Consider the following 113552-nt stretch of genomic DNA (forward strand, 5'->3'; position numbering starts at 1 on the left):
CTCCTGCCGGCGAATTGAACGGACTCGTTCGCTAGAACAGTCCACAGCGTTTCCGGCGTTCGCATTTTTCAAACGGCGCGCGCCCATTTGCGGCGCCGATAAAACCCGCCTTCGAGTCTCCTTCGACGGAAGTCAGCCAAAAGCGACGTACCATGGCGCTTAACCGTCGATGGAGACCATTCCGATGAGTTGGCAAAGCGCCTTGGCGTGCTGGTTTCTGCGCCGTCAGTTTCATCCTCAGACGCGGTATCCGACGATCAACGCCGAACGCGCGCGCAAGATGACCGCGAAGCGCGCTTATACGCCGCGCGTGCCGCCCGGATGGACGTTGCACGAACGATATCGCGAGCAGGACTGGCCTTTGCGCGGCGAATGGCTCACACGCGTCGACGGCCAGCACGCGGCGGCGATCCTGTACCTGCATGGCGGCGGTTACTACTTCTGCTCGCCGCAGACACATCGCGCTGCTTCCTTCGGTCTTGCCACGCGCGGCAATGCGCGCGTCTTCTCGCTCGATTACCGGCTCGCGCCGGAACACCCGTTTCCTGCCGCGCTCGACGATGCGCTCGCCGCGTATCGACATCTGCTCGCAGAAGGGACGAAGCCGGAATCGATCGTGATCGCGGGCGATTCGGCGGGCGGCGGACTTGCGCTTGCGACCCTCGTCGCGTTGCGCGATGCCGGTGATTCGCTGCCCGCGGGCGCGATCCTGTTTTCGCCGTGGACCGATCTGGCCGCGACAGGCGCGTCGCTGGAAACGAACGACGGCATCGATCCGATGTTCCATGGTCCGTCCGTCGCGCGCGCTGCAAAGCTTTATCTGGGCGACACGCCCGCGACGCATCCGTACGCTTCGCCGCTCTACGCGGACCTGAGCGGCTTGCCGCCGCTCTTCATGCAGGTGAGTAGCACGGAAGTCCTGCTCGACGATTCACGCCGCGTCGCGGACAAGGCGCGCGCGGCGGGCGTCGATGTCGACTTCGAAATCTGGCGCAAGATGCCGCACGTATGGCAGCTATGGGTGCCGTTCATCCCGGAGGCGGGCCGCTCGCTCGATCTCGCAGCCCGTTTCGTCCGGCGCGTGACGAGCGTGCCGGGCAACGTTCAGCCGTCCAGCGAAACGTCGATTGCCTGATAGGCCGCCTGGACGGCCTCCGAGCCGTACTGGCGCTCCAGCCTGCGCACGGTGAAGTGACCGTGCGCGACCTGCTGGAAGTGATCGATGAAGACGGTGTTCACCATCGCGCCGAGCACCGCGCCGATCGCCGGAATCGACTTGGCCGCGATCTGCTCGCTGACCTGCACCGAGAAGCGCGACGCGATCGTATTCATGAGACGCAAAAGAGCCGCCGAGCCGTGCGTCGTGAATCCCTTCGTCGCGATCTCCGACGATGCCTTCGACACCGCCTGCGCCAGCGCGCCGCGCATGATGAAGTAGCCGTAGTCGGCGTCGTCATCGGCTTTCGACGTGCCGCCCATGCCGAGCACTGTCAGACATTGCAGTTGCGTATCGATCGACGTCAAATCCTCGCCCTCGCTGCGCGCGACATCGCAGATCGAACGGAACATCAGCGTCGTCGTGACGGGCAGTTCGACGGGCAGCGCGAGCAGTCCAAATGCGCCGCCCGCGGCGCCCGTCGTCGCGACGGCGAACTTGTGCAGCAGATTGCTCGGCCGTTCGCTGACGCCGGGCGGCGCGCTGCCGACCGGTCGTCCGAGTGTGCGGAGCGCGATCTGCAGACACTTGCGCAGTGCGAGTTGCGTCGCGTCGTTGACCTTGTCGCTGGCCATCGACGGCATGCGCGCGATCAATTTTTCCAGCGGCGCCCCGACGATGCCCGCCAGTTTCATCGCCAACGCGGGGCTTTCGAGTTCGTGCTTCGCGCGGCGCAGAGCCGCCAGGTCGTCGGTGGAAAGCGGTGTGGCGGCAAGCGTGACTGTATTCATGAATCTCCCTGACTTCGTCTGATGGCGATTTTCTTACGCATTCCGGGCGAAAACAGCACGCCGAAGCACGCAGGATTAGAACCGTTCAGCGTGGTATGATTCAGTATCGTTGACTCGTCAACAGTTGCACCATCAAAAATGGCCGTACACACTGCCGCCCATCATTCGAGTGGGCAAGTTTTACCGTTCCGGGAATCGTTGCTGGCGATGCTCGGTGTCTCTTTCGTGTCGATGCTCGTCGCGCTCGACCAGACGGTAGTCGGCACTGCGCTGCCCACGATCGTCGCCGACCTGAAAGGGTTCGAGCTTTACGCATGGGTCGCGACGTCCTATCTGCTGACCTCGGTGATCACCGTGCCGATTTTCGGGCGCCTCGGCGACTACTACGGGCGCAAGCCGTTCGTCATTGCGTCAATCGTCGTGTTCACGGCGGCCTCGGTGCTATGCGGCGCGGCGCACGACATGCTGTTTCTCGTGATCGCGCGCGGCCTGCAGGGCATCGGCGGCGGCATGCTGGTCGGTACCGCATTCGCGTGCATTCCCGATCTGTTCCCTGATTCCGTCGTCCGCCTGCGCTGGCAGGTGCTGATGAGTTCTGCATTCGGCATCGCAAACGCCGTGGGTCCGTCGCTCGGCGGTTTTCTGACGCAGTACTACGGCTGGCGTTCGGTGTTCTACGTGAACCTGCCCGTCGGCCTGCTGTCACTGTTCTTCGTATGGCGGTATCTGCCGCATCTGCGGCATGTCGTGCACGAAGGCAAGATGCGGCTCGACTGGCCGGGCGCGCTGTTGATCGCGCTGTCGCTCGGCAGCTTGCAGCTCTTCGTCGAGCTTCTGCCGAAGCATGGCGTGACGGCGTCGGCCGTTGCGTTGCTGGCGATCAGCGTCGCAAGCGCGATTGCGCTGTGGCAGTGGGAAAAGCGCTTCCCGCAAGCGATTCTTCCCATCGACATGTTCCGCAACCGGAGCCTTTCCGCGCTCTTCATTCTGGCCGTGCTGGGTGGCTTCGCGATGTTCTCGCTGCTGTTCTACGCGCCGCTGCTGTTTCAGGGCGGCTTCGGCATGATGCCGAACGAGGCGGGCCTTGTGATCACGCCGCTCGTCGTGTTCATCACGATTGGCAGCATCGCGAACGGGCGCGTCGTGTCGCGCATTCCGAATCCGAACGTGATGCTGTACATCGGGTTTGCGCTGTTCGCCGCAGCGTCGCTCGGCGTGGTGGTCGCCACGCGCTCGATGCCGCACTGGCTGCTGATGCTGTTCATGACGCTCGGCGGCCTCGGCCTCGGTTTCGTGCTGCCGAATCTCACCGTGTTCGCGCAGCAGACGGCGGGCCGCGAGCATCTCGGCATTGCGACGGCGCTGCTGCAATCGCTGCGGATGATCGGCGGCATGATCGGCACGGCGCTGACGGGCACGCTCGTCACGCATATGTACGCGAGCGGCGTGCGCAATGCACTCGACGCCGAGCACGCGAGCCAGTGGTTCGCCAATCTCGGCGATCCGCAGATTCTCGTCAATCGCGATGGACAGCACACGCTGTTGAATGAACTCGCGCACGCGGGGCACAACGGCGCCGTGCTGCTGGAGTCGGCGCGCGAATCGCTGGTCGGCGCGATCCATATGGGTCTCGCGCTGGGCGCGCTGGTCGCCGTGTTTGCGGTCTGGCAAAGCCGACGCGTTCCGCCCGTCAGGCTGCGCAAGCAGATCGAGCCGGTCGTCCACGTCGATTGACCTGTGTTTCAGCGCTTCGGAATTAGAAAGATCATGGAAGAACAGGACCGCGTCGCTATCCTTCAACAGTTCGGCCGCACGTATCGCGCGTTCATGTCCGCGTTCGAAACGCGCGTCGGACATCCGTTGCCGCGCTGGCGCATTCTGCTCGCGCTGTACGAACAGGCGGGCGAATCGTCGCAAAAGAAGCTGGTCGAGCGCTTGCGCGTCGATCCGGGCGCGCTGACGCGTCAGCTGAAGTCGCTGGAAGCAATGGGCTGGATCGCGCGCAGCATGGACGAGCGCGATAACCGCATCACGAACGTAAAGCTCACGGACGAAGGCCGCGCCGCAATCGAAACGAGTCTGCCGAATCGCAATGCGTTCCTGCACGACACGATGGCCGCCTTGCCTGACGACGTGCTCGCGGGATTGGGGAGCGCGCTGACGATGCTCGAGGCGCGCATCGGGGAAGTGGTGACGGCCGCGTCGGCTGACACGGAAGCCACGGCCGCAGGGCGTTGAGCGGCTGAAAGAGAGCGGCGTATACCGCGACACGTAGCGAGTGTCGCGCAGCGCCGCCTCAATCGAAGCACCAGTCGAAGCACCGGTTGAAGAACCGATCGAAAAAAATCAGAAGAACGTTTCGATCACTTCCGTCACGCGATACGACGGGTCGAGCACGAGCACCTGACGCCACTTGTCGAACGTCAGGCACGGATGCGATATGTCGAACGCGACCATGTCGCCGACCTTGAGATCGGCGCCTGCGGGAATCCGCAGATACGCGTGCTGATCCATCATGCCGAAAATTTCCCAGCCTTCGTCAGCGGCGACGTCGCGCGGCGCCTGCGTGCCCGGACGGTAGTGCTTCGCGGGCTCCGGATAGCCAGCGTCGAACGCCGAGTCGCGCTTGCCGAGGCCGATGATCGCGCGGTCCGGTTCGGGAATCGATTGCACGTAGGCCCACAGATGCAGCGCGGGCAACAGGCCTTCGCCCATGCGCTTCGCGACGGGATTGCGTTTGAAGATGTCCGTCTGCGCCTTGCGATAGATGCCGACGTCGTGCGTCAGATAGCAGCCCGGACGCAGCACGATCTCGATGCGATCCTTGCGTGAAGCGTTCGCGAACTCTTCCGCGACGACGTCGTACCACGCCGAACCCGCACCCGACAGCACGGCGGGCGTGCGCGCAAAGCGGCCCTGATCGGACAGTTCGAGCGTGAGCTTGACGGCGCTGCGCAGAAAGTCGCGCACTTCCTGTTCTTCCTTCAGCACGCCCTCGTACAGTTCTATGCCCGCGAGCTTCAGCGAATCCGGATAACGCGTGATCGCGTCGAGCACGGCGCTGGTCTGCGCTTCGTCGCGCACGCCCGTGCGGCCGCCCGGCACGCCGAGTTCGACCAGCACCTGCAACTGCTTCTTCACCGAGCCGAAGAACTTGCCGAGCTGCTCGACGCCTTCGACGGAATCCACGAGACAGAAGAACTCGAAGTCGGGATCGCTCAGCAGCTCGGCGATCATCAGCATGTTGCGCTTGCCGATCAGCTGGTTCGCCATCAGCACGCGCGAGACGCCGCCGTGATACGCGGCGCGCACCTGATGCGCGGTCGCGAGCGTGATGCCCCATGCGCCCGTTTCGATCTGACGACGGAACAGTTGCGGCGCCATCGTCGTCTTGCCGTGCGGCGCGAGCTTCACGCCGTATTCGGCGACGAACTTCTGCATCCAGTTCAGGTTGTGCTCGATGCGGTCCGCGTACAGGACGGCGGCCGGCAGGCTCACGTCCTCGTCGAGCAGATTCCATTCGAGACGCGCTGCGTCCGCAAGCTGGATGCTCGTGCCCGGCACATTGCCCAAGCCCTTGCTATAAGGATCGATCGTCGCTCCCTGATAGTTTGTAACTTTCATGTCACGCTGCTCCATCATCCAGTTAAATCGAATCGAAGTTGACTTTCACATGTTACCGAAAGTAGGATGATTGATGAAATGTTATTTAGTACCACGCATCCGGCGACCGATGTTACCGGCGCTGCGTGGTGCGCGCGAGCCATGAATTCCACAGCCGAACCCGTTGCCTTCGACATCGTCGCGCGCATTGCCGAATGCGCGCCCGAGTTGCGCTCGGCGGAGCGCAAGGTGGCGGCGCTGATCCTCGACGATCTGATGGGCGCATCGCGCGCCAGCATCGGCGCGTTGGCGGAGCGGGCGGAAGTGAGCGTCGCGACGGTCACGCGTTTTGCAAAAGCGGTTGGGTGTCGAGACGTGCGCGAACTAAAACTGCGGCTCGCGCAGGCGGCCGCCGTCGGCCAGCGCTTTCTGCAGGCGGGCGCGCAGCCCGACACGCCCGAGCCGCTCGCGACCCGCGTGTTCGACGAGTTGCAGACGGCGCTCGCGCACAATCATCACCTGCTGTGCCAGGCGCCCATTGCGCAAGCCGCTGCCGCCTTGCGCGAAGCGCGGATGATCTACGTGTTCGGCATGGGCGGCGGCTCGACCGCGCTCGCCGACGAAATGCGCTTTCGGCTCGTGCGTCTGGGCCGGCCGGTCGCGACGTATCAGGACGGGCTGTTGCAACGCATGGTGGCATCGACGGTATCGCGCGACACCGTCGTGATCGCGCTTTCGACGACGGGCCGCGTGCCGGAGATGGTCGACAGTTGCCGCATCGCGCGCAGCTACGGCGCGACGCTCGTCACGGTGACGGCGCCCGCGTCGCCGCTTGCGAAGCTCGCTGACTGGCTGATCCCCATCGTCGCGTTCGAAACCGATTTCATCTACAAGCCGTCGTCGTCGCGCTACGCGATGATGATGGCGCTCGACGTGCTCGTCACCGAACTGGCCCTGAGTCTGGGCGACGAGAGCCGCGAACTGCTGCGCCGCATGAAGCATGCGCTCGATGCGCATTGCGGCGGCGGCGACCGACAACCGCTAGGAGACTGATCCATGCATTCGCATCCCGAAGCCGCCGATACGCTGATCGTCGGCGCGCAACTGTACGATGGCACGGGCGCGCCGCCTGTCGAGCGCGACGTGGCGATACGCAATGGGAAGATCGTCGCGATCGGCAATCTGTCGAACTGGCTGGCCGAAGAAGTGATCGAGGCTAACGGACGTGCGCTCGCGCCAGGCTTCATCGACGTTCACACGCACGACGACACGCATGTGATCCGCTCGCCGCAAATGCTGCCGAAGATCACTCAAGGCGTGACGACGGTGATCGTCGGCAACTGCGGGATCAGCGCGTCGCCCGTGTCGCTGAACGGCGATCCGCCCGATCCGATGAACCTGCTCGGCGAGCGCGATGCGTTCCAGTATCCGACCTTCGCCGCGTATGTCGATGCGGTGAATGCGGCGAAGCCGTCGGTGAACGTGAGCGCGCTGATCGGGCACACGGCGCTGCGCAACAACCATATGGACCGGCTCGATCGCGCGGCGACACCGCAGGAAATCGACGGCATGCGCACGCAGCTCGAAGAGGCGCTCGCGAACGGTGCGCTCGGCTTGAGCTCAGGGCTCGCGTATGGCTCGGCATTCGCCGCGCCGACTGAAGAAGTGATGGCGCTCGCTGAGCCGCTCGCAGTGGCGGGCGCGCTGTACACGACGCACATGCGCACGGAGTTCGACGCAATTCTCGACGCGATGGACGAGGCGTATCGGATCGGCAAGCACGCGCGCGTGCCCGTGGTCATTTCGCATCTGAAGTGCGCGGGGCCGTCGAACTGGGGGCGCAGCGTCGAGGTGCTCGGATCGCTCGAAGGCGCGCGCCGGCTGCATCCCGTGGGTTGCGACTGTTATCCGTACAACCGCAGTTCGTCGACGCTCGACCTCAAGCAGGTGACGGGCGATATCGACATCACGATCACGTGGTCGACGCCTCATCCCGAGATGGCGGGCAAGCTGGTGAAGGACATCGCGGCCGAGTGGGGCGTGACGCAGCAGGAAGCCGCGAAGCGCCTGCAGCCGGCGGGCGCCGTGTATCACAACATGTCCGAGGACGATGTGCGGCGCATCCTCTCGCATCCGGCGACGATGGTCGGCTCCGATGGCTTGCCGAACGATCCGTTGCCGCATCCGCGTCTGTGGGGCGCGTTCCCGCGCGTGCTCGGACATTACGCGCGCGACCAGCGGCTGATTCCGCTCGAAGAAGCGATCCGCAAGATGACGAGCCTGTCGGCGCGACGCTTCGGTTTGAAGGAACGCGGCGAAGTGCATATCGGCTATCACGCCGATCTCGTGCTGTTCGACCCGGCGCGCGTGCGCGATGCGGCGACGTTCGACAAGCCGCGGCAGGCCGCCGATGGCATCGACGCGGTGTGGGTGAATGGCGTGCTGTCATATCTCGACGGCACGCCGACGGGCGAGCGCGCGGGCAAGTTCGTCGCGCGTGGAGCGACGGCGGCATCGCGCGCCGCGTTGTCCGACGCGTTTTGAATTTCGATTGATGCGTTCGCATTGGGTGCGAACGCGCTTACGTGACAGGAGTTGAACGATGAAACGTTATGGCGTTGAAGGTGGCAAGGGCACGGGCGGTCAGGTGATGCCGTTCGCGCGCGCGGTCGAAGCGGATGGCTGGCTGTTCGTGTCGGGGCAGACGCCGATGGAGAACGGCGAAGTGATCAACGGCGGGATCGTCGATCAATCGCGCAAGGCGATTCAGAACGTGCTCGCTATTCTGGCCGAGGCGGGATACGGGCCTGAGCACGTCGTGCGTTGTGGCGTGTGGCTCGACGATCCGCGCGATTTTGCATCCTTCAACAAGGTGTTCAAGGAATACTTTGGCGCGAATCCGCCCGCGCGCGCGTGTGTCGTTTCGTCGATGGTGATCGACTGCAAGGTCGAAGTGGATTGCGTTGCTTATAAGAAGCCTGCGGCTTGAGGTTTTGTTTGCCCTTATCGCTGGCATCCGCGTTAGCGCCTCGCGGCGCTAACGCGGATGCCAGCAAAAAACAAAAAACAAAAAAACAAACAGCGTCGCAGACAGAAAAAAACTCACTGCCTTGCAGTGCGCAAATTATCCGGCATCGGCAGATTGAAATTCGTGCGGAACGGATTGATATCGAGCCCGCCGCGCCGCGTATAGCGCGCATACACGGCCAGCTTCACCGGCTGACAAACCTTCAGCACATCGGTAAAGATCTTCTCGACGCACTGCTCGTGGAACCCCGTATGGTTCCGATAAGAAATGATGTACCGAAGCAGTGAAGCGTGATCGATCTGCGGCCCGACGTAATGAATCTGCACGGAGCCCCAATCGGGCTGACCCGTCACCGGGCAATTGGATTTCAGCAGATTCGAGAACAAGGTCTCCTCGACAGGCGCTTCATCGAGCGCGGCCTTCAGCAAACCGGCATCCGGCTGATAAATCTCCGCATCGAGATCGAGCCGGTCTAGCGAAGTCCCTTCGAACTCGTCGAGCCCGAGCTTCGAAAACTCCGCGGGCGGATAGAGATGCAACGACACCGAAGCGCCACACGCGGCGGACACATCGCGCTTGATGGCATCGCGCACGACGTCGATCGAATCGAATGAAGTCTGTGCAAAAGACCCGAGATATAGCTTGAACGATTTCGACTCGACGATATTCGGCGAATCCGCCGGAATATAGAAAGTCGCAATCGCGATCTGCGGCTTGCCGCGTGCGTTGAGCCACGACAACTCATACGCGTTCCAGATGTCCGTGCCGAAGAAAGGCAAGGTCGCGCCGATGCCGATCTGGTCGCGCGCATTTTTCCGCGCGATCGGGAAAAGCAGCGTTGCGTCGTACTGTTCGGTATAAGTGGCCGGTTTGCCCAGCGGAGATTGTTCGGGTGTCATGATGCGTTCACGATGCCACTCACGACATGCCCGATCGCTGTCACGTCACGGGCCGATTCGCAGTGGCGAATTTGATCGTCGAAGAAAAAATCCGGCTCGAACTCGCGCAGAAAGGCGCTCTTGTCGAGCCCGCCAAGAAACATCGCTTCGTCGATTTCAATGTTCCAGGCCATCAAGGTGCGGATCGCCCGCTCATGCGCGGGCGCCGAGCGCGCCGTTACGAGTGCCGTGCGAATGTGCATCGGCGCGGCTTCGTCGGCCAGCGTCTGCAAGCGATGCAGTGCCTGCAGCAAAGGTTTCAGCGGCCCGTCGGCGAGCGGCAGATCCTTATTGTCGATCTCATGACCGACGAATGCCCGCAAGCCATCGCTCTGAAACACGCGCTCGGCTTCGTCGGAAAAGAGCACGGCGTCGCCGTCGAACGCAATACGGATTTCGTCCGGGTACTTGCTCGCCATTTTCGCCGATTCGGGTAAAACGCGCGCAGCGGGAAATCCTGCCGCGAGCGCGTCGCGCACGTCGTCCTGATTCGCGGACAGAAACAGCGACGCATTCAACGGCTTCAAATACGCAAACGGCGCGCGGCCGCGCGTGAACACGCCGCGCTCGATCGCAAGCCCATGCTCGCGGCAAGAGCTGAAGGCGCGCAACCCGCTGATGGGATCGCTGCGCGACAGTATCACCACTTCCACGCGATGCGCGCCCGCATTCAGCGCGAGCAGCTTGCGAATCAGCCCAAACGCGACGCCGGGCTTGGCCGGCACGTTCAGCCGTTCGCGCTGCAGCCCTTCGTATGCGCGCAGATCGCCTTCCTCGTACACGCGGTTCTCTTCCTCGAAATCGAACAGCGCGCGCGAGGAAATCGCCACCACCAGCTTGTCGTTCAGCGAAAAGGCCATGCGTCAATGGACATGCGTCAGGCGAGGAACAGTCGATACACCGGGTTCGCCGTCTCTTCCCAGTACGGATAGCCGAGCGTCGCGAGGAAGCGCGCAAATTCCGCGTCTTCCGCCGACGGCACCTGAATGCCGACGAGGATCGAGCTATAGTCCGCGCCCTGGTTCCGGTAGTGGAAGAGGCTGATGTTCCAGTTCGGCGCCATCGACGACAGGAACTTCATCAGCGCGCCCGGCCGCTCGGGAAACTCGAAGCGGAACAGGCGCTCGTCGTGCGCGAGCGGCGAGCGCCCGCCGACCATGTAGCGGATGTGCTGCTTCGACAGTTCGTCGCCCGTCAGATCGACGGTCGCGAAGCCGTGCGCCTCGAACGCGCCCGCAATCTGCGCCGACTCGCTGCGGTTGCGGATCTGCACGCCGACGAAAATATGGGCGGACTTCGCGTCCGCAATACGGTAGTTGAATTCGGTGACGCTGCGCGTGCCCACCAGCTCGCAGAAGCGCTTGAAGCTGCCGCGCTCTTCCGGAATCGTCACGGCGAACACGGCCTCGCGCGCCTCGCCCACTTCCGCGCGTTCCGCGACGAAGCGCATGCGGTCGAAGTTCATGTTCGCGCCGGACGTGACGGCGATCAGCGTCTGGTTCTCGATGCCCTCGCGCTCTGCATACTGCTTCGCACCCGCGACGGCCAGCGAGCCCGCCGGCTCCAGCACGCTGCGCGTGTCCTGGAAGACGTCCTTGATCGCGGCGCACAGCGCGTCGGTGTTGACCGTCAGCACGTCGTCGAGATACTCCTGGCACAGGCGGAAGGTCTCTTCGCCGACAAGCTTCACGGCCGTGCCGTCCGAGAACAGGCCGACTTCGTTCAGCGTCACGCGCTTGCCCGCCTTCAGCGATTGCGCCATCGCGCACGAGTCGTCGGTCTGCACGCCGATCACCTTGATCTCCGGGCGCACCGATTTCACATACGCCGCGATGCCCGCCGCGAGACCGCCGCCGCCGATGGGAACGAAGATCGCGTGAATCGGCGCCTGATGCTGGCTCAGGATTTCCATCGCGACCGTGCCCTGGCCGGCGATCACGTACTCATCGTCGAACGGATGCACGAACGTCAAGCCTTGCTGTTCCTGCAACTTCACCGCGTGTGCGTAAGCATCGCTATACGATTCGCCCGCCTGCACGACTTCGACGGTCGGCCCGCCGTGCGCGCGCACGGCATCGACCTTCACTTGCGGCGTCGTCACGGGCACGACAATGATCGCCTTCACGCCCATGCGGGCCGCCGACAGCGCGACGCCCTGCGCATGGTTGCCCGCCGAAGCCGTGATCACGCCGCGCGCGAGGGCGTCGGCGGGAATGTGCGCCATCTTGTTGTACGCGCCGCGCAGCTTGAACGAGAAGACGGCCTGGTTGTCTTCGCGTTTCAGATAAATCGGGTTGCGCAGCCGAGCGGACAGATTCCGCGCATGTTCGAGTTCGGTCTCACGCGCGACGTCGTAAACGCGGGCGGTGAGGATTTTCTTCAGATAGTCGTGGGAAGCCATGCGGATCACGCGCGATGCGCTTTTATTGGACGGGAAAAGATCAATGATAGCGCCAACGGCCCGCCCCGACGCACCTGATCCGGCATTCGGCCGTGGGCTTTCGCCTCATTGATGCTGCCGGCCAGCCGACCGGACGGTCGGAAAATCGCGTGCCGTCTGATGCGGGCGACGCTGCATTTCGAGTGCGTCGCCGGCTGGCGGTTTCGTGGCGAATTCTGGCAAGCCAACGCGCAAAGGCTTGTCGCGCGGACATCCTGGCGTCAACGCGCGCGCGGATGATGCGGTAGAATCTTGTTTTGGAAAAGGATCAGATGATGCATTGGCAGCCTCGGATCGCCCATTTGATGCCCGTCCCGCGTGAAGCTCGCCCCGCGGCGCAGCGGCACGTGCGGCATGCACGATCGTGTAGCTGTATCTGAGCGACGCGACCGGCCATCTACGTTCTCGCCATGTCCCCGGCGATCCCGGGCACAGGCCGCCCGTCGAGGCTTCGCACACTAGAAAGATTTCCAGCATTGCGCCCCACGCGCACCGTCAGCACGCCTCTTCGCCGAATGATCGATGAGCGCGCGTAGCTGACCTACCGAGTCGTCCAAACATGAACGCACCTCAAGTTTTCGATCCGCACGGCGCCGCCGCTACCGTCGTCGCCGATACCGAACCGCGTCTGCGCGAAATCCCATACAACTACACGTCGTTCTCCGACCGCGAAATCGTCATTCGCCTGCTCGGCGACGAAGCCTGGGCCGCGCTCGACGAACTACGCACGGAGCGCCGCACGGGCCGCTCGGCACGCATGCTGTACGAAGTGCTCGGCGACATCTGGGTCGTGCGCCGCAATCCTTATCTGCAGGACGACCTGCTCGACAACCCGAAGCGCCGCGCGCTGTTGATCGAGGCGCTGAATCACCGTCTCACTGAAATCGAAAAGCGCCGCCGCGCCGATCTGACCGAACATGGCGACGAAGCGGGCGTCGGTCGCGCCGCGCGCGTCGAAACGCTGGTCGCCGCCGCGCGCCGCGCCGTCGATGCCTTCGCGGGCGAGTTCGACAAGATGGCCGACCTGCGCCGCCGCGCGACGAAAGTGCTGGGACGCCAGACGCAGAAGGACAACATCCGCTTCGATGGCCTCTCGCGCGTGTCGCATGTGACGGACGCGACCGACTGGCGCGTCGAATATCCGTTCGTCGTGCTCACGCCGGATACGGAAGCCGAAATCGCCGGCCTCATCAAGGCGTGCTTCGAACTCGGCCTGACGGTGATTCCGCGTGGCGGCGGCACGGGCTACACGGGCGGCGCGGTGCCGCTCACGCCGTTCTCAGCCGTCATCAACACCGAGAAGCTCGAACAGCTCGGCGCGGTCGAACTGACGGAAATGCCCGGCGTCGCGCACAAGGTGCCGACGATCTTTTCCGGCGCGGGCGTCGTCACGCGCCGCGTGACGGAAGCGGCCGAGCAGGCGGGCTATGTGTTCGCCGTCGATCCGACTTCTCTCGACGCATCGTGCATCGGCGGCAATGTCGCGATGAACGCAGGCGGCAAGAAGGCCGTGCTGTGGGGCACGGCGCTCGACAATCTCGCGTGGTGGCGCATGGTCGACCCGGAAGGGAACTGGCTGGAAATCACGCGGCTCGACCACAACCTCGGCAAGATTCACGACATTTCCGTCGCGCGTTTCGAACTGAAGTGGTTCGACGGCGAACACGCGCCGGGCGAAAAGCTCTTGCGCACCGAACTGCTGGAGATCGAAGGCCGGCGCTTTCGCAAGGAAGGGCTAGGCAAGGACGTTACCGATAAATTCCTCGCTGGTTTGCCGGGCATCCAGAAGGAAGGCTGCGACGGCCTGATCACGTCGGCGCGCTGGGTGCTGCACAAGATGCCTGCGCATACGCGCACCGTCTGCCTGGAGTTCTTCGGCCAGGCGCGCGAGGCGATTCCGAGCATCGTCGAAATCAAAGACTACCTGTTCGAAACGTCGAAGCAGGGCGGCGCGATTCTCGCGGGCCTCGAGCACCTCGACGAGCGTTATCTGCGCGCCGTCGGCTACGCGACAAAGAGCAAGCGCAACGCGTTTCCGAAGATGGTGCTGATCGGCGATATCGTCGGCAACGATGCCGATGCCGTTGCCACCGCGACGTCGGAAGTGATCCGCATGGCCAACGGCAAGAGCGGCGAGGGCTTCGTCGCCGTGAGCGCCGAGGCCCGCAAGCGCTTCTGGCTCGACCGCAGCCGCACTGCCGCGATCGCGAAGCACACCAATGCGTTCAAGATCAACGAAGACGTCGTGATTCCGCTCAACCGGATGGGCGAGTACACGGACGGCATCGAGCGCATCAACATCGAACTGTCGATCAAGAACAAGCTGCAACTGGTCGACGCGCTCGAAGTATTCTTCCGCAGCGGCAAGCTGCCCCTCGGCAAGACCGACGACGCGAACGAAATTCCGAGCGCCGAACTGCTCGAAGACCGCGTGCAGCAGGCGCTCGAACTGCTCGGCCATGTGAAGAAGCGTTGGGAATTTCTGCGCGACAAGCTCGATCTGTCGTTGCGCGAGGCGCAGCACTATCTGGTGCAGCTCGGCTATGCGGGTCTTGCGGAGAAATTCGCGGACCGCGTCGACGATCAACCGGGCGCGAACGTGTTCCACATCGTCCAGGACCGCACGGTTCGCGTGTCGTGGAAGCAGGAGATCCGCGCGGAACTGCGGCAGATCTTCAACGGCGGCGAGTTCAAGCCGATCCTCGACGAGGCGCAGGCGATTCACAAGCAGGTGCTGCGCGGCCGCGTGTTCGTCGCGCTGCACATGCACGCGGGCGACGGCAACGTTCACACGAACATCCCCGTCAACTCGGATAACTACGAGATGCTGCAGGACGCGCATACGGCGGTCGCGCGCATCATGAAGCTCGCGCGTTCGCTCGATGGCGTGATCTCCGGCGAGCACGGCATCGGCATCACGAAGCTCGAATTCCTGACGGAAGACGAGATCGGCGAATTCCGCGCGTACAAGCAGCGCGTCGATCCGCAAGGGCGTTTCAACAAGGGCAAGCTGCTCGACGGCGCCGACCTGCGCAACGCGTACACGCCGTCGTTCGGGCTGATGGGCTACGAGTCGCTGATCATGCAGCAGTCCGATATCGGTGCGATCGCCGATTCGGTGAAGGACTGCCTGCGCTGCGGCAAGTGCAAGCCCGTCTGCGCGACGCACGTGCCGCGCGCGAACCTGCTGTACAGCCCGCGCAACAAGATTCTCGCCACATCGTTGCTGGTCGAAGCGTTCCTGTATGAAGAGCAGACGCGCCGCGGCGTGTCGATCAAGCACTGGGACGAGTTCAACGACGTCGCCGATCACTGCACCGTGTGTCACAAGTGCGTGACGCCGTGCCCGGTGAAGATCGACTTCGGCGACGTATCGATGAACATGCGCAACCTGCTGCGCAAGATGGGCAAGAAGAAGTTCAACGCGGGCAACGCGGCGGGCATGTTCTTCCTGAACGCGACCAATCCGCAGACCATCAATCTCGCGCGCACCGCGATGATGGGCGTCGGCTACAAGGCGCAGCGCCTCGGCAACGAAGTGCTGAAGAAGATCGTCAAGAAGCAGACGGCCCATCCGCCCGCAACGACGGGCAAGCCGCCCGTCGTCGAGCAGGTGATCCACTTCGTCAACAAGAAGATGCCGGGCAATCTGCCGAAGAAAACGGCGCGCGCGCTGCTCGACATCGAGGACAACAAGATCGTCCCGATCATCCGCAATCCGAAGACGACGTCCGTCGATTCGGAAGCGGTGTTCTACTTCCCTGGCTGCGGCTCGGAGCGTCTGTTCTCGCAGGTCGGTCTCGCGACTCAGGCGATGTTGTGGGAAGCAGGCGTGCAAACTGTTTTGCCGCCGGGCTATCTGTGCTGCGGCTATCCGCAGCGCGGCTCGGGCCAGTACGACAAGGCCGAGCAGATCGTCACCGACAACCGCGTGCTATTCCACCGCGTCGCGAACACGCTGAACTATCTCGACATCAAGACGGTGGTGGTGTCGTGCGGCACGTGCTACGACCAGCTGGCCGGCTACGAATTCGACAAGATCTTCCCGGGCTGCCGGATCATCGACATCCACGAATTCCTGCTGGAGAAGGGCATCAAGCTCGATGGCGTGAAGGGCACGCGCTACATGTACCACGACCCGTGCCACACGCCGATCAAGACGATCGACCCGGTGAAGCTCGTCAACGAACTGATGGGTTCCGAGAAGAACGACGGCTACCGGATCGAGAAGAACGATCGCTGCTGCGGCGAGTCGGGCACGCTGGCCGTCACGCGTCCGGATATTTCGACGCAGGTGCGCTTCCGCAAGGAAGAGGAAATCCGCAAGGGCGCGGCCAAGCTGCGCGGCATTCCCGTCGTGGCCGACGCGGGCGCTAACGCGATCAACATGGCGAACGCGGCGGCGGGCGCGGCGGGTGCTCAGCCGGGTTCGGTGCTGAAGGCGGGCGACGGTCCGCAGCCGAACGGCGCAGCCGGCGCGAACGGCGCAGCGGACGTCAAGATCCTGACGAGCTGCCCGTCTTGCCTGCAAGGTCTGTCGCGCTACAACGAAGACGCGAACGTCGAAGCGGACTACATCGTCGTCGAAATCGCGCGGCACGTGCTCGGCGAAAACTGGATGGCCGACTACGTCCAGCGCGCGAACAATGGCGGAATCGAGCGCGTGCTGGTCTAATGGCACGATATGGCGTTTCGCTCGAGGTCGACGATGGACTGTATTTTCTGCCGTGAAGATGGCGGCGACGTACTGTGGCAGGACGACACATTACGTGTCGTCCTCGCCGATGAACACGACTATCCCGGCTTTTGTCGGGTGATCTGGAACAGGCACGTGGCCGAGTTCTCCGACCTCGGCCATGGGGAGCGCGACCACGTGATGCGCGTGGTCTACGCGGCCGAGCGCGCGATCCGGCGCATTCTGCAACCCGTCAAGGTGAACCTGGCGAGCCTCGGCAACCAGGTGCCGCATGTGCATTGGCACGTGATCCCGCGCTTCTCCAACGACGCGCATTTCCCGCTGCCCATCTGGGCGCCGCGCCAGCGGACGGTATCCGAAACGATGCTGTCCCAGCGCCGCGCGCAGGCGACGCTGCTGCGCGAAGCCGTACGCGGGGAAATCGAACAAGCTCTCGCCTGAGGTCATCATGAGTGGATTGAAATCCGATACGCCGGTGCCCGCCGGCGTCGTCGTTCATGCCGTATCGCGGGTGCTCGAATTGCAATATGCGAACGGCAAGAGCTACCGCGTGCCATTCGAGCTGATGCGCGTCTATTCGCCGTCGGCGGAAGTGCGCGGCCACGGCCCCGGCCAGGAAACGCTGCAGACGGGCAAGCGCGAAGTGACGATCACCGCGCTCGAAGGCGTCGGCAACTACGCGCTACAGCCCACGTTCTCCGACGGCCACAACACGGGCATCTATTCGTGGGACCTGTTGTGGGAGCTCGCGACCCGTCAGGACGAACTCTGGGCGGAGTATTTCGACAAACTTAAGGCAGCGGGTGTCGACCGGGACGCGCCGATGCCTGTATCCAGCCCGGCGCACGGCCACAGACACTGATACGATCCGCGGGGCGGCCATCCGCGGGGCGGCCATCCGCGGGGCGGCCATCCGCGGGGCGGCCATCCGCGGGGCGGCCATCCGCGGGGCGGCCATCCGCGGGGCGGCCATCCGCGGGGATGCAGCGAAACAATTTTCAGAATGAATACGCGAAAGGACGAAGCGCGATGACCAATACCCACTTCGGCTATCAGACAGTCGATGAACAGGAAAAAGCGAAGAAAGTGGCGGGTGTGTTCCACTCGGTCGCTTCCAACTATGACCTGATGAACGACCTGATGTCGGGCGGGCTGCACCGCGCGTGGAAGGCATTCACGATCGCGCAGGCCAACGTGCGGACCGGCTACAAGGTGCTCGACATCGCGGGCGGGACGGGCGATCTGTCGAAAGCGTTCGCGAAGCAGGCGGGCGAGACGGGCGAAGTGTGGCACACCGACATCAACGAATCGATGCTGCGCGTCGGCCGCGATCGGCTGATCGACAAGGGCATCATTACGCCGACGCTGCTGTGCGACGCCGAAAAGATTCCGTTTCCGGACAACTACTTCGATGTCGTCACCGTGGCATTCGGCTTGCGTAACATGACGCATAAGGACGTGGCGCTCGCGGAGATGCGCCGCGTGCTGAAACCGGCCGGGCGGCTGCTCGTGCTGGAGTTCTCGAAAGTGTGGGACCCGCTGAAAAAGGCGTACGACGTCTATTCGTTCAAGGTGCTGCCGTGGCTCGGCGACCGCTTCGCGAAGGACGCCGACAGCTACCGCTACCTGGCTGAATCAATTCGTATGCATCCGGACCAGGAAACTTTGAAGACGATGATGGAACAAGCTGGCCTCGACGCCGTCAAATATTACAATTTGTCAGCTGGCGTGGTAGCTTTACATATCGGGACCAAATACTAGCGTCCCTAACCTCTCGTTTTTAAAGGAAATTGCGAAAATGTCGGATTCGAATCTGTTATCTCGTTGTAAGACTAAGGGGTCGTGGGCGAGGAGGATCGGACTGATCGCAATGGTCGGCCTGATTACCGTCGGCACGCTGACTTCTCTCGACGCCGAAGCGAAACGCATGGGCGGCGGCCGCAGTTTCGGGCGCCAGTCGAACATCACTCAGCCGCATCAGCAGACGGCTCCGTCGCCTTCGCCTTCGCAGTCGCCGGGCGCGCCGGCGCAGGGCATGCAGTCGCAGCGCCCGGCTACGCCGCCGCCCACGCCCGCGCCGCAGCCTAACCGCTCGCGCTGGCTGGGGCCGATCGCCGGCCTCGCGGCGGGTCTGGGCATCGCGGCGCTGCTGTCGCACTTCGGTCTCGGGGAAGCGTTCGCCGGCATGATGGCGAACCTGATCGTCGTCGCGCTGATCGCGTTCGTCGCGATCTGGCTGATCCGCAAGTTCCTCGGCCGCAAGCGTGACGCGTCGGCGCCCGCTTATGCCGGCAGTTCGCCGACGCTGAACGCGGGCGGCACGGGTTACGCGCAGGAGCCTCGCTATACAGCGCCGCCGTCGGGCTCATACCTCGCGCCGCAAGGCAACCCTCTGACGACGCCCGAAGTCGCCGCCGCGCCCGCCGTTCCGGCTGGCTTCGACTCCGAAGCGTTCCTGCGTAACGCGAAGGTCTACTTCGTGCGCCTGCAGGCAGCGTGGGACGCGGGCAACATGGATGACATCCGCGAGTTCACGACGCCGGAAATGTTCGCTGAAGTGAAGGTCGACCTGGCGTCGCGTGGCGCAGAGAAGAACCAGACCGATGTCGTGAAGCTGGACGCCGATCTGCTCGGCGTCGGAGATCGCGGCAGCGAGTACTTCGCGAGCGTGCGCTTTCATGGCCTGATGCGCGAAACCATGGGCGGCACGGCAGAGCCGTTCGAGGAAATCTGGAATCTGTCGAAGTCGACCCATACGGGCGAAGGCTGGCTGCTCGCGGGCATCCAGCAAGTGAATCATCACTGATATTCCGTCAAGGATTAGCCGTTCGGCAGAGCAAGGCGCGAAGCGAACGGACGTTACAATAGGAACCCGCGTCGGCAGTCGCCGGCGCGGGTTTTCTCTTTCCACTTCCGATGACCTTTGCCGCCAAGCCCTTTGCTGCTGCCGTCAACCATCTGCTCGCTCGCGAAACGTGGGCGCGCGAACGCCTCACCCCATATGCCGGCAAGACCGCGCGGCTCTCGTGTCCTCCCGTCACGCTGATCCTGCTGGTTCAGCCTGACGGCTACCTGAGCGCCGTCGACGAAAGCGAAGCGCACGCATACGACGTCACCGTCTCCGTGCCCGCCGATGCCGCGCCCGCGTTCCTGCAAGGCGGCCAGGCGGCCGTGATGAAGCACGCGAAGATCGAAGGCGATGCGGAGTTCGCGACCGTGATCGCCAAGCTCGCCGAGCATCTGCGCTGGGAGCCCGAAGAAGACCTGGCGAAGCTGATCGGCGACGGGCCCGCGTGGCGGATCGCGTCGGTGGCGCGTACGGTCGGCGATCATGCGCTGCGCACGGGCCGCAACCTGCTCGAATCGGTGGCCGAATATCTGCTCGACGAGAACCCGCAACTGGTGCGCCGCGCGGCGCTCGACGACTTCAACGCCGAGCTGGCGCGCGCCCGCGATGCGCTCGCGCGCGTCGAGAAACGCATCGAGCGTCTCGAACAGAAGGTCGAAGCCCGCGGCGCGCAAGCGCCGGGCGGCGCCGCCACGTCGCGCGGCACGCGCTAGTCATCGGGCTCAGTCATGCGTTTCCTGCGTTTCCTCAAGATCTTCTTTACCGTCATCCGGTTCGGCCTCGACGAGATGATGCTGAGCCGCATCAACGACCGCCGCGTGCGGTTGCTGCTGCGTATCACGACGATCGGCCGCAAGTTCGACCAGCCGCCAGGGCTACGGCTGCGTCTCGCGCTCGAGAGCCTTGGGCCGATTTTCGTGAAGTTCGGCCAGGTGCTGTCGACGCGCCGCGACTTGCTGCGCCCGGACATCGCGAACGAACTCGCGAAGCTGCAAGACCAGGTGCCGCCGTTCGATTCGGACGTCGCCATCGCAATCATCGAAAAGTCGCTGGGCGCGCCCGTCGATTCGATCTTCGACGACTTCGAGCGCGTGCCGGTAGCGAGCGCATCGATTGCGCAGGTCCACTTCGCGACGTTGAAGTCGGGCGAGCACGCGGGCAAGCAGGTCGCCGTGAAAGTGCTGCGGCCGAACATGCTGCCCGTGATCGATTCCGATCTCGCATTGCTGCGCGATCTCGCCGTGTGGGCCGAGCGCCTGTGGGCGGACGGCAAGCGCCTCAAGCCGCGCGAAGTGGTCGCGGAATTCGACAAGTATCTGCACGACGAGCTCGACCTGATGCGCGAGGCGGCGAACGGCAGCCAGTTGCGGCGCAATTTCGCGGGCCTCGATCTGCTGCTCGTGCCGGAGATGTACTGGGAATACTGCGCGGCCAATGTGCTCGTGATGGAGCGCATGGTCGGCGTGCCGATCAGCCAGGTGGATACGCTGCGCGCGGCGGGTGTGGATATTCCGAAGCTGGCGCGCGAGGGCGTCGAGATCTTCTTCACGCAGGTTTTCCGCGACGGCTTCTTTCACGCGGACATGCACCCCGGCAACATTCAGGTGAGTCTCGATCCCGTGCATTTCGGGCGCTATATCGCGCTGGACTTCGGCATCATCGGCGCGCTGTCGGACTTCGATAAGAACTATCTCGCGCAGAACTTTCTCGCTTTCTTCAAGCGCGACTATCACCGCGTCGCGACGCTGCACCTCGAATCCGGTTGGGTGCCGCCGACGACGCGCGTCGAAGAACTGGAAAGCGCGATCCGAGCGGTCTGCGAGCCGTATTTCGACCGCGCGCTAAAGGACATCTCGCTCGGCCAGGTGCTGATGCGGCTCTTCTCCACGTCGCGCCGCTTCAACGTCGAAATCCAGCCGCAACTGGTGCTGCTGCAAAAGACGATGCTCAACGTCGAAGGGCTGGGCCGTTCGCTCGACCCCGAGCTCGACCTGTGGAAGACGGCGAAGCCGTATCTCGAGCGCTGGATGAACGAGCAGGTCGGCATGCGCGGCTGGTACGAGCGGCTCAAGATCGAGGCGCCGCAATGGAGCAAGACGCTTCCGCAATTGCCGCGGCTGATTCATCACGTGCTGGCGCAGCGTCACGACGTGCAGCAGCGCGGCATCAACGACGAAACCATCCGCCAGATCCTGCTTGAACAGAAGCGCACGAACCGCCTGCTGCAAGGGCTTTTGATGTTCGGCGTGGCCGTCGGTGTCGGTGCGATGCTGGCTCGCGCGTGGCTGTCCATCGCGTACGGCGGCTACTGAACTCCCCGTTTCGAGGTGTGCCGATGAGCCACTCCAGGCCAACTGTTCCTTCCGGTGCGCCGGATTTCGAAAACCGCGATCCGAATGCGCCCGGCTTCTGGGACGAGCGCTTCGAGCGCGGCTACACGCCGTGGGATCAGGCGGGCGTGCCGGCATCGTTCAAGGCGTTCGTCGAGCGGCACTCGCCGATGCCCGTGCTGATTCCTGGCTGCGGGAGCGCCTACGAGGCGTGGTGGCTTGCCGAACGGGGCTGGCCGGTTCGCGCAATCGACTTCGCGCCCAACGCGGTCGAAGCCGCGCGCGCCCAACTGGGCGCGCATGCCGACGTCGTGGAAGTCGCCGACTTCTTCACGTATCAGCCGCCTTTCGAACCCGGCTGGGTCTACGAGCGGGCGTTCATGTGCGCGCTGCCTCCTTCGCGTCGCGACGACTATGTGGCGCGCATGGCCGCTCTGTTGCCGGCTGGCGGATTGCTCGCCGGTTTTTTCTTCATCGGCGCGACGCCGAAGGGGCCGCCGTTCGGCATCGAGCGCGCCGACCTCGACGCACTGCTCAAGCCCCATTTCGAGCTGGTGGAAGATGATCCCGTCAACGATTCGATCGCCGTCTTTGCCGGCCGGGAGCGCTGGCTGACGTGGCGTCGGAGCGGCGCAACAGGGGCTTGATTCGCGGCGATATCGCCCTCATTTATGTGGTTTATGGCTATGCCGGCCGTTTCCCCTGGAATTCCGGGGCGGCCCATCGTTTGCGGCTATAATTCAAGGCTTTGGTGCGACACGCACGCTCGTGTCCGGGTAGTCCCAACGTAAGGGACATCGACTAGCGGTAAAGGAGGCGTCAGTACGAGCTTAACCGACCGCGAAGGTGTCACGCGGAGCATCGGGAAGGGGCGCGAGTCCCTCGACGCAACTGCTCAGAAGTGGGGCATCTGTGTTAGCGAAGCGAGACTCGGTACGGGTATGCCGGATCTCGTTCCAACGAGGCTCGGTATGTCACATCCTCCGAGACCTTGCATTGCATTGACCTGATTACCGTCAGGTTTCCGCCCTGTCAGCGGCTTCACCTCCGCCGACTGGGTGGGGTGTTGTATGCATTTTCCTGCGCCTTCCGCGGCAAGGGATTTCGCGAACCGACATGAGCGTATAGCTCGGTGTGTCATTGTCCACTCTGAACCCTCGGGTACAGATAGAGGACCTGCTGTACGACCAGCAGTAGCTTAGGAGGACATGCGTCACTGGCAACGGTGGGGTATGAAGCTTCTCTGACAATAGGTCCCGGGTTAACCGGTGGGTGCGAATCGTGAGATTCGCGCCTGGATTCTCCCAGCAGCGAGGGGGTTGAGACCTTAAGCTGGCTGATATGGCTAACGTATGTGAACTGCTGATAAACCTCGTAAGAATTGTGGTGCTGAAGCTGCTACGGCATCAACCAAAAGGTGTGTGGTTGGATAACTCGCTCAAAGCTCGGGTTACGTCGTCGTTAAACCACCGGGGGAGAGGCAGAGCCTAAGTCAGTCGTGTGACATGCCGGGAACGTGGTAAGCCTGTACGGTTGCCCGCGCATTCTGGCGGGCAGGCGAACCGCAAGGGACGCTGTGGATTGTGCAGGTATGGGAGGACGGAGCAAGCGAATGCCGGGCTGTAATGGTCCGGATAGGGATTGGAACATCATCCCACGCGAAAGCGGGCAGACTTCCGTCTGGTCTACCGTCGCAAGACGGCTGACTACCCTCTGTGACTTGGTTAGATGCGGGTGCATGCGCCCGTATTGAAGTGTTTGTCCGAGACGTGGGCGCTCGCGCACATGTTGAGGTTTTCTGTTGTTCCCCAGCGGGGTGTGTCTTCCCCGCTGGGGGAGATGCGCCTTCTGCCGGGGATCTAATCCAAGGTAGGAGAGCAGCATGAGAGTATCTGGTCGAAAGACTGGGTCTGCGCTTTCCCACGTGCCTGACAACTGGTACGCCGTAGATTGGCGTCGGGTAGAAAGGAACGTGAGAGGGATGCAGATTCGAATTGCGAAGGCGACGCGGGAAAGCGACTGGCGCCGGGTGAAAGCCCTGCAACGGATGTTGACCCGCACGTTGTCCGCAAAGTTGTATGCGGTGCGACGTGTTACGCAGAACCAGGGTGCACGAACGGCTGGTGTCGATTGTGAACTTTGGGACTCGCCTGAGAGTCGGTGGGCAGCCATCGGCAAGTTGAAGCGGCGCGGATATGAGCCTCTGCCCTTACGGAGAGTCTTTATCCCAAAGGCCAATGGGAAAGAGCGCCCTCTGGGCATTCCGACCATGCGGGACAGGGCGATGCAAGCCCTGCATCTGCTGGCCCTTGAGCCTGTGGCTGAGTCGACGAGCGACCCGAATTCGTATGGATTCAGGATCAACCGCTCTACGGCTGACGCCATGGCCCAGATACGTGTTTGCACATCCCGGAAGGATTCGTCCCGATGGGTACTGGAAGCCGATATCCAAGGGTTCTTCGACAACATCAACCATGACTGGCTGGTGACCCATGTCCCAATGGACAGGGCGATCCTCCGGAAGTGGCTGAAAGCTGGCCTGATTTATCAAGGTCAGCTTCAGGCGACTGAAGCCGGTACGCCTCAGGGAGGGATTATCTCCCCAACGCTGGCAAATGTGACGCTGAACGGGCTGGAACGGGACCTGATAACACACCTGCGTGTGAAGTTCGGAATCGGGAAGGCGAAGGGCCTGAAAGTCAACGTGGTGCGATATGCGGACGACTTCGTGATCACTGGTGTCTCGAAAGAGATACTGGAACAGGAAGTCAGACCTTGGGTGGAAGCATTCCTCGCAGCTAGAGGTCTGCAACTCTCGGAGGAGAAAACGCAGATCACGCATATAGATGACGGGTTCGATTTCCTTGGGTGGCATTTCCGGAAGTACTCGGGAACGCTCCTCATCAAGCCGAGTCGGAAGAACGCGCATGCGTTTTACCGCAAGGTGGCGGATACGATCAGCAGCAACAAGACGGTCACGCAAGCGAATCTGATTCGCCTGTTGAACCCATTGTTGCGCGGATGGGCGCAGTATCACCATCGCGTCTCAGCCAAGCAGACGTACAGCCGCATGGAGTATCTGATCTTTGGCAGGCTCTTGCGGTGGTCTAAGCGAAGGCACCCGAAGAAGACAACTGCGTGGGTGAGAGCGAAGTACTTTCACTCGGTTGGGAGTCGGCAGTGGGTGTTTGGTGTCCCTGTCGTTCGTGAGGATGGTACGAGGACGATACAAGAGTTGTACTCGCTAAGTGGTACAACGATCCGGTACCCCACGAAGATTCAAGGCGAATTCAACCCCTTTGATCCAACGTGGGAGCAATACAGCGAGAAGTTGCGACAGGATCGCATGTGGGACTTAATGCGCTACCGGAAGCAATGGGCGAGGTTGTACATGTCACAGAGTGGGCTTTGCGCACACTGCGGCTGCGCCTTGACTGAGGACACGGGCTGGCATGACCATCATCTTGAATATCGGATGCATGGAGGCTCGGACGCTCTGTCAAATCGGGTATTGCTCCACCCTCACTGTCATCAGCAGGTTCATGCACGTGGTACGGTTGTAACTAAGCCGGCCCTGCCGTAAGCAGGGCTTTGCTTTGTAGGCTCGAGCTGTATGCGGGGAAACTCGCACGTACAGTTCCTAGGGGGCCCCTTTTCCGCGAGGAAAGGGGGCTACCCTACCAAGCGTTCAAAAGATTTCTGTAGGGACAAGATCATGCCGATCTACGCTTATCGTTGCGAGTCATGCGGCTTCGGGAAGGACGTGCTTCAAAAAATGAGCGACGCCCCATTGACGCAATGCCCGGAGTGCGGAGCCGATGCGTTTCGCAAACAGGTCACAGCCGCCGGCTTCCAGCTGAAGGGCTCGGGCTGGTACGTCACGGACTTCCGCGGCGGCAATTCGGCCGGAGCTTCCGGCAACAGCAACGGCTCGGACGCATCGGCTGGCAAGGCCGAGAGCAAGCCGGACACGGCTTCGTCCGACAGCGCGGCTTCCACGAGCGCGCCCGCGGCGGCACCCGCGGCAGCGCCCGCCGCGGCAAGCAGCTCGGGCGCATAGCCGGTTCGGCGCTCCACGGTGAAGTAGACGCCGCGCAAAGGGTTCGTGCGGATTTCTGACGATACACATGACGACGAAAAAGACGACGCTCAAATCGGTGTTCCTGACGGGCCTTCTGGTGCTGGTGCCTCTTGCCATCACGTTGTGGGTGCTCGGGCTGATCATCGGCACGATGGATCAGACGCTGCTGTTGCTGCCACATTCGTGGCAGCCGGAGCGGCTGCTCGGCTTCCGCCTGCCCGGACTCGGCGCCGTGCTGACCCTCGCGTTCATTTTCGTCGTCGGTCTATTGACGCAGAACTTCGTTGGGCAGAAGCTGGTTGGCTGGTGGGAAGTGATCGTCGCGCGCATTCCTGTCGTCGGTCCGATCTACACCAGCGTCAAGCAGGTGTCCGATACGCTGCTGTCGTCGAGCGGAAACGCATTCCGCAAGGCGCTGCTCATCGAGTACCCGCGCAAAGGGTCCTACACCATCGGGTTTCTGACGGGCATCCCTGGCGGCGACGTGGTCAACCACCTGAAGGAAGATCACGTCAGCGTCTACGTGCCGACCACGCCGAACCCGACGTCCGGCTTCTTCCTGATGGTGCCGAAGAGCGAAGTGATCGAGCTCGACATGACCGTCGACGCCGCACTCAAGTACATCGTCTCGATGGGCGTCGTCGCTCCGTCCTCGCCCACGCATCAGCCGCTGGGGGAGCGCCGCGCGACCGTCGAGCCACCCATGTAATGCCGGCGCGCGCCACTCGAACATCCGTTTGGCGCGCGCCGTTCAACCCATGCAAAACGAAAGACAAACATCATGTCGATGAGATCTGAATACTGCGGTCTGGTGACCGAACACCTCCTGGGTCAAACCGTGTCGCTGTGCGGCTGGGTGAGCCGGCGCCGCGACCATGGCGGCGTTATCTTCATCGACCTGCGCGACCGCGAAGGCCTCGTTCAGGTCGTCTGCGACCCGGATCGCGCTGAGATGTTCAAGACGGCCGAAGGCGTGCGCAACGAATTCTGCGTCCAGGTGAAGGGCGTGGTGCGCAACCGTCCTGAAGGCACGACGAACGCCGGCCTGAAGAGCGGCAAGATCGAAGTGCTGTGCCACGAGTTGAGCGTGCTGAACGCATCCGTCACGCCGCCGTTCCAGCTCGACGACGACAATCTCTCGGAAACCACACGCCTCACGCACCGCGTGCTCGACCTGCGCCGTCCGCAAATGCAGCACAACCTGCGACTGCGCTACCGCGTCGCGATGGAAGTGCGCAAATACCTCGATTCGCGCGGCTTCATCGACATCGAAACGCCGATGCTGACCAAGAGCACGCCGGAAGGCGCGCGCGACTACCTGGTGCCGTCGCGTGTGAACGCGGGCCAGTTCTTCGCGCTGCCGCAGTCGCCGCAGCTCTTCAAGCAGCTCTTGATGGTCGCGAACTTCGACCGTTATTACCAGATCACCAAGTGCTTCCGCGACGAAGACCTGCGCGCTGACCGTCAGCCGGAATTCACGCAGATCGACTGCGAAACGTCGTTCCTGAACGAGCAGGAAATCCGTGATCTGTTCGAAGACATGACGCGTCATGTGTTCAAGGAAACGATCGGCGTCGAACTGGACGCGAAGTTTGCCGTGATGCCGTACTCGGAAGCGATGCGCCGCTTCGGCTCCGACAAGCCGGATCTGCGCGTGAAGCTCGAATTCACGGAACTGACGGACGCCATGAAGGACGTCGATTTCAAGGTGTTCAGCACGCCGGCCAACACGAAGGACGGCCGCGTCGCGGCGCTGCGCGTGCCGAAGGGCGGCGAGCTGTCGCGTGGCGATATCGACAGTTACACGGAATTCGTGCGCATCTACGGCGCGAAGGGTCTCGCGTGGATCAAGGTCAACGAAGTGGCGAAGGGCCGTGACGGCCTGCAAAGCCCGATCGTGAAGAACCTGCACGAGGCGGCCATCGCGGCCATCATCGAGCGCACGGGGGCGCAGGACGGCGACATCATCTTCTTCGCGGCGGATCGCGCGAAGGTCGTGAACGACAGCCTCGGCGCGCTGCGCCTGAAGATCGGCCACTCGGAGTTCGGCAAGGCGAACGGCCTCGTCGAAGCGGGCTGGAAGCCGCTGTGGGTCGTCGACTTCCCGATGTTCGAGTACGACGAAGAGGAAAGCCGCTACGTCGCCGCTCACCACCCGTTCACGAGCCCGAAGGACGAGCACCTCGAATATCTGGAAACGGACCCGGGCCGCTGCCTCGCAAAGGCATACGACATGGTGCTGAACGGCTGGGAAATCGGCGGCGGTTCGGTGCGTATCTTCCAGGAAGACGTGCAGAGCAAGGTGTTCCGCGCGCTGAAGATCGGCGCGGAAGAAGCGCGCGCGAAGTTCGGCTTCCTGCTGGACGCGCTGCAATACGGCGCGCCCCCGCACGGTGGCATCGCATTCGGTCTGGACCGCATCGTCACGATGATGGCGGGCGCCGATTCGATCCGCGACGTGATCGCGTTCCCGAAGACGCAGCGCGCGCAGGATCTGCTCACGCAGGCGCCGAGCGAAGTCGACGAGCGCCAGCTGCGCGAGCTGCACATCCGTCTGCGTCAGCCCGAGCAGAAGGCGTAAGTGTGACGTCCAGCGCGACGCGCCGTTAAAACAACGGCGGGTGCGCGAAACAACGAACGAAGAAGGCGCGTGATGCGCCTTTTTCTTTTTTTGCGTTACAGTCACTGGAAGCTACGCCTTCCGACATGCGATCGCGCGACTCCCGCGCCGCTTTATCACCATGCCGAAACCGCCGAAGATTCCGGAATCCGTACTCGTCGTCATTCACACGCCCCAGCTCGACGTGCTGCTTATCGAACGAGCCGACCGCGAGGGGTTCTGGCAATCGGTGACGGGCTCGAAGGAGCGCATCGACGAGCCGATCGCGGAAACGGCCATCCGCGAAGTGGCGGAAGAGACGGGCATCGTGATCGGCGGCGATCTCGTGCCGCGTGAGGCGCTCGTCGACTGGCATCATCACATCGAGTTCGAAATCTTTTCGACGTGGCGCCACCGCTACGCAGAAGGCGTCACGCACAACACCGAACACTGGTTCAGCCTGCAAGTGCCTGAGCGTCTCGAAGTGACGCTCGCGCCGCTCGAACATACCGCGCATCTGTGGCTGCCCTGGCAGGAGGCCGCCGAGCGCTGCTTCTCGTGGTCCAATCGCGATGCGATCCTGCAATTGCCGCAACGCGTGAAGGAGCGCTGCCGATGAGCGGCGGCGGCCGCCGCTTTGCGCGACTGACCCAGCATCTGCCCGGTCGGCGCTACTGGTCCAGGTATCGCTTTTGTAGCGGCAATGATGTTCGCCTGTTCACAGAGGGCGAGCCGTTCTTTGCGTCGCTGGTCGAGCGCATCGATGCCGCGCAAGGCGACGTCGCGCTGGAAACCTATATCTTCTGCGACGATGCAGCGGGCCGCTCCGTCTCCGACGCGCTGATACGTGCCGCGACACGCGGCGTGCGCGTGCGCGTGATCACCGACGGCATCGGCACCGAGCGACTCGCGATGTTCAACGACTGGACGATGGCGGGCGTCGAGCATCGCATCTACAACCCGCATCTGTTCGGCCGCTTCGGCTTTTCGCGCACGCACCGCAAGCTCGCGGTGGTCGACGACGCGTTCGCGTGGTGCGGCGGCATCAACATCGTCGACGACTACGATCAGAACGGCATGCGCCTGCCTTATCCGCGCTGGGATTTTGCGGTCGAGCTGCAAGGGCCCGTGGTGGCCGACGTGCGCGAAGCGTTCGACGTGCAATGGGAGCGCATCCGCATCGGCCACCGGCCCGCGCTGACGCCGCCGCCCGTCGGCGGCCCGACACCGCGCGCCGCGACCGCGCGCTTCGTGCGCGCGCGCCAGAGCACGAGGAGCGCCCGCAATGCCGACATGCGTGCGATGGCCGAGCCGTGCGTCGCGTTCGTCGCGCGCGACAACTTCGTCAACCGGCGCGCGATCGAGAAGGCGTATCTGACGGCGATCGGCCAGGCGCGCTCCGAAGTGCTGCTCGCCAATCCGTACTTCATGCCCGGCCGAAAGCTGCGGCGTGCGTTGATCTTCGCGGCGCAACGCGGCGTCGACGTGCGTCTCGTGATCGGCAGAAAGGAATTTGCCGCGCTCGACTACGCGGTGCCGTTTCTGTACCGCGCGCTGCTGAAGGCGGGCGTGAAGATCGCCGAGTACGAAAGGACCATGCTCCACGGCAAGGTGGCCGTCGTCGATTCGAATTGGGGCACTGTCGGCTCGTCAAATCTCGACGCGCTGAGCCTCGTGCTGAACAACGAAGCCAATGTCGTGCTCGTGCTGCATCCAGAGATCGATCAGCTGCGCGACGCGATCCTGGCGGCGTTCGACGAATCGCGCCGCATCGACGAAAAGCACTACGAATCGCGTCCCGCCGGCGAGCGGCTGCTCAACTGGTTCGCGTACAACACCTATCGGCTGGCAATGAAGCTGCTGACCGTCGGCGGCTACGATTAGACGAACGATCGGAAGATGGGCTGGAAAGAAGAAAAAGCACAGACAAAATACGATCCGCAGCGCTCGGAAAACAACAATTTGGAGACAACTCAGATCAGTTCCGGCGAATGATTCTAAAAATTCCGCATCGTCCTATAGACGAATGACGGAAAATCGAAGCGTTGTTAGAAACCCGTTTCTAATAAATTCCTTGTTTTTGCGGACGGCCACGCCCGATAATGGTACGACCGTTCGATTTTTCCTTTCGATCAAATCAGACGGTACACAGCTATGCGAAAAGGCGAACAAACGCGAGCCGCGATTCTCGATGCAGCACTCGATCTGGCAAGCCGCGACGGACTGGAAGGTCTGACGATTGGCCTGCTGGCCGAGCGCATGCAGATGAGCAAGAGCGGAGTGTTCGCGCATTTCGGGTCGCGCGAGGACTTGCAGGTCGAAGTCGTGCGCGAATATCACCGTCGTTTTGAAGACGAGGTGTTCTTCCCGAGTCTGCGCGAGCCCCGTGGCTTGCCCCGCTTGCGCGCGATGCTCTCGCGCTGGATCGAGAAGCGCGTCCAGGAAGTCACGACTGGATGCATCTACATCAGCGGCGCGGTCGAGTACGACGATCGCGCGGACAGCGCGGTGCGCGAGCAGCTGGTGGCGAGCGTGCAGATGTGGCGCGCGGCGCTCACGCGAGCCATTTCGCAGGCAATCGAAGAAGGGCATCTGCGCGCAGATACGGACTCGCAACTGATGCTCTTCGAACTGTATAGCTTCACGCTCGGTCTGCATCACGACGCACGCTTTCTGCATCTGCCCGATGCCGTGCGCCTCACGTGGGCCGCGCTGGAAAAACTGATTGTTTCGCGTCAGAGCGAGAGCGCGAGCCGCTAGCGGGGCTGGCTGGGTCCATCGGATCCAAACGGCGGGAGGCTGGCTGCGACGCTTGAGCTAGGGTCTGTTCGCGCTAATAACGGGCTTGCCCCTCAAATGATTCTTTCAGATCAGGGGAACGTGCCTTGCCGGCCGCATTGCGGCGTCGCGCGTCGCTTGTTTGGCTCGACCAAACGGCGCTCCTTGCTTCTTGCACTGCAGCCGGCAAGGCACGTTCGGAAGCCCGTTATTAGCGTGAACAGACCCCAACCTTTGGATTGACTGGAGAGACTCATGGGACAGTACGCCGCGCCGTTGCGCGACATGCAATTCGTATTGCACGAGCTGCTGAACGTCGAAGCCGAGATCAAGCAGATGCCCAGGCACGCGGATCTCGATGCCGAGACGATCAATCAGGTGCTCGAAGAAGCCGGAAAATTCTGCTCGGAGGTGATCTTCCCGCTGAACCAGAGCGGCGATCAGGAAGGCTGCAAATACGAAGGCGATGGCGTCGTCACCACGCCGAAGGGCTTCAGGGAAGCGTATCGGCAGTACGTCGAGGCGGGCTGGCCCGCGCTCGGCTGTGATCCAGAGTACGGCGGCCAGGGCCTGCCCGCGTTCGTCAACAACGCGCTCTACGAGATGCTGAACTCGGCGAACCAGGCGTGGACGATGTACCCCGGCCTCTCGCACGGCGCCTACGAATGCCTGCACACGCACGGCACGCCGGAGCTGCAGCAGACGTATCTGCCGAAGCTCGTGTCGGGTCAATGGACGGGCACGATGTGCCTCACCGAGCCGCATTGCGGCACCGACCTCGGCATCCTGCGCACGAAGGCGGAGCCGAATGACGACGGCTCGTACGCGATCAGCGGTACGAAGATCTTCATCTCCAGCGGCGAACACGATCTCGCCGAAAACATCGTTCACCTGGTGCTCGCGCGTCTGCCGGATGCGCCGAATGGCACGAAGGGCATCTCGCTTTTCATCGTGCCGAAGTTCGTGCCCAACGCGAGCGGCGACCCCGTCGCGCGCAACGGCGTGAAGTGCGGTTCGATCGAGCACAAGATGGGTATTCACGGCAACGCGACGTGCGTGATCAATCTCGACGACGCGAAGGGCTGGCTGGTCGGCGAGCCGAATAAAGGCCTCAATGCGATGTTCGTGATGATGAACGCTGCGCGTCTGGGCGTCGGCATGCAGAGCCTCGGCCTGACGGAGGTCGCGTATCAGAACGCGCTCGCGTATGCGAAGGAGCGTCTGCAGATGCGTTCGCTGTCGGGCCCGAAGGCGCCCGACAAGGCCGCCGACCCGATCATCGTCCACCCGGACGTGCGCCGCATGCTGCTCACGCAGAAGGCGTACGCGGAAGGCGCGCGCGCGTTCTCGTACTGGTCGGCGCTGCACATCGACAAGGAGCTGTCGCACGCGGACGAAACGGTGCGCAAGGAAGCCGCCGATCTCGTCGCGCTGCTCACGCCGATCCTGAAGGCATTCCTGTCGGACAACGCGTTCGAAGGCACGAACCTCGCGATGCAGGTGCTCGGCGGCCACGGCTATATCGCCGAATGGGGCATGGAGCAGTACGTGCGCGACGCGCGGATCAACATGATCTACGAAGGCACGAACACGGTTCAGTCGCTCGATCTGCTGGGCCGCAAGGTGCTCGGCGACATGGGCGCGAAGCTCAAGAAGTTCGGCAAGCTCGTGACGGATTTCGTCGAAGCGGAAGGGATCAAGCCGGAGATGCAGGAGTTCGTCGATCCGCTTGCGGATATCGGCGACAAGGTCCAGAAGCTGACGATGGAAATCGGCATGAAGGCGATGCAGAACCCGGACGAAGTGGGCGCGGCGGCCGTGCCGTATCTGCGCACCGTCGGCCATCTGGTGTTCTCGTACTTCTGGGCCCGCATGGCGCGCGTCGCGCTCGACAACGAAGCATCCGGCGATCCGTTCTACAAATCGAAGCTCGCGACCGCGCGCTTCTACTTCGCGAAGCTGCTGCCCGAAACGGCCTCGACGATCCGCGCTGCGCGCGCCGGTTCGAAGACGCTGATGGACATCGACGAAGCGCTGTTCTAAAGCGCTCGCAGGGCCGCGCATCGCTCTTGTCACGCCATGCGCCGCCGCTCCTCTCTCACACACACGCCGCGTCAAGGAGGCTACGTGCGCCTTCACGCGGCAACTCGCGACACCGCATCACTCCCCGGAGGAACGACGTGAGCAATCTGATCATTCGCAAGGTCGCCGTGCTTGGCGCCGGCGTGATGGGCGCGCAGATCGCTGCGCACCTGATCAACGCCAGAGTGCCCGTGCTGCTGTTCGATCTGCCTGCAAAAGAAGGCCCGAAGAACGGCATCGCATTGAAGGCGATCGAGAACTTGAAGAAGCTGTCACCGGCGCCGTTCGGCGTGAAGGACGACGCGCAATACATCCAGCCCGCCAACTACGACGACGACATCGAGAAGCTCGCAGAATGCGACGTGGTGATCGAAGCGATCGCTGAGCGCATGGACTGGAAGCACGATCTCTACAAGAAAGTCTCGCCGCACATCGGCGCGAATGCGATCTTCGCGACGAACACGTCGGGCCTGTCGATCACCGAACTGTCGAAGGGCTTCTCCGATGAATTGAAGTCGCGCTTTTGCGGCGTGCATTTCTTCAATCCGCCGCGCTACATGCATCTGGGCGAGCTGATTCCAACCACGGCGACGCGCCCGGAAATCCTCGATCAACTCGAAACGTTCCTGACGAGCGTCGTCGGCAAGGGCGTCGTGCGCGCGAAGGACACGCCGAACTTCATCGCGAACCGCGTCGGTATTTTCTCGATCCTCGCGGTGATCGCGGAGGCCGCGAAGTTCGGCCTGCGCTTCGATGAAGTCGACGATCTGACGGGCAGCCGCCTTGGCCGCGCGAAGTCGGCGACGTTCCGCACGGCGGACGTCGTGGGTCTCGACACGATGGCGCACGTGATCAAGACGATGCAGGACAATCTCGCGGACGATCCGTTTTTTCCCGTCTACGAAACGCCTGCCGTGCTCGCCGGACTCGTGAAGCAGGGTGCGCTCGGCCAGAAGACGGGCGCGGGCTTCTATCGGAAGGAAGGCAAGGCGATCAAGGTGCTCGACGCGAAGACGGGCAGCTATGTCGATGGCGGCGCGAAGGCCGACGAACTGATCGGCCGGATTCTCAAGCGCCCGCCCGCCGAGCGTCTGAAGCTCTTGCGCGAAACGCAGCATCCGCAGGCGCAGTTCCTGTGGGCGATCTTCCGCGACGTGTTCCATTACATCGGTGTGCATCTGGAGTCGATCGCCGACAACGCGCGCGACGTCGATCTCGCGATCCGCTGGGGCTTCGGCTGGAACGAAGGCCCGTTCGAGGGCTGGCAGACGGCGGGCTGGAAGCAGGTCGCCGAGTGGGTGCGGGAAGATATCGCGGCGGGCAAGGCGCTGTCCAATGCGCCTCTGCCTGCATGGGTGCTCGAAGGCCCCGTCGCCGAAAAGGGCGGCGTGCACACGAACGAAGGCTCGTGGTCGCCGGCTGAACAGCGCTTCGTGCCGCGCTCGTCGCTGGGGGTGTACGACAAGCAGGTGTTCCGCGCGCCGCTCGCGGGCCAATCGGACGAAGGGGGAGCCGATCCGAAGACGTACGGCAACACCGTCTTCGAAACGGATGCCGTGCGCGCGTGGGTCGACGATCGCGCGGGTGTGGACGACGTCCTGATCGTGTCGTTCAAGAGCAAGATGAACACGATTGGGCCATCGGTGATCGACGGCCTCGTGCAGGCCATCGACGTCGCCGAGCAGGACTACAAGGCCGTCGTGATCTGGCAGCCGACGTCGCTGAAGCTCGGCGCGCCGGGCGGTCCGTTTTCGGCGGGCGCGAATCTCGAAGAAGCGATGCCCGCGTTCATGATGGGCGGCGCGAAGGGCATCGAGCCATTCGTGAAGAAGTTCCAGCAGGGCATGCTTCGCGTGAAGTATTCGAACGTGCCCGTGGTCGCGGCCGTGTCGGGCATCGCGCTCGGCGGCGGTTGCGAACTGGTGCTGCACAGCGCGAAGCGCGTCGCGCATATCGAGAGCTATATCGGCCTCGTCGAAGTGGGCGTCGGTCTCGTGCCAGCGGGCGGCGGCCTGAAGGAAGCCGCGTTGCGCGCCGCCGAAGCCGCGGCGCAAGCCGGCGCGACGAACGATCTGCTCAAGTTCCTGCAAAAGCCGTTCGAAAACGCGGCGATGGCGAAGGTCTCGGACTCCGCGCTCGACGCTCGCGCGATGGGTTATCTGAAGCCGTCGGACACGATCGTCTTCAATGTCTTCGAACTGCTCGACACCGCGAAGAAGGAAGCGCGCGCGCTCGCGGCCGCGGGCTATCGTCCGCCATTGCGCGTGACGCAGGTGCCCGTCGCCGGACGCTCGGCGATTTCGACGATCAAGGCGTCGCTCGTCAACATGCGCGACGGCCGCTTCATCAGCGAGCACGATTACCTGATCGCGAGCCGCATCGCGGAAGCGGTGTGCGGCGGCGACGTCGAAGCGGGCAGTCTCGTCGACGAAGAATGGCTGCTGACGCTCGAACGTCGCGCGTTCGTCGAGTTGCTCGGCACGCAGAAGACGCAGGAACGGATCATGGGCATGCTGCAAACAGGCAAGCCGGTGCGCAACTGAGTTGCGGGCAGACCGTATTCCTCTACGCATGGGACGGGAGTAGTTGCTCTGCGCCAACTCTGGTCGACAAAGGAGATTCAAATGACAAAGCAATTGCAGGACGCTTATATCGTCGCCGCGAGCCGCACGCCGATCGGCAAGGCACCGCGCGGAATGTTCAAGAACACGCGCCCCGACGAACTGCTGGTGCACGCGATCCGTTCGGCGGTCGCGCATGTGCCCGGCCTCGATACGTCGCTGATCGAAGATGCGATCGTCGGCTGCGCGATTCCCGAAGCTGAGCAGGGACTCAACGTCGCGCGGATGGGCGCGTTGCTGGCGGGTCTGCCAAGCACGGTCGGCGGCGTGACGGTGAACCGTTTCTGCGCATCGGGCGTGACGGCGCTCGCGATGGCGGCGGATCGCATTCGCGTCGGCGAATCGGACGTGATGATCGCGGGCGGCTGCGAATCGATGAGCATGGTGCCGATGATGGGCAACAAGCCGTCGCTGTCGCCGCATATCTTCGATCGCAATGAAGACGTCGGCATAGCCTACGGGATGGGCCTCACGGCGGAGAAGGTCGCGGAGCGCTGGAAGGTGAGCCGCGAGCAGCAGGACCAGTTCTCAGTCGAATCGCACCGCAAGGCGATCGCCGCGCAACAGTCGGGCGAATTCAACGACGAGATTGCGCCGTACACGCTGACCGAGCGCATCCCCGATCTGGCGACGGGCGAAATCAACGTGAGGACGCGCGAAGTGAAGCTCGACGAAGGCCCGCGCGCCGATACGTCGATGGAAGGTCTCGCGAAGCTGCGCACCGTGTTCGCGAACAGGGGCTCGGTGACGGCGGGCAACAGTTCGCAAACGTCGGATGGCGCGGGCGCGCTGATCGTCGTGTCGGAAAAGATCCTGAAGCAGTTCAACCTGACGCCGCTCGCGCGCTTCGTCAGCTTCGCCGTGCGCGGTGTGCCGCCGGAGATCATGGGCATCGGTCCGAAGGAAGCGATTCCCGCTGCGCTCAAGGCTGCGGGTCTCAGGCAGGACGATATCGACTGGATCGAGTTGAATGAGGCGTTCGCCGCGCAGTCGCTCGCCGTGATCAACGACCTGGGCCTCGATCCGTCGAAGATCAATCCGCTCGGCGGCGCGATCGCGCTCGGCCATCCGCTCGGCGCGACGGGTGCGATTCGTGCTGCAACCGTCGTGCATGGGTTGCGCCGGCGCAATCTGAAGTACGGGATGGTGACGATGTGCGTCGGGACAGGTATGGGGGCGGCGGGGATCATCGAGCGGCTGTAGTCGCTAGTAGTCCCCTGTCGCTTGCGGGCCGCTTTTTGCCGCGTTGACGCGGGCGGTCCGCCTGTCACGCCAACGCGGAACACACCGACGAACGTCGAGGAGTCACAAGATGGACATTCTGATCGAACGCACAGCCGACGTGCTGACGATAGCCTTCAACCGTCCCGACAAGAAGAACGCGATCACGGCCGCGATGTACCAGACGATGGCCGACGCGCTCGTTCAGGCGCAAGACGACGCTTCGGTGCGTGCGATCGTGATTCGCGGCAGCGTCGGCATTTTCTGCGCGGGCAACGATCTCGAAGACTTCTTGAAACAGCCGCCCGTCAGCGAAGACGCGCCCGTGTTCCAGTTCCTGCGCGCGATCTCGGCGGCGGAAAAGCCGCTCGTTGCATCGGTGGCGGGCCCGGCTGTCGGCGTGGGCACGACGCTGCTGTTGCATTGCGATTTCGTCTACGCCGCCGACACCGCGACGTTCTCGCTGCCGTTCGCGCAACTGGGCCTGTGCCCGGAAGCGGCATCGTCGCTGCTGTTGCAGCGCGTCGCCGGCTATCAGGCGGCCGCCGAAAAGCTGATGCTCGGCGAAGCTTTCGACGCGAAGGAAGCGCAGCGCATGGGCTTCGTGAACCGGCTGCTGCCCGCCGCCGAAGTGGATGCGTTCGCGATGAAGCAGGCGCAGAAGCTGGCCGCGCTGCCTGCATCGTCGCTGCGCGTGACCAAGCAGTTGATGAAGCGCGCCGCGCAGCACGAACTGCACACGCAGATGACCGAAGAGGCCGTGCACTTCGCGAAGATGCTGCTCGCGCCCGAGGCGAAGGAAGCGTTCAATGCGTTCTTCGAGAAGCGCAAGCCGGACTTCCGGCAGTTCGACTGAACGCGGACGCGTCCGCGCGAGCAGTCGTCAGACAGTGTCGTAATCGACGTAACTCGACTCGCGGCAGAAGCTCACAAGCCGCACGCCCGCTTCGCGCGCAATCGTGATGGCGAGCGACGAAGGCGCCGAGATGGTCGCGACCATCGGAATGTCGACGCGCGCCGCCTTGCGCACCAGTTCGTAGCTAGCGCGGCTCGACAGGAACACGAAGCCGTCCTTCGTGTCGACGCGGTCCAGCACGAGCCGTCCGATCAGCTTGTCGAGCGCGTTGTGGCGGCCGACGTCCTCGAACGCGTAGCGGATCGCGCCCGTCGCGTCGCACCATGCGGCGGCGTGCAGGCCGCCCGTCATCTTGGTGAGCGCCTGATGCGCGGGCAGCTCCTTCGCGGCCCGCGCGATCGCATCGGGTGCGAGCCGTTGCAGAAAGCCGGTGTCGGGTATGCGTTCGGGCGTCAGGTCGAGCAGATCGATGCTTTCGATACCGCACACGCCGCAGCCCGTTCTTCCCGACAGCGCGCGCCGCTTCTCCTTCAGCGCGACGAACGCCTGCTGCACGACGGTCAGCTGCACTTCCGCGTATGGCAATTTGCCGTCGCGGAACCCGACCTCGATGTCCTGAATGTGCGCGCCGCGCTCGACGATCCCCTCGGAAATCGCAAACCCGACCGCGAACTCCTCGAGATCGCGCGGCGTGCACATCATCACCGCATGCGAGATGCCGTTGAAGACGAGCGCAACGGGCCACTCCTGGCCGACATGATCGGCGACCGTTTCGACCGTTTCGACCGTTTCGACCGTTTGGCCGCGGTGCCGGCGCACCGATTGCTCGACGACGCCCGGCTGTTCGCCCATTTCCAGTTCGTTCACCTGCCTGCTCCTCTCGTCCCGTGCAAAGGATTGCTGTGCGTTGGCGGCAGTCGACGGCAGGGCCGCCGCGCCGCGAATAAGGTTCTAAAATACCTCAGACCGGCTTAGCGCGTTGGCCGCCGAACAAGAGGAATTTGCCATGGGACTCAATGATGCGCCCCTGCTGTTCAACTTCGAGATCGAATCTTCGGAGAATTTGAAATTTATCCCGATGGTCGTGCGCTTCAATCTCGACCGTTTCGGGCTGCGGATTTCGCTCGAACAATGGCAGATGCTGCCGCACGAAGACCGCGCGCTGCTCGCGCGTTTTCCCGTCGACGAAGACACGGCGATCGAGCCGAACTTCGATCACGCGCTCTTCGAAATGATGCGCACGCACGCGAACGTCGAGCCCGAGTGGTTCTCGCCCGAGGATAGCCCGGCATGGCGCGACACGGCGGCCGTGCCCGAAACGGTGCTGCATCAGGCGAGCCTGGCGAACCTGAGCCCGCCGGCCGCCGACGACTGGGCGCGGCTCGATCCGTTCAAGCGCTATGTGCTCGCCAAGCTCGCACGCAAGAGCGCGAGCAACCACGATTTCGTGCCTGCGATGAAGGAATTTGGCCTCGCCGGCTGATCCCGGCGAAAGATTTTTTCGTTTTCACACTCAATCTCATCCGAACGCTGCCGTTATCCAAAGATGGCGCGTAAGAGCGCTGCGCCCGGCGACGCGTCTCGTCCGGGGCGCCCGCGCGCCGCCTGTGAACGGCTCCCTAGCGGGCATCGCCTGCAGGATCGAACGACGTTCGGAACCTATGATCTCTTTCCTATCGAAGCGGCTGCTGATCAACCTGGCGGTCGTTGCCGCGGCTGTCGGCGCGAACGCCTTCGTCGCGTATACGCAGATTCGCGGACAGCGCGACGCCGACGAGCGAACGGTCCGCTCGACGGCCATTCGCGAGAATCTCGAAGCGTATCGCGGGACGCTCGATCACGGCCTGTCCGTGCTCGGCCGCTACGAGGCGGCGGGCGTGCCGGCCCCCGCGAATGAAGGATCGGCGATGTCCGCGACGCTGGCGAAGCTCGAAAAGACGCTGCGAGACCAGTTGGCGAGCGAACCGGCAATCGCCGCCGAGTTTGGCCGGCTCACGGCCGACGGCGGTCGTCTCCAGCAGGACATCGCGCTCGCGCTCGATCGGACGATGGCGCTCGAGGAAGACGGCGCGCGCGCCTGGGCGGCACAGGCGTACACGCGCCTTGGCATGGAATCCGACCAGATCGACGAGAGCATCGGCCGGCTGCGCGACGAGGAGGACCGCGCGCTGAAGGCTGCGCTCGACGAATCGATGCGCGACACGCAGTACGCGACGCTCGTCCTCATCCTGACGATGCTCGCGGGCAGCGGGCTCCTGATCTACACGTTCGGCGCGCGCGAAAACGTCGCGCGCGAAAAGCTGCGCATCGCGAAGGCGCTGCATCGGAACGACGAGCGTTTTCGCGGGCTGTTCGAAGAACATCCCGTGCCGATGTACATCTTCGACCGCGAAACGCTGCGCTTTCTCGCCGTCAATGCGGCGGCCGTCCAGCAGTACGGCTACACGGAGAGCGACTTTCTGTCGATGACGGTCCGCGACATCCGCCCGGGTTCCGAGCTCGCGCGGTTCGATTCGCATCTGCTGCGCAGCGACGCGACGCCGGGCGGCCCGCGCACGATGGCGGGCATCTGGCATCACCGCCGCAAGGACGGCTCGCTGATCAGCGCCGACATCTCGTATCACGCGATGACGTTCGTGGGCCGCCCCGCGCTCTTCGTGCTCGCCGACGACGTGACCGAACAGATCAACGCCGAAGCCGAAGCGCAGCGTTCGAACCAGATGCTCGAAACGGTGATCGACAACATCCCGCAGCGCATCTTCTGGAAGGGCAAGGATTTGCGCTATCTCGGCTGCAATATGGCGTTCGCGCGCGATGCGGGGCTCGCGTACCCGGAGCAGGTGATCGGCAAGCTCGACGAAGACATGCCGTGGCGCGCATTCGCCAATGAGTTGCATCGCCACGATCTCGAGGTGATGAACTCGGGCGTGCCGAAGATGAACTTCGAAGTCGACGTGGTGATCGACGGCGTGCATCGCACGACGATGACGAGCAAGCTGCCTTTCACCGACGGCGAGGGCCGCGTGATCGGCGTGCTCGGCTCGTACACGGACATCACGGAGCGCAAGCGCGCCGATCTCGCGCTGCGTCTGCAAAGCCGCGCGCTCGATGCGAGCGTCAACGCGATTCTGATCACCGCACCTTCGAACGAAGGCAATCTGATCGAATACGTGAACCCGGCATTCAAGCGCATCACGGGCTACGATCCGCAGGAAGTGATCGGCCAGGACTGCCGCCTGTTGCAGCGCGACGACCGCGATCAGGACGGCATCGCGGCGATCCGTCAGGCGCTGGCGGCGAACCGTGAGGTGAGCGCGGTGCTGCGCAATTACCGCAAGGACGGCGCGCTGTTCTGGAATCAGCTGTATATCGCGCCCGTGCCCGATACCGACGGACAAACCACGCACCACATCGCCGTCATCAACGACGTGACCGCGCTGATCCGCTATCAGGAACAGCTCGAATATCAGGCGAACTACGACAGCCTCACGCGCCTGCCGAACCGCAACCTGCTGCGCGACCGGCTGCAACATGCGCTGATCGTCGCCGAGCGGCATCACAATGGCGTGGCCGTCGTGTTCATCGATCTCGACGGCTTCAAGAACGTCAACGACAGCCTGGGGCACAGCGTCGGCGACCGTCTGCTGTCGGTGGTAGCGGACCGTCTCGCGCGTTGCGCACGGGCGAGCGATACGGTCGCGCGTCACGGCGGCGACGAATTCGTGATCGTGATGACGGATACCGTCGACGAGCAGTCGCTGATCGCGTGGATGGAGCGCGTGCGCGCGTCGATTTCGGAGCCCGTGTGGCTCGATGGCACGGAGCTGTATGTCGGCTGCAGCATGGGCGCGAGCCTCTTCCCGCAAGACGGCGAAGACGCCGAAACGCTGATGAAGAAAGCCGACCTCGCGATGTATCGCGCGAAGGACATGGGCCGCAACACGTTCCAGTTCTATCAGCCGGAGATGAACGTGTCGGCGGGCGCGCGGCTCAACATGGAGCGGCGTCTGCGCCGCGCGCTGCGCGACAACGAATTCCTGCTGCACTATCAGCCGCAAGTCGATATCGAAACGGGCCAGGTGGTCGGCATGGAAGCGCTCGTGCGCTGGCACGATCCGGAAGTCGGTCTGATTCCGCCGTCGCAGTTCATTCCTGTCGCCGAGGAAAGCGGGCTGATCGGGCCGCTTTCCGAATGGGTGCTGCGCGAAGCGTGCCGGCAGAACAAGGCTTGGCAGGACAAAGGCCTGCCGCCTGCGCGGGTGTCGGTGAATCTGTCGGCGCGGCAGTTCCAGCAGCGCGACATCGCGAAGCTCGTGACGCAAGTGCTCGCGGAGACAGGGCTCGAACCGCAGTATCTGGAGCTCGAGCTGACCGAAAGCACCATCATGCGCAACGCGGAAGAAGCCGTGACGATGCTCACCGAATTGCACGCGCTCGGCATCGGTCTTGCCATCGACGACTTCGGCACGGGCTATTCGAGCCTGAGCTATCTGAAGCGCTTCCCGGTGGACCGCTTGAAGATCGACAGATCGTTCGTGTCGGATATCGGCGAATCGTCGGACGATGAAACGATCACGTCGGCGATCATCGCGCTCGCGCACTCGCTGAATCTTCAGGTGATCGCGGAAGGCGTCGAGACGTCGACGCAACTCGACTTCCTCAAGGAGCGCGCGTGCGACGAGATGCAGGGTTACTTCTTCGCGAAGCCGCTGCCGCACGACGCAATACCCGACATGCTGCAGCGAGGCGCGGACAGTGCCGCGGAGAACGAGGACGTGGCTCCGGCGGACGCCTGATCACGCGGCTTCAGGCGCGAGCGCGCCCGGCGTGGTCCCAATGTTCGAACCTCAGGCCAGCTGAGGCAGTGCGCGCGGACGGCGGTCGCTATCCGTCGCGACATACGTGAGGGTCGCTTCCGTGACCTTCACCACTTCTTCCGCGAGGCTCATACGCTGCGCGTAGACCTCGACGTCGACCGTGACCGACGTGTTGCCCGTCTTCACGATATCCGCGTAAAAAGTCAGCAGATCGCCGACGAACACCGGCTGCTTGAACACGAACGAATTGACCGCGATCGTCGCGACGCGGCCGTTCGCGCGGCGGCTCGCGGGAATCGAGCCGGCAATGTCGACTTGCGCCATGATCCAGCCGCCGAACACATCGCCGTGGACGTTCGCATCCGACGGTTGTGGGACGACGCGTAGCGCGCAGGGTTTCTGCGGGAGTTGGAGAGTCTCGGTCATCGGGGTATCCATAAAAATCAGTTGAGCCGACAGCGGCAGCGGCGGATCTCACGACAACGGCACGACGGGAACTGCAAAACGACGCTGGGTCAGCGCTGCGAAAGCGGTGCCAGCCGGCTTCTGCGACAATATCGCCAATCGGGAATTGTACGGGAAAGCGCATGCCGGAGCGCATCAGGCTCCAGCGCGCTTCAGGCGCGTCGCCCGTCACATTCCCCATCAGTCACGCGTCAAGCGTGCAGGCTCCTCCACAAAGCAATCATGCGTCGCTATTCCGCTTCGTCCGAACCGCCGCCGATCTCGAACCAGCCGCGCAACGACTGGCAAACGATCGTCTCGCTGCTGCCGTACCTCGCGACGTACAAGTGGCGCGTCGTGCTGGCGCTCAGCTGCCTGATCGGCGCGAAGGTCGCGAACCTCGGCGTTCCCGTCGTGATGAAGCGCATCGTCGACAATCTCGCGTCGGTGCAGCATCTGACCGCGCTCGGGCGCGCGACGAATGCGCCCGGCATCGTGCTGCTCGGCGGCGTCGGGCTGCTGGTGGTCGCGTATGCCGTCGTGCGGCTGTCGACGTCGCTCTTCACCGAGCTGCGCGAGATTCTCTTCTCGAAGGTGACGGAAAGTGCCGTGCGCCAGCTTGCGCTGAAAGTGTTCCGGCATCTGCATTCGCTTTCGCTGCGTTTTCATCTGGAGCGGCAGACGGGCGGCATGTCGCGCGATATCGAGCGCGGCACGCGCGGCATCACGCAACTGATTTCGTACTCGCTGTACAGCATTCTGCCGACGCTCGTCGAAGTCGGTCTCGTGCTGGGCTTTTTCGTCGTCAAGTACGAGGCGTATTACGCGCTCGTCACGTTCGCCGCGCTGGCCGCGTACATCACGTACACCGTCAAGGTGACGGAGTGGCGTACGCATTTTCGCCGCACGATGAACGAACTCGATTCGAAGGCGAACTCGCGCGCAATCGATTCGCTGTTGAACTACGAGACGGTCAAGTACTTCAACAACGAAGAGTGGGAAGCGAAGCGCTACGACGAAAATCTGAAGCGCTATCGCGCGGCGGCGATCAAGTCGCAGAACTCGCTGTCGGCGCTGAACTTCGGCCAGCAGGCGATCATCGGCATCGGGCTCGTGTTCATCCTGTGGCGCGCGACGCAAGGCGTGATGGCGGGGCGCCTCACGCTCGGCGATCTCGTGCTGATCAACACGTTCATGCTCCAGCTCTACATTCCGCTGAATTTTCTCGGCGTCGTGTATCGAGAGCTGAAGCAGAGTCTCACCGATATGGACCGCATGTTCACGCTGCTCGGCGCGGCGCGCGAAGTGCCCGACGCCCCCGATGCGCTGCCGCTTTCCGTGCGCGGCGCGCAGGTGGGCTTCGAGCACGTGAGCTTCGCGTATGAACCGTCGCGGCCCATTCTGCACGACGTGTGCTTCACGATCCCGGCGGGCACGACGACGGCTGTGGTCGGACATAGCGGCTCGGGCAAATCCACGCTCGCTCGCCTGCTGTTCCGTTTCTACGATCTGGACCGCGCGACGGGCGGCGCGATTCGCATCGACGGACAGGATATTCGCGGCGTGACGCAGGATTCGTTGCGGGCGTCGATCGGCATCGTGCCGCAGGACACCGTGCTCTTCAACGACACGATCTACTACAACATCGCGTATGGCCGTCCAACGGCGACACGCGACGAGGTGATCGCGGCGGCGCGCGCGGCGCACATTCACGAGTTCATCGAGAGCCTGCCGAAGGGCTATGAAACGCCCGTCGGCGAACGCGGGTTGAAGCTGTCGGGCGGCGAGAAGCAGCGTGTCGCGATCGCGCGCACGGTGCTGAAGAATCCGCCCATTCTGCTTTTCGACGAAGCGACATCCGCGCTCGACTCGCGCTCCGAGCGCGCGATCCAGCACGAGCTCGATCAGATCGCGCGCGAACGCACGACGCTCATCATCGCGCACAGGTTATCGACGGTCGTGCACGCGCAGCAGATCATCGTGATGGACAAGGGGCGCATCGTCGAGCGCGGCACGTTTGCCGAACTGATTTTGATGGGCGGGCTCTTCGCGCAGATGTGGGCGTTGCAGCAGGAGCGCGCGGCGCACGCCGAAGAAGCGGTCGAAGAGCAGGGGAATGGGGAGCGGCACTAAAGCGCCGCGTGCCTGCTCTTCTAACGCTTACGCGTTCTGCGCCACCAGTTGCCGGTCGAGCGCATCGAGCTGCGCCGGCGTCCCGACGTTCTCCCACAATCCTTCATAAAGCTCGCCGCTTGCGCGCTTCTGCGCAATCGCCTCGCGATAATACGGCGTGAGCGCGCGACGCGTGCCCGGCGCGAGATCGCGAAACATCCGCGTGTCGTAGAGCCCGATGTTGCCGAACGTATAGCGCGGCGCGCCTTCCAGTGACAACACACCGTCGCTGCCCAGCGCGAAATCGCCTTTTGGATGAAACGCGGGATTGGGAACCATCACCAGATGCATGCCCGGATCAGCCGCTTCGGCAAGCCGCGCGGCGGGCACACGCAGTGCCGCGTAATCGAAGTCGGCGTACACGTCGCCGCTGACGGCCACGAACACCTCCGGCTTGCCCGCGTCTTCGAGCAGCGGCAGCGCCTGCGCAATGCCGCCCGCCGTTTCGAGCGCTTCGTGTTCGGCGGAATAGCGCAGCGAGAGGCCATACCGCGAGCCGTCGCCGAGCGCCGCTTCGATCTGCGCGCCGAGCCACGCGTGGTTGATCACGATGGTCGTGAACCCGGCGCGCGCGAGCCGCTCGATCTGCCACTCGATCAGCGACTTGCCGCCGACCTTCAAAAGCGGCTTCGGGCAGGTATCCGTCAGTGGACGCATCCGTTCGCCGCGTCCGGCGGCGAAGATCATCGCTTTGTTCAAGTTTTTCATCCGTCCGTCAGAAGGTATAGCCGACATCGACGGCGCGGCCTTCGAGGTCATCGAGCAGCTTCGCGAACGGCGCGAGCGGCCGGTAGCGTTCCGCGACCTTGCGCGCATAGCCGATGAAGCGCGGCAGGTCGGCCATGTAATGCGGCTTGCTATCGCGATAGTTGATCCGGCAGAACAGACCCAGCACCTTGATATGCCGTTGCAGGCCCATCCATTCGATCTGGCGATAGAACTCGCCGAAATCGGCATCGACGGGCAGGCCGGCCTTCTTCGCGCGCTCCCAGTAGTACGCGAAGCAATCGAGTTCGAACTCTTCGTCCCAGCTGATGAACGCATCGCGCAGCAGCGACGCGACGTCATAGCTGATCGGGCCGTACACCGCGTCCTGGAAGTCGAGCACGCCCGGGTTCGGGCTCGCGATCATCAGGTTGCGTGGCATGAAATCGCGCAGCATGAAGACCTGCGGCTGCGCGCGCGCGCTCGCGATCAGCAGCGCGAACGTGCGGTCGAGCACGCCGCGCGTGTTGTCGTCGACCTCGCGCCCCAGGTGCCGGCCGATGAACCACTCGGGCATCAGCTCCATCTCGCGGCGCAGAAACGCTTCGTCGAACGGCGGCAGCACGTCCTCGCGCGAGGCGAGCTGCCAGCGGATCAGCGCGTCGAGCGCATCGCGCATCAGCTTTTTCGCGTCGCCGGCGCTGCCTTCGTTGAGCGCGCCGAGATACGACCGCGTGCCGAGATCCGTCACGAGCATGAACCCCGCATCGAAATCGACTTCGAGCACGCGCGGCACATGCACGCCCGCGTCCGCCAGCAGACCCGCGATCTGGACGAATTCACGGCATTTTTCGGGCGGCGGCGCATCGACGGCGATCACCGTCGCGTGGGCCGGATCGCTCGCGCCAATGTCAGCGCCGCAATCGCCGCCCGTTCGCGCGAGGCGGAAATAGCGGCGAAAGCTGGCATCGGCGGACGCGGGCGCGAGCGTCGCGAGCTCGAGTCCGTAGCGGTCGGTGTGGGTGCGCAGCCAGGCGCTCAGAAGATCGAGGCGATGATCCGCGCGCGAAGCAGCGGAGGTGGCAGAAAAAGCGGAGGAAGCAGGGGGAGGCGTCATGAAATGCTGGTGACAAAATCGGGGTGGGCAACGTCTTGCCATATAATACCCCACGACTTTTTTGACGCGACTCGCGTCAGTTCTCGCGCATCTCCCGGATCGCCCGCCTTACCGCTGCATGAATCGTCAATAGTTGTGCATTCGAAGCTCGACTGCACGGGCGGCAGCTTGTGATCGATGAGCCGGGTGGATGAACTGACCGCAGAGCCGATACGCCAAACGATACATGCCGCCTAACAAGCTTTTCCCAACCACTTCCTCCTCTGACGGCCTGCCGCGCAGAAGGCGGCTCGCGGCGGCGCTGGTCGCCGTGCCGGGCCTGCTGCCCGCGCTCTCGCACGCGCAGCTGGCGGGAGAGGCGGCGCAGGCGCAGCCGATAGACGCGCCGTGGGGCCTGCGGCTTGCTCCACAACTCGAAGAACATCGGACGCCCGACGGTCAGAGCCCCGCGACCTTCGTGCTCGGCGACTCGACGACGGGCACGGCCGACCAGGACATCGCCGCAAAAGGCTCGGCCGAAGTTCGCCGCGGTTATTCGGCGCTCAAGGCGGACGCGCTTCATTACGATCAGGATACGGACATGGCCGATGCTTACGGCAATGTCCATCTGTCGGGCAACGGCAGTGTGTTTACGGGGCCTGAAGCGCACATGAAGGTGGAGTCGAGCGAAGGCTTCATAACTTCGCCGAAATACCACTTCAACGCGACGGGCGGCTCGGGCAGCGCGGAGCGCGTCGATCTGCTCGACAACGAGCGCTCGGTGTTCACGCGCGGCACGTACACGGCGTGCCAGTGCACGGACGACCCCGCGTGGTACATCAAGGGCAGCGAGTTCGATTTCGATTCGGGCGCCGACGACGGCGTCGCGCACAACGGCGTGCTGTTCTTCCAGGGCGTGCCCGTGTTCGCGAGTCCGTGGCTGTCGTTCCCGCTGTCGGGCGCGCGGCGCAGCGGTCTGTTGCCGCCGACGGCGTCGCTCAGTTCGACCAACGGTTTCGAGCTGTCGCTGCCGTACTACTTCAACGTCGCGCCGAACCGCGATCTGACGCTGACGCCGCGCATCCTGTCGAAGCGCGGCGTGCAGACGCAAGCGAATTTCCGCTATCTGTCGCCCACCTATAGCGGGTCGATCACGGGCGAGTTTCTGCCCAACGACAAGATCACGAAGACGAACCGCTACGCGCTGTACATCCAGCACAACCAGAACTTCGGTTCGGGCTTCGGCGGGTACATCTACTACAACAAGGTCTCGGACAACACGTATCCGGAAGACCTGGCGTCGACGACGAACCAGTTCCTGAACGGCACGCAGCTGCTGTATCAGCAGGAAGCGGGGCTCACGTACAACAACGGTCCGTGGTCCGTGCTCGCGCGCGAGCAGCACTGGCAGACTCTGCCGCCGTCCACTGCGCCGTACGGCCGCGAGCCGCAATTGAACGTGAAGTACACGAAGTACAACGTCGGCGGCTTCGACTTCGGCGCGGAAGCGGACTACACGCGTTTCCGGATCACGACGGCGGACTCGACGGAAGGCGATCGTGTCGTCTTCAATCCGTATCTGTCGTATTCCGTCGTCGGCCCCGGCTACTTCGTCACGCCGAAGGTGCAGTGGCACTTCGCGTCGTACGACCTGAGCAACATCGGCACGGGCGCGCCTGCCGGCCAGCCGAAGAACTTCACCGAGTCGGTGCCGACGTTCTCGTTCGACACCGGCCTGATCTTCGACCGCTCGGTGCGCATCTTCGGCGAGGACTATATCCAGACGCTGGAACCGCGTCTGTACTACGTCTACACGCCATTTCGCAACCAGAACTTCGCGCCGCTGTTCGATACGGCGGAGTCGGACTTCGGCCTCGCGGAAATCTTTACGCCGAACACGTTCGTCGGTAACGACCGCATCGCCGATGCGAACCGCCTGACGGCCGCGCTGACGACACGTTTCCTGAACCCGGCGACAGGCGACGAACGCGCGCGCTTCGTGATCGCGCAGCAGTACTATTTCCGTGATCAGCGCGTGACGCTGAACCAGTCGCAGACGACTGAGCAGGCGACGCATTCGGACCTGATTCTCGGCGCGTCGCTGAAGCTCGGGGCGGGTTTCGCCTCGGAAACCGCGTTCCAATATAATGCGGACAACAACCAGCTGGTCAAAACCAGCGTGGGCTTCGGGTACAGCCCGGAATCGGGCAAAGTCATCAACGTCGGATACCGTTACACGCGGGCCAACACGACGCTGGACAACCAGCCGATCAACCAGCTGCTGATCTCGGGCCAATGGCCGCTGACGCACCGCTTTTACGGCGTCGGGCGGATCAATTACGACCTGAAGGGACATCGCGCCGTCGACGCGCTGCTCGGCGTGCAATACGACGCGGATTGCTGGACGCTCGGCGTCGGCTTCCAGCGCTACGCAAACGGGATCAACTCGACGGGCGGCCAGACGGCGGGCACGCGGGTGCTTGCGCAGCTGACGTTCAAGGGGCTTTCGAGCGTCGACAACGGGCTGATGTCCGCGTTCCGCGCGAGCGTGGCGGGCTATACGCCGCTGCCGCCTCCGCCGCCGCCCGAATCGCAGTTCAACAACTACGAGTGACCGGGGCGCGATCGGGTCGCGAACGACGGATGCCGCGCCGTTCGCAGAAGGGAAAGGCAACTGTGTTGCATAGGATCGGAGTAAGGCGCTGGAGCGCCGGCTCCCGTCGACCGCAATCGCGTTGCATGGGACCAGAGCAAGGCATGGGACGGGAGTACGCGCCAAAGCGCCGACTCCCGTCGACACGCCGACTTTGGTCGACAGACGGGCCGAGCGTGCCCGACATCATTGGAGTATCTGTGGCAATCATGAAAAAGCTTCGCCTGGCAACGTTCGCGACCGGCCTCGCTGCGGCCGCATCCATTCTGTTGGCGGCTCCGGCGCACGCGCAGGCGCTGAACGGCAACAACAACGCGCAACCCGTCGATACGATCGCGGCTGTCGTCAACAACGGCGTCATCACGCAGCGCGAACTGGACATGCGCGTCGGCCTGATCACGAAGCGGCTGAACCAGCAGCACGCGCCGATTCCGCCCGCCGATCAGCTGCGCCAGCAGGTGCTCAATCAGATGGTGCTGGAGCGCATCCAGTTGCAGAAGGCGCGCGAAGACGGCATCACCGTCGACGACGCAACGCTGCAGCGCACGCTCGAACGTCTCGCGCAGGCGAACAACATGCCGCTCGAAATGTACCGCGCGCGCATCGAGGCGCAAGGCGTGCCCTGGACGACCTTCACGGGCGACGCGAAGACGGAGCTGATCCTGTCGCGTCTGCGCGAGAAGGAAGTGGACAGCAAGATCACGGTGTCGGATGCCGAAGTGGCGAACTACATTGCGAGCCAGCGCGGGCCGACGGCGGGTCTCACGTCCGAGCTGCACTTCGAGCACATCTTCCTGAAGGCGCCGCTCAACGCATCGCAGACGGACATCGAGGCCGCGCAGGCCAAGGCGAATTCGCTGCTTCAGGAAGCGTCGAACGGCGGCAACTTCGCAAGGCTCGCGAAGGCCAATTCGCAGGCGGCTGACGCATCGAAGGGCGGCGACATGGGCTTTCAGCAGCCGTCGAAACTGCCGGCCGAATTCGTGACGGCGGCTTCGACGCTGCGTCCGGGCCAGGTCAATCCGTCCGTGATCCGCACCAACGACGGCTTCGAGATCGTGCGCCTCGTCGAGCGCCGTTCGGGCCAGGGCGCCACGTCCGCCGATTCGACGAAGCTCGTACAGACCCACGTGCGGCACATCCTGCTGCGCGTCGGCGAAGGCATGTCGGAACCGCAGGCACGCGAGAAGCTCCTCGAAATCAAGCGCGACATCCAGTCGGGCCAAGGCGACTTCGACAAGTTCGCGCGCACTTACTCGCAGGACGGCTCGTCGTCGCAAGGCGGCGATCTCGGCTGGATCAGCCCGGGCGAGACGGTGCCCGAGTTCGAGCGGGCGATGAACTCGCTGCAGGACGGCCAGATCAGCGAACCCGTGCGAAGCGAATACGGCTACCACCTGATCCAGGTACTGGACCGCCGCGAAGCTGAAGGCTCGGTTGCGCAGCAGATGGATCTCGCGCGTCAGGCCATCGGCCAGCGCAAGGCGGAGCAGGCATATGCCGACTGGCTGCGTGAACTGCGCGACACCGCGTATGTCGACTACAAGGTAGGCCCCATCACGGGCACATCGATGCAATAAATTCCGGAGCCGTCATGACCGCTGACCAGCCCTCGAACGCACCGCTGAATATCGCGATTACCACGGGCGAGCCGGCCGGCGTCGGTCCTGAACTGACGGCGATGGCGCTCGCCGCGGCGGGCGCGCATTGGCCCGATGCGCACTTCACGGTGCTCGGCGACAGCGGCCTGCTGGCCGAGCGCGCGAAGGCCATCGGCATCGACTGGGCTGCGCAGCAGGGGCGCCGCATCGCGACGCAGCATCACGCGCTCGCCGCGCCCGCGCAAGCGGGCAAGCTCGATGCGAAAAACGGTCCGTACGTGCTCGGCCTGCTCGACGCCGCGATCGACGGTGCGCTCGCCGGCACGTTCGATGCAATCGTCACCGCGCCGCTGCAAAAGAGCACGATCAACGATGCGGGCGTGCCCTTCACCGGCCACACCGAATATCTCGCCGAGCGCACGCATACCCCGCACGTCGTGATGATGCTCGCGGGCACGGGCGCGCGGCCGCTGCGTGTCGCGCTCGCGACCACGCACCTTCCGTTGAAGGACGTGTCGGCGGCATTGACCGTCGATGGGCTCGTCGATACGTTGCGCATCATCGATCACGATCTGCGCCATCATTTCGGCTTGCCCGCGCCGCGCATTCTCGTCACGGGTCTGAATCCCCATGCGGGCGAGAACGGCTATCTCGGCCGCGAGGAGATCGATGTGATTTCGCCCGCGCTGAAGCTCGCCGACGAGCAGGGCATCGACGCGCGCGGCCCCTATCCCGCCGATACGCTGTTCCAGCCGCGCTATCTGAACGAAGCCGATTGCGTGCTCGCGATGTTCCATGACCAGGGCCTGCCCGTGCTCAAATACGCGACGTTCGGCGAGGGCATCAACGTGACGCTGGGCCTGCCCATCATCCGCACTTCCGTCGATCACGGCACGGCGCTCGATCTCGCGGGCACGGGCCGCGCGGATGCGGGCAGCCTGATCGCCGCCATCGATACCGCCGTTTCCATGGCGCGCAACCGCCGCGCCGCGTGACTTTTTCGTAAGCTTCTTCGATGTCCAACAGTTCAAGCAGACAGCACCAGGGCCACTTTGCGCGCAAGCGCTTCGGACAGAATTTTCTCGTCGACCTCGGCATCATCGATTCGATCGTCGACGTGATCCGTCCGCAACGCGGCGAACGCATGGTCGAAATCGGGCCGGGGCTGGGCGCGCTCACCGGGCCGCTGATCGAGCGTCTCGCAACGCCCGAAGCGCCGCTGCATGCCGTCGAACTGGACCGCGATCTGATCGGGCGCCTGAAGAAGAAGTTCGGCGATCTGCTCGAACTGCACGAAGGCGACGCGCTCGCGTTCGACTTCGGCTCGCTCGCGGCGGAAGGCGACAAGCCGACGCTGCGCATCGTCGGCAATCTGCCGTACAACATTTCGAGTCCGCTGCTGTTTCATCTCGCCACTTTCGCCGGGCGCGTGATCGACCAGCACTTCATGCTGCAGAACGAAGTGGTCGAGCGCATGGTCGCGGAGCCTGGCAGCAAGGCGTTCAGCCGGCTTTCGGTGATGCTGCAGTACCGCTATGTGATCGACAAGCTGCTCGACGTGCCGCCCGAATCGTTCCAGCCGCCGCCGAAAGTGGATTCGGCCATCGTCCGCATGATTCCATATGCGCCGCATGAGTTGCCCGTCGTCGATGAAAAGACGCTCGGCAACCTGGTCACGGCGGCGTTCTCACAGCGTCGCAAGATGCTGCGCAATACGCTGACGAGCTATCGCGATACCGTCGATTTCGAGGCGCTCGGCTTCGATCTGCAACGCCGCGCCGAAGACGTGCCCGTCGAAGAGTATGTGGCCGTCGCGCAGGCCGTTTCGCGCGCAGCGGGCGGTTAGCCGGAGATCATGCAACGCCGCTCGTTGCATTCGCACGGATCAGTGTAGACAGCCCGCAACACGCGGGCTTTCTTTTATCTTTCTGACGCATCACACAGATTAATCTTACGCATTTGCCTGCGCTCGCCCATTCGCGCCGGCCGCCGCACCGCTTTATGACTTTCCCTGGCAATTCGGTCCGAATGCATGCTGCTTGAGGAGACGGTATGACGATGGTGAGCAAGGGGCTTCTGTTTTGCGCCTGCATGGCGCTTGCGCCCGTGTTGACGGCTACGACGGCGCACGCGCAATCGAGCGTTACGCTATACGGCATCGTCGACGAAAGCGTCCGCTATATGACGCACGTGAACACGAAGGGCGATTCGAGCGTGGGCCTCGGCAACGGCGGCATGTCGGAAAGCCGCTGGGGCTTGCGCGGCGTCGAGGACCTGGGCGGTGGCTGGTCCACCTTCTTCAAGCTCGAAAATCGCATCTTCATCAATAGCGGCCAGAGCGACCCGACTCTGCCGTTCTTCAATGAAGCGCAGATCGGCGTGCAGTCGTCGTCGTATGGCAAGCTGATTTTCGGGCGCATGCCGAACGTGCTGATCGAGGGCATCACGATCGGCGGCTACGGCAGCAATCCGTGGATTCCGTACGACTTCAGCTTCCAGCCCGAAGTGACGATGTCGGGCGGCATCTGGACGAGCAATCAGGTGCAGTATCAGGCACGAACGCATGACCTGTTGTTCTCGGCGGCCTATGCGTTCGGCGGCGTCGCCGGGCATATGTCGTATGGCTCGCAGTTCGGCGCGGCGGCCGCTTATACGCCGCACGGCGGGCCCGTGAATTTCGGCGGCGCGTACGAGGAGACGCGCGATTCGGTGAACGGCAGCACCGCGAAAGCCTGGACGTTCGGCGCGTCGTACACATGGGATCAGACGCGCTTCGCGCTCGGCTATATCGTCAATCGCAACGACCCGGGCTTTTCGAACTTCGCGAACGGACCGTTCACGGCCCCCGTGCTGGCCGCGCTCAAGTACACGGACTTTTCACGCCGGCGCATGATACTGGGCGGCATCACGCAGCAGGTGGGCGCCGCATGGCATTTCGCTGCGAACGTGTGGCGGACCTTGCAGGACGGCAAGACGCATGCGCAGGACGGCTCCGCGTGGCAGTATCAACTGGTCGCCGACTACAACCTGTCCAAACGCACGGACGTCTATGTCGAAGCCGATTACGCGCTGTATCGCGGCGATCTGATCGGCGCGCAATTGCAGGGCGTCAACGGCGTCGGCCTCGCGCAGAAGGGCTCGCAGATCGGCATGATGGCGGGGCTGCGGCATCTGTTCTGAGCACGCGGCGCATGTGAGCGAGAACGCCGCCGTGATTTCGCCGTCAGCGGGTGCGCGGCTTTTTCTGTACATTGTGGTCCTCGACATCATCAAGCAACTGGGGAGTACACGATGCGCCTTCTTCACACGATGCTTCGAGTCGGCAATCTCGACCGCTCGATCAAGTTCTACACGGAACTGCTTGGCATGAAAGTGCTGCGCCGCAATGACTATCCGGAAGGCAAGTTCACGCTCGCCTTCGTCGGCTACGAAGATGAAAAAGACGGCACGGTGATCGAGCTCACCCACAACTGGGACACCGAGTCGTACGAGATGGGCAATGCATTCGGCCACCTCGCCGTCGAAGTCGACGATGCGTATGCGGCATGCGAGAAGATCAAGCAGCAGGGCGGCACGGTGGTGCGCGAAGCCGGTCCGATGAAGCATGGCGCCACGGTGATCGCATTCGTCACCGACCCGGTCGGCTACAAGATCGAGTTCATTCAAAAGAAGTCGTGATGTAAAAACGAAAGCGCCGGATGATGAGTCCGGCGCTTTTGCTTTACAGCGTAGGCAGCAACTCGGGCGGATGATGCTTGAGCGTCTGCCGCGCTTCCTTGAACTCGGGGAAGATCGATTCGACAGTCTGCCAAAAGCGCGGACTGTGGTTCATCTCGCGCAGATGCGCGAGCTCATGTGCGGTCACATAGTCGATGATCGACAGCGGGAAGTGAATCAGCCGCCAGTTCAGCCGGATCTTGCCGTCGCTCGAACAACTGCCCCAGCGCGTCGCCGCCGATGACAACGCATACGCGCGATACGTGACGCCCAGCTTCTGCGCATACACATCGAGACGTTCACCGAAGATGCGCTTCGCCTCGCCTTGCAGCCAGCCTTGCACGCGGTCCTTGATCTGCTGCGGATCGGCGTGCGCGGGCAACGGCAACGCGAGCACATTCTGTTCGGCATCGAATGCGACGAGGCCGTTCGGCGCCACAAGCGTCACGCGCACGGTCTGTCCGAGATACGGCAACTCGGCGCCGTCTTTCCAGTCGACGCGCGGCATCACGCGCTGTTCGGTGCGCGTCTGCCATTCGGTGAGCTTCGTGAAAATCCAGCGCTGCTTTTCGACGATCGCTGTTTCGATGTCTGTGAGCGTGACCCAGCGCGGCGCCGTGATCGTGAGACCCGTGCTGTCGATCGCGAAGCCGATCGAGCGGCGCGACGAGCGCTTCAACGCGTAATACAGCGTGCGCGCGCCGAGCGTGACGCTGCGCAGTTTCGAACCGTCGGGAGCAAGGGGAACGGCGGGCTTGGACTGCGGCGGCGCGGCAGACTGGCCCGGCTCGTCGAAGAGCGGCAGATCGAGTTGCCGGCTATCGAGCGCCGCAGCAGGCTGCGGCTTTGGAGACTTCTGCATCGGACTCACTTCGCGCTGATACGTCGCGCAAGGCACGCATGTTGCACATGTCTGTTGCGGCGTGGCGCGTCAGATACGGGCGGCGGCGGGCGTATTCTGCTCGACACCGTAGGCGGCTGGATCGATGCGGCGCATTTCTGCCTCGATCCACGTTTCGACGCGCGTGTTCACTTCGTCGGGCGTGAGCCCGGTGGTGTCGATCGGTTTGCCGATCGACACTGTGACTATACCCGGATATTTCGTAAACGAGTTGCGGGGCCACACGCGACCCGCGTTGTGCGCGATGGGAACGACGACTGCGCCCGTCGCGACCGCGAAGCGCGCGCCACCCGTCTTGTACTTGCCTTGCTTGCCCGTCGGCGTGCGTGTGCCTTCGGGGAACATGATGACCCACGCGCCTTCCGACATGCGGCGCGCGCCCTGCCTCGTCACCGACGCAAACGCGTTCTTGCCTTCCTTGCGGTCGATGTGAATCATCTTCAGCAAGCCGAGCGCCCATCCGAAGAACGGCACGTACAGCAGCTCACGCTTGAACACATAGCACAGCGGGCGCGGCATCAGCGCGGGGAACGCGAGCGTCTCCCACGCGGACTGATGTTTCGACAGCAGCACGGCCGGACCGCGCGGCAGATTCTCGATGCCTTGCACTTCGTAACGGATGCCGTTCAGCACGCGCACGACGGCGAGCGTCACGCGGCACCAGCCGACGGCCATCCAGTAGCGGTTGTCGGCGCGCAGGAACGGAAACGCGAGGAAGCACGCGGTCGCGTACGGAATCGTGAAGACCGCGAAGAAGATCAGCAGCAACAGCGATCGGATGAAGCGCATCGGTGTGGTCGGTGAGATGAGGGCGCGCTCGTGCGCGTCATTCTTGTTCTTCGGCAAGGAAGTCGAGTGCGAAGGCGCGCAAGTCGTCGTGCACGCGCGTGCCTTCGGGCAGGCCGCCTGCCGCGAGCGTCTTCTTGCCCTTGCCCGTCAGCACCAGATGCGGGATGAAACCGAGCGCGGCGGCCGCCTGCAGATCGCGCAGCGAATCGCCGACCGCGGGTGTTTCGGATGGCTCGATCTCGAAGCGCTCGGCAATCAGCTTCAGCATGCCGGGCTTCGGCTTGCGGCACTCGCAGTGATCTTCCGCCGTGTGCGGGCAGAAGAACACCGCGTCGATGCGCGCGCCGACAGCCGCTGCCGCGCGATGCATCTTCAGATGCATCGCGTTGAGTGCATTCATGTCGAACAGACCGCGGCCGATGCCCGACTGGTTCGTCGCGATAGCCACGCGATAACCGGCCTGATTCAGCCGCGCGATCGCTTCGAGGCTGCCGGGCAGGGCGACCCACTCGTCGGGCGACTTGATGTACGCGTCCGAGTCGACGTTGATCACGCCGTCCCGGTCGAGCACCACGAGTTTCTTTGCGCTAATCGGCATGATGTGGTGCTCAGGCGGCGAGGCGAGAAATATCGGCGACGCAGTTCATCTGCTGATGCAGCGCGCCGAGCAGCGCGAGGCGATTCGCGCGCAGCGCCGGATCTTCGGCATTGACCATCACGTCGTTGAAGAACGTATCGACGGGTTCGCGCAGCGCCGCGAGCGCCGACAGCGCGCCCGTGTACTGGCGCTCGGCCAGTTGGGACTGCACGCGCGGCGTGACCTGTTCGAGTTGCGCATGCAGCGCCTTTTCGGCCGCTTCGATGAGCAACGCGATATCCACGCCGTCGACCTTCGCGCCTTCCGACTTCTTCAGGATGTTCGAGATGCGCTTGTTCGCGGCCGCAAGCGATGCTGCGTCCGCGAGCGCCGCGAATTCGCGCACGGCATCCAGACGCTCGACGATGTCGTCGAAGCGCGTGGGGTTCAACGCGAGCACGGCATCGACTTCGCCGACGGCATAGCCGCGCTCGCGCAGCAGGCCGCGCAGACGGTCGATGCAGAAGTCGTAGATTGCTTGCGTCGAATCGGTGACATTCGGCACGTTCGCGAATTGCGCGTAAGCGGCGCGCAGCAGTTCGACGAGATCGACGGGCAACTGCTTCTCGACCAGAATGCGCAGCACGCCGAGCGCGTGACGGCGCAGCGCGAACGGATCTTTTTCGCCCGTCGGCTGAAGGCCGATGCCCCAGATGCCGACGATCGTTTCGAGCTTGTCGGCGAGCGCGACGACCGTGCCCGTCGCCGTCGACGGCAATGCGTCGCCGGAGAAGCGCGGGTGATAGTGCTCCGTGCACGCGAGCGCGACCTCTTCCGGTTCGCCGTCGTGGCGGGCGTAGTACGTGCCCATCGTGCCTTGCAACTCGGGGAATTCGCCGACCATGTCGGTCAGCAGGTCGGCCTTCGCGAGATGCGCGCCGCGCTTCGCGAGCGCGACGTCCGCGCCGATCATCTGCGCGATCACGGCCGACAGTGCTTCGACACGCTCGACGCGTTGCAGCGCCGAGCCGAGCTTGTTGTGATAGACGACGTTCGCGAGTTGCGGCACGCGCTCGGCGAGCGGCTTCTTCTTGTCGTGCTCGAAGAAGAACTTCGCGTCGGCGAGACGCGGACGCACGACACGCTCATTGCCTTCGACGATCTCGACAGGCGTCTTCGTCTCGATGTTCGATACGATAAGAAAACGCGAGCGCAGCTTGCCGTTCGCATCGGTGAGCGCGAAGTACTTCTGGTTCGTCTGCATCGTGAGGATCAGGCATTCCTGCGGCACTTGCAGGAACTCGTCTTCGAACTTGCATGCGTAGACGACGGGCCATTCGACAAGCGACGTCACTTCGTCGAGCAGCGACTCTGGCATCACCACCCGATCGCCGTTCGCGTGCGCGAGCAGATGCTCGCGGATCGCTTCCTTGCGGTCCGTGAAGCTCGACACCACGTGGCCCTTGTGCATCAGCGTGTCGGCGTAATGATCCGCGTGCTGGATCTGCACGTAGCCTTCGGACAGGAAGCGGTGGCCGAGCGTCGTGTCGTCGGCGTCGATGCCAAACGCCGTGATGGGCACGACATGGTTGTCATGCAGCACCGTCAGACGATGCACGGGGCGCACGAACTGCACGTTCGAGCCGTCCGGGCGCTGATACGTCATGACCTTCGGGATGGGCAGCTTCGCGAGCGTTTCGTCGAGCGCGGCTTGCAGTCCTTCGGCGAGCGTCGCGCCGGGCGCCGCGTAGCGCAGGAAGAACGCGTCGGCCTTGCCGTCGTTCGCGCGTTCGAGTTCGTTCACCGAGAAATCGGGGAAGCCGAGCGCCGCGAGCTTCTTCGCGAGCGGTGGTGTGGGCTGGCCGTTCGCATCGAGCGCGACGGAGACGGGCAGCACTTTTTCGCGCACGTGTTTTTCCGGCGCGACAGTGCGCACGTTCTTCACGGTCACGGCGAGGCGTCGCGGCGTGGCGTAACGCTGGAACGACAGTTCGCCTTCGATCAGATCGCGCGCGGCGAGGCGTTGCGCGATGCCTTCCGCGAACGCGTCACCAAGACGCGCGAGCGCTTTGGGCGGCAGTTCCTCGGTCAGCAGTTCGACGAGCAGGGTGGCTTGATGGGATTGCGTCATGTCTTCTTGGTCTCGTCAGTCCTGATCGATCTTGCGTTCGACTTTGAGCGGCGGCGCCCACGCGGGCAGCGCGGCGTCCTGTTCGTCGGTGGTGAGGCCGGGCACGCGGTGCACGGGATTGCCGAGCATCGGAAAGCCGAGCTTTTCGCGCGAGTCGTAATACGCTTGCGCGACGAGGCGTGACAGCGCGCGAATGCGGCCGATGTAAGCCGCGCGCTCCGTCACCGAGATCGCGCCGCGCGAGTCGAGCAGGTTGAACGTGTGAGCGGCCTTCAGCACGAGTTCGTATGCGGGCAGCGCGAGCGGCACTTCGATCATGCGCTTCGCTTCGCTCTCGTAGCTGTTGAAGAACGTGAACAGCAGGTCGGTGTTGGCCTGCTCGAAGTTGTACGTCGACTGCTCGACTTCGTTCTGGTGATACACGTCGCCGTAAGTGAGACGGCGCAGTTCGGGACCGTTCGGGCCTTCTTCTTCCCATTCGGTCCAGATCAGGTCATAGACGTTCTCGACCTTCTGCAGATACATCGCGAGGCGTTCGAGGCCGTAGGTGATTTCGCCGAGCACCGGCTTGCAGTCGAGGCCGCCCACCTGCTGGAAGTACGTGAACTGCGTCACTTCCATGCCGTTCAGCCACACTTCCCAGCCGAGACCCCAGGCGCCGAGCGTCGGATTTTCCCAGTCGTCCTCGACGAAGCGCACGTCGTTCTGCTTCAGGTCGAAGCCGAGCGCTTCGAGCGAGCCGAGGTACAGGTCCAGAATATTTTCCGGCGCGGGCTTCAGCACGACCTGATACTGGTAATAGTGCTGCAGGCGGTTCGGATTCTCGCCGTAGCGGCCGTCTTTCGGGCGGCGCGACGGCTGGACGTACGCGGCGCGCCACGGCTCGGGGCCGATCGCGCGCAGGAACGTATGGACGTGGGACGTGCCCGCGCCGACTTCCATGTCGATCGGCTGGAGCAGCGCGCAACCCTGCTTGTCCCAATAGGATTGCAGCGTCAGGATGATTTGCTGAAACGTGAGCATGAAGAGCCTTGAAGGTGCCTTTCAGGCAGGACGCGGATGCCGTGCGGCTGGCGTGACGCGATGGCCTTGCTGGCCGTCGATCAATCAGCCGGCCGGTTGCGCGGCCCAGTGCTGTAAAACCCTGAATTTTACCGGATTGCCGGTTGGCTTGAGACTTTCTGGGGCCTGGTGATTGCCAGGCGACTCAACGGGGGCGCGCCGTTGTGCTTGTTATGGTTGCGCCGCCCGTTGCTCAGGGCCTGTCAGGCGTCGCGATTGCGCTTTGGGTTGTCGCTCGCGCCGCTTTTGCCGTTCTTGCCGTTCGACCGTTCGCGGCCCGGACCGAACGCGAAACCGAACGCGAGGAACAGCAGCGATACCGCGAGCACCGTGTAGTTGCCGCTCGTCACGTACGGCGTCTTGCCCGTGGTGCCCTGAACGACGGCCTCGATCGAGCCTTCCGTGAACGTCGGTAGCCGCGCGATCACGTTGCCGCGCGCGTCGATGGCGGCCGTCGCGCCCGTGTTCGTCGCGCGCAGCATCGGGCGGCCCGTTTCGAGCGAGCGCATGCGCGCGATCTGCAAGTGTTGATCGAGCGCGATCGTGTTGCCGAACCATGCGAGATTCGTCGAATTGACGAGCACGCCTGCGGGCGTGTCGCTTTCGCGCACCGTGCGCGCGATTTCCTCGCCGAAGATGTCCTCGTAGCAGATATCGACGGCGATCGGCTGGTTGTGCACGACGAACGGCTTTTGCACGGGCGCGCCGCGCGCAAAATCGCCGAGAGGAATCTTCATCAGGTTCACGAACCAGCGAAAGCCCCACGGCACGAACTCGCCGAACGGCACGAGATGATGCTTGTCGTAGCGGTACACGCCCGCCTCGCCCGGCGTGATGCCGAACAGGCTGTTCGTGTAGTCGACGACGTGGCCCTCCGCCGTGATCGTGCCGCCGATCGCGCCGAACACGATCGACGTATTCGTCGAATCGGCGAAACGGCGCACGGCCACCGCGAACGACTCGGGAATGGCCTGCGCGAGCACGGGAATCGCGGTTTCCGGCGTGACGACGAGATCGGCGGGCTTCGCGGTGATCATCCGCTCGTATTCGTCGATCGCTGCCTTCACGCCCGACTCTTCGAACTTCATGTCCTGCTTCACGTCGCCTTGCAGCAGGCGCACGGTCAGCGGCGCATTGGCGGGCGTCGTCCACGCGACGAGCGGCAGCAGCAGGCCCGCTGCGATCAGTGCGACGGCGATCGCGGCGGGCGTGACGACGCGCGATACGTGTGATGAACCATTCGCCGTGCCGGAGCCGTTCGCCGTGCCGGAGCCGTTTGACGCCGCACGCGAGCGCAGCACGGCTTGCGCGATCAGCGCGGCGGCGAGCGTCATCACCCAGCCGACGCCGTACACACCCGCAACGGGCGCGAATCCGGCAAACGGGCCGTCGACCTGCGCATAGCCGCTCGCGAGCCACGGAAAGCCGGTGAACACCGTGCCGCGCAGCCATTCGCCGATGGCCCACGCGCTCGCGAAAGCGAACGCGCCGTGCCACGTCGGCGAAAACGGCTGGAAGTCGGCGAGCTTGCCGTTGCGCGCATGTCCCGCGCAGAACGACCAGATGCCGGCAGCGAGCGCCGGATAGATGGCCAGATACAGCGAGAAAAGCACGAGCGCCGCGCCCGCGAGCGGCGCGGCCATTCCGCCGTAGAAGTGCATGCTCACGTACAGCCACCACACGCCCGTCACGTAGTTGCCGAACCCGAACGCGAAGCCGGTGAGGGCGGCGCTCCTCCAGCCCGTCGTGCGCGTGAGCCACGCGAAGAAGAAAGCGAAGATCGCCAGTTCGAGCCAGCCGCCGTGCGGCGTCGGCGCGAACGACAGCGTGTTGAGCGCGCCGACGGCGGCGGCCGTGAGGTAGTGCCACCACGGCAGCACCCGTGCGCCTCTATCGGCTGCGTCGGGTGTCACGCCGCGGCGCAGACGGGAAGTGATCGGGTCGGCCATTGTTGCGTGGTCGGCTTGATGAGAACTGTGGAAATCAGGTTTGCACGTGCTGTGCGTCGCGTTCGCGCTGTCCGGCGAGCGGATCGCGGCGCACGAGCAGCATGTGGATCTGCCGCGCGTCGGCGCGCAGCACTTCGAAGATCAGCTCGTCGAGCTTCACCTTCTCGCCGCGATGCGGCACGCGTCCGAAATGGTGCGTGACGAGTCCGCCGATCGTGTCGACTTCCTCGTCGGAGAAGTGCGTGCCGAACTCTTCGTTGAACTGCTCGATCTCGGTCAGCGCGCGCACGCGGAAGCGGCCGTCCGGCGACGCGATGATGTTGCCGCTTTCCTCGTCGAAATCGTATTCGTCCTCGATGTCGCCGACGATCTGCTCCAGCACGTCCTCGATCGTGATGACGCCCGCAACGCCGCCGTATTCGTCGACGACGATCGCGATGTGATTGCGGTTCACGCGGAAGTCGTGCAGCAGCACGTTCAGGCGCTTCGACTCGGGGATGAACACGGCGGGGCGCAGCATGCCGCGCACGTCGGCTTCTTCTTCGGCGTAGTAGCGCAGCAGGTCTTTTGCGAGCAGCACACCGATCACGTTGTCGCGGTTGCCCTCGTACACCGGGTAGCGCGAGTGCGCCTTTTCCAGCATGTACGGAATGAATTCGTCGGGGGAGTCCGCGATGTTGATCGCGTCCATTTGCGCGCGCGGAATCATGATGTCGCGTGCGCAGAGCTCAGAAACCTGGAACACGCCTTCGATCATCGACAGCGAATCTGCGTCGATCAGATTGCGCTCGTGCGCGTCTTGCAGGATTTCGAGGAGTTCGCCGCGAGAATCGGGCTCAGGCGAGATGAAATCGGTCAATCGCTCAAGGAGCGAGCGTTTTTCCTGGGGTTTGTCGCTGGTGTGGCGTCGACTGGGATACGTGTCGTTCATGGTGGTGCGCCCCGAAAAGCCGGGCGCGCTGTTGCAGAGCGTTAAGGATACACCACGCTCATGGCAGGACTGTGTCCCGGCGCACGAGGCGGTGCAAAGCGCAGTTCCCGGCGCAGTTGTTGCCGTTTGATGGCAAAGACGTCCAGCGGGGCAACGCTCGCTTTTATCCTAACTGATATCGGAGCGCCGGGGGGCGCATGGTCAAAATTGCCCGCTGCTTCTTTTCGGCAGGCCTGGCATGCCTGCCATGCCGACGCGGTTGGCCGCATTTTCGCCGCGCGGCGGCGCAGCCCTTACTTGCGGCAGCGCGCAAGCAGCGCCTCCAGCGCGCGATCGGGCATGCCGCTCTCGCGCAGCGCTTCGACGGTGCGGTTCACGTAGTCGAGCGTCGTGCCGTAGCGTCCGGACGCGCAGCCGAGCACCGTTCTTACCACTTCGTCGGAAAGCTTGCCCGTGTATGACGGCACGTCGCGGCGCATCACGAACGCGAGCGCTTCGATGCGCCTTCCGTCGCCGAGCACGCACGGCAGCCACGCGGGACGGTACGAGCCCATCGCCATTTCGCGGCGCCATAGCGCTTCGAGATGCGGCATCGCGCCTTGCGCAGCGAGCCGGAACGCGATGCCGCTGCACGAGCCGCCGCGATCGAGTGCGAGCACGAGGCCCGGCTGCTCCGGCGTGCCGCGATTGACGCGCGACCACAGATACAGCCCGCGATGATAGCCGTGCACGCGCGAGCGCATCGCTTCGACGGTCGGCAGGCCAGGGTTCCAGATTAGCGAGCCGTAGCCGAAGAGCCAAAGGTCGCGCTTGCCGTCCCAGTCGCGCAGCGAGCAATCGAGCGACGCGCGCAGCTCATCGTCCGTCAGCAGGCGCGATTCGCCGAGCGACGGCGGATAGCCGGAGCAGGGCTGAGGCGGCGTCGGTGAGGAAAGGGGCTGGCTCACGTGGGTTTCGATCGATGGGCGGCAGGACTTTACTTCAGAACTTGCGATCTGCGGGACGGGGCGGCGATGGCGGCTCTGTCGCCTGGTGCTGCGTCAAGCGTCATTTGTAAGGATCGGGGAAGCCGAGCTTGCCGAGCACTTCGGTTTCGATCGCTTCCATTTCTTCGGCTTCGTCCTCTTGCTCGTGGTCGTAGCCTTGGGCGTGCAGCGTGCCGTGGACGAGCAGATGCGCGTAGTGCGCTTCGAGCGGCTTGCCCTGTTCGTTCGCTTCTTTCTCGACGACAGGGCAGCACAGAATCAGATCGCCCGTCACGGGATCGTCTTCCGATTCCGCGTACGCGAAGGTCAGCACGTTGGTCGCGTAGTCCTTGCCGCGATACGTGCGGTTCAGCGTGCGGCCTTCGTCCGCGTCGACGAAGCGCACGGTCAGCTCGGCGTCGGCGAAAAGCGCGGCCTTGATCCACGCGGCGACGGTTGCCTTGGACAACAGCGCCTTGTGCCCGGGCCACGCTTTTCCAGCGGGAAATTGCAGGTTCAGCGACAGTTTCGGGGCGCGGCTCATGCGGGGTTCTTGGTGCTTTTCATGTCCGTGTCACCGGCCGGCGTCGGCCGCGTCGGATGCGTTCGCTTCTTTCTTCGAGTGCGCGTCGTATGCCTCGACGATGCGCGCGACGAGGGGATGCCGCACCACGTCTGCGCTCGTGAAGCGCGTGAGCGCGATGCCGCGCACGTTCGCGAGCACCTGTTGCGCTTCGATCAGTCCGCTCTTCTGGCCGCGCGGCAAGTCGACCTGCGTCGTATCGCCCGTGACGACCGCCTTCGAACCGAAGCCGATACGCGTGAGGAACATCTTCATCTGCTCGGGCGTCGTGTTCTGCGCCTCGTCGAGAATGATGAACGCGTGATTGAGCGTGCGGCCGCGCATGTACGCGAGCGGCGCGATTTCGATCATCTGGCGCTCGAACATCTTCGCGGTCTTGTCGAAGCCGAGCAGATCGTAAAGCGCGTCGTAGAGCGGACGCAGATACGGATCGACTTTCTGCGCGAGATCGCCTGGCAGGAAGCCGAGCCGCTCGCCCGCTTCGACGGCGGGACGCGTCAGCACGATGCGCTTGACCTGATCGCGCTCGAGCGAATCGACGGCGCACGCGACGGCAAGGTACGTCTTGCCCGTCCCCGCCGGGCCGACGCCGAACGTCACGTCGTGCGAGACGATCTGCTTCAGATACTCGCGCTGCGCGGGCGTGCGGCCGCGCAGGTCGGCGCGCCGCGTGTACAGCTTCGGGCCGAGTTCTTCGACTTCGACGTCGCCTTCATGCGCCGGTTCGTCGAACGGATGATCGGGGTCGCCGCGAAAACGCGGATCGAGTTCCTCCGTGTCGCCGTTCCCGCCGTTCGGGCGCCCGTTGTTGCCCGGATGGCGCGCTTCGACGAGCGCGAGCTGGATGTCGTCGACGGAGAGCGGATCGCGCGCGCTGTTGTAGAAGTTTTCGAGCGCATTGAGCGCGACTTTCGCGCCGCGCCCGCGAATGCTGATGCGGTGTCCGCGGCGTTGCAGCGTGACGTCGAGTGCCTGTTCGATCTGCCTCAGGTTCTCGTCGAGGGGGCCGCAGAGGTTGGCGAGCCGCGCGTTATCGTCGCGCGGCGCAGTGAATTCCAGATGTTGCTGAGTGGGCTTCAAGGCTGATATTCGATCCTGTCGGTGCGCTACGGCTTAATGAGTGGCGGTCGCCTTGTCGTGAACCGCGTGAACCATCACGAGTTCGCCGCGCAGCGAGTGTGGGTACGCATGCACGATCTTCACGTCGATCATCTGGCCGATCAGGCGCGCATGCGATTCCACCGGCGCGGGAAAATTCACGACGCGGTTGTTCTCGGTGCGGCCCGCGAGCTCGTTCGGGTCCTTGCGCGCCGGGCGCTCGACCAGAATGCGCTCGACCTTGCCGACCATCGCCTCGCTGATGCGCTGCACGTTTTCCTCGATGGTCGCCTGCAGGTGCTGCAGGCGGCGCAGCTTCACTTCGCGCGGCGTGTCGTCGTGCAGGTTCGCGGCGGGCGTGCCGGGACGCGGGCTGTAGATGAACGAGAAGCTCGTGTCGTAGCTCATGTCGTGCACGAGCTGCATCATCTTGTCGAAGTCTTCTTCCGTCTCGCCGGGGAAGCCGACGATCATGTCCGTCGACAGCGACAGGTCCGGGCGGATCGCGCGCAGCCGGCGGATCACCGACTTGTATTCGAGCACGGTGTAGCCGCGCTTCATCGCCATCAGGATGCGGTCGGAGCCGTGCTGCACGGGCAGATGCAGATGGTTCACGAGCTTCGGCACCTTCGCGTAGGTGTCGATCAGGCGCTGCGTGAATTCCTTCGGATGCGACGTCGTATAGCGAATCCGTTCGATGCCGGGAATCTCCGCGACGTATTCGATCAGCGTCGCGAAATCGGCGATTTCATTCGAGCCGGGCGTCATCGCGCCTCGATAGGCGTTCACGTTCTGGCCGAGCAGCGTCACTTCGCGCACGCCCTGATCGGCGAGGCCGGCGATTTCCGTCAGCACGTCGTCGAGCGGACGCGACACTTCCTCGCCGCGCGTGTACGGCACGACGCAATAGCTGCAGTACTTGCTGCAGCCTTCCATGATCGACACGAACGCGCTCGGGCCTTCGACGCGCGCGGGCGGCAGGTGATCGAACTTCTCGATTTCGGGGAAAGTGATGTCGACCTGCGGACGGCCGCTCGCGCGGCGCTGGTCGATCATCTGCGGCAGACGGTGCAAGGTTTGCGGGCCGAACACGAGGTCGACGTACGGCGCACGGGAGACGATCGACGCGCCTTCCTGACTCGCGACGCAGCCGCCGACGCCGATCAGCAGATTCGGGTTCGCTTCTTTCAGTTCGCGCACGCGGCCGAGATCGGAGAACACTTTCTCCTGCGCTTTTTCGCGCACCGAGCACGTGTTGAACAGAATGACGTCGGCGTCTTCGGGGTTGTCGGTCTTGACGAGGCCTTCAGCCGCGCCGAGTACGTCGACCATCTTGTCGGAGTCGTACTCGTTCATCTGGCAGCCAAAGGTCTTTACATAAACTTTCTTGGTCATCGAGTGTTCGCCGGTCGCAGTAATTAACCTGGGGGCGTCAATAAAAGGTGAAGAGACAAAAACGCGCGGCGCCACCGGCGCGAGAGTCGGGGCCAAGCCAGCCCAAAGCGCGTTTTTACAGCGTAGTCCAACATTATAGCCCTTCGCGGCGTGGGGCTTTGGCGGCGTGCCGGGGCGCCCGTGACGGATCGGCATGCGGTTTTCACTCGCTGTCCGGCGGGTGCGGCAGGCCGAATTTCGCTTCCAGTTCGCCCGTCACCGTCGCGAAACGGTCGGCGAGAAAATCGAGCAGCACGCGCACGCGCGGCGCCATGAAACGGTTGCGGTGATACAGCGCGTGCAGCGGCGCATCGGGATAGCGCCAGTCGGGCAGCAGCACGCGCAGGCCGTCGCTTTTCAGGTCCGCTTCGACGTCCCACATCGACTTGATCACGATGCCGTAGCCGCGCAGCGCCCATTCTCGGGCGACGGCGCCGTCGTTGGTTTCGCGCGCCGATTCGAGCGGAACCGTATACGTGACGGTCTCGGTGCCGCGCGTGAAGCGCCATTCGTTGACGGGCCCCGACGCCGTGCCGAGCACGATGCAATCGAAGCGGGCCAGATCGAGCGGATCTTTCGGCTCGCCGCGCCGCGCAATGTATTCCGGCGACGCGCACAGCACGCGCGGATTCGGCGCGAGCCGGCGCGCGACGAGCGAGCTGTCCTGCGGCACGCCGAAGCGGATCGCCAGATCGATGTCTTCCTGCACCAGATTCGACAGCGAGTCGGACAGCGTCAGCGCGAACGTGACGTCCGGGTAAAGCGCGTTGAATTCGTCGAGCCAGTGCATCAGCAGATTGCGGCCGAAATCGGACGTCGCGGAAATGCGCACCTTGCCGCGCACGGCGTTCTGGCCTTCCTGCAACGCGGCTTCGGCGTCGTCTAGCGCGCGCAGCGCCTGCTGGCAGCAGTTCAGATAGAGGCGGCCTTCGTCGGTGAGACGCAGTTGCCGCGTCGTGCGCTCGAAAAGCCGTGCCTTCAGTCCGCCTTCGAGCTTCGCGAGGCGCGCGCTGGCGGCCGCCGGCGTCAAGCCGAGCTTGCGGCCCGCAGCCGACAGGCTGCCCAGCTGCGCCGCTTCGACGAAGAGGCGAATGTCGCCCAGATTGTCGGTCATTATTCAGAACCGTTTGAAAATTATTCAAATGATACGCCAATTATCAAAAGCGCGACGGGCGCGGACAATCCGACCTGAAAAACGCGAAATCCGCGTTTACCCGGAGTCCGCATCATGTATCTCGATCACGCGACGATCGTCACGTCCGATCTCGACGCCACCCGGCAATTCTTCGTCGATGTCGTCGGGCTGACGGAAGGGGCGCGGCCGCCGTTCGGCGTAGACGGCTACTGGCTGTACGCGGGGGACCGCCCCGCTGAAAGCCGCCCGGCGGATGGCCGCTCCGCGGATCGCCGGCCCGCGATCCATCTCGTCGATTCGACGCTGCCGCATCACCCGGGCCGTACGAGTCCGCGCATCGACCACATCGCGTTCCGTCTCGACGACGGCGACGAGTGGCAGGCGCTCCTCACGCGGCTGGAGGCGTCGGGCGTCGCGTATCAGACCGCCGATGTGCCGCTCTCGGGTGAAGTGCAACTGTTCGTCGCGCTGGCGCCCGCCGTCGTCATCGAATTCGTGACGGCAGCGCGCAATGTCCGGCGCGCGTCCTTCTGAATCGTCATCTGGAGTCTCACATGCCTATCCCCTTGCTTGCGCTTGCGATCAGCGCATTCGCCATCGGCACGACGGAGTTCGTCATCATGGGCTTGCTGCCCGAAGTGGCGAAGGATCTGTCCGTGTCGCTTCCGTCCGCCGGTCTGCTCGTCAGCGGCTATGCGCTCGGCGTGGCCGTCGGCGCACCGCTGCTCGCCGTCGTCACCAGCAAGATGCCGCGCAAGCTCGCGCTGCAACTGCTGATGGGCGTGTTCATCGTCGGCAACGTGCTGTGCGCGATCGCGTCCGGCTATTCCGTGCTGATGATCGCGCGCGTCGTGACGTCGTTCGCGCACGGCTCGTTCTTCGGCATCGGCGCGGTGGTGGCCGCGTCGCTCGTGCCGCAGGAAAAGCGTGCGAGCGCGATTGCGCTGATGTTCACGGGACTCACGCTCGCGAACGTGCTCGGCGTGCCATTCGGCACGTTCATCGGCCAGCAGTTCGGCTGGCGCGTCGCTTTCTGGATCGTCGCCGCGTTTGGCGTGCTGTCGTTTCTCGGCGTGACTGCGCTCGTGCCGAACCGTCATGACACGGGGCCGGCGGGGCTGGGTCACGAAGTGCGCGTGCTGAAAGAGCCGCAAGTGTGGCTCGCGCTGACGATGACAGTGCTCGGCTTCGGCGGCGTGTTCGTCGTGTTCACGTACATCGCGCCGATCCTCGAACAGGTGAGCGGCTTCACACCGCACGGCGTCACGCTGATTCTCGTGCTGTTCGGCGTCGGTCTAACGGTCGGCAACACGATCGGCGGCAAGCTCGCGGACCGCTCGCTGATGCCGTCGCTGATGGGCATTCTGATCGCGCTCGCCGTCGTGATGGCCGTGTTCGCGCATACGAGCCATTCGCAGATCGCGGCGGCCGCCACCGTGTTCGTCTGGGGCATCGCGGCGTTTGCGACGGTGCCGCCGCTGCAGATGCGCGTCGTCGAGAAGGCAAAGGCTGCGCCGAATCTCGCGTCGACGCTCAACATCGGCGCGTTCAATGTCGGCAATGCGGGCGGCGCGTGGCTCGGCGGGCTCGCGATCGGTCACGGCTATGGGCTCGATGCGCTGCCGTATGTGGCGGCCATCGTCGCGCTCGTGGCGCTCGCGGTGACGTGGATCGCCGCGCGGATGGATGCGCCTGCCGCCGTCGTTGCGCGTGAAGTGCGCGAGCGGGCTTGAGCGGCACGTTGCGAGTCCATTGCGGGTCGAGAGCGCGGCCATGATCGTGGCTGCGCTCTCGCATTGGACGATTGTGTCGATCGTGCCGCGTTTGGATGCATCCGATGAGCGCACGTTTCTCGCGACATGCAGGGCCGCGCCGCAAGCGATAAAAACGCGCCAACCGCCGCCAGCGACACTTGCTGTTCGCATCGCACGCCAGCGCATAAGCGTCCTCTGCGATCGTGATAACAGTGTGAAGATAACTTCGTTGGGCGCGTGAAAGCCGGGTGCTAGGCTTGCCTCCATTCATGCTTGCTCCGCTTTGCCGCGGGGTGTCAGGAGGCAACCATGCAATCACCGCTTGCGCTCGTGCGCGACCGCGCATCCGATGGTTCCAACGGTCCTAATGATCATCATGGTCAGGACGATGTACCGCACGCACATGACGAAACGCGCGCGTCGGAGTTCGATGCGCTCGAGCATCGCGTCGGTGTGAATCTCGCGCGGCTGCGAGCCGAGCGTCAGTTGTCGCTCGATGCACTGGCCCGCGCATCGGGCGTTTCGCGGGCGATGCTCGCGCAGATCGAATCGGCGCGCAGCGTGCCGTCGATCAAGGTGCTGTGCAAGGTCGCGGCGGCGTTGAAGGTGTCTGTGGCGGCGTTCCTGCGCCAACATGCCTTGAACGGCTTCGAGCACTTGCCCGCGGACAGCACTGCGCGCGTGGTCACGTCGAATGGGCGCTTCTGGACGCGCGCGCTATATCCCGACGCTGAGCCGTCGACGGCCGAGTTCCACGAGTTGCGCATCGCCCCGCTGCACACCGAGCAGGGCACGCGCCGCGCGCCGGGGACGACGGTGAATCTGGTCGTCAGCGTGGGAACGATCGAGGTCAGCGTGCACCAGCGCCGCCAGTTGCTCGCGACGGGCGATTCGATCGTCTTCGATGCCGATCAGCCGCACAGCCTGCGCAATCCCGGCGACACGGAAGCGCGCGCGTTTCGCGTGACGGTGAATGCGGAGACGCCGCCGCGCTGGGAGTTCGCGAAAGAACCTGCAAAGGACGTCACGGAAGAAGCGCCCGCGCGCGGTCAATCCGAAGCGTGAACCATGCGGTACGCGCGGGCTGCACGCCGCGCGGGGTTGTTGTATGCTCTGCGAGCCGGATCGTTCCGGCATTCAGTACGTCTTCAGGGCGGGGCGAAATTCCCCACCGGCGGTATGCAGGCTGCGCACATCGTGCGAGAGTCTGCGAGCCCGCGAGCGCCTGCATCGTTGTTTTCGTCGCAGGGTCAGCAGATCTGGTGAGAGGCCAGAGCCGACGGTCAAAGTCCGGATGGAAGAAGATGTGCAGATAGTCATCTGACTGTTCCTGCCTGCCGTGCTGCTCGTCGTCGCGAGCGGCGCGGGTGTGTCGTCCGTTGCTGGATGGACGCGCGCTCGCGGCCCGCAGGGCGCGTTTGTCTGTTTGCAATGCCCTGAAACGTTTTTCGCCCACACTCTTGCGAGGAGCGTTTCACATGTCCGTTGTATCCCGGTCTGCTGCATCTGTCTGGCCCGCTTCGCCGATCGTCGCTGACGACGCGACGGCCGATCTCCCCCTGCTTGCCTCCGAACCCGTTCCGCCGCGTATCGCCGCTGCGCTCGCCGCGTTGCGCGAGGGCCGCGCCGTCGTGCTTCAGGACGACCATGATCGCGAGAACGAAGCCGATCTGATCATTGCCGCCGAGCGGATGAGCGTCGAGATGATGGCGCTCTTCATTCGCGAATGCAGCGGCATCGTCTGCCTGTGCCTCACCGACGACAAGGTGCGCGCGCTCGATCTGCCGCCGATGACGGTTCACAACGAAAGCCGCAACACGACCGCGTTCACGGTATCGATCGAGGCGCGCGAGGGCGTATCGACGGGCGTGTCGGCGGTCGACCGCATCACGACGATCCGCGCCGCGATCGCCGATCGCGCGAAGCCTTCGGACATCGTGTGTCCGGGCCACGTGTATCCGCTGCGCGCGATGCCGGGCGGCGTGCTGGCGCGCCGCGGCCACACGGAAGGGACAGTCGATCTGGTGACGCTCGCCGGACTGAAGCCCGCAGGCGTGCTGTGCGAACTGATGAACGCCGACGGCACGATGATGCGCGGCGCAGACGTCGAGCGGTTCGCGGCGAAACACGACATGCCGATGCTGACGATCGCGGAGCTGGTCGAGTTCCGTCAGGCGCTGGCGGCGGCGCGCGAGCTGTGCGCCGACGAAGCGTGATGCGGTAAGCGTTCAGTCGAAGTGAAAAGGTGAAAAGGCCCGCGTGACGCTACGCGGGCCTTTTCGTGCAAAGCGAGCGCGGGCGTCGATCACGCGCGATCGCGCGCAACGGCGCCGAATCAGTCGTTACGACTGCACGTCGCCAAACTCTCCGCGCACGCCTGCATCGATCAGCGCGGGCAGTTCGTCCATGTGCTGCATGATCCGCGTGATGCCCATATTGCGCAGCACGTCCGCGTAACCGTCGGGAATATGGCTCGCGCCGACGAACGCAATCGTCTTCATGCCCGCCGCGCGCGCCGCGTTCAAGCCCGCGACGCTATCCTCGACGACGATGCAGCGCGACGGATCGACGCCAAGCTGTTGCGCGGCGAACAGATACACATCGGGGTAAGGCTTCGGGCGCGCGACCTGCTCGGCGCTGAACACGCGCGGCCCGAAAATCTCGGCGAGCCCGGCGCGGCGCACCGATGCGCTGACGCGCGCCATATGGCTATTCGACACGACGGCGACAGGCAGCGTCACGCGCTGCAACGCATCGCGCACGCCGCTGATCGCAGAGAGCGACGAAGCAAACTCCACCTCGATGTTCGTCTCGATGGTTTGAAGAAAATCGGCGGGCAGCATGATATCGAAGGCCGCTTCGACGCTCTTCAGAAAACGCGAGGTCTGCTGGCCGAAAGCCGTCTTGCAGATCTCGTGGAAATCGAGCGTCGGAAACGTCGCGGCGAGCGTGTCGTGCATCACGCGGTCGGCGATGACTTCGCTGTCGACGAGCACGCCGTCGCAGTCGCAAATGAGATGATCGATCATGCGGAAAAACTGAAGGAAAGCGTGGCCCGCGAGCCTCGGCGTGCCGATGAAATGGCAAACCGGGCGGCGGGCTGAAAGCGACATGATACGTGCTTCGCAGTTCGGCGCGTCAAGCGGGCGCATGGGCTAACGCGAGGACGCGTGCGGGCGCGGAACCGGCGGCGCCGCATCAGGGCGCGTCGGCCCATGCCTTGGCGGCGCGGATCGCGCGCTGCCATCCCGCGAGGCAGGCTTTCGCTTCGTCGCCGGGCATCGACGGCGAGAAGCGGTGTTCGAGCTTCCACTGGCTCTGCAGTTCGGCGATGTCTTTCCAGTAGCCCGTTGCGAGACCGGCGAGGTACGCGGCGCCGAGCGCCGTCGTTTCGCTGACCTGCGGACGCACGGTGTCGACGCCGAGAATATCGGCCTGGAACTGCATCAGCAGATTGTTCGCGCACGCGCCGCCATCGACGCGCAGTTCGTCGATGTGTATGCCCGAATCGGCTTCCATCGCCTTCAGCACATCGACGGATTGATACGCGATCGAATCGAGCGCCGCGCGCGCGATATGTGCGGACGTGGTGCCGCGCGTGACGCCGAACAGCGTGCCGCGCGCGCGCGCGTTCCAGTGTGGCGCGCCGAGACCCGCGAACGCGGGCACGAGATACACGCCGTCGCAATGCGGCACGCCGCGCGCGAGCGCTTCGACCTCCGACGCGCTGCGTATGACGCCAAGCCCGTCGCGCAGCCATTGCACGACGGCGCCCGCAATGAAGATGCTGCCTTCGAGCGCGTAGTTGACCTGATCGCCGATCTGCCAGGCGATCGTCGTCACGAGATTGTTCTTCGATTCGATCGGCTTCGTGCCTGTGTTCATCACGAGAAAGCAGCCGGTGCCGTAGGTGTTCTTCACCATCCCCGAGCGCGTGCACATCTGGCCGAAGAGGGCCGCGTGCTGATCGCCGGCGATGCCCGCCAGCGGAATCGCGGACGCGAACACGGTCGTTTTCGTCGGCCCGTACACCTCGGACGACGGACGCACTTCGGGCAGCATGCTGCGCGGAATGTCGAACGCGTCGAGCAGTTCGTCGTCCCATTGCAGCGTATGGATGTTGAAGAGCATCGTGCGCGATGCGTTCGTCACGTCGGTGATGTGCAGCCCGTGCTTCGTGAAATTCCACACGAGCCAGCTGTCGACCGTGCCGAACGCGAGCTTGCCTTGCTTCGCCTTTTCGCGCGCGCCTTCGACGTTGCCCAGAATCCAGCGGATCTTCGTCGCGGAGAAGTACGAATCGATGGGCAGACCCGTTTTCGCGCGCACCATGCCTTCGAGGCCTTGCGCCTTCAACTGGTCGCAGAAGTCGGCCGTGCGCCGGTCTTGCCAGACGATCGCGTTGTAGACCGGATGACCCGTTTCGCGATCCCAGACGATGGTCGTCTCGCGCTGGTTCGTGATGCCGACCGCGGCGATCGACGTGCCGTTCAGTCCAGCGCGCGTGACGGCTTCGGCGGCGACGCCTGCCTGCGTCGACCAGATTTCCTGCGGATCGTGCTCGACCCAGCCCGGACGCGGATAGATCTGCTGAAACTCCTTCTGCGCCACCGAGACGACGTTGCCGTTGCGGTCGAACAGCATCGCGCGCGAACTGGTGGTGCCCTGGTCTAGCGCCAGGATGTACTGATCCTGCATTGTCTTCTCCATGCGTATCTTGTTGGACGGGCGCGGCTTCGCGACCGGGTCGCGCGAAAGCGACGGGCTTGCGCGGATTGTTGCATGTGACGTGGCTGTGCGCGCAAGCGCTGTCGGTCGGCTACCGATCGGCTAGGTTCAGGCGTGCAGCTTCGACGGCACGCGGGCGAACCAGGCGTCGATTTCTCGCGTGACGCTATCAAGCGTGCCCGGTTCGACATGCAGCCCGAGCTTCGAGCGGCGCCACAGCACGTCTTGTGCCGTCGTCGCCCATTCCGTGTCGCGCAGATAGCGCAATTCCGCTTCATAAAGTCCCGGCGCGAATCGATGTCCAAGATCCGCGAGCGAACGCGCAGCGCCTGTCACGCGCGGGGCACGCGTGCCGTATGCGCGTGCATAGCGGCGCGCCAAGTCGGCGGGAAGCCATGCGTGCTGCTGCTGAAACTGCGACGCGAAGCGCTCGAAGTCGGCATCCGCGATGTCGCCGCCAGGCAGCGGCGCGCACGCCGTCCACGGCGTTCTGACATGCCCCAGCGCGCGCGTGAGTTCGTCGACGGCTTCTTCCGCGAGCTTGCGAAACGTCGTGATCTTGCCGCCGAACACCGACAGCAGCGGCGCTTCGCCCGCTGGAGCGTCGAGTTCGATCCGGTAGTCGCGTGTCACGGCCGACGGGTTGTCCGCGTTTTCGTCCTCGAGCAGCGGGCGCACGCCCGAGTACGTCCAGCGCACGTCGCGCGGCGCGATGGACTTCCTGAAGTAGCGATTGATCGAGTCGCACAGATACTGTGTCTCTTGCGCAGTGATCGCGACTTGCGACGGATCGCCGTCGTATTGGATATCGGTCGTGCCGATCAGCGTGAAGTCGCGTTCGTATGGGATCGCGAAGATGATGCGCTTGTCGGGGTTCTGGAAGATGTACGCGTGATCGTGGTCGAACAGGCGTCGCGTGACGATGTGGCTTCCCTTCACGAGCCGCACGCTGTAGTTCGCATCGCGGCCGCGCGACAGGGGGCCGCGCAGCAGTTCGCCGACCCACGGGCCTGCCGCGTTCGCAATCGAGCGCGCGCGCACCGTGATCGTCGAGCCGTCCGCGCGCACAAGGCGCGCATGCCATTCGCCGTTCGCGCCACGCGTTCTTTCGGCGCCGACGAGCTTCGTGCGCGTCAGGATCGTGGCGCCATGCTCGCTCGCGTCGAGCGCGTTCAGCACGACGAGGCGCGCATCGTCCACCCAGCCGTCCGAATAGACGAAGCCGCGTCTGATCGAATCGACGAGCGGCGCGCCGGCCGGATGCCGGCGCATGTCGATGCCGCGCGAGCCCGGCAGCAGTTCGCGGCGCGCGAGATGATCGTAGAGAAAGAGACCGGCGCGGATCAGCCATGCGGGACGCAGATCGGGCATGTGCGGCATCACGAAGCGCATCGGCCAGATGATGTGCGGCGCCGCGCGCAGAAGCGTCTCGCGTTCCTGGAGCGCTTTGCGCACGAGGCCGAATTCGCGGTACTCAAGATAGCGCAGGCCACCGTGAATCAGCTTGGTGCTCGCCGATGAGGTATGCGACGCCAGATCGTCCTGCTCGCACAGCAGCACCGACAGGCCGCGCCCCGCCGCGTCGCGCGCGATGCCCGCGCCGTTGATCCCGCCGCCGACGACGAGCAGATCGTAAATGGAATCGTGCGTCACCCGGAGCGCCCCTGACGGAGGAAGAAAATTGGCATGTTTCGAGATCGAAATGTTCGTTTTCGAAACTTTAATGAACGTATACGAAAAAGTAAAGTTCGACTTAACCCGGATCAGTGCGCGTTTTCGCGCGCCGGTGGCGCGAATGCCGCGCCCGGACGATACTTTCGGCAACCAGCCGACTAGCGGTTTGACGAGGTGAATTTCATGCGTGGACTCTGGAAGACGGGCGCGGCGGCGCTGTCGATGGCAGTGGCGCTCTCGGCATGCGTCAGCACGCCGAGCCTGAGCGGGACGTTGGGCGCGCCTTCGTTCGCGGATCTGCAGGCGATGTGCGGCACGCAACGGGTCGATTACAGAAACGACGCGCAGTCCGTCTATGTGACGTTGTTCGACGCGTATGTGGCGAACAAGCGCGGCGGGCTGTCGAAGGCCGATTTCTGCGCGTTCCAGACGTCGATCGCGCAGCGCTACGCGTCCCAGGGCGCAAGCAGCGATCCGCAGGCGCGCAATCAATGGGTGGAGTTCTTCAACGCGCAGCGCGTGAAGGCACTGAGCTGGCGCGCTGCCGTCGATCCGACGCTGCGAAGCGGCTGAGGGAACGTGCGGTCAACGCGCTGAACGTGCGTCAGAAGGGATCAGCGCAACGCGAGGCGTAAAAACCCGAGGCGCAAAAACGTAAAGACGGCCAGGCGGGCTAAGCCGCGTGACCGTCCAGGCGCCCGTATGCTTGCGTGTTCATTGCGAACACGCCGACGGCCGCGGAGGTTTGACTGGCAAGTCGGTGAGGCCCGATCGTTTGCCGTCAGGAAAAGCGCTTGATAGCGCGCAGAGCAGTATCGCCAGATTCCGTGACACGCCATTGCTGCAAGCCAGACGCGAGTTTTTCGAGCTGAACGAGCTGCCGTTCGAGCAGGGCGTCGAGCTCTTCGCGTTCCATGTCGACCTGATTGGGGGCGTCCTTGACGAGCAACAACGTGGCGAATTCATGCGGACTCAGCATCGTTTCTCTCCGTGTCAAGCGTACTCGGGTTGCCTTTGCGCCAGCCGACGGCCCTCTCGGCGGGCAGAGGATCCAGCGGGGGTGATTCCCGTGGATCAGGCCTGAAGTTGTGCTTTATCGCCCCACGTCCGTGCATTCGCTGCCGTCCTAAGACCTTTAAGGACGTTGGGGAACTGGAGTGTAGTCAATCGCAGCCGGAAGTCCAAATCGGCCCCCGAAAATTTTTCCGTTGACAGCGCGGCGCCTGAGAGGCGGTCGGGGTTCGACGGCAACTCCTTGATTTCACTGGAGGTATTGCGTGCGGTGCAGCATGGCGGAAATCGGCTTGCGACTGTCCCGCGTGCGTGCCCGAAGAAGGTCATTCCGCGACGTAGACCTGCGTGCCCGTGCTGGCCAGTGTGTCGGTCATTTCCGGGGGCGGCGGCGCGTCGGTGAAGAGCGAGTCGATCTGGTTCAGATGTCCCTGGCGAACGAGCGCCGGCCGGCCGAATTTCGAATGATCGGCGGCGAGGAACACGGTGCGTGAATGTTCGATGATCGCTTCCGCGACGCGCACTTCGCGCGTGTCGAAGTCGCGCAGCGTGCCGTCCGTTTCGATGCTCGACGTGCCGATGATCGCGAAGTCCACCTTGAACTGCCGGATGAAGTCGATCGCAAGCTCGCCGACGATGCCCTTGTCCCACGGACGCACGATGCCGCCCGTCACCAGCACCTCGCAATCCGGATAGCCGCTCATCATGCTCGCGACGTTCAGATTGTTCGTGATCACGCGCAGTCCCCGATGCCGGTTCAGCGCACGCGCGACTTCTTCCGTCGTCGTGCCGAGGTTGATGAAGAGCGATGCCTGATCGGGAATGTGCGTGGCCACGAGGGCTGCGATGCGCCGCTTCTCGTCGTGGAACATCCGCTGCCGCGCGCTGTACGACACGTTCTCCGAACTGGTCGGCAGACTGGCGCCGCCGTGATAGCGGCGCAGCAGATTCATGTCGGCGAGCCAGTTGACGTCGCGGCGAATCGTCTGCGGTGTCACGTCGAAGTGCGAGGCCAGATCGTCGACCGTCACGAAGCCGTCGCGCTGCACCCACTCGAGCAGTTCCTGTTGACGTGCATTGAGCGTGAGGCGGGGGTCTCGTGTCATGGTAATTGTGTTGAGCGCCGCACGATGAGCGGGCAAAGGTTGGCTTGGCCGTATTGTAAGACCTTCATCGGCGCGGCCTTGGACTTCGGTTCTCTCGCACGTCGCATCGGTCTTATGGATCGCGCCCGGCCTGCTCGAATAGCTCGCGACGACAACGATTCGAAAGCCCGCGTTGCAGTCGCAAGTGAAGACCTTCGCGATGACGCTCGCGGCCCTTCTTACAGCCGATTACTGCGATGCGATTGCGTGCCCGGAGCCATCGCGCCTGGTCCGCAAGACGTTGCGTCTCCACGCTGCCCGTTCTTCTTGTGCGTCGCGTTGATCGCCTGATGTATTTGCACGTTTCGACTAACGCTCGCATGGAACTGCGAACCTCCGGCACGGTCTGTGCTGTGTTATCTGCGAAATTGCAGAGCAACGGCTAAGATGAAAGAAAGAAGTCAAATGTTGCAAAGCACGGTAGTGGTCACGGGCGGCGGTCGAACCGGGATTCATACGGATCAGCCCGCGCACGGGGCGCTACGGCTTTCGGAGCGTACGTTTATGCACAACGAGGCTGCCCACGTGATGCCCTGGCGCATCGAAGACATCGATCTCAATCGCATCGACCGTCAACGCGCGGTCGCCAATGAAGACCTGTTGTTGTTGCTGTGCGCGGCTTCGTTCATCGAGAGCGGCACCGACCTCTACACCAGCAATCTGAGCAAGTTCTTCAACGGCGATCCGGAAGTGTCCGCGTGGCTCAACAACGAGTGGGAGCCGGAAGAGATGCAGCACGGCCGCGCACTAAAGGCTTATATCGCGCACGTGTGGCCCGAGTTCGATTGGGACACGGCCTTCCGCAACTTCTTCGAAGAGTATTCGAAGACCTGCAATGTCGAGGACTTCGAGAAGACGCGCGCGCTGGAGATGGTCGCGCGCTGCGTCGTCGAGACGGGTACGGCCACGCTGTATCGCGCGATCGGCGAATGTTCGGATGAACCCGTGCTAAAGGAAATCACCGACAACATCCGCACCGACGAAGTCCGTCACTACAAGCACTTTTTCAAGTACTTCAAGAAGTACAACAAGATCGAGGGCAATGGCCGCCTTGCGGTGCTGGGCGCGCTGATGCGCCGCGTGATGGAGATCAAGAACGAAGACTCGGAGATCGCGCTGCGTCATGTCTTCGCGATCCGCTATCCCGAGCGCGTCAACGATCCAGCGTATAACCGCGACAGGGCCGCGCGCGTGAATCGGCTCGTGCGGCACAACCTGTCAGCCGATATGTGTGTGAAGATGCTACTCAAGCCGCTCGATCTGCCGGCGAAGATTCAGCCTGGTGTTCACTACCCGCTGGCGAAGATCACGCAACACGTGTTCTTCCGCTGAATGTCGCGGGCGCGGCCGCGCCTTGCTGGCCGGTTTCGACCGCTGACGAACGACATACGAACGAACGGATGGCCCGCCACGCGCGGGCCATTCGCATTGGGCACGGCATCGGCCATGAGACGCTCGCGTTTAAACCGCGACGGGCCCGAGTCATCGACGGAGGAAAGATTCATGACTGCATCCGCGGATCAAAACCGCGCACTCGATCAACAGGTGTTCGACGAATGGCCTGTCGAATTGCGCGCGCTCTTCGATGGTGCTGCAATCGAATCGAAAGTGGGATTCACCGCGTCGCTGCTGACCGTCGATACGAGCGGCGGACACGTGCGCACGTCGCTGCTCGGCATCGGCGAGTTGTACGCGCCGGATTCGCGCACGCTGTGCATCGCGCTGTGGCCGCAGTCGCGCGCGGCGCGGGCGATCGGACTCAACGGCCGCGCCGCGTTGACGTTCGTATTCGACGATGCGTTCTATCAGATTCAACTCCAGCTTGCGCCGATGCAGGCAGATGGCGCCGGGCTTGCGTGCTTCGCGGGATCGATCGAATCGGGCGAAGCGCAGCGAGTGCGTTATGCGCGGCTCACGTCCGGCATCACGTTCGAACTGGAAGAGGGGAGAGATGCGGTACTCGAACGCTGGACGCAGCAGATCGAGTACCTGAAGAAAGCCGCCGGTGGCGCGGCGGCTGGGAGATAGCGGTCAGAAGCGGATGCCCGCGGGGCATCGACTGAATCGCTTTGATCGACTCGCGTTAGTTGCCGCGCTGACCGTCGCGTCGCGTATGCGGCGCATCGCTGCGCGGCTTGCCGCCGCCGAGCAGCGCACCCGGGTTCGCATTGCGCGGTTTGCGCGGCGCGTGCGGAGCATGCGCTGTGCCGTCATGCGTTGCCGCGCGCGGCTTGTCCTGATGACGCGCGCCGTCGTGACGCGCATGCATGGGCTTTGCGTTTTGCGGCTTCGCATGCGGCTGGTGCTTCGGCTTATCGGCCGAACCCGAGCCCGAAGCCGAACCGCGCTGACCGTCGCGCGCCGCGCCGTTGTTCGCACCCGTCGAGCCTTCGCGCTTCGGCTGACGCTGGCCTTGACGCTGACCCTGGCTTTGGCCTACGCCTTGACCTTGACCTTGACCTTGTCCCTGACGCGGTGCACGGCCACCACCGCTTTGTCCGCGACGCTGGATCGGTTCTGGACGCGCATTCGGATCGGGCTCGAAGCCCGCGATCACTTCTTGCGGCACGGCGCGCTTGATCAGCTTTTCGATGTCCTTCAGCAGTTGCAGCTCGTCGACGCACACCAGCGATACCGCCTCGCCCGTCGCGCCCGCGCGGCCCGTGCGGCCGATGCGATGCACGTAGTCTTCCGGTACGTTCGGCAGATCGAAGTTGACGACATGCGGCAGCTGATCGATGTCGATGCCGCGTGCGGCGATATCCGTTGCGACGAGCACCTGCAGCGTGCCGTCCTTGAATTCGGACAGCGCTCGCGTGCGCGCCGACTGGCTCTTGTTGCCGTGAATCGCAAGCGCGCTGATGCCGTCCTTCGTCAACTGCTCGGCGAGACGATTCGCGCCGTGCTTCGTGCGCGTGAACACGAGCACCTGGAACCAGTTGTGCTGCTTGATCAGGTGAGTGAGCAGTTCGCGCTTGCGGTCGCGATCGACAGGGTGAATCTTCTGCGCGACCGTTTCAGCCGTCGTGTTGCGGCGCGCGACTTCGATCAGCGCGGGCGAATCGAGCAGGCTGTCGGCAAGCGCCTTGATCTCGTCGGAGAACGTCGCCGAGAACAGCAGATTCTGCCGCTTCGGCGGCAGCTTCGCGAGCACACGCTTGATGTCATGGATGAAGCCCATGTCGAGCATGCGGTCCGCTTCGTCGAGCACGAGAATCTCGAGATGCGACAGGTCGATGGTCTTCTGCTGCATGTGATCGAGCAGACGACCCGGCGTCGCGACGACGATATCGACGCCGCGCCTCAATGCGTCGATCTGCGGATTGATGCCGACGCCACCGAACATCACGGTCGACTTGAGCTTCAGATACTTGCCATAAGCACGCACGCTTTCTTCGACCTGTGCGGCGAGTTCGCGCGTCGGCGTGAGAATGAGCGCGCGCACGACGCGCTTGCCGCCCGGCGCGGGCGGCATCGTCAGAAGACGTTGCAGGATGGGCAGGGTGAAGCCGGCCGTCTTGCCGGTGCCCGTTTGCGCGCCGGCCATCAGGTCGCCGCCGTTGAGCACGGCGGGGATGGCTTGCAACTGGATCGGAGTCGGGGACGTGTAGCCGAGTTCGTTGACGGCGCGGACCAGCGGTTCGGACAAGCCGAGAGAATCAAAAGACATAAAAGCTCTTTGCAATGCAATTGTGCGAACGGTGCGAACGCGGCCATCAGGCGCGCGCCCGGGCGATCGAGGCGATCGCTCGCCCGACACTCACCGTTCACGGAGAAATCGGCGGCACGCGCGATGCGTGCCGAATGCTCGACGCGCTATGCAGACACGTCGACTGGCATTAAGTTGCATCCGCCGCCGCGCGCCTTACGCGACATAACGCGCGACGCTGACGAATTGACACAGACTGCCGGCGAGTACGAACAGGTGCCAGATACCGTGTCCGTGCCGGATGCGCTCGTCGTTGACGAAGAAGTAGATGCCCGCGCTATAGATGATCCCGCCGGCCACGAGCCATGCAGTGCCCGCGGCCGGCAATGCAGTGACCAGCGGGCCGATGGCGACGAGCGCAAGCCATCCCATCAGCAGATAAAGCACCATCGATACGCTGCGGGTGCGTCGCCCGAGCGTCAGTTCCTGCACGATCCCGAGCGCCGCCAAGCCCCAGCTCACGCCGAACAGCGACCAGCCCCACGGACCACGCAGCGTGACCAGCGTGAACGGCGTATAGCTGCCCGCAATCAGCAGATAGATCGCGGAGTGATCGCACTTCTGCAGGATCGCCTTCAGACGCGGACCGCTCACGCTGTGATAGAGCGTCGAGATTCCGTACAACGCACACAGCATCGCGCCGTAGACGCTGAAGCTCACGACCTTGTACGCATCGCCGTCGAGCGCGCCCATCGTCACGAGCGTTGCGAGCCCCGCCACCGACAACACGGCGCCCACCAGATGAGTGATGCTGTTCAGACGCTCCCCGACGTGCACGGTACTTCCCCCCGCATGATGCCTGCGCCACCTGACAAACGACACTGGACATACGTTATACGCCCGATATGTCAGATGTCCGTTGCGTCGAAGACAGACGGGCTTCGAAACTGCGATGCTACACGATGCTACAAAAAGCGAAGGGCGCGGCCGCGATAACCGCAGGCCGCGCCCCGATACATCGGACGGCGCTTAGTCGAGCGGCGCCGAACGCAGATCGACCACTTGTTGCGGCGATACAGCCGTGCCGTGGTTGCCCCACGACTGGCGGATGTACGTCACAACGGCTGCCACTTCCTGATTCGACAGCGACTGGGCGAACGGCGGCATGCCATACGGTTTCGGATTGCCGTCCGTGCTCGGCGGATAGCCGCCGTTCAGCACCATGCGGATCGGGTTGACGGCCGACGGCATCTGGATCGACTGGTTGTTCGCGAGCGGCGGGAAGTTCGGCGGCTGGCCGAGACCATTCGCTTCGTGACACTTCGCGCAGTTGTCCGCGTAGACCTTCTGGCCTTGCTTCAACAGCTCGCCGCCGAACTGCTCCGACGTTTCCAGTTGCAGATGCTCAGGCGCTTCACTCTTTTGCGGGATCGTCTTCAGGTACGTCGACATCGCGTGGACGTCATCGTCCGTCATGTACTGGAGGCTGTTGTGAACCACTTCGGCCATCGGACCGAACACCGCACCGCGCGGCGACACGCCCGTCTTCAGCAGATCGGAAATGTCCTTGATGTCCCAGTCGCCGAGGCCCGCTTCCTTGTTCGACGTCAGCGACGGCGCGTACCAGTTCTGCAGCGGAATCAGACCGCCCGCGAACGCAGCCGAGTTGACGGGGCCGCCCATCGCGTTGATCGACGTGTGGCACATGCCGCAGTGGCCAAGGCCTTCGATCAGATACGCGCCGCGGTTCCATTCGACCGATTTGGTCGGGTCCGGCTTGTACTCGCCTTCACGGAAGAACAGCGTGCGCCAGCCGATCAGCAGGTTGCGGTTGTTGAACGGGAACTTGAGTTCGTGCGGACGGCTCGGCACCGATGCGGGCGGGACCGAACGCAGATAAGCGTAGATCGCGTCCGAGTCGGCGCGCGAGACCTTCGTGTAGCTCGTGAACGGGAACGCCGGATAGAGCAGGCTGCCGTCCTTCGAGCGGCCCGTGTGCATCGCGCGATAGAAGTCGTCCTGCGACCATTTGCCGATGCCGTACTGGTCATCAGGCGTGATGTTCGGCGTGAACAGCGTGCCGAACGGCGTGGCCATCGGCAGGCCACCGGCGAATATCTTGCCGCCGCGCACCGTGTGGCACGCGATACAGTCGCCGGCGCGAGCGAGATACTCGCCCTTCTTGATCAGTTCAGCCTGGTCTGCCGGCGTGGCCGCCATCGCGGTGCCGTTGTGCAGGTTGTCGCCACCCGACCACAGGACGGGAACGAGTGCGGCAGCCGCAACGACGACGACAGCCGAAAGGGCGAACAAAGACTTGCGTTTCATTTGTTTGTCTCTCCCGGTGCCTTATTGCGGTTCGCTGCCGCAGGCAAGCGGAGTCTTCAACGATTTGGCGGGTGCCGGCACGGGGTTCTGCGGCGCCTGCTGCGTGGACAGCCACGCGGCGACTGCGTTCACGTCGGCGTCCGTCAGACGCGTTGCGATCGTGTGCATGCAGTCAGGCTCGATTGCGTGGCGCGAACCCGAACGCCATGCGCCCAACTGCGCGCTGATGTAGTCGAGGTGCAGTCCGACCAGGCCCGGAATAGCCGGTTCCATGCCCGTAAGGCCCTTGCCGTGGCAAGCCGCGCAAGCGGGAATCTGCTTCGATGCGTCGCCGTTCAGCACGATTTCCTTTCCGCGCGCGAGCGTCGCATCGGAGACGGTCGGCTTGGCCGGCGTCGGATACGGCGGACGCTGCTGCGAAAAGTACGTCGCGATCTGATGAAGGTAGTCGTCCGAGAGATACGTGACGAGGTAGTTCATCGGCGGATACTTCCGGCGGCCTTCGCGGAAGTTCTTCAACTGGTTGTACAGATAGTCGGCCGGCTTGCCAGCAAGACGCGGGAAGTAGTCGTTATCCGTGCCTTGGCCCTTCGAGCCGTGACATGCCGTGCAGCCTTGCACGCGCGCTTCCATTGTGTCCGGAGCTTTGGGCTGAGTTTGCGCTTTCGCAGCGCCAGATACGCCTGCGCACCCGATCAAAAAGAGGGCGAGCAAAGGGCGGAAAATGCGTCTTGAAGACACGCGTAACTCCATGATTATCGGGGACCTTGCCGAACTTCGAGCGGATCGGTGTGTGCAGCGCGATGGATAATGCAGACGCTGCGCGGCGACGCAGCATTCTATCATCGATGGGTAATGGTGACTATTTGACACATGCGACCAATTTCCCACCTGATGCGCCGTCGCGACACCCGTCGATGCGACAAGTTGACGCAACCGAACGTCATCGCATAAGGACGCGCGCTTGTTCACAAAATGCTTTGCGGCCTGGCGGCAGCGCTTCCAGCTCATTTAAGATGGCGCATTTCGCATCGGTGACGCTCGCTCGGTTGCGATGTCTCGCGCGCTTCGCTTTCACGATATTCACGCGCTATTCACGCGCGGCGCTTTGTTCGCGAAGTGATGCCACGCTACGCGATGAACGGCTCGGCATCGTTGAACTGAGTCGGCTGCGAGATATCGAAGCGTACTATTCCGACCGTTCTGCGTCCTTGCATGTCCCAGCGTTCCACTCATAGCCACCTTATGACTCTTTCCTTGCCATTGCGCTCGCCACTTCGCTGGCTTGCGGCGTGCGGCGCGTCGCTCGTCGTCGCGTCGAACGCCTTTGCCCATGCGACGCCGACGTCGCGCGAACCCGCGCCCGATGCCGAGATCGCAGCCCCTTCCGCAGTGACGATCCGCTTCAGCGAGCCGCTCGAACCGGCGTTCAGCAAGATCGTGCTCGTCGATGCGCATGGCAAGCGGGCGGCATCCACCGCTTCCGAAGTCGATCCAGCGGACACGAGGACCATGCGTCTCGCGTTGCAGCCGCTCGCGCCGGGGCGCTACACCGTGCAATGGACGGCCGTTGCCGAAGACGGACACCGCACCAAAGGCAGCTACGCCTTCAACGTCAAATGAGAGTCGACGGATTGTGGATCGGGCAGGTCGCGATGGCCGCGCTCATGAACATCGCGTTTGCGTTTGCCGTTGGTTCGGCGTTGCTCGGCGCGTGGCTCGCGAACGATGCGCAGGCGAAGATCGCGCCCGCGCGCCCCGCGTGGTTGCGCGCGCAGCGGTCGATGCAGGCTGCTGCGATCGTGCTCGTGCTGGCCGATCTCGGCTGGCTGCTCTATCAGGCGGCGGAAATGGCGGGCGTCGGCCTGCCTGAAGCATTCGGCGTCGTGCCGACGATGCTGTCGCAGACGCATGTCGGTTTCGCCTGGAGCGTCGCGTTTGGCGGCGCGCTCGTGCTGACGCTCGTATCGTTCGCACGGCAGAACAACATGCTGCGCAATGCGCTGCTATGGCTCGCCGTGATCGCGATTGCGGGCGGCAAGGCATCGCTCGGCCATGCGGCGGATGCGGGTCTTGGATCTGCCGCTATCGGCATGCAAACGCTGCATGTGCTCACGACTTCCGTATGGGGCGGCCTCGTGCTCGCATCAGGGTTCTCGGTGCTGCCGGCGCTCAGCACATCGATCGCGCGCGGCGTGATGATACGCACGGCGACCCAGTTGTCGAACGTATCGCTTGTTGCTGTCGTGTTCGTGCTGCTCTCAGGCGTGTTCAATGCCGCGCGCGGTGCGGGCGGGTCGTTCGACGCCATCACAGGAAGCACATGGGGACACGTGCTCACGCTCAAGCTCGTGCTCGTTGCGCTCGCGCTGGCGATGGGCGGACTGAACCGTTTTGCCGCGCTGCCGAGATTGCGCCGCACCGCCGCGACGATGGATGCGCGTACGTTCTCCAACGTGCTGTATCTCGAGGCGCTTGCGATGCTCGGCATCTTCGCCGCTGCGGCTGTGTTGTCGCATAGCGTGCCGGGGTATGTCGCGTTGGGTTGAACGCGAGTGTCTCGAACGTTTGAAGTACTCGAAGCGTTTGAGACACGTGAAGCGTTTGACACACGTGAAGCGTTTGAGACACGTGAAGCTTTTGAGACACGTGAAGCTTTTGAGACACGTGAAGCGTTTGAGGCATGCGAAGCGCTTGAAGCACGTGAAGCGTTTGACGCACGCGAAGCACTTGAAGCACGCTGAATCATCACGCAGGATTGCGCCGCACGACCCGACGCGCGGCGCCGATGCACGTCAATGCACGTATCACTCGCAGCCCAGCTTGTGCCCGACGATAGGCGCACAAGAAAGTGCGATCGCGCTGCCCGCCGCCTTGCCTTCGAGTTCCGCCGCTACCGCATGCGAACTCGTCATGTGCATCAGCAGGTCGAAAAATTCCGGCACGCAATAGAGAATCGCTGCGGCGAGGAAGCACTGTTCGATCGTCGCGATGCGCCAGCCGCGCTCGAACGCGATCGCCGCGCCGATTACGCGCAACACGCTGAACACCACCAGCGCGCCGACGGCCGCCTGTTCGCGGATCAGGTAGTCGGCAAGAAATTCGCCCATTGCGTCCTCTGCTTGAACGGATGTTTGCATCGCGTTCAGCAAGGAGCGGGCCATTCGTCGTGAAGCGCTGATTGGCAGGGCGAAGAGCCTTGTCCTTCAAGGGCTTTCGCGACGGTTGCGACGCGTGCGAAGGACGGCAACGCGTCGCCCGGCCAGTTATGTAACGTTACTGAAACGCCCTATGTGGCGAAGTTCGACGTAACGTCGGTGACAAAACGAACGGTTGTCAAATGACAAACGCCATGACAGATGCCACCCGAAGGCGGCGTCTGCTTCTTCATTCGCGATATGGCGCGAGCCTGCTTACCACTCGGCGACGCTGCCGTCCGCGTGACGCCAGACGGGATTGCGCCAGCGGTGGCCGATCTTCGCCATTTCGCGCACCTTGTCCTCGTTCACTTCGATGCCGAGCCCCGGACCTTGCGGGATCGACACGAAGCCTTCCTCGTATTTGAAGACTTCGGGGTTCTTGATGTAGTCGAGCAGATCGTTGCCCTGGTTGTAGTGGATGCCGAGGCTCTGTTCCTGGATGAACGCGTTGTAGCTGACGGCGTCGATCTGCAGGCATGTCGCGAGCGCGATCGGTCCGAGCGGGCAGTGCAGCGCGAGCGCGACGTCGTAGGCCTCCGCCATCGACGCGATCTTGCGGCATTCCGTGATGCCGCCCGCGTGCGATGCGTCCGGCTGGATGATGTCGACGTAACCGCCCGCGAGAATGTGCTTGAAGTCCCAGCGCGAATATAGACGCTCGCCGAGCGCGATGGGCGTGCTCGTCTGGTTGACGATGTCGCGCAGCGCCTCGACGTTCTCCGACAACACAGGCTCTTCGATGAACATCAGCTTGAACGGATCGAGCTCCTTCGCAAGCACCTTCGCCATCGGCTTGTGAACGCGGCCATGGAAGTCCACGCCGATGCCGACGTTCGGGCCCACGGCTTCGCGCACGGCCGCGACGTTGTTGATGACGCCTTGTACCTTGTCGAACGTGTCGATGATCTGCAGCTCTTCGGAGCCGTTCATCTTCACGGCCTTGAAGCCGCGCTCGACGACGGCGCGCGCGTTGTTCGCGACGTCGCTCGGACGGTCGCCGCCGATCCACGAATACACCTTGATACGGTCGCGCACCTGGCCGCCGAGCAGCGTGTGCACAGGCACGCCGTGGAATTTGCCCTTGATGTCCCACAGCGCCTGATCGATCCCCGCGATCGCGCTCATCGAAATTGGGCCGCCGCGATAGAAGCCCGCGCGATACATGACCTGCCAGTGGTCCTCGATGTTGCGCGGGTCTTTGCCGATCAGATAGTCGGAAAGCTCGTCGACGGCGGCCGCGACGGTGTGCGCGCGGCCTTCGACGACGGGCTCGCCCCAGCCGACGAGGCCCTCGTCCGTCTCGATCTTCACGAAGCACCAGCGCGGAGGAACGATGAATGTTTCGATTCGGGTGATCTTCATGGGTTGTCTCCTTTGCTGGCAAAGCCGGTTGCAGTTGATGAGCGCCTCGCTTCACCGACGGGTCGAGCGCGGCGCGGCAGTCGAGGAGCCACATGCTACAGCAAAATCGCGTTAAAGTAGTATTAATAGTATTATTTGGCGGAAGATTTTATCGGGCGATGCAGGGACCCGCGTTAGGTTTCGCGCGTCCGATCGCAGATAATCGCGAGCGGTTCGCGTCGCTTCGCTTCGCCAGGCGATGCCGCGCAACAGACCCATTCGACAATCCGCATCAGGAGAACGGACATTCAGCGAGACCTGCACGGCCGCGTCGCGTATTTGCTGGCGACGGCCATTCTGCGCGGCGACTATGCGCCGGAATCCGTCCTGCCGCGCGAAGCGGACCTGATGGAGACGTTCGGCGTGAGCCGCACGGTGCTTCGTGAAGCGCTGCGCACGTTGACGTCGAAAGGGCTGATCGAATCAAGGCCGCGCGTCGGTACGCGCGTGCGTCGGAAGACCGCGTGGAATCTGCTGGATGCGGATTTGCTCGACTGGTATTCGCGCGTCGCACCCGCGATGGACTTCGCGCTGAAGCTGCAGGAAATGCGCGAGATGATCGAGCCCTACGCGGCCGCGCTCGCGGCGGCGTCGCATGGCGACGAATCGTTCGGCGCGCTCGAGGCCGCGCATTCGGCGATGGCCGCGGCGCGCAACGTCGACGAATGGGTGCGCGCCGACCTGCAGTTCCATCTGAGCGTGCTCGCCGCATGCAGCAACGAGTTGCTGATACCGCTCGGCACGCTGATCGAGCGCACGCTCGAAGCGCAGTTGCGGCTGAACGCGAAACGCGCCGATGTGTTCAATGCGTCGCTAGGCGAGCATACGGCTGTGTTCGAAGCGATCCGCGACCGCGATGCGCCGCGCGCCCGTCACGCGATGGCGTCTCTGCTCGGCGTGACGCGAGGGCGGATCGAAGGCTGACGTATTTCCGCGCGCGACGTCAGTCCATCGCCGCATGCGCGGCGGATTCGCTGCTCGCGGTGCGCGACGGCCGAATCAGCAGCACGAGGGGAATGACGAACAGCGTTGCGACGAACATCAGCTTGAAGTCGTTCAGATACGCGATCATCGCGGCCTGCTGCGTGATCGATGCGTCGAGCACGGCGACGTCGACGCGTGAACCCGTCGCGAGTAGCGGCTGGACGATGGGATTGAACATGTTCACGTTCGCCGCGAGGTCCGAATGCGCGACCTGCGTGTTGCGCGTGAGCAGCGTCTGCACGATCGAGATGCCGATACTGCTGCCGATGTTGCGCATCAGGCTATAGGTCGCGGTGCCGTCGGCGCGCAGCGTTGGCGTGAGCGTCGAGAACGTCAGCGCGCTCAGCGGCACGAACACGAGTCCGAGGCCGAAGCCCTGGATCACGCCGGGCCACACGATGTTCGATGCCGACAGCACGATCGTGTACTGCATCATCTGCCAGAGCGCGAATGCCGACACGACGAAGCCGGTGAGCAGCATCAGGCGCGCGTCGATGTGCTTGAGCAGGCGGCCTGCGAGCAGCATCGCGAGCATCGTGCCGGCGCCGCTCGGCGCGGTGACAAGACCCGTTGTCGCGACGGGATAGTTCATCAGGTTTTGCAGCATCGGTGGCAGCAGTGCGCGTGTCGCGTACATCACCGCGCCGATGATGAAGATGAAAAACGTGCCCGTCGCGAAGTTGCGGTCCTTCAGCAACTCGTACTTGAAGAACGACGACTTGCCGACGGTCGCTGTGTGCGCAATGAAGAACGCGAAGCTGATCGACGCGATCAGCGCCTCGGCGACGATTTCATTCGAGCCGAACCAGTCGAGCTGCTCGCCGCGATCGAGCATCGCCTGCAGCGCGCCGATCGCGAGGCCGAGGGTCGCGAAACCGAAGGCGTCGAATTTCGTGTCGTGCTTCGGTTCGCGCGACGGAAGAAAGGTGAGCACGCCAAAGAGCGCGAACGCGCCGATCGGCAGGTTGATGAAGAAGACCCAGCGCCAGTTGTAGCTATCGGTGAGCCAGCCGCCGAGTGTCGGGCCGAGAATCGGGCCGACCATCACGCCCATGCCCCAGACGGCCATCGCCTGGCCTTGTTTCTCGCGCGGATTGATGTCGAGCAGAATCGACTGCGAAAGCGGCACGAGCGATGCGCCGAAGACGCCCTGCAACAGGCGCGACGCGACGATCTGCGTCAGCGTCTCGGACAGCCCGCACAGCGCCGACGCGACCGTGAACCCGCCGATCGCGAACATCAGCAGACGCTTGACGCTCAGCCGGTCCGACAGCCAGCCGGTGAGCGGCGTAGCGATCGCGGCCGCGACGATGTACGACGTGAGCACCCACGTGATCTCATCCTGCGACGCTGACAGACTGCCCTGCATGTGCGGCAGCGCGACGTTGGCGATGGTGCTGTCGAGCGTCTGCATCAGCGTCGCGAGCATGATCGCGATCGTGATCATCGGACGGTTCAGAGCGACGGCGGGCTTTGCTGCCGGCAAATCGGGGGTCATGAAGCGATAATTTTTGAATAGTAAGCATGCTTATTGTATAGGCAGCTGCTTTTTGTGAAAACGCTGAATTTCCCGGATAGCACGATTCGGTGGATGTTTCGGGCCGACGCAGCGGTGCCTCTTCGTATAATCGCGCGATGAAAAATCATTTCGACGAGCGATTCGGCTTTCTCATTTCTGATGTCGGCAGGCTGGTCGGCAAGCGGTTCGACGACCTCGCGCGGCTGTCGATCGATCTGACGCGCGCGCAATGCCGCGCGCTCGCGTATCTGTCGCATTACGGCGATATCAATCAGGCACGGCTCGCGGATCTGCTGGAGGTCGCGCCCATTTCGGCTGGCCGGCTGCTCGACCGGATGGAAGAGGGTGGATGGATCGAGCGCTTAGGCAATCCGCGTGATCGGCGCGAGAAGCAGATCCGCTTGACCGAGAAGGCCGAGCAGACGCTGGACGATGCGAAGAAAGTCGGCGATCAGATTGCGGCGGAGGGGCTCAGCGGATTGACCGACGAGGAAGTGAAGCAACTCATCGCGCTGCTGCAGAAGGTGCGGGGGAATCTGACGAGGATCGTGGAGCGGTGAGGGCGCACACGGCCCAGTTGGTTGCGCGGCCATCGATTTTTTGATGGGCGCCGGAATTGAAAAAGCCGCTGTTTCGTGAGAAACAGCGGCTTTTTGCATTTGGTGGCGAATCAGGGACTCGAACCCCGGACCTGCGGATTATGATTCCGTCGCTCTAACCGACTGAGCTAATTCGCCGAAAGAAGCGAAATTATGAAGATGCCGACAGAGACTGTCAACCCCCCGCCGGCATCTTTTTTGCGCGCGGCGCTCAGTCCTGCGCGTAGATGTTGGAGTCCTTGGTCTCCCGCACGAAAAGCAGGCCGATCACGAAGGTGCCCAGCGCGATCACGATCGGATACCACAGCCCCGAGTAGATGTTGCCCTTGGCCGCAACAATCGCGAACGCGGTCGCCGGCAGGAAGCCGCCGAACCAGCCGTTGCCGATGTGATACGGCAGCGACATCGACGTATAGCGGATGCGCGTCGGGAACATCTCGACCAGCATCGCCGCGATCGGCCCGTACACCATCGTTACGTAGATCACGAGGATCGTCAGGATCACGACCGTCATCGGCCAGTTGAGCTGCGACGGGTCGGCCTTCGGCGGATAGCCGGCAGTCTTCAGAGCCGTGCTCAGGGTCTTGTCGAACGTCGCGCCTGCTTCCTTGGCGCCTGCCGCCTTGCCCTCATACGTGTCGATGGTCGTGTCGCCGACCTTGATTTGCGCAAGCGTGCCCGCCGGCGCCGCCACGTTGTCGTAGTTCAGGCCGGCCTTCGACAGCGCGCTCTTCGCGATATCGCAGGACGACGTGAACTTGGCCGTGCCGACCGGGTTGAACTGGAACGAGCACTCGTCCGGATTCGCGATCACGACGATGGGCGCCTTTTGCGTCGCGGCCTCGAGAGCCGGGTTCGCGTAGTGCGTCAGCGCCTTGAACAGCGGGAAGTACGTCAGCGCCGCGATCAGGCAGCCTGCCATGATGATCGGCTTGCGGCCGATGCGGTCGGACAGCGAACCGAAGAACAGGAAGAACGGCGTGCCGATCAGCAGTGCGATCGCGATCAGAATGTTCGCGCTTGCGCCATCGACCTTCAGCGTTTGCGTCAGGAAGAAGAGCGCATAGAACTGGCCCGTGTACCAGACAACTGCCTGGCCGGCCGTTATGCCGATCAGAGCCAGAATCACGATCTTCAGATTCTTCCATTGACCGAACGCTTCCGAGAGCGGCGCCTTCGACGTCTTGCCTTCAGCCTTGATCCGTGCGAATGCCGGCGACTCGCGCAGTTGGAGGCGGATCCACACCGAAACGCCCAGCAGGAACAGCGATGCAATGAACGGAATGCGCCAGCCCCAGCTGCCGAACGCTTCTTCGCCCATCGCCGTGCGCACGCCGAGAATCACGAGCAGCGACAGGAACAGGCCGAGCGTCGCCGTCGTCTGGATCCACGAGGTGTAGAAGCCGCGCCGGTTGGCTGGCGCGTGTTCCGCGACGTAGGTCGCGGCGCCGCCGTACTCGCCGCCGAGGGCAAGGCCTTGCAGCAGACGCATCGCGATGAAGATCACCGGTGATGCGAAGCCGATCGCCGCATAGCCCGGCAGGAAGCCGACCACGCAGGTCGACAGACCCATGATGACGATCGTGATCAGGAACGTGTACTTGCGGCCGACCATGTCGCCGAGCCGCCCGAACACCAGCGCGCCGAACGGGCGCACCGCGAAACCGGCCGCGAAGCCGAGGAGGGTAAAGATGAACGCGGCCGTCGGATTGACGCCGGAAAAGAAGCTCTTGCTGATGTAGGCCGCGAGGGAGCCGGCCAGGTAAAAGTCGTACCACTCGAAAACCGTGCCCAACGACGACGCGAAAATCACCCGTTTCTCGTCTTTCGTCATCGGCGCGTGCGAGATTTGCCCGCTTACGGTAGCCATATGTCGTCTCCAGTATTGATATGAGTCGCGGTTCGCCTGGACAGGCGTTGCCGTGTAGCGATTATTGGAGCGGAAACTTACGGCGTTCTGACTCGGAACCCATGTTCTTGAGAGTGCTCGAATCCGACAAACGTCGGCCAATTCGATGCAATTTCTCCTGTTTGTGTCCTAATTGCTTGCAAACGGTCCGCATGCGATTGCTGACGCAAACGGCTCAAGCTGACGGATTAGGGTAAGTCCTGTGCACGATCCATCATCCGCAGGCTGACACGGACGAGCGTCCCGGCGAGGCGCGGCGACGTCTGATACACGTTGTCGTCGATGCTGAGCTTGCCGCCGTGCATCGTCGCGATTTCGCGGACGATCGCGAGACCGAGGCCGCTGCCGTCTCCTTCGCGTCCGAGAATCCGATAGAAGCGTTCGAGCACGCGTTCGCGCTCCGCGGGGGGAATGCCCATGCCCGTGTCCTCGACTTCCAGATGGGCCATCCGCGCGACATCGTCGCGCCGCACCCGCACGGTGATGCGTCCGCCGGCGGGCGTGTAGCGGATCGCGTTGTCGATCAGGTTGGACAGCATCTCGCGCAGCATGACGGGGTTGCCTTCGACTTCGATCGCTTCTTCGGGCGTTTCCGGCCCTTCGTAGCCGAGATCCATCTGCTTCGCGAGCGCGGCCTGGACCCAGTCGCGCACGGCGCTGCGGGCGACGTCGCCGATCTCGACGGGCGCGAATATCTGTCCGGACATGCGGTTTTCCGCGCGCGCCAGCGCGAGCAGTTGCGTGACGAGCCGCGCGGCATGCTCGGAACTGGTTGCGATCTGTTCGAGCGAACGATGCACTTCCGCCGACGCATCCTGCCGCAGCGCCAGTTCCGCCTGAGTGCGCAAGCCCGCGAGCGGCGTCTTCATCTGATGTGCGGCGTCGGCGATGAAGCGCTTCTGCAGCTCCATGTTCTGTTCGAGGCGGGTCAGCAGGTCGTTGAACGATGTGACGAGCGGCTCGATTTCCGGCGGCGCGCGGCGCGCTTCGAGCGGCGACAGGTCGTCGGGGCGGCGCGCGCGGATATGTGCCTGCAGCGCGTGCAGTGGCGCGAGGCCGCGCGAGAGCCCGAACCAGACGAGCAAAATTGCGAGCGGCAGGATCACGAACTGCGGCAGGATCACGCCCTTGATGATGTCGTTGGCGAGCGCGCTGCGTTTGTCGAGTGTCTCGGCTACCTGCACAAGCACGGGCTGCGCGCCGGAAGTCTGCGGAAACTCGACGGTCGTATAGGCCACGCGGATGTCGTTGCCGCGCAGCAGGTCGTCGCGAAACTCGACGATGCCCGGCTGCGGCCTGTCCTCTTCACGGGGAAGCGGCATGTCGCGATCGCCGGCGACCAGTTCGCCGCGCGTGCCCAGCACCTGATAGAACACGCTGTCGATGTTGTCGGCGCGCAGGAAATCGCGCGTCGACTCGGGCAGCGTCAGTTCGGCCACGCCATTGACGGGATGAATCTGTCGCGCGAGCACATACGCGTCGGTTTCCAGCGCGCGGTCGAACGGCCCGTTCGCAATCGACTTCGCGACCAGATACGTGACGGCAAGACTCATCGGCCACAGCAGCAGCAGGGGCGCGAGCATCCAGTCGAGGATTTCGCCGAACAGCGAGCGCGGACGCGTCTCCGCCGCCGCCTCGGTTTCGTCGGGCGGCGCGAACGGATTCGCGTAACGGGCGTCGCGGACTTCGTCGATATCCGCCGCGTGCGCCGTGGCGCGTGGTGCGCGGACGGACATGGAGCGCCTTTACTTGAAGTGGTGGCTGGCGGGCATTGCCGTCGACGCGGTCGCCTCGGATTGCTGTGGCGCCGGCGTCTGCGGCGATGCCTGATCGCTAGCCGTTTGTGGTTGCGTTTGCGTCTGCGGCGACGGCGCGGCCTTCTCAAGGCAGTAGCCAAGCCCGCGCACGGTGATGATGCGTACGCCGCTCGGCTCGATCTTCTTGCGCAGCCGGTGCACGTACACCTCGATCGCGTTGTTGCTGACTTCCTCGCCCCATTCGCACAGGTGATCGACGAGCTGTTCCTTCGAGACCAGCCGCCCGATCCGCTGCAACAGGACTTCGAGCAATCCTAGCTCACGCGCGGAGAGATCGATAACCTGCTCGTTGGCATAGGCAATTCGACCGATCTGATCGAACGACAGCGATCCGTGCCTGACGACGGTCGGTCCGCCGCCCGCGCCGCGCCGTGTCAGCGCGCGCACTCGTGCTTCGAGTTCGTTGAGCGCGAAGGGCTTGGCCATGTAGTCGTCGGCGCCGAGGTCCAGTCCCTTGACTCGCTCGTCGACGCTGTCGGCTGCCGTCAGGATCAGCACGGGCAGGCTCGAATTGCGCGCGCGCAGACGCCGCAGCACTTCGAGGCCGGACATTTTCGGCAGTCCGAGATCGAGAATCAGAAGGTCGAAAGTCTGCATCGACAGCGCGGTATCTGCTTCCGCGCCCGTCTTCACATGGTCAACGGCGTATGCCGATTGGCGGAGTGATCGGACGAGACCGTCCGCGAGTATGCTGTCGTCTTCGGCAATGAGAATTCGCATGTTGCGCCTTGCCCGGCCGGCACCGGGGCGCTCCGGCGCACAGCGTCTCCGAAAATTGTTTGTGGGTAGCGAGTGTGGCCCGCTTCGCACATGTGGACGTCCGCATGCGATTCGGGCTTGCCAAAACTACTGTTTTTTTATACAGTGTCTGCGTTTAGCGTGCTGGATGTTCATACCGTGTTTAAAGCGGTGTCGAATCAGCCGGTGCACCTGCCTCAGACGCCGTTCATCATAGCAAAGGACGATTCATGGAAGAAAGCAAGAAAGGCTCGGCTGGACTGACTGCGGAAAAGAGCAAGGCCCTTGCGGCCGCGCTTGCGCAGATTGAAAAGCAGTTCGGCAAGGGGTCGGTCATGCGGCTCGGCCAAGGTGAGGCAGTCGAAGATATCCAGGTGGTCTCGACGGGATCGCTGGGCCTCGACATCGCGCTGGGCGTCGGCGGTCTGCCGCGTGGCCGTGTGGTGGAAATCTACGGGCCGGAGTCGTCGGGCAAGACCACGCTGACGCTGCAGGTTGTCGCCGAAATGCAAAAGCTCGGCGGCACGGCGGCGTTCATCGACGCGGAACACGCGCTCGACATCCAGTACGCACAAAAGCTCGGTGTGAACGTGAGCGACCTGCTGGTCTCGCAGCCGGACACGGGCGAACAGGCGCTCGAAATCGCGGACGCGCTGGTGCGTTCGGGCTCGATCGACATGATCGTGATCGACTCGGTTGCGGCGCTCGTGCCGAAGGCTGAAATCGAAGGCGAAATGGGCGATTCGCTGCCTGGCCTGCAGGCGCGTCTGATGTCGCAGGCGCTGCGCAAGCTGACGGGTACGATCAAGCGTACGAACTGCCTCGTCATCTTCATCAATCAGATCCGCATGAAGATCGGCGTGATGTTCGGCAATCCGGAAACCACGACGGGCGGCAACGCGCTGAAGTTCTACGCGTCGGTGCGTCTGGACATTCGCCGTATCGGTTCGATCAAGAAGAACGACGAAGTGATCGGCAACGAAACGCGCGTGAAGGTCGTGAAGAACAAGGTATCGCCACCGTTCCGCGAGGCGATCTTCGACATCCTGTATGGCGAAGGCATCTCGCGTCAGGGCGAAGTCATCGATCTCGGCGTGCAGGCGAAGATCGTCGACAAGGCCGGTGCCTGGTACAGCTACAACGGCGAGCGTATCGGCCAGGGCAAGGACAACGCGCGTGAATTCCTGCGTGAAAATCCCGAGATCGCGCTCGAGATCGAAAACCGTATCCGCGAGTCGCTCGGCGTGAGCGCAATGCCGACGGACGCCGCAGTGAATGCGGACGCGGAAGTCGCGGGCGAAGAAGAATAATCGTCGCGTGATACGCAAGGGCCATCCCGTTTATTCGCGCTCTGCTTCCGCCAGGGACGCAGGACGGGATGCGGGCCTGCGTGACGACGAGGCATTCGAATCGTCGTCACGCCCATCTTCAGTTTCATCTGCGTCTGTGGCCTCGCCGCGTACACACGACTCGTCATCGGACGATTTCGATCCGTTCGAATCGTTCGATGCCCACGATCGTGCAGCGGGGCTCGGTCCGTCTCCCCGTCCGTCTCCTCCCAATCGTCCGGGCGACGGCAGCGGCGAGACCACCTACACCCGATCACGTCGTCAGCCTGGCGAAGCCAAATCTGCCGATACGGCAAGCCGCACAGCACAACGTTCCGCGCGTTCGCTCAAAGGCCGTGCGCTCGGCTACCTTTCGCGCCGCGAATACAGTCGCGCCGAGTTGTCACGCAAGCTCGCGCCCTACGCGGAGGAGGGCGAATCCATCGACGAACTGCTGGATTCGCTCGAAAGCGAAGGCTGGCTCTCCGATTCGCGTTTCGCGGAAAGCCTGATCAATCGGCGTGCGTCACGCATGGGCGCGGGCCGCATTCTCGGCGAACTCAAGCGCCATTCGGTCGGGCAGGCGCTAGTCGAAGAAGTCGGCGCGCAGTTGCGCGAAACGGAACTGGCGCGCGCTCAAGCCGTATGGCGCAAGAAATTCGGCCAACTCCCCGAGACGCCCAATGAGCGAGCGAAGCAGGCGCGATTCCTTGCCGCGCGCGGTTTTTCGCAGGCGATCATCGGGAAAATCCTCAAGGGTATCGACGAAGACTGGGCGTCGGAATAAGGCGAGCAAGTCGGGCGCGCTGCATGACCGAAGCACCGGATGAAACGCGCTCAACCTGTGCCGTGTCGCAAACTCCGCGCAAGGCGCGGCGGAACAAGCTACTGCGGCTTCGGCCAGGCTCAAATACCCAGTATGCTAAAATTCAACGGTTCTTCAATCCGGCCTTTTTTCTCGCATGCCGCTTTCCCCGCCAGTGTCCCGACAATTGCGCCATCGCCGCGCAATCCGAGTGGACGCATACGAGCGTGAAGATGGCCTGTGGGATATCGAGGCGTGCCTCACCGACGAAAAGCCACGTGACGTGGCGCTTGCGTCGGGTGTCCGGCCGAACGGCCTGCCGATCCATGAACTCTGGCTTCGCATCACGATCGATCGCAAGCTCAATGTCGTCGACGCCGAAGCGTCGTCCGACTGGGTGCCGTATCCCGGTCTGTGTGAAGCCTCCAATCCCGCCTATCGCGCCCTCATCGGGCTCAATCTGTTCCGCAACTTTCGTCGTGATGCCGCCCGCTTGCTCGCGGGCACGGCTGGCTGCACGCATCTCACGGAGTTGTGCGCAGTCCTGCCGACGGCAGCCATCCAGGCATTCGCCGGCGACGTGTGGAACACCGCGAGGGGAAAGCCGGGGGACTGGCAGCAAGCAGGTTCGCAGAACGGATCGGCAGACGGCTCGAGCCAGCACGCACAGGGCAGCAACGGACAGGACGTACAAAACAACGCTTCGAACGAACACGCGAGCGGTCAAGCAAGCGAGCAATCAAACGACAAACCGCCATTCCAGTTGGGCCGCTGCCATGCGCTGCGATTCGACGGCGAGGCGGTGCGCCAGTTTTATCCGCGCTGGTATGGCCACGCGCCGCGTTCGGCGGATCGCGCGGACGCCGCACCCAACGGACAGGTCGTGAAGACGGCCCATCCCGAGTAAGCGGTCCAGGCGGAAGCGAAGTTCAATCCAACTCTCAGACTGAAGGGAATCACGCATGAAGATTCACGAGTACCAGGGTAAGGAAATCCTGCGGAAATTCGGAGTCGCGGTACCGCGCGGCAAGCCGGTCTTCTCGGTGGACGATGCGGTCAAGGCCGCTGAAGAGCTGGGCGGCCCGGTCTGGGTCGTGAAGGCTCAGATCCACGCGGGTGGCCGTGGCAAGGGTGGCGGCGTGAAGGTCGCGAAGTCGCTCGACCAGGTCCGCGAATACGCGAACCAGATTCTCGGCATGCAGCTGGTCACGCACCAGACGGGCCCGGAAGGCCAGAAGGTGAATCGTCTGCTGATCGAAGAAGGCGCTGACATCAAGAAGGAACTGTATGTCGGTCTCGTGATCGATCGCGTGTCGCAGAAGGTCGTCGTGATGGCCTCAAGCGAAGGCGGCATGGACATCGAGGAAGTCGCTGAGAAGACTCCAGAGGCGATCCACAAGGTCGCGGTCGACCCTTCCAAGGGTCTGCAGGATTCCGAAGCCGACGATCTCGCGAAGAAGATCGGCGTGCCCGACGCATCGATTCCGCAAGCGCGCGCAATCCTTCAGGGCCTCTACAAGGCATTCTGGGAAACGGACGCATCGCTGGCCGAAATCAACCCGCTGATCCTGACGGGCGAAGGCAAGGTGATCGCGCTGGACGCCAAGTTCAACTTCGACTCGAACGCACTGTTCCGTCATCCGGAAATCGTCGCTTACCGCGATCTGGACGAAGAAGATCCCGCTGAAGTCGAGGCATCGAAGTTCGACCTCGCGTACATCTCGCTCGACGGCAACATCGGCTGTCTCGTGAACGGCGCGGGCCTCGCAATGGCGACCATGGACACGATCAAGCTGTTCGGCGGCGAACCGGCGAACTTCCTCGACGTCGGCGGCGGCGCGACGACGGAGAAGGTCACGGAAGCCTTCAAGCTGATGCTGAAGAACCCGAACCTGACGGCGATTCTCGTCAACATCTTCGGCGGCATCATGCGTTGCGACGTGATCGCGGAAGGCGTGATCGCTGCTTCGAAGGCGGTCGATCTGCAAGTGCCGCTCGTCGTGCGCATGAAGGGCACGAACGAAGACCTCGGCAAGAAGATGCTGGCTGACTCCGGCCTGCCGATCATCTCGGCGGACAGCATGGAAGAAGCTGCGCAGAAGGTCGTCGCGGCTGCCGCAGGCAAGGCCTGATCGCCCCGGCGCTTATCACCGGATTACGAATGGCGGCGTGCGAGCGGCGCGGGTAGAGAGTTTTGCCGCAAGACGCTAAAGCGCATGTCGCCAAACGAACAGAGGTCAATACATGTCGATTCTGATCAACAAAGACACCAAGGTCATCACGCAGGGCATCACCGGCAAGACCGGTCAGTTCCACACGCGCGCATGCCGTGAATACGCAAACGGCCGCGAAGCGTTCGTCGCGGGCGTGAACCCGAAGAAGGCTGGCGAAGACTTCGAAGGCATTCCGATCTACGCGAGCGTCAAGGAAGCGAAGGCAGAAACGGGCGCGACCGTCTCGGTCATCTACGTGCCACCCGCAGGCGCTGCTGCTGCAATCTGGGAAGCCGTCGAAGCCGATCTCGATCTCGCGATCTGCATTACGGAAGGCATCCCCGTTCGCGACATGATCGAAGTGAAGGACCGCATGCGCCGCGAAGGCCGCAAGACGCTGCTGCTCGGACCGAACTGCCCGGGCACGATCACGCCCGACGAACTGAAGATCGGCATCATGCCGGGCCACATCCACAAGAATGGCCGCATCGGCGTCGTGTCGCGTTCGGGCACGCTGACGTACGAAGCAGTCGGCCAGCTGACGGCGCTGGGCCTCGGCCAGTCGTCGGCAGTCGGTATCGGCGGCGACCCGATCAACGGGCTCAAGCACATCGACGTGATGAAGATGTTCAACGACGATCCGGATACGGACGCGGTCATCATGATCGGTGAAATCGGCGGCCCGGACGAAGCGAACGCGGCGTACTGGATCAAGGACAACATGAAGAAGCCGGTGGTCGGCTTCATCGCCGGCGTCACGGCGCCTCCGGGCAAGCGCATGGGCCACGCAGGCGCGCTGATCTCGGGCGGTGCGGACACGGCAGAAGCGAAGCTGGAAATCATGGACGCCTGCGGTATCAAGGTTACGAAGAACCCGTCGGAAATGGCCCGCCTGCTGAAGTCGGTCCTGTAAGTCGCCTGGCGATAGCGCCCGGAAACGCCCGCTGGTTGCGGCGTTTTTTGGTACTCTTACGATATTCTTTCGTAAGACGCAGTTCAAAGCGAGGGAGCGAGCGATTGCTCCCTCGCTTTTTTGTTGCCTGCGGCTTTCGCCACCTTTTATTCTGCTTTCCATGCTCGAGTTCCTCACCACGCTCCATTGGGGCGCCGTTTTTCAGATCATCGTCATCGACATTCTTCTGGGTGGCGATAACGCGGTCGTGATCGCGCTTGCCTGCCGCAATCTGCCGGCTGCACAGCGTACGAAGGGCGTGCTGTGGGGCACGCTGGGCGCGATCCTGCTGCGGGTGATGCTGATCGCATTCGCCGTCGCGCTGCTTGACGTGCCGCTGCTCAAGTTCGCGGGCGGCCTGTTGCTGCTATGGATCGGCGTGCGCCTGCTCGCGCCCGCACCCGATGCGCACGCGAACGTCAAACCCGCCGACAAGCTGGTCACCGCTATCAAAACGATCATCATCGCCGATGCCGTGATGAGCCTCGACAACGTGATCGCGATTGCAGGCGCCGCCGAGGCCGCCGAGCCGCATCACCGGATTGCCCTCGTCGTGTTCGGCCTGTTCGTCAGCATTCCGCTGATCGTGTGGGGCAGCCAGCTCGTTCTTAAGCTGCTGGACCGCTACACGATCGTCATCACCGTCGGCGGCGCGTTGCTCGGCTGGATCGCGGGCGGCCTCATCGTCAACGACCCGGCGGGGGACCGCTGGCCGATCCTCGACACGCCCATTGCCGAGTACGGCATGCGCATCGCCTGCGCGTTGTTCGTCGTGATAGCCGGCTACGCGCTCAAGCGGCGAAACGCGGCGCGCATCACGGGCACGCCGCCCGGAATGCATTGATGCCATTCACTCTACCGATACATTCGCACGTGCACCATTGGCCATTCGGCTGACTGCCGGCGCCATTCGCGGCTCGCTACGATCGAAGCACCTGTCCTGATTCCCGGGGCAGGCGCTTTCGTTTTGAGGAGTCTGCCTATGATCGCTACTGTTGCCGTTGCTTCGTTGTCCACGCTTCATGCACCCGGGCGGCGAGCCCGTTCGTTGCCCCCATGGTCCGCCGCGCTTGCGCGTATCGGGCGATTCTGCGGCTTCACCCTGATCGAGCTGATGATCGTGCTGGCGATCGTCGGCGTGATCGCGGCGTATGCCATTCCCGCCTATCAGGACTATCTCGCACGCAGCCGAGTCGGCGAGGGGATGTCGCTGGCGGCCGCTGCGCAGCTGACCGTCGGCGAGAACGCCGGCAGCGCCAACGCGTTCGGCAGCGGATATGCTTCGCCGCCCGCCACGCGCAATGTCCAGTCGATCCACATCGACGACGACACGGGCCAGATCACCGTCGCGTTCACTGCGCGCGTCGCGCTGGACGGAGCGAATACGATCGTGTTCGTGCCGTCCGCGCCCGATAACGCGGACACGCCGACTGCGCGCGTCGCACTTGCGAAGGGCGCGGCGCAGAAGGGCACGATCACGTGGGAATGTTTCGCGGGCGGCAAGGCCGCATCGTCGCTGCCCGCGCCGGGCGCCGGACCGATGCCCATCGATGCTCCGACGTTGTCGTCGAATCTCGCGCCGCCTGAGTGCCGCAGCTGATGGGAACTCGATGACGAGTGGCGCGTCCTGAATCTGTTGAACACCGTCAAGGGTCACGGCAAAAGCTTTCGCGCCGCGGCCCGATTCGAGGTTATTTCGGCCGGCCGGCGCACAGCGCAAGGATTTTTTTGTATAGTGCGCCGGTTGCTGAGATCCCCGGTTACTCATGTCCAACCCCTTTGCGCGTTACCTGTCCTTATTCCTGTTGGCTTGTGCGTTGATCCTGCCGTATGCCGTCGTCAACCACACGTACCCGATCCCGACGTTCTATGCCGAATTCACGGCGCTGTCGCTCTATCTGCTGCTGGGCGCGGGCGTCGCCTTTCTGGTGTCGACGGCCCGGCCGCGCGTGGCGTTCGCGTCTCCCGTGGTTGCGCTGGTGCCTCTGGCGTTCGGGCTCGTGCTGATCGCGCAGTCGATCGTGCTGCCCGTCGCGCAGCCGTCGATGAACTGGCTCGGCGCGGGCTTCCTGCTTGCCGCGTTCATGGCGGTGCACGCGGGCTATGGGTTCAGCCGGACGAATCTGTCGGAGACCGTGATGACAGTGGCCGCCTTCGCGTTGGTGATCGGCGGGCTGTTTGCCGTCTTTTGCCAGGTGATCCAGTTGTTCCACCTGGAGGTGAAGGTGACGCCGCTCGTCGTCGCGTACAACGTGACGTCGGAACGCCGGCCGTTCGGCAACATGGCGCAGGCGAATCACCTCGCAACCTGCATCGCGTTCGCGACGGCGGGCGCGATGCACCTCGTGCAGACGCGGCGCATCAACGTCTTCATCTGGCTGCTGGTATCGGCGATTTACTCGGGCGGCTTTGCGTTGACCGTGTCGCGCGGTCCGTGGCTGCAGATGGGGGTGATTGTTGTCGCGGGCTTCTGGATGGCGTTCGCCGAGCAGCGCCGCAATGCGTCCCGACGCCGCGGCAGTCGCGAGTGGCTGTTGCCCGTCGTGCTCGCCGTGCTGTTCATCGTGGTGAATGCGGCGATCCGCTGGGCGAACCTGCATTACGACCTCGGTCTTGCCCGGTCCGCGGCGGAGCGCATGAAGGACGCAGGCCAGATCGCGCCGCGTATCGCGCTGTGGAAATACGGCTTCACGATGTTCCGCACGCACCCGTTGCTCGGCGTCGGTTGGGGCGAATTTCCGCGCTACGAGTTCGATCTGGCCAAGGCGCTGGGCGGCGTGGAGATCGCGAACAACTCGCATAACATATTTATCGATCTGCTCGCAAAGACGGGTCTGATCGGCCTCGGCATCGTGTTGCTCGGGCTGGGCTCATGGTTCGTGCGCGTCGTGCGCGTGCCGCATACGTCTGCGCGCGTGTTCGGCCTCGCGATGATCGGCGTGCTCGTGATGCACGCGCTCGTCGAATATCCGCAGCAGTACATGTTCTTCCTGTTGCCCGCGATGTTCGTGTTTGGCCTGCTCGACACCAAACCGCTGCGCCTGATTCCGGGCGGTGTGTCGTTCGGCGCGTTCGTCGTGATCGTGTTCGGCGGGTTGGCTGCGCTGTATCCTGTCTATCGCGATTACGCGCGCTCGGAGGTGCTGTACTACGGTTCGCGTCCGTTCGACCAGTATCGCGAGGACCCGTCGTTCCTGTTCGGCGCATGGGGCGAGTACGGCATGGCGACGCTTCTTCCGATCAACGCGCAGGATCTGCCGCACAAGCTCGCAATGCATCGTCAGGCGATCGCGCTGCTGCCGGGCGAAACGGTGCTGCGTCGCTATGCGGTGCTGCAGGCGCTTGCCGGCGACACGAACGGCGCATTCGATACCGTCGACCGCCTGAAGATTTTCGCGGAAGAGCTGCACGACTGGCCTTCGCAGCTCGCGTATCTGTACGATCTTTGCGATCAGCAGAAGACGCTGGCCGCGTTCAAGGCGGAGCTGCTGAAGAAGTACGGAACGCCGCCGAAGGGCATCAATGACAATGACGAGGAAGATGGCGACGACGAAAGTTGAGTCGCCCGTTCCGATGTCGTAGAAACGAGAGCGGCGTGCTCAGCGCGCCGTCACTCCGCCACCCAATCCCCCGACTTCCCGCCATGCTTCTCCATCACCTTGACATCGGTGATGGTCATGCCGCGATCCACCGCCTTGCACATGTCATAGACAGTCAGAAGGCCGACCTGAACAGCTGTCAGCGCCTCCATCTCGACACCCGTGCGCCCCAACGTCTCGACCTGCACGCGGCAATGCACGGCGGGCACCGTCTCGTCGAGTTCGAAATCGACGGCTACGCGCGTGAGCGCGAGCGGATGACAGAGCGGAATCAGATCGGCGGTGCGCTTGGCGCCCTGGATCGCGGCGATGCGCGCGATGCCGATCACATCGCCTTTCTTCGCTTCGCCTTTGCGGATCAGCTCGAACGTCGCGGGCAGCATGCGGATCGATCCGCGCGCGACGGCGATGCGCTTCGTTTCCGCTTTGCCGCCGACGTCCACCATATGCGCCTGGCCGGCTGCATCGAAATGAGTGAGTTCGGGCATGGTTGGCTCCTTCAAAGGGCGCCTATCATAGCAGCGCAGGATGCCGCCGCGCTCTCGGGCGCGAACCGCCATGAGTTCACGATAACCTGGATCGCGTGAAAGCGCCCGATCGCGCGCGGGCCGCTGCCCAGGCGTTTTAGCAAGTCTGCGCATCCGGCGCACTCGGTACAATCGCAACAGGCCCGTTCCTTCCGGCCCCTTACGCCGCTTTCGATTTCGCCTATCGTCCGCAATGCGTCTGAAACGGTTTATCGCTGCGTTGTTGTCCGTCACGCTCGCCGTTCCGCCCGCGATCGTCGCGCAACCGTCGAGCACCTCGGAGCTGCCGCTCGTCACCGGGCCGCTCGACGCGTATGGCGATGCCTCCGTGCCGCACGACATCGCGCAAGGCGTGTTCGGCATGTATGGCGGCGCGCAGGCGCGCCTCTCGGGCAACCCCGGCGGCAATGCGAGCCTGCGCGCGCCGATGTCGACACAACAGTTGCCGGACCTCGGCGACGGCTCAGGCGGAACGCTCACGCCCCAGGCCGAGCGCAAGCTCGGCGAGCGCGTGATGCGCGAAATCCGCGCCGATCCCGACTATCTCGACGACTGGCTGGTGCGCGACTATCTGAACTCGATTGCCGCGAAGCTTGCCGCCGCTGCGGTCGCGCAATATGTGGGCGGCTATCGTCCGGATTTCGACCTGTTTGCGATGCGCGATGCGCAGATCAACGCGTTCTCGCTGCCGGGCGGTTTTATCGGCGTGAACACGGGCCTGATCGTCGCGACGCAGACGGAATCGGAACTCGCATCGGTGCTCGGTCACGAAATGGGCCACGTGTTGCAGCGGCACATCGCGCGCATGATCACGGCGGGCGAGCACAGCGGTTACGCGGCGCTGGCGGGCATGCTGCTCGGCGTGCTGGCGGGCGTGCTCGCGCATAGCGGCGATCTGGGCAGCGCGATCGCCGTCGGCGGGCAGGCCTACGCGGTCGACAACCAGTTGCGCTTCTCGCGCGCGGCCGAGCACGAAGCGGACCGCGTCGGCTTTCAGCTGCTCGCGGGCGCGGGCTACGACCCATACGGGATGGTCGCGTTCTTCGAGCGGCTCGATCGCGCGTCGATGAGCGACGCGGGCGCGCCCGCCTACGCGCGAACGCACCCGCTGACGGGCGAGCGTATCGCCGACATGTCCGACCGCGCGCGCCGCTCGCCGTACCGGCAGCCGCGCCAGTCGTCGGAATACGCGTTCGTGCGCGCGCGGGCACGCGTGCTGCAGGACCGCTCGCGCAGCGAGTACGCGGACGACATTTCGCGCATGCGCTCGGAGATCGAGGACCGCACCGCGATCAACGTGGCGGGCAACTGGTACGGCATCGCCTACGCACAGACGCTGCTCGAACGTTACGACGACGCAGCCGCAGCGCTCGCCCATGCGCGCGCTGCGTTCGAGTCGGCCGAGCGTGCGGAGGGCGGCGCGACGCGCGGTTCGCCGAGCCTCGACGTGCTTGCCGTCGATATCGCGCGGCGCGCCGGCCGCAACGACGAGGCCGTGCGCCTCGCAGAAATCGCGCAAAAGCGCTGGCCGCAATCGCACGCGGCCATCGAGATGCATTTGCAGACGCTCCTCACCGCGCGCCGTTTCAGCGAGGCGCAAGTGCAGGCGCTGCGCGAGACGCGCGCCGATCCGCAGCAGCCCGTCTGGTGGCGCTATCTCGCGCAGGCGAGCGTCGGCACAGGCGATGCGCTGACGCAGCATCGCGCGCTCGCGGAGAAGTTCGCGCTGGAAGGGGCGTGGCCGTCGGCGATCCGGCAGCTAAAGGAAGCGCGCGACATCAAGTCGGTCGGCTATTACGACCTGTCGACCATCGACGCGCGTCTGCATGAACTCGAGGCGCGCTACAAGGAAGAGCGCGAAGACGAAAAGAACAGCAGCTAGCGCGCGGACTTGTCCGAACCGGAGGCTGGCTCTGCCGCGGCGCGCGCGGCCGGGCTTGCGACGAATCCGAAGCGCTTCTCGACTTCAGCCTTGCGCACCGGCTTCAGCGTCAACGCGATATCGTCGCGCCAGAGGAACTGGCCGCTTCGGCCGTCGCCGGCAAGTTCCGCGTGCTCGGAGAACAGGTCGAGGTCGTGATCGTGCAGGACCGCGATGCGCGCGGGCGATGATTTGTCCGTGAAGAGAATGCCGCCTTCGTCGTCGAGATACGTGGCGGCGGGTTCGAACGCTGCGCCCGCCTGATCGGTCAGCGTGAGCTTGCCGGTCGCGTCGTCGGTGGCGAGCCGCACGACGAACGGCGTGTAGACGAGTTCGACGTACACGCGCTGCGGCCCGTTCTGGAAGAACCATTGGCCGTGTTCATCGGCTTCGTAGTTGCGGTTGATAAAGCCGAGCAGCGCGGTATGGCGGATCGGCTCGCCGAGCGCGCCCGCCGCTTGCGCCGCTTCGTCGCGCATGCGCCAGTTGCCGCGCCTGTCGAGCAGCAGCCAGCCGGTGCAATGCGGCACGTTCGGCCATTTGGCGAGTGCCTGCCTGACGATGTCATCCATGGTGCGTGAACGGATCGAAGTAGCCGAAGACGCGGCGCGAAAGCCAGTCGATACGGCCGGGGAAAGGGCCCGTCATGAAGCCGACGTGCCCGCCGTGCTCCGGTTGATCGAGTTGCACCGCCGATGATACCTCGCCGCGCGACGGCAACACGCCGCCAGGCAGGAAAGGGTCGTTGCGCGCATTCAGCACGAGCGTCGGCACGGCAATTTCCGGCAGCAGCGGGCGGGTGGTCGCGCGGGTCCAGTAGTCGTCGGCATTGCGGAAGCCGTGCAGGGGCGCCGTCACGATGTCGTCGAACTCATACATCGTGCGGCTTGCGAGCACATCGTCGAGATCGAACAGGCCCGGGTACTGCGCGAGCTTTTGCTGCGCCTTCTGCTTGAGCGTCTTCAGGAAGCTGCGCGTATAGATCATGCCCAAGCCTTGCGACAGCGCGCGTCCCCCGGCGTGCACATCGAGCGGCGCGGAGATCGCCGCGGCCGCCGCGACGATCGACGCATCCTCGCGGCGCTCGCCGAGCCAGCGCAGCAGCACGTTCCCGCCCAGCGACACGCCTGCCGCCACGATCGGCCCCGTGTGCCTCTCACGCAGACGGCGCAGCACCCAGTCGACTTCGTTGCTGTCGGCGAGGTGGTAGAAGCGCGGCAACAGGTTCATCGAACCACTGCAACTGCGAAAGTGCGGCACGACGCCATGCCAGCCCCGCGCGTAAGCGGCCGCCATCAGCGTGCGCGCGTAATGCGAGTCCGAGCTGCCTTCGAGTCCGTGAAACAGCACGAAAAGCGGCGCGTCAGCGCGCGCGCGATAGCCGGTGAGAGGATCGCGTGCGAGCCAGTCGAGATCGATGAAATCGCCGTCGGGCGTATCCCAGCGCTCGCGCCGGTACGCGACCACGGGACGGCGGCCGAACAGGGCGGGGACGATCGTCTGGATGTGGCTGTTGGGCAGCCAGAGTGGGGCGCGGTAGAGCAGGTCGACGGTCGCCTCGACGGGAATCCCCATCGCAGTCTCTACGGCAGCCGCCGCTGCACCGAGAGCCGGTCTGGAAGAAGCTTTCTTGTCGTGGGTCGTGCTCATGCCAACACCGGTATTCAAGCGAAGCCTCGAGGCAAGGCTTCGGCAAAGCAGGTCTTGCGGAACGCCTCAGTGCAGCGCACCCTGACCATGTCTCATTTTGGCAGCAAACTGCGTAGCCGCTTCGTTCGGCATCGCACTCGCGTGGATATGCGCGATCTTCCACTCGCCGCGCTCGTGGACCATCACATAGGTCGTGAAGATCATCGACGGAACGGCCGCCGGGTCCGCCGGACGATGCGCTTCGGCGATCGCATAGACGACCGTGCCCAGGCTGTCGTAGACGCGAATGTCGAGCGGTTCGATCGACACGGGCTGCGCTTCGAGCTGAAGTGTGAGGCCAGCGCGGATCGCGTCGAGGCCGTGCAGATGCGAGCCATCGGCGCAGATGCAGCTGACGAACTCCTCATCGATCCACAGGCCCATCAAGCTGTCGATATTGACCTCCGCGACCGCCTGGTAGTAGGCGTTCAACGTGTCCGCAGCGGCTTCGAAGATGTGGGCAAAACGTGGCATGGCTCGTCAGTCTCTTGCGCGCAAGGCGCGCGGTTGCGGTCAGTGGTCGGCTTCTCGCGCCGTCGGCGGCAAAGTCCGTGCAGGCTGGCTCGTGGCACGGCTGCACGGGCTGTTTCCACGCCTATTCCAGAACAGTTCCGGGCCGATTTGAGGTCAATCCGAGGTCGATTCCGGGTCAACTCTCCGGCCTGTTTTCCGACGATGTTCCGGGCCTTTCCCGTGGCGCCTGCAAGGCCATCCGCCAGCATGCCCGCGCCGCAAGACGCGAGCATGACGCATGGAGCGGGCGCGGCGCGCTTCGCGCACGACACGTGACCGACGGCCGCCGACCTGCCCGCGACGCGTTCCGGCGAACGCGCACCGAGCGCTCAGCGTTGCGCGAGCAGCATGCCGCGCAGATCGTCGAACACCTGCTCGGCGCTCAGTTGCCGCAGACAGTTCAGATGGCCCAGCGGACACTCGCGCTGGAAGCACGGACTGCACTCGAGATGCAGCCATTGTACCTTTGCGAGGTCCGACAAGGGCGGCGTGTGGCGCGGATCGGTCGATCCGTAGACGGCGACGAGCGGACGGCGCAGCGCCGCTGCGACGTGCATCAGCCCGGAGTCGTTGGTCACGACGGCGCTCGCCCGCGAGATCAGCGCGCTCGCTTCGCCGAGCGCTGTCTGGCCGCACAGGTTGCGCACGTTCGGCGCGCGGTCGGCGATCGCCTGGGCGATGGGCGCGTCTTTCGGCGAGCCGAGCGCGACGATCTTCGTGTACGGAAACGACTGGCCGACCATTTGTGCGAGCGCCGCGAAATGCTCGGGCGGCCAGCGCTTCGCGGGGCCGTATTCGGCGCCGGGGCAGAACACCAGCAGTGGCACGCGCGTGTCCAGGTTGAACCGGGTCGAGACGCGCGCCGCTTCGTTCAGGTCGGCGTCGAGCCGGGGCTGCGTCAGATCGTCAGGCACTTTCGCGCCGGGTGCGTAGGCGAGCGCCGCGTACTGGCCGACCATCGGCGGACGCTCGTCCTTGCGCGGGTTTCCGTGCCGCACATTCAGCAGGCCGTAGCGGCTTTCGCCCGTATAACCGATGCGCAGCGGAATGCCCGCCATCCACGGAATCAGCGCGGACTTCAGCGAATTCGGCAGCACATAGGCGGCCTCATATCCGACGTCGCGCAGATCGCTCGCCAGTTGCCAGCGGCGCAGCATCTGCAGCTTGCCGTGTGCGAGATCGGTCGCATAGACGTCGCGGATTTCAGGCATCCGTTCGAGGATGGGCGCGACCCAGCTGGGCGCGACCGCGTCGATCGCGATGCGCGGATGCAATTTCACGAGGCGCGCAAGTAGAGGCTGCGCCATCAATGCGTCACCGATCCAGTTCGGTGCGATAACCAACGCGCGACGCATCAGGGGGAGTTTCCGATGTCGAAAATAAAGCGCCGCGCGCACGAGGCGCGCGGGGCCGGGGTTGTCAGGGACAGTGGACTGCGGCTTGGGCTATATCGGCGTGTGCGGCGAGAAGTCTGGCTTCCCGCGCGGATTGCCGAACGACGCGTGGCGCCCCAGCACGTGCCGCAGACAGAGCGAGCCGCGGGTCAGTGACCCTTGATCACTTCGCCGTCGCGCAGCTTGTAGCGCGTGCTGCAGTAAGGGCAGCGCGCTTCGCCGTGCGACACGTCGATAAAGACGCGCGGATGGTTGCTCCAGCGCGGCATCGACGGGTTCGGGCAGTAAGCAGGAAGATCCTTCGCCGACAGTTCGACCAGCGGCATTTCCTTGATTTCACTCATAGGGACTTTCTCGTTGTATGCAAAGAGCAGGCGCGGCTGGCGTTTGCCTCACGTGTGGCCGCCGCCGCGCCTGCGGAATTCAAATCTTCGTGAGCCAGTGCGAGTACTTCTCGCTCTTGCCGTTCACGATGTCGAAGAAAGCCGATTGCAGCTTTTCCGTGACCGGGCCGCGCGTGCCCGAGCCGATCGTTCGGTTGTCGAGTTCGCGGATGGGCGTGACTTCGGCAGCCGTGCCGGTGAAGAACGCTTCGTCGGCCGTATAGACTTCGTCGCGCGTGATGCGCTTTTCTATTACCTCGATGCCCGCGTCCTTCGCCAGCGTGATGACGGTGTCGCGCGTGATGCCGTCGAGGCACGACGACAGGTCGGGCGTGTACAGCTTGCCGTTGTTCACGAGGAAGAAGTTCTCGCCCGAGCCTTCCGACACATAGCCATCGACGTCGAGCAGCAGTGCTTCGTCGTAGCCGTCGGCGGTAGCTTCCTGGTTCGCGAGGATCGAATTGACGTACCAGCCCGACGCCTTCGCGCGGACCATCGACACGTTCACGTGATGGCGCGTGAACGACGACGTCTTCACGCGGATGCCCTTCTTGATGCCGTCTTCGCCGAGATACGCGCCCCACGGCCATGCGGCGATCGCGACGTGAATGGTATTGCCCTTCGCCGACACGCCCAGCTTTTCCGAGCCGACCCAGATGATCGGACGCAGATAGCACGACTCCAGCTTGTTCTCGCGCACGACTTCGCGCTGCGCGGCGGCGAGCGTTTCGTGGTCGAACGGAACATCCATCTGGAAGATCTTGGCCGAGTTGAGCAGGCGCTTCGTGTGCTCTTTCAGACGGAAGATCGACGTGCCGCCGTCGACCGTCTTGTACGCGCGCACGCCCTCGAAAACGCCCATCCCATAGTGCAGCGTGTGGGTGAGGACGTGGATCCTGGCGTCGCGCCATTCGATGAGCTTGCCATCCATCCAGATCTTGCCG

The 113552-nt window shown here is 63.7% G+C and carries 98 protein-coding genes, 1 tRNA gene and 1 riboswitch (2 of these 100 running past the window's edge); of the genes, 55 read left to right on the forward strand and 44 right to left on the reverse strand.

The genetic code is table 11. The features are described from left to right. A protein-coding gene (locus AB4Y32_RS02105) for a CHRD domain-containing protein (RefSeq protein ID WP_368719743.1) crosses the window boundary here: on the forward strand, nucleotides 1-18 show its 3' end. Its footprint begins 417 nt before the window's first position; 18 of the gene's 435 nt are visible here — the last part of the coding sequence; the start codon falls outside the window, past its left edge; its stop codon occupies nucleotides 16-18. A 166-nt stretch (nucleotides 19-184) separates the two neighbouring features. Beyond that, complete coding sequence (locus tag AB4Y32_RS02110; protein ID WP_368719744.1) at nucleotides 185-1135, forward strand: alpha/beta hydrolase; 951 nt, start codon at nucleotides 185-187, stop codon at nucleotides 1133-1135. Here the strand turns inward: AB4Y32_RS02110 and AB4Y32_RS02115 are convergent. Then, nucleotides 1105-1947 (reverse strand): EcsC family protein, encoded by an 843-nt coding sequence (locus AB4Y32_RS02115; RefSeq protein ID WP_368719745.1) that lies wholly within the window; start codon nucleotides 1945-1947, stop codon nucleotides 1105-1107. The genes AB4Y32_RS02110 and AB4Y32_RS02115 overlap by 31 nt on opposite strands. 138 nt (nucleotides 1948-2085) lie before the next feature. On the opposite strand from AB4Y32_RS02115, the gene AB4Y32_RS02120 reads away from it, so the two are divergent. Then, a complete protein-coding gene (locus AB4Y32_RS02120) occupies nucleotides 2086-3681 on the forward strand; it encodes an MFS transporter (RefSeq protein WP_368719746.1) in 1596 nt (531 codons plus the stop codon). Nucleotides 3682-3714: 33 nt separating this feature from the next. After that, complete coding sequence (locus AB4Y32_RS02125; protein ID WP_342932419.1) at nucleotides 3715-4185, forward strand: MarR family winged helix-turn-helix transcriptional regulator; 471 nt, start codon at nucleotides 3715-3717, stop codon at nucleotides 4183-4185. A gap of 108 nt (nucleotides 4186-4293) precedes the next feature. Here the strand turns inward: AB4Y32_RS02125 and AB4Y32_RS02130 are convergent, their stop codons facing one another. After that, the gene (locus AB4Y32_RS02130) at nucleotides 4294-5571 is read right to left on the reverse strand and encodes an amino acid deaminase (RefSeq protein ID WP_368719747.1); all 1278 of its coding nucleotides are present in this window, start codon (nucleotides 5569-5571) and stop codon (nucleotides 4294-4296) included. A 141-nt stretch (nucleotides 5572-5712) separates the two neighbouring features. Here AB4Y32_RS02130 and AB4Y32_RS02135 point away from each other — a divergent pair, with 141 nt between their 5' ends. The 3 genes from AB4Y32_RS02135 to AB4Y32_RS02145 are packed head-to-tail and all read left to right on the forward strand — an operon-like array spanning nucleotide 5713 to nucleotide 8539. Next, the gene (locus tag AB4Y32_RS02135; protein ID WP_368719748.1) at nucleotides 5713-6603 is read left to right on the forward strand and encodes a MurR/RpiR family transcriptional regulator; all 891 of its coding nucleotides are present in this window, start codon (nucleotides 5713-5715) and stop codon (nucleotides 6601-6603) included. A 3-nt stretch (nucleotides 6604-6606) separates the two neighbouring features. After that, nucleotides 6607-8094 carry an amidohydrolase family protein gene (locus tag AB4Y32_RS02140; RefSeq protein ID WP_368719749.1) on the forward strand — a complete coding sequence of 496 codons (1488 nt, stop codon included), beginning with the start codon at nucleotides 6607-6609 and terminating at the stop codon, nucleotides 8092-8094. Between the two features lie 58 nt (nucleotides 8095-8152). Further along, nucleotides 8153-8539, forward strand: coding sequence for a RidA family protein (locus tag AB4Y32_RS02145; protein ID WP_087734100.1), 387 nt, complete (start codon nucleotides 8153-8155; stop codon nucleotides 8537-8539). Nucleotides 8540-8652: 113 nt separating this feature from the next. Here the strand turns inward: AB4Y32_RS02145 and queF are convergent, their stop codons facing one another. The 3 genes from queF to ilvA are packed head-to-tail and all read right to left on the reverse strand — an operon-like array spanning nucleotide 8653 to nucleotide 11917. Continuing rightward, nucleotides 8653-9477: an NADPH-dependent 7-cyano-7-deazaguanine reductase QueF gene (queF, locus tag AB4Y32_RS02150; protein WP_368719750.1), complete on the reverse strand. Its 825-nt coding sequence runs from the start codon at nucleotides 9475-9477 to the stop codon at nucleotides 8653-8655. Continuing rightward, complete coding sequence (locus AB4Y32_RS02155; protein ID WP_087734098.1) at nucleotides 9474-10376, reverse strand: 5'-nucleotidase; 903 nt, start codon at nucleotides 10374-10376, stop codon at nucleotides 9474-9476. The genes queF and AB4Y32_RS02155 overlap by 4 nt, the downstream gene beginning before the upstream one ends. A 17-nt stretch (nucleotides 10377-10393) precedes the next feature. Continuing rightward, on the reverse strand, nucleotides 10394-11917 hold the full coding sequence (ilvA, locus tag AB4Y32_RS02160) for a threonine ammonia-lyase, biosynthetic (RefSeq protein ID WP_368719751.1): 1524 nt from the start codon (nucleotides 11915-11917) through the stop codon (nucleotides 10394-10396). A gap of 598 nt (nucleotides 11918-12515) precedes the next feature. On the opposite strand from ilvA, the gene AB4Y32_RS02165 reads away from it, so the two are divergent. The 19 genes from AB4Y32_RS02165 to AB4Y32_RS02255 all read left to right on the forward strand — a co-directional run bounded on the left by AB4Y32_RS02165 (nucleotide 12516) and on the right by AB4Y32_RS02255 (nucleotide 38068). Beyond that, a complete protein-coding gene (locus tag AB4Y32_RS02165) occupies nucleotides 12516-16631 on the forward strand; it encodes a DUF3683 domain-containing protein (protein ID WP_368719752.1) in 4116 nt (1371 codons plus the stop codon). Between the two features lie 33 nt (nucleotides 16632-16664). After that, nucleotides 16665-17093, forward strand: coding sequence for an HIT family protein (locus tag AB4Y32_RS02170; RefSeq protein WP_368719753.1), 429 nt, complete (start codon nucleotides 16665-16667; stop codon nucleotides 17091-17093). A gap of 7 nt (nucleotides 17094-17100) precedes the next feature. Next, entirely contained in the window at nucleotides 17101-17514 is a 414-nt protein-coding gene (locus AB4Y32_RS02175) for a gamma-butyrobetaine hydroxylase-like domain-containing protein (protein WP_368719754.1), read from the forward strand. Nucleotides 17515-17681: 167 nt separating this feature from the next. Continuing rightward, nucleotides 17682-18413: a bifunctional demethylmenaquinone methyltransferase/2-methoxy-6-polyprenyl-1,4-benzoquinol methylase UbiE gene (gene ubiE, locus AB4Y32_RS02180; protein ID WP_368719755.1), complete on the forward strand. Its 732-nt coding sequence runs from the start codon at nucleotides 17682-17684 to the stop codon at nucleotides 18411-18413. Nucleotides 18414-18450: 37 nt separating this feature from the next. Continuing rightward, complete coding sequence (locus AB4Y32_RS02185) at nucleotides 18451-19458, forward strand: Tim44 domain-containing protein (protein WP_368719756.1); 1008 nt, start codon at nucleotides 18451-18453, stop codon at nucleotides 19456-19458. A 110-nt stretch (nucleotides 19459-19568) separates the two neighbouring features. Then, nucleotides 19569-20213 (forward strand): SCP2 domain-containing protein, encoded by a 645-nt coding sequence (locus AB4Y32_RS02190; protein WP_368719757.1) that lies wholly within the window; start codon nucleotides 19569-19571, stop codon nucleotides 20211-20213. Between the two features lie 15 nt (nucleotides 20214-20228). Continuing rightward, nucleotides 20229-21812 carry a ubiquinone biosynthesis regulatory protein kinase UbiB gene (gene ubiB, locus AB4Y32_RS02195; protein WP_368719758.1) on the forward strand — a complete coding sequence of 528 codons (1584 nt, stop codon included), beginning with the start codon at nucleotides 20229-20231 and terminating at the stop codon, nucleotides 21810-21812. Nucleotides 21813-21835: 23 nt separating this feature from the next. Further along, nucleotides 21836-22477 (forward strand): thiopurine S-methyltransferase, encoded by a 642-nt coding sequence (locus AB4Y32_RS02200; protein WP_368719759.1) that lies wholly within the window; start codon nucleotides 21836-21838, stop codon nucleotides 22475-22477. A 1235-nt stretch (nucleotides 22478-23712) separates the two neighbouring features. Next, a complete protein-coding gene (gene ltrA / locus AB4Y32_RS02205; RefSeq protein WP_368719760.1) occupies nucleotides 23713-25413 on the forward strand; it encodes a group II intron reverse transcriptase/maturase in 1701 nt (566 codons plus the stop codon). A 132-nt stretch (nucleotides 25414-25545) separates the two neighbouring features. Next, complete coding sequence (locus AB4Y32_RS02210) at nucleotides 25546-25890, forward strand: FmdB family zinc ribbon protein (protein WP_368719761.1); 345 nt, start codon at nucleotides 25546-25548, stop codon at nucleotides 25888-25890. A 67-nt stretch (nucleotides 25891-25957) separates the two neighbouring features. Next, nucleotides 25958-26620: a DUF502 domain-containing protein gene (locus AB4Y32_RS02215; RefSeq protein ID WP_368719762.1), complete on the forward strand. Its 663-nt coding sequence runs from the start codon at nucleotides 25958-25960 to the stop codon at nucleotides 26618-26620. A 72-nt stretch (nucleotides 26621-26692) separates the two neighbouring features. Then, entirely contained in the window at nucleotides 26693-28492 is a 1800-nt protein-coding gene (gene aspS / locus AB4Y32_RS02220) for an aspartate--tRNA ligase (protein WP_368719763.1), read from the forward strand. 160 nt (nucleotides 28493-28652) lie between these two features. Next, a complete protein-coding gene (gene nudB / locus AB4Y32_RS02225; protein WP_368719764.1) occupies nucleotides 28653-29129 on the forward strand; it encodes a dihydroneopterin triphosphate diphosphatase in 477 nt (158 codons plus the stop codon). After that, nucleotides 29126-30394 (forward strand): cardiolipin synthase ClsB, encoded by a 1269-nt coding sequence (gene clsB / locus AB4Y32_RS02230; RefSeq protein ID WP_368719765.1) that lies wholly within the window; start codon nucleotides 29126-29128, stop codon nucleotides 30392-30394. Before nudB ends, clsB begins: the two co-directional genes overlap by 4 nt. 270 nt (nucleotides 30395-30664) lie before the next feature. After that, nucleotides 30665-31270 (forward strand): TetR/AcrR family transcriptional regulator, encoded by a 606-nt coding sequence (locus AB4Y32_RS02235; RefSeq protein ID WP_090865470.1) that lies wholly within the window; start codon nucleotides 30665-30667, stop codon nucleotides 31268-31270. A 273-nt stretch (nucleotides 31271-31543) separates the two neighbouring features. Then, on the forward strand, nucleotides 31544-33331 hold the full coding sequence (locus tag AB4Y32_RS02240) for an acyl-CoA dehydrogenase C-terminal domain-containing protein (RefSeq protein WP_368719766.1): 1788 nt from the start codon (nucleotides 31544-31546) through the stop codon (nucleotides 33329-33331). A gap of 137 nt (nucleotides 33332-33468) precedes the next feature. Next, the gene (locus tag AB4Y32_RS02245) at nucleotides 33469-35913 is read left to right on the forward strand and encodes a 3-hydroxyacyl-CoA dehydrogenase/enoyl-CoA hydratase family protein (protein WP_368719767.1); all 2445 of its coding nucleotides are present in this window, start codon (nucleotides 33469-33471) and stop codon (nucleotides 35911-35913) included. An 81-nt stretch (nucleotides 35914-35994) separates the two neighbouring features. Continuing rightward, on the forward strand, nucleotides 35995-37194 hold the full coding sequence (locus AB4Y32_RS02250) for an acetyl-CoA C-acyltransferase (RefSeq protein ID WP_368719768.1): 1200 nt from the start codon (nucleotides 35995-35997) through the stop codon (nucleotides 37192-37194). Between the two features lie 109 nt (nucleotides 37195-37303). After that, the gene (locus AB4Y32_RS02255) at nucleotides 37304-38068 is read left to right on the forward strand and encodes an enoyl-CoA hydratase (RefSeq protein ID WP_368719769.1); all 765 of its coding nucleotides are present in this window, start codon (nucleotides 37304-37306) and stop codon (nucleotides 38066-38068) included. A gap of 27 nt (nucleotides 38069-38095) precedes the next feature. On the opposite strand, the gene fdhD is transcribed toward AB4Y32_RS02255, so the two are convergent. Beyond that, nucleotides 38096-38935, reverse strand: a complete 840-nt coding sequence (gene fdhD, locus AB4Y32_RS02260; protein WP_368719770.1) for a formate dehydrogenase accessory sulfurtransferase FdhD — start codon at nucleotides 38933-38935, stop codon at nucleotides 38096-38098. 139 nt (nucleotides 38936-39074) lie between these two features. Here fdhD and AB4Y32_RS02265 point away from each other — a divergent pair, with 139 nt between their 5' ends. Then, nucleotides 39075-39551, forward strand: a complete 477-nt coding sequence (locus AB4Y32_RS02265) for a nitrate reductase associated protein (RefSeq protein WP_368719771.1) — start codon at nucleotides 39075-39077, stop codon at nucleotides 39549-39551. Between the two features lie 178 nt (nucleotides 39552-39729). Beyond that, nucleotides 39730-42864: a sensor domain-containing protein gene (locus tag AB4Y32_RS02270; protein ID WP_368719772.1), complete on the forward strand. Its 3135-nt coding sequence runs from the start codon at nucleotides 39730-39732 to the stop codon at nucleotides 42862-42864. Between the two features lie 51 nt (nucleotides 42865-42915). Here the strand turns inward: AB4Y32_RS02270 and AB4Y32_RS02275 are convergent, their stop codons facing one another. After that, nucleotides 42916-43311: an acyl-CoA thioesterase gene (locus AB4Y32_RS02275; protein ID WP_368719773.1), complete on the reverse strand. Its 396-nt coding sequence runs from the start codon at nucleotides 43309-43311 to the stop codon at nucleotides 42916-42918. 261 nt (nucleotides 43312-43572) lie between these two features. Between AB4Y32_RS02275 and AB4Y32_RS02280 the strand changes: the two genes are divergently transcribed. Then, the gene (locus AB4Y32_RS02280) at nucleotides 43573-45462 is read left to right on the forward strand and encodes an ABC transporter ATP-binding protein/permease (RefSeq protein ID WP_368719774.1); all 1890 of its coding nucleotides are present in this window, start codon (nucleotides 43573-43575) and stop codon (nucleotides 45460-45462) included. Nucleotides 45463-45489: 27 nt separating this feature from the next. On the opposite strand, the gene murU is transcribed toward AB4Y32_RS02280, so the two are convergent. Both murU and AB4Y32_RS02290 read right to left on the reverse strand, forming a co-directional pair. After that, a complete protein-coding gene (murU, locus tag AB4Y32_RS02285) occupies nucleotides 45490-46209 on the reverse strand; it encodes an N-acetylmuramate alpha-1-phosphate uridylyltransferase MurU (RefSeq protein WP_368719775.1) in 720 nt (239 codons plus the stop codon). A gap of 7 nt (nucleotides 46210-46216) precedes the next feature. Then, a complete protein-coding gene (locus AB4Y32_RS02290) occupies nucleotides 46217-47323 on the reverse strand; it encodes an aminoglycoside phosphotransferase family protein (protein WP_368719776.1) in 1107 nt (368 codons plus the stop codon). Nucleotides 47324-47549: 226 nt separating this feature from the next. Here AB4Y32_RS02290 and AB4Y32_RS02295 point away from each other — a divergent pair, with 226 nt between their 5' ends. The 6 genes from AB4Y32_RS02295 (at nucleotide 47550) to gloA (ending at nucleotide 55234) form a co-directional block, all read left to right on the forward strand. Further along, a complete protein-coding gene (locus AB4Y32_RS02295; protein WP_368719777.1) occupies nucleotides 47550-49916 on the forward strand; it encodes an LPS-assembly protein LptD in 2367 nt (788 codons plus the stop codon). Between the two features lie 239 nt (nucleotides 49917-50155). Next, the gene (locus AB4Y32_RS02300) at nucleotides 50156-51535 is read left to right on the forward strand and encodes a peptidylprolyl isomerase (protein ID WP_368719778.1); all 1380 of its coding nucleotides are present in this window, start codon (nucleotides 50156-50158) and stop codon (nucleotides 51533-51535) included. A gap of 14 nt (nucleotides 51536-51549) precedes the next feature. Beyond that, on the forward strand, nucleotides 51550-52551 hold the full coding sequence (pdxA, locus tag AB4Y32_RS02305) for a 4-hydroxythreonine-4-phosphate dehydrogenase PdxA (protein ID WP_368719779.1): 1002 nt from the start codon (nucleotides 51550-51552) through the stop codon (nucleotides 52549-52551). A gap of 20 nt (nucleotides 52552-52571) precedes the next feature. Beyond that, the gene (gene rsmA, locus AB4Y32_RS02310) at nucleotides 52572-53402 is read left to right on the forward strand and encodes a 16S rRNA (adenine(1518)-N(6)/adenine(1519)-N(6))-dimethyltransferase RsmA (protein WP_087734071.1); all 831 of its coding nucleotides are present in this window, start codon (nucleotides 52572-52574) and stop codon (nucleotides 53400-53402) included. A gap of 206 nt (nucleotides 53403-53608) precedes the next feature. Beyond that, a complete protein-coding gene (locus AB4Y32_RS02315; protein ID WP_368719780.1) occupies nucleotides 53609-54736 on the forward strand; it encodes a porin in 1128 nt (375 codons plus the stop codon). Between the two features lie 111 nt (nucleotides 54737-54847). Next, on the forward strand, nucleotides 54848-55234 hold the full coding sequence (gene gloA / locus AB4Y32_RS02320) for a lactoylglutathione lyase (protein WP_368719781.1): 387 nt from the start codon (nucleotides 54848-54850) through the stop codon (nucleotides 55232-55234). A gap of 43 nt (nucleotides 55235-55277) precedes the next feature. On the opposite strand, the gene AB4Y32_RS02325 is transcribed toward gloA, so the two are convergent. The 12 genes from AB4Y32_RS02325 to AB4Y32_RS02380 form a co-directional block, all read right to left on the reverse strand. Further along, nucleotides 55278-56135 carry a M48 family metallopeptidase gene (locus AB4Y32_RS02325; RefSeq protein WP_368719782.1) on the reverse strand — a complete coding sequence of 286 codons (858 nt, stop codon included), beginning with the start codon at nucleotides 56133-56135 and terminating at the stop codon, nucleotides 55278-55280. A 69-nt stretch (nucleotides 56136-56204) separates the two neighbouring features. After that, nucleotides 56205-56963, reverse strand: coding sequence for a lysophospholipid acyltransferase family protein (locus tag AB4Y32_RS02330; protein WP_368719783.1), 759 nt, complete (start codon nucleotides 56961-56963; stop codon nucleotides 56205-56207). Between the two features lie 37 nt (nucleotides 56964-57000). Continuing rightward, nucleotides 57001-57561, reverse strand: a complete 561-nt coding sequence (gene gmhB / locus AB4Y32_RS02335; protein ID WP_087734066.1) for a D-glycero-beta-D-manno-heptose 1,7-bisphosphate 7-phosphatase — start codon at nucleotides 57559-57561, stop codon at nucleotides 57001-57003. A 10-nt stretch (nucleotides 57562-57571) separates the two neighbouring features. Further along, a complete protein-coding gene (gene glyS, locus AB4Y32_RS02340) occupies nucleotides 57572-59671 on the reverse strand; it encodes a glycine--tRNA ligase subunit beta (RefSeq protein WP_368719784.1) in 2100 nt (699 codons plus the stop codon). Nucleotides 59672-59686: 15 nt separating this feature from the next. Beyond that, the gene (glyQ, locus tag AB4Y32_RS02345) at nucleotides 59687-60694 is read right to left on the reverse strand and encodes a glycine--tRNA ligase subunit alpha (RefSeq protein ID WP_368719785.1); all 1008 of its coding nucleotides are present in this window, start codon (nucleotides 60692-60694) and stop codon (nucleotides 59687-59689) included. A gap of 242 nt (nucleotides 60695-60936) precedes the next feature. Further along, nucleotides 60937-62682: an apolipoprotein N-acyltransferase gene (gene lnt / locus AB4Y32_RS02350; protein ID WP_368719786.1), complete on the reverse strand. Its 1746-nt coding sequence runs from the start codon at nucleotides 62680-62682 to the stop codon at nucleotides 60937-60939. A gap of 34 nt (nucleotides 62683-62716) precedes the next feature. Next, nucleotides 62717-63613, reverse strand: coding sequence for an HlyC/CorC family transporter (locus tag AB4Y32_RS02355; RefSeq protein WP_368719787.1), 897 nt, complete (start codon nucleotides 63611-63613; stop codon nucleotides 62717-62719). 293 nt (nucleotides 63614-63906) lie between these two features. Beyond that, nucleotides 63907-64560: a gamma-glutamylcyclotransferase gene (locus AB4Y32_RS02360; RefSeq protein ID WP_368719788.1), complete on the reverse strand. Its 654-nt coding sequence runs from the start codon at nucleotides 64558-64560 to the stop codon at nucleotides 63907-63909. 100 nt (nucleotides 64561-64660) lie between these two features. Next, nucleotides 64661-65122, reverse strand: coding sequence for an rRNA maturation RNase YbeY (gene ybeY / locus AB4Y32_RS02365; protein ID WP_368719789.1), 462 nt, complete (start codon nucleotides 65120-65122; stop codon nucleotides 64661-64663). A gap of 30 nt (nucleotides 65123-65152) precedes the next feature. Continuing rightward, nucleotides 65153-66241 (reverse strand): PhoH family protein, encoded by a 1089-nt coding sequence (locus AB4Y32_RS02370; protein WP_368719790.1) that lies wholly within the window; start codon nucleotides 66239-66241, stop codon nucleotides 65153-65155. A 33-nt stretch (nucleotides 66242-66274) separates the two neighbouring features. Next, nucleotides 66275-67654: a tRNA (N6-isopentenyl adenosine(37)-C2)-methylthiotransferase MiaB gene (miaB, locus tag AB4Y32_RS02375; protein WP_368719791.1), complete on the reverse strand. Its 1380-nt coding sequence runs from the start codon at nucleotides 67652-67654 to the stop codon at nucleotides 66275-66277. 202 nt (nucleotides 67655-67856) lie between these two features. Beyond that, nucleotides 67857-68807 carry a LysR family transcriptional regulator gene (locus tag AB4Y32_RS02380; RefSeq protein WP_368719792.1) on the reverse strand — a complete coding sequence of 317 codons (951 nt, stop codon included), beginning with the start codon at nucleotides 68805-68807 and terminating at the stop codon, nucleotides 67857-67859. Nucleotides 68808-68921: 114 nt separating this feature from the next. Here AB4Y32_RS02380 and AB4Y32_RS02385 point away from each other — a divergent pair, with 114 nt between their 5' ends. The 4 genes from AB4Y32_RS02385 (at nucleotide 68922) to ribB (ending at nucleotide 72798) form a co-directional block, all read left to right on the forward strand. Continuing rightward, on the forward strand, nucleotides 68922-69362 hold the full coding sequence (locus AB4Y32_RS02385; RefSeq protein WP_368719793.1) for a VOC family protein: 441 nt from the start codon (nucleotides 68922-68924) through the stop codon (nucleotides 69360-69362). Nucleotides 69363-69382: 20 nt separating this feature from the next. Then, nucleotides 69383-70561 (forward strand): MFS transporter, encoded by a 1179-nt coding sequence (locus AB4Y32_RS02390; protein WP_368719794.1) that lies wholly within the window; start codon nucleotides 69383-69385, stop codon nucleotides 70559-70561. A 330-nt stretch (nucleotides 70562-70891) separates the two neighbouring features. Next, nucleotides 70892-71647 carry a helix-turn-helix domain-containing protein gene (locus AB4Y32_RS02395; RefSeq protein WP_368719795.1) on the forward strand — a complete coding sequence of 252 codons (756 nt, stop codon included), beginning with the start codon at nucleotides 70892-70894 and terminating at the stop codon, nucleotides 71645-71647. Nucleotides 71648-71722: 75 nt separating this feature from the next. After that, nucleotides 71723-71892, forward strand: a riboswitch (FMN riboswitch). A 168-nt stretch (nucleotides 71893-72060) separates the two neighbouring features. Continuing rightward, nucleotides 72061-72798, forward strand: coding sequence for a 3,4-dihydroxy-2-butanone-4-phosphate synthase (gene ribB / locus AB4Y32_RS02400; RefSeq protein WP_368719796.1), 738 nt, complete (start codon nucleotides 72061-72063; stop codon nucleotides 72796-72798). Nucleotides 72799-72924: 126 nt separating this feature from the next. Here ribB and AB4Y32_RS02405 read toward each other — a convergent pair whose 3' ends face one another. The 3 genes from AB4Y32_RS02405 to glpD form a co-directional block, all read right to left on the reverse strand. Continuing rightward, nucleotides 72925-73611 carry an HAD family hydrolase gene (locus AB4Y32_RS02405; protein ID WP_368719991.1) on the reverse strand — a complete coding sequence of 229 codons (687 nt, stop codon included), beginning with the start codon at nucleotides 73609-73611 and terminating at the stop codon, nucleotides 72925-72927. Nucleotides 73612-73780: 169 nt separating this feature from the next. After that, on the reverse strand, nucleotides 73781-75280 hold the full coding sequence (gene glpK, locus AB4Y32_RS02410; RefSeq protein WP_368719992.1) for a glycerol kinase GlpK: 1500 nt from the start codon (nucleotides 75278-75280) through the stop codon (nucleotides 73781-73783). Between the two features lie 138 nt (nucleotides 75281-75418). Then, complete coding sequence (gene glpD / locus AB4Y32_RS02415; RefSeq protein ID WP_368719797.1) at nucleotides 75419-76963, reverse strand: glycerol-3-phosphate dehydrogenase; 1545 nt, start codon at nucleotides 76961-76963, stop codon at nucleotides 75419-75421. A 204-nt stretch (nucleotides 76964-77167) separates the two neighbouring features. Between glpD and AB4Y32_RS02420 the strand changes: the two genes are divergently transcribed. After that, the gene (locus AB4Y32_RS02420; RefSeq protein WP_368719798.1) at nucleotides 77168-77557 is read left to right on the forward strand and encodes a hypothetical protein; all 390 of its coding nucleotides are present in this window, start codon (nucleotides 77168-77170) and stop codon (nucleotides 77555-77557) included. A gap of 208 nt (nucleotides 77558-77765) precedes the next feature. Here AB4Y32_RS02420 and AB4Y32_RS02425 read toward each other — a convergent pair whose 3' ends face one another. Further along, nucleotides 77766-77963 (reverse strand): hypothetical protein, encoded by a 198-nt coding sequence (locus AB4Y32_RS02425; protein WP_087734051.1) that lies wholly within the window; start codon nucleotides 77961-77963, stop codon nucleotides 77766-77768. 358 nt (nucleotides 77964-78321) lie between these two features. After that, nucleotides 78322-79101: a DeoR/GlpR family DNA-binding transcription regulator gene (locus AB4Y32_RS02430; RefSeq protein ID WP_368719799.1), complete on the reverse strand. Its 780-nt coding sequence runs from the start codon at nucleotides 79099-79101 to the stop codon at nucleotides 78322-78324. A gap of 543 nt (nucleotides 79102-79644) precedes the next feature. On the opposite strand from AB4Y32_RS02430, the gene AB4Y32_RS02435 reads away from it, so the two are divergent. Then, on the forward strand, nucleotides 79645-80472 hold the full coding sequence (locus AB4Y32_RS02435; protein WP_087734049.1) for a ferritin-like domain-containing protein: 828 nt from the start codon (nucleotides 79645-79647) through the stop codon (nucleotides 80470-80472). A 171-nt stretch (nucleotides 80473-80643) separates the two neighbouring features. Further along, nucleotides 80644-81168, forward strand: a complete 525-nt coding sequence (locus tag AB4Y32_RS02440) for a hypothetical protein (protein WP_368719800.1) — start codon at nucleotides 80644-80646, stop codon at nucleotides 81166-81168. A gap of 55 nt (nucleotides 81169-81223) precedes the next feature. On the opposite strand, the gene AB4Y32_RS02445 is transcribed toward AB4Y32_RS02440, so the two are convergent. The 4 genes from AB4Y32_RS02445 to AB4Y32_RS02460 form a co-directional block, all read right to left on the reverse strand. Beyond that, nucleotides 81224-82810, reverse strand: a complete 1587-nt coding sequence (locus AB4Y32_RS02445; protein WP_368719801.1) for a DEAD/DEAH box helicase — start codon at nucleotides 82808-82810, stop codon at nucleotides 81224-81226. Nucleotides 82811-83005: 195 nt separating this feature from the next. Then, the gene (gene trhA / locus AB4Y32_RS02450) at nucleotides 83006-83626 is read right to left on the reverse strand and encodes a PAQR family membrane homeostasis protein TrhA (RefSeq protein ID WP_368719802.1); all 621 of its coding nucleotides are present in this window, start codon (nucleotides 83624-83626) and stop codon (nucleotides 83006-83008) included. Between the two features lie 192 nt (nucleotides 83627-83818). Next, nucleotides 83819-85117, reverse strand: a complete 1299-nt coding sequence (locus AB4Y32_RS02455) for a cytochrome c (RefSeq protein WP_368719803.1) — start codon at nucleotides 85115-85117, stop codon at nucleotides 83819-83821. Between the two features lie 21 nt (nucleotides 85118-85138). Further along, nucleotides 85139-85870, reverse strand: a complete 732-nt coding sequence (locus tag AB4Y32_RS02460) for a cytochrome c (RefSeq protein ID WP_368719804.1) — start codon at nucleotides 85868-85870, stop codon at nucleotides 85139-85141. A 492-nt stretch (nucleotides 85871-86362) separates the two neighbouring features. Here AB4Y32_RS02460 and copC point away from each other — a divergent pair, with 492 nt between their 5' ends. Together copC and AB4Y32_RS02470 are read left to right on the forward strand one after the other, a co-directional pair. Beyond that, a complete protein-coding gene (gene copC / locus AB4Y32_RS02465; RefSeq protein ID WP_368719805.1) occupies nucleotides 86363-86740 on the forward strand; it encodes a copper homeostasis periplasmic binding protein CopC in 378 nt (125 codons plus the stop codon). Next, nucleotides 86737-87666 (forward strand): CopD family protein, encoded by a 930-nt coding sequence (locus AB4Y32_RS02470; protein WP_368719806.1) that lies wholly within the window; start codon nucleotides 86737-86739, stop codon nucleotides 87664-87666. Before copC ends, AB4Y32_RS02470 begins: the two co-directional genes overlap by 4 nt. A gap of 258 nt (nucleotides 87667-87924) precedes the next feature. Here AB4Y32_RS02470 and AB4Y32_RS02475 read toward each other — a convergent pair whose 3' ends face one another. Continuing rightward, complete coding sequence (locus AB4Y32_RS02475; RefSeq protein WP_368719807.1) at nucleotides 87925-88227, reverse strand: hypothetical protein; 303 nt, start codon at nucleotides 88225-88227, stop codon at nucleotides 87925-87927. A 303-nt stretch (nucleotides 88228-88530) separates the two neighbouring features. After that, the gene (dgoD, locus tag AB4Y32_RS02480; protein ID WP_368719808.1) at nucleotides 88531-89679 is read right to left on the reverse strand and encodes a galactonate dehydratase; all 1149 of its coding nucleotides are present in this window, start codon (nucleotides 89677-89679) and stop codon (nucleotides 88531-88533) included. A gap of 270 nt (nucleotides 89680-89949) precedes the next feature. Here dgoD and AB4Y32_RS02485 point away from each other — a divergent pair, with 270 nt between their 5' ends. Further along, nucleotides 89950-90642, forward strand: a complete 693-nt coding sequence (locus AB4Y32_RS02485) for a FadR/GntR family transcriptional regulator (protein WP_368719993.1) — start codon at nucleotides 89950-89952, stop codon at nucleotides 90640-90642. A gap of 19 nt (nucleotides 90643-90661) precedes the next feature. Here the strand turns inward: AB4Y32_RS02485 and AB4Y32_RS02490 are convergent, their stop codons facing one another. Next, nucleotides 90662-92200, reverse strand: a complete 1539-nt coding sequence (locus tag AB4Y32_RS02490) for a DHA2 family efflux MFS transporter permease subunit (RefSeq protein WP_368719809.1) — start codon at nucleotides 92198-92200, stop codon at nucleotides 90662-90664. A gap of 137 nt (nucleotides 92201-92337) precedes the next feature. On the opposite strand from AB4Y32_RS02490, the gene AB4Y32_RS02495 reads away from it, so the two are divergent. Then, nucleotides 92338-92781 carry a MarR family winged helix-turn-helix transcriptional regulator gene (locus AB4Y32_RS02495; protein WP_368719810.1) on the forward strand — a complete coding sequence of 148 codons (444 nt, stop codon included), beginning with the start codon at nucleotides 92338-92340 and terminating at the stop codon, nucleotides 92779-92781. A 100-nt stretch (nucleotides 92782-92881) separates the two neighbouring features. Here the strand turns inward: AB4Y32_RS02495 and AB4Y32_RS02500 are convergent. The 4 genes from AB4Y32_RS02500 to AB4Y32_RS02515 form a co-directional block, all read right to left on the reverse strand. Beyond that, nucleotides 92882-92958 (reverse strand) — tRNA-Met (locus AB4Y32_RS02500). 73 nt (nucleotides 92959-93031) lie between these two features. Then, nucleotides 93032-94690: an MFS transporter gene (locus AB4Y32_RS02505; protein ID WP_368719811.1), complete on the reverse strand. Its 1659-nt coding sequence runs from the start codon at nucleotides 94688-94690 to the stop codon at nucleotides 93032-93034. 227 nt (nucleotides 94691-94917) lie between these two features. Further along, nucleotides 94918-96465 carry a sensor histidine kinase gene (locus tag AB4Y32_RS02510; RefSeq protein WP_368719812.1) on the reverse strand — a complete coding sequence of 516 codons (1548 nt, stop codon included), beginning with the start codon at nucleotides 96463-96465 and terminating at the stop codon, nucleotides 94918-94920. A 9-nt stretch (nucleotides 96466-96474) separates the two neighbouring features. Further along, the gene (locus tag AB4Y32_RS02515; RefSeq protein ID WP_368719813.1) at nucleotides 96475-97266 is read right to left on the reverse strand and encodes a response regulator transcription factor; all 792 of its coding nucleotides are present in this window, start codon (nucleotides 97264-97266) and stop codon (nucleotides 96475-96477) included. Nucleotides 97267-97514: 248 nt separating this feature from the next. On the opposite strand from AB4Y32_RS02515, the gene recA reads away from it, so the two are divergent. The 8 genes from recA to AB4Y32_RS02555 all read left to right on the forward strand — a co-directional run bounded on the left by recA (nucleotide 97515) and on the right by AB4Y32_RS02555 (nucleotide 106142). Continuing rightward, nucleotides 97515-98594: a recombinase RecA gene (gene recA / locus AB4Y32_RS02520; RefSeq protein ID WP_368719814.1), complete on the forward strand. Its 1080-nt coding sequence runs from the start codon at nucleotides 97515-97517 to the stop codon at nucleotides 98592-98594. Between the two features lie 7 nt (nucleotides 98595-98601). Next, entirely contained in the window at nucleotides 98602-99399 is a 798-nt protein-coding gene (gene recX / locus AB4Y32_RS02525; RefSeq protein ID WP_368719815.1) for a recombination regulator RecX, read from the forward strand. 175 nt (nucleotides 99400-99574) lie between these two features. After that, a complete protein-coding gene (locus AB4Y32_RS02530) occupies nucleotides 99575-100324 on the forward strand; it encodes a DUF2889 domain-containing protein (RefSeq protein WP_368719816.1) in 750 nt (249 codons plus the stop codon). Between the two features lie 55 nt (nucleotides 100325-100379). Next, entirely contained in the window at nucleotides 100380-101549 is a 1170-nt protein-coding gene (gene sucC, locus AB4Y32_RS02535) for an ADP-forming succinate--CoA ligase subunit beta (protein WP_090865524.1), read from the forward strand. 112 nt (nucleotides 101550-101661) lie between these two features. Next, nucleotides 101662-102543 carry a succinate--CoA ligase subunit alpha gene (sucD, locus tag AB4Y32_RS02540; RefSeq protein WP_368719817.1) on the forward strand — a complete coding sequence of 294 codons (882 nt, stop codon included), beginning with the start codon at nucleotides 101662-101664 and terminating at the stop codon, nucleotides 102541-102543. Nucleotides 102544-102703: 160 nt separating this feature from the next. Beyond that, nucleotides 102704-103426 carry a TerC family protein gene (locus AB4Y32_RS02545; RefSeq protein ID WP_368719818.1) on the forward strand — a complete coding sequence of 241 codons (723 nt, stop codon included), beginning with the start codon at nucleotides 102704-102706 and terminating at the stop codon, nucleotides 103424-103426. Between the two features lie 138 nt (nucleotides 103427-103564). Beyond that, on the forward strand, nucleotides 103565-104182 hold the full coding sequence (locus tag AB4Y32_RS02550; protein ID WP_368719819.1) for a pilin: 618 nt from the start codon (nucleotides 103565-103567) through the stop codon (nucleotides 104180-104182). Between the two features lie 166 nt (nucleotides 104183-104348). After that, entirely contained in the window at nucleotides 104349-106142 is a 1794-nt protein-coding gene (locus AB4Y32_RS02555; RefSeq protein ID WP_368719820.1) for a PglL family O-oligosaccharyltransferase, read from the forward strand. Nucleotides 106143-106192: 50 nt separating this feature from the next. Here the strand turns inward: AB4Y32_RS02555 and moaC are convergent, their stop codons facing one another. Further along, nucleotides 106193-106669: a cyclic pyranopterin monophosphate synthase MoaC gene (gene moaC, locus AB4Y32_RS02560; protein ID WP_368719821.1), complete on the reverse strand. Its 477-nt coding sequence runs from the start codon at nucleotides 106667-106669 to the stop codon at nucleotides 106193-106195. 232 nt (nucleotides 106670-106901) lie between these two features. On the opposite strand from moaC, the gene AB4Y32_RS02565 reads away from it, so the two are divergent. Beyond that, the gene (locus AB4Y32_RS02565) at nucleotides 106902-108590 is read left to right on the forward strand and encodes a M48 family metalloprotease (RefSeq protein WP_368719822.1); all 1689 of its coding nucleotides are present in this window, start codon (nucleotides 106902-106904) and stop codon (nucleotides 108588-108590) included. Here AB4Y32_RS02565 and AB4Y32_RS02570 read toward each other — a convergent pair. From AB4Y32_RS02570 to AB4Y32_RS02595, 6 genes are all read right to left on the reverse strand, one after another. Then, complete coding sequence (locus AB4Y32_RS02570; RefSeq protein ID WP_368719823.1) at nucleotides 108587-109201, reverse strand: DUF2946 family protein; 615 nt, start codon at nucleotides 109199-109201, stop codon at nucleotides 108587-108589. The genes AB4Y32_RS02565 and AB4Y32_RS02570 overlap by 4 nt on opposite strands. Then, nucleotides 109194-110279 carry a hydrolase gene (locus AB4Y32_RS02575; protein ID WP_439899711.1) on the reverse strand — a complete coding sequence of 362 codons (1086 nt, stop codon included), beginning with the start codon at nucleotides 110277-110279 and terminating at the stop codon, nucleotides 109194-109196. The genes AB4Y32_RS02570 and AB4Y32_RS02575 overlap by 8 nt, the downstream gene beginning before the upstream one ends. A 66-nt stretch (nucleotides 110280-110345) precedes the next feature. Then, a complete protein-coding gene (locus AB4Y32_RS02580) occupies nucleotides 110346-110792 on the reverse strand; it encodes a nuclear transport factor 2 family protein (protein WP_368719824.1) in 447 nt (148 codons plus the stop codon). Nucleotides 110793-111160: 368 nt separating this feature from the next. Further along, on the reverse strand, nucleotides 111161-112186 hold the full coding sequence (waaF, locus tag AB4Y32_RS02585) for a lipopolysaccharide heptosyltransferase II (RefSeq protein ID WP_368719825.1): 1026 nt from the start codon (nucleotides 112184-112186) through the stop codon (nucleotides 111161-111163). Nucleotides 112187-112374: 188 nt separating this feature from the next. After that, the gene (locus AB4Y32_RS02590) at nucleotides 112375-112569 is read right to left on the reverse strand and encodes a zinc-finger domain-containing protein (protein WP_342937944.1); all 195 of its coding nucleotides are present in this window, start codon (nucleotides 112567-112569) and stop codon (nucleotides 112375-112377) included. Between the two features lie 79 nt (nucleotides 112570-112648). Next, on the reverse strand, nucleotides 112649-113552 hold the 3' portion of the coding sequence (locus tag AB4Y32_RS02595) for a branched-chain amino acid transaminase (RefSeq protein WP_368719826.1). The gene runs 20 nt beyond the window's last position; 904 of the gene's 924 nt are visible here — the last part of the coding sequence; its start codon lies off the right edge, out of view; its stop codon occupies nucleotides 112649-112651.

This window comes from Paraburkholderia phymatum (assembly GCF_040965635.1).
GTDB lineage: Bacteria > Pseudomonadota > Gammaproteobacteria > Burkholderiales > Burkholderiaceae > Paraburkholderia > Paraburkholderia phymatum_B.

What these genes read in the sequence shown, in the direction of transcription:
- AB4Y32_RS02110 (WP_368719744.1), top strand. Translation starts at nt 185, where the DNA reads ATGAGTTGGCAAAGCGCCTTGGCGTGCTGGTTTCTGCGCCGTCAGTTT.
- AB4Y32_RS02115 (WP_368719745.1), bottom strand. Translation starts at nt 1,947, where the DNA reads ATGAATACAGTCACGCTTGCCGCCACACCGCTTTCCACCGACGACCTG.
- AB4Y32_RS02120 (WP_368719746.1), top strand. Translation starts at nt 2,086, where the DNA reads ATGGCCGTACACACTGCCGCCCATCATTCGAGTGGGCAAGTTTTACCG.
- AB4Y32_RS02125 (WP_342932419.1), top strand. Translation starts at nt 3,715, where the DNA reads ATGGAAGAACAGGACCGCGTCGCTATCCTTCAACAGTTCGGCCGCACG.
- AB4Y32_RS02130 (WP_368719747.1), bottom strand. Translation starts at nt 5,571, where the DNA reads ATGAAAGTTACAAACTATCAGGGAGCGACGATCGATCCTTATAGCAAG.
- AB4Y32_RS02135 (WP_368719748.1), top strand. Translation starts at nt 5,713, where the DNA reads ATGAATTCCACAGCCGAACCCGTTGCCTTCGACATCGTCGCGCGCATT.
- AB4Y32_RS02140 (WP_368719749.1), top strand. Translation starts at nt 6,607, where the DNA reads ATGCATTCGCATCCCGAAGCCGCCGATACGCTGATCGTCGGCGCGCAA.
- AB4Y32_RS02145 (WP_087734100.1), top strand. Translation starts at nt 8,153, where the DNA reads ATGAAACGTTATGGCGTTGAAGGTGGCAAGGGCACGGGCGGTCAGGTG.
- queF (WP_368719750.1), bottom strand. Translation starts at nt 9,477, where the DNA reads ATGACACCCGAACAATCTCCGCTGGGCAAACCGGCCACTTATACCGAA.
- AB4Y32_RS02155 (WP_087734098.1), bottom strand. Translation starts at nt 10,376, where the DNA reads ATGGCCTTTTCGCTGAACGACAAGCTGGTGGTGGCGATTTCCTCGCGC.
- ilvA (WP_368719751.1), bottom strand. Translation starts at nt 11,917, where the DNA reads ATGGCTTCCCACGACTATCTGAAGAAAATCCTCACCGCCCGCGTTTAC.
- AB4Y32_RS02165 (WP_368719752.1), top strand. Translation starts at nt 12,516, where the DNA reads ATGAACGCACCTCAAGTTTTCGATCCGCACGGCGCCGCCGCTACCGTC.
- AB4Y32_RS02170 (WP_368719753.1), top strand. Translation starts at nt 16,665, where the DNA reads ATGGACTGTATTTTCTGCCGTGAAGATGGCGGCGACGTACTGTGGCAG.
- AB4Y32_RS02175 (WP_368719754.1), top strand. Translation starts at nt 17,101, where the DNA reads ATGAGTGGATTGAAATCCGATACGCCGGTGCCCGCCGGCGTCGTCGTT.
- ubiE (WP_368719755.1), top strand. Translation starts at nt 17,682, where the DNA reads ATGACCAATACCCACTTCGGCTATCAGACAGTCGATGAACAGGAAAAA.
- AB4Y32_RS02185 (WP_368719756.1), top strand. Translation starts at nt 18,451, where the DNA reads ATGTCGGATTCGAATCTGTTATCTCGTTGTAAGACTAAGGGGTCGTGG.
- AB4Y32_RS02190 (WP_368719757.1), top strand. Translation starts at nt 19,569, where the DNA reads ATGACCTTTGCCGCCAAGCCCTTTGCTGCTGCCGTCAACCATCTGCTC.
- ubiB (WP_368719758.1), top strand. Translation starts at nt 20,229, where the DNA reads ATGCGTTTCCTGCGTTTCCTCAAGATCTTCTTTACCGTCATCCGGTTC.
- AB4Y32_RS02200 (WP_368719759.1), top strand. Translation starts at nt 21,836, where the DNA reads ATGAGCCACTCCAGGCCAACTGTTCCTTCCGGTGCGCCGGATTTCGAA.
- ltrA (WP_368719760.1), top strand. Translation starts at nt 23,713, where the DNA reads ATGAGAGTATCTGGTCGAAAGACTGGGTCTGCGCTTTCCCACGTGCCT.
- AB4Y32_RS02210 (WP_368719761.1), top strand. Translation starts at nt 25,546, where the DNA reads ATGCCGATCTACGCTTATCGTTGCGAGTCATGCGGCTTCGGGAAGGAC.
- AB4Y32_RS02215 (WP_368719762.1), top strand. Translation starts at nt 25,958, where the DNA reads ATGACGACGAAAAAGACGACGCTCAAATCGGTGTTCCTGACGGGCCTT.
- aspS (WP_368719763.1), top strand. Translation starts at nt 26,693, where the DNA reads ATGTCGATGAGATCTGAATACTGCGGTCTGGTGACCGAACACCTCCTG.
- nudB (WP_368719764.1), top strand. Translation starts at nt 28,653, where the DNA reads ATGCCGAAACCGCCGAAGATTCCGGAATCCGTACTCGTCGTCATTCAC.
- clsB (WP_368719765.1), top strand. Translation starts at nt 29,126, where the DNA reads ATGAGCGGCGGCGGCCGCCGCTTTGCGCGACTGACCCAGCATCTGCCC.
- AB4Y32_RS02235 (WP_090865470.1), top strand. Translation starts at nt 30,665, where the DNA reads ATGCGAAAAGGCGAACAAACGCGAGCCGCGATTCTCGATGCAGCACTC.
- AB4Y32_RS02240 (WP_368719766.1), top strand. Translation starts at nt 31,544, where the DNA reads ATGGGACAGTACGCCGCGCCGTTGCGCGACATGCAATTCGTATTGCAC.
- AB4Y32_RS02250 (WP_368719768.1), top strand. Translation starts at nt 35,995, where the DNA reads ATGACAAAGCAATTGCAGGACGCTTATATCGTCGCCGCGAGCCGCACG.
- AB4Y32_RS02255 (WP_368719769.1), top strand. Translation starts at nt 37,304, where the DNA reads ATGGACATTCTGATCGAACGCACAGCCGACGTGCTGACGATAGCCTTC.
- AB4Y32_RS02265 (WP_368719771.1), top strand. Translation starts at nt 39,075, where the DNA reads ATGGGACTCAATGATGCGCCCCTGCTGTTCAACTTCGAGATCGAATCT.
- AB4Y32_RS02270 (WP_368719772.1), top strand. Translation starts at nt 39,730, where the DNA reads ATGATCTCTTTCCTATCGAAGCGGCTGCTGATCAACCTGGCGGTCGTT.
- AB4Y32_RS02275 (WP_368719773.1), bottom strand. Translation starts at nt 43,311, where the DNA reads ATGACCGAGACTCTCCAACTCCCGCAGAAACCCTGCGCGCTACGCGTC.
- AB4Y32_RS02280 (WP_368719774.1), top strand. Translation starts at nt 43,573, where the DNA reads ATGCGTCGCTATTCCGCTTCGTCCGAACCGCCGCCGATCTCGAACCAG.
- murU (WP_368719775.1), bottom strand. Translation starts at nt 46,209, where the DNA reads ATGAAAAACTTGAACAAAGCGATGATCTTCGCCGCCGGACGCGGCGAA.
- AB4Y32_RS02290 (WP_368719776.1), bottom strand. Translation starts at nt 47,323, where the DNA reads ATGACGCCTCCCCCTGCTTCCTCCGCTTTTTCTGCCACCTCCGCTGCT.
- AB4Y32_RS02295 (WP_368719777.1), top strand. Translation starts at nt 47,550, where the DNA reads ATGCCGCCTAACAAGCTTTTCCCAACCACTTCCTCCTCTGACGGCCTG.
- pdxA (WP_368719779.1), top strand. Translation starts at nt 51,550, where the DNA reads ATGACCGCTGACCAGCCCTCGAACGCACCGCTGAATATCGCGATTACC.
- rsmA (WP_087734071.1), top strand. Translation starts at nt 52,572, where the DNA reads ATGTCCAACAGTTCAAGCAGACAGCACCAGGGCCACTTTGCGCGCAAG.
- AB4Y32_RS02315 (WP_368719780.1), top strand. Translation starts at nt 53,609, where the DNA reads ATGACGATGGTGAGCAAGGGGCTTCTGTTTTGCGCCTGCATGGCGCTT.
- gloA (WP_368719781.1), top strand. Translation starts at nt 54,848, where the DNA reads ATGCGCCTTCTTCACACGATGCTTCGAGTCGGCAATCTCGACCGCTCG.
- AB4Y32_RS02325 (WP_368719782.1), bottom strand. Translation starts at nt 56,135, where the DNA reads ATGCAGAAGTCTCCAAAGCCGCAGCCTGCTGCGGCGCTCGATAGCCGG.
- AB4Y32_RS02330 (WP_368719783.1), bottom strand. Translation starts at nt 56,963, where the DNA reads ATGCGCTTCATCCGATCGCTGTTGCTGCTGATCTTCTTCGCGGTCTTC.
- gmhB (WP_087734066.1), bottom strand. Translation starts at nt 57,561, where the DNA reads ATGCCGATTAGCGCAAAGAAACTCGTGGTGCTCGACCGGGACGGCGTG.
- glyS (WP_368719784.1), bottom strand. Translation starts at nt 59,671, where the DNA reads ATGACGCAATCCCATCAAGCCACCCTGCTCGTCGAACTGCTGACCGAG.
- glyQ (WP_368719785.1), bottom strand. Translation starts at nt 60,694, where the DNA reads ATGCTCACGTTTCAGCAAATCATCCTGACGCTGCAATCCTATTGGGAC.
- lnt (WP_368719786.1), bottom strand. Translation starts at nt 62,682, where the DNA reads ATGGCCGACCCGATCACTTCCCGTCTGCGCCGCGGCGTGACACCCGAC.
- AB4Y32_RS02355 (WP_368719787.1), bottom strand. Translation starts at nt 63,613, where the DNA reads ATGAACGACACGTATCCCAGTCGACGCCACACCAGCGACAAACCCCAG.
- ybeY (WP_368719789.1), bottom strand. Translation starts at nt 65,122, where the DNA reads ATGAGCCGCGCCCCGAAACTGTCGCTGAACCTGCAATTTCCCGCTGGA.
- miaB (WP_368719791.1), bottom strand. Translation starts at nt 67,654, where the DNA reads ATGACCAAGAAAGTTTATGTAAAGACCTTTGGCTGCCAGATGAACGAG.
- AB4Y32_RS02380 (WP_368719792.1), bottom strand. Translation starts at nt 68,807, where the DNA reads ATGACCGACAATCTGGGCGACATTCGCCTCTTCGTCGAAGCGGCGCAG.
- AB4Y32_RS02385 (WP_368719793.1), top strand. Translation starts at nt 68,922, where the DNA reads ATGTATCTCGATCACGCGACGATCGTCACGTCCGATCTCGACGCCACC.
- AB4Y32_RS02390 (WP_368719794.1), top strand. Translation starts at nt 69,383, where the DNA reads ATGCCTATCCCCTTGCTTGCGCTTGCGATCAGCGCATTCGCCATCGGC.
- AB4Y32_RS02395 (WP_368719795.1), top strand. Translation starts at nt 70,892, where the DNA reads ATGCAATCACCGCTTGCGCTCGTGCGCGACCGCGCATCCGATGGTTCC.
- ribB (WP_368719796.1), top strand. Translation starts at nt 72,061, where the DNA reads ATGTCCGTTGTATCCCGGTCTGCTGCATCTGTCTGGCCCGCTTCGCCG.
- AB4Y32_RS02405 (WP_368719991.1), bottom strand. Translation starts at nt 73,611, where the DNA reads ATGATCGATCATCTCATTTGCGACTGCGACGGCGTGCTCGTCGACAGC.
- glpK (WP_368719992.1), bottom strand. Translation starts at nt 75,280, where the DNA reads ATGCAGGATCAGTACATCCTGGCGCTAGACCAGGGCACCACCAGTTCG.
- AB4Y32_RS02420 (WP_368719798.1), top strand. Translation starts at nt 77,168, where the DNA reads ATGCGTGGACTCTGGAAGACGGGCGCGGCGGCGCTGTCGATGGCAGTG.
- AB4Y32_RS02425 (WP_087734051.1), bottom strand. Translation starts at nt 77,963, where the DNA reads ATGCTGAGTCCGCATGAATTCGCCACGTTGTTGCTCGTCAAGGACGCC.
- AB4Y32_RS02430 (WP_368719799.1), bottom strand. Translation starts at nt 79,101, where the DNA reads ATGACACGAGACCCCCGCCTCACGCTCAATGCACGTCAACAGGAACTG.
- AB4Y32_RS02435 (WP_087734049.1), top strand. Translation starts at nt 79,645, where the DNA reads ATGCACAACGAGGCTGCCCACGTGATGCCCTGGCGCATCGAAGACATC.
- AB4Y32_RS02440 (WP_368719800.1), top strand. Translation starts at nt 80,644, where the DNA reads ATGACTGCATCCGCGGATCAAAACCGCGCACTCGATCAACAGGTGTTC.
- AB4Y32_RS02445 (WP_368719801.1), bottom strand. Translation starts at nt 82,810, where the DNA reads ATGTCTTTTGATTCTCTCGGCTTGTCCGAACCGCTGGTCCGCGCCGTC.
- AB4Y32_RS02455 (WP_368719803.1), bottom strand. Translation starts at nt 85,117, where the DNA reads ATGAAACGCAAGTCTTTGTTCGCCCTTTCGGCTGTCGTCGTCGTTGCG.
- AB4Y32_RS02460 (WP_368719804.1), bottom strand. Translation starts at nt 85,870, where the DNA reads ATGGAGTTACGCGTGTCTTCAAGACGCATTTTCCGCCCTTTGCTCGCC.
- copC (WP_368719805.1), top strand. Translation starts at nt 86,363, where the DNA reads ATGACTCTTTCCTTGCCATTGCGCTCGCCACTTCGCTGGCTTGCGGCG.
- AB4Y32_RS02470 (WP_368719806.1), top strand. Translation starts at nt 86,737, where the DNA reads ATGAGAGTCGACGGATTGTGGATCGGGCAGGTCGCGATGGCCGCGCTC.
- AB4Y32_RS02475 (WP_368719807.1), bottom strand. Translation starts at nt 88,227, where the DNA reads ATGGGCGAATTTCTTGCCGACTACCTGATCCGCGAACAGGCGGCCGTC.
- dgoD (WP_368719808.1), bottom strand. Translation starts at nt 89,679, where the DNA reads ATGAAGATCACCCGAATCGAAACATTCATCGTTCCTCCGCGCTGGTGC.
- AB4Y32_RS02490 (WP_368719809.1), bottom strand. Translation starts at nt 92,200, where the DNA reads ATGACCCCCGATTTGCCGGCAGCAAAGCCCGCCGTCGCTCTGAACCGT.
- AB4Y32_RS02495 (WP_368719810.1), top strand. Translation starts at nt 92,338, where the DNA reads ATGAAAAATCATTTCGACGAGCGATTCGGCTTTCTCATTTCTGATGTC.
- AB4Y32_RS02505 (WP_368719811.1), bottom strand. Translation starts at nt 94,690, where the DNA reads ATGGCTACCGTAAGCGGGCAAATCTCGCACGCGCCGATGACGAAAGAC.
- AB4Y32_RS02510 (WP_368719812.1), bottom strand. Translation starts at nt 96,465, where the DNA reads ATGTCCGTCCGCGCACCACGCGCCACGGCGCACGCGGCGGATATCGAC.
- AB4Y32_RS02515 (WP_368719813.1), bottom strand. Translation starts at nt 97,266, where the DNA reads ATGCGAATTCTCATTGCCGAAGACGACAGCATACTCGCGGACGGTCTC.
- recA (WP_368719814.1), top strand. Translation starts at nt 97,515, where the DNA reads ATGGAAGAAAGCAAGAAAGGCTCGGCTGGACTGACTGCGGAAAAGAGC.
- AB4Y32_RS02530 (WP_368719816.1), top strand. Translation starts at nt 99,575, where the DNA reads ATGCCGCTTTCCCCGCCAGTGTCCCGACAATTGCGCCATCGCCGCGCA.
- sucC (WP_090865524.1), top strand. Translation starts at nt 100,380, where the DNA reads ATGAAGATTCACGAGTACCAGGGTAAGGAAATCCTGCGGAAATTCGGA.
- sucD (WP_368719817.1), top strand. Translation starts at nt 101,662, where the DNA reads ATGTCGATTCTGATCAACAAAGACACCAAGGTCATCACGCAGGGCATC.
- AB4Y32_RS02545 (WP_368719818.1), top strand. Translation starts at nt 102,704, where the DNA reads ATGCTCGAGTTCCTCACCACGCTCCATTGGGGCGCCGTTTTTCAGATC.
- AB4Y32_RS02550 (WP_368719819.1), top strand. Translation starts at nt 103,565, where the DNA reads ATGATCGCTACTGTTGCCGTTGCTTCGTTGTCCACGCTTCATGCACCC.
- AB4Y32_RS02555 (WP_368719820.1), top strand. Translation starts at nt 104,349, where the DNA reads ATGTCCAACCCCTTTGCGCGTTACCTGTCCTTATTCCTGTTGGCTTGT.
- moaC (WP_368719821.1), bottom strand. Translation starts at nt 106,669, where the DNA reads ATGCCCGAACTCACTCATTTCGATGCAGCCGGCCAGGCGCATATGGTG.
- AB4Y32_RS02565 (WP_368719822.1), top strand. Translation starts at nt 106,902, where the DNA reads ATGCGTCTGAAACGGTTTATCGCTGCGTTGTTGTCCGTCACGCTCGCC.
- AB4Y32_RS02570 (WP_368719823.1), bottom strand. Translation starts at nt 109,201, where the DNA reads ATGGATGACATCGTCAGGCAGGCACTCGCCAAATGGCCGAACGTGCCG.
- AB4Y32_RS02575 (WP_439899711.1), bottom strand. Translation starts at nt 110,279, where the DNA reads ATGAGCACGACCCACGACAAGAAAGCTTCTTCCAGACCGGCTCTCGGT.
- AB4Y32_RS02580 (WP_368719824.1), bottom strand. Translation starts at nt 110,792, where the DNA reads ATGCCACGTTTTGCCCACATCTTCGAAGCCGCTGCGGACACGTTGAAC.
- waaF (WP_368719825.1), bottom strand. Translation starts at nt 112,186, where the DNA reads ATGCGTCGCGCGTTGGTTATCGCACCGAACTGGATCGGTGACGCATTG.
- AB4Y32_RS02590 (WP_342937944.1), bottom strand. Translation starts at nt 112,569, where the DNA reads ATGAGTGAAATCAAGGAAATGCCGCTGGTCGAACTGTCGGCGAAGGAT.